The sequence below is a fragment of the Amycolatopsis sp. NPDC051372 genome (genome assembly GCF_040682095.1).
Lineage (GTDB): Bacteria > Actinomycetota > Actinomycetes > Mycobacteriales > Pseudonocardiaceae > Amycolatopsis.
The window spans coordinates 1-86,345 of record NZ_JBFBAF010000041.1 but is presented as its reverse complement, the minus strand read 5'-3'; the positions used below and the strand labels follow the sequence as shown (position 1 = coordinate 86,345).

General features: G+C 70.5%; 99 protein-coding genes, 1 tRNA gene and 4 pseudogenes. 42 read left to right on the top strand and 62 right to left on the bottom strand.

Annotated elements, in window-relative coordinates:
- The first annotated feature begins 146 nt into the window (after window positions 1-146).
- Together AB0M56_RS43205 and AB0M56_RS43200 are read left to right on the top strand one after the other, a co-directional pair.
- On the top strand, window positions 147-1,610 hold the full coding sequence (locus AB0M56_RS43205) for an LCP family protein (protein ID WP_364187282.1): 1,464 nt from the start codon (window positions 147-149) through the stop codon (window positions 1,608-1,610).
- A 184-nt stretch (window positions 1,611-1,794) separates the two neighbouring features.
- A complete protein-coding gene (locus tag AB0M56_RS43200; RefSeq protein ID WP_220247062.1) occupies window positions 1,795-2,289 on the top strand; it encodes a helix-turn-helix domain-containing protein in 495 nt (164 codons plus the stop codon).
- Between the two features lie 229 nt (window positions 2,290-2,518).
- On the opposite strand, the gene AB0M56_RS43195 is transcribed toward AB0M56_RS43200, so the two are convergent.
- The gene (locus tag AB0M56_RS43195; RefSeq protein ID WP_364187264.1) at window positions 2,519-3,979 is read right to left on the bottom strand and encodes an NAD(P)/FAD-dependent oxidoreductase; all 1,461 of its coding nucleotides are present in this window, start codon (window positions 3,977-3,979) and stop codon (window positions 2,519-2,521) included.
- Between the two features lie 70 nt (window positions 3,980-4,049).
- Between AB0M56_RS43195 and AB0M56_RS43190 the strand changes: the two genes are divergently transcribed.
- A complete protein-coding gene (locus AB0M56_RS43190) occupies window positions 4,050-4,649 on the top strand; it encodes a TetR/AcrR family transcriptional regulator (RefSeq protein ID WP_364187261.1) in 600 nt (199 codons plus the stop codon).
- 220 nt (window positions 4,650-4,869) lie between these two features.
- Complete coding sequence (locus AB0M56_RS43185; protein ID WP_364187258.1) at window positions 4,870-5,361, top strand: hypothetical protein; 492 nt, start codon at window positions 4,870-4,872, stop codon at window positions 5,359-5,361.
- A gap of 105 nt (window positions 5,362-5,466) precedes the next feature.
- On the opposite strand, the gene AB0M56_RS43180 is transcribed toward AB0M56_RS43185, so the two are convergent.
- Window positions 5,467-5,688 (bottom strand): DUF3618 domain-containing protein, encoded by a 222-nt coding sequence (locus tag AB0M56_RS43180; protein WP_364187255.1) that lies wholly within the window; start codon window positions 5,686-5,688, stop codon window positions 5,467-5,469.
- Between the two features lie 122 nt (window positions 5,689-5,810).
- On the opposite strand from AB0M56_RS43180, the gene AB0M56_RS43175 reads away from it, so the two are divergent.
- Window positions 5,811-5,884, top strand: a tRNA-Leu gene (locus AB0M56_RS43175).
- Window positions 5,885-6,120: 236 nt separating this feature from the next.
- Here AB0M56_RS43175 and AB0M56_RS43170 read toward each other — a convergent pair.
- Together AB0M56_RS43170 and AB0M56_RS43165 are read right to left on the bottom strand one after the other, a co-directional pair.
- A complete protein-coding gene (locus AB0M56_RS43170) occupies window positions 6,121-7,104 on the bottom strand; it encodes a VCBS repeat-containing protein (protein WP_364187252.1) in 984 nt (327 codons plus the stop codon).
- A 149-nt stretch (window positions 7,105-7,253) separates the two neighbouring features.
- On the bottom strand, window positions 7,254-7,598 hold the full coding sequence (locus tag AB0M56_RS43165) for a hypothetical protein (protein ID WP_364187249.1): 345 nt from the start codon (window positions 7,596-7,598) through the stop codon (window positions 7,254-7,256).
- Between the two features lie 145 nt (window positions 7,599-7,743).
- On the opposite strand from AB0M56_RS43165, the gene AB0M56_RS43160 reads away from it, so the two are divergent.
- Complete coding sequence (locus AB0M56_RS43160) at window positions 7,744-8,220, top strand: DIP1984 family protein (protein ID WP_364187247.1); 477 nt, start codon at window positions 7,744-7,746, stop codon at window positions 8,218-8,220.
- A gap of 397 nt (window positions 8,221-8,617) precedes the next feature.
- Here AB0M56_RS43160 and AB0M56_RS43155 read toward each other — a convergent pair whose 3' ends face one another.
- Together AB0M56_RS43155 and AB0M56_RS43150 are read right to left on the bottom strand one after the other, a co-directional pair.
- Window positions 8,618-8,893 carry an antibiotic biosynthesis monooxygenase family protein gene (locus AB0M56_RS43155; protein WP_364187278.1) on the bottom strand — a complete coding sequence of 92 codons (276 nt, stop codon included), beginning with the start codon at window positions 8,891-8,893 and terminating at the stop codon, window positions 8,618-8,620.
- An 18-nt stretch (window positions 8,894-8,911) separates the two neighbouring features.
- A complete protein-coding gene (locus AB0M56_RS43150) occupies window positions 8,912-9,358 on the bottom strand; it encodes a DUF1772 domain-containing protein (protein WP_364187244.1) in 447 nt (148 codons plus the stop codon).
- A 90-nt stretch (window positions 9,359-9,448) separates the two neighbouring features.
- Between AB0M56_RS43150 and AB0M56_RS43145 the strand changes: the two genes are divergently transcribed.
- Entirely contained in the window at window positions 9,449-10,027 is a 579-nt protein-coding gene (locus AB0M56_RS43145) for a TetR/AcrR family transcriptional regulator (protein WP_364187241.1), read from the top strand.
- Window positions 10,028-10,221: 194 nt separating this feature from the next.
- On the opposite strand, the gene AB0M56_RS43140 is transcribed toward AB0M56_RS43145, so the two are convergent.
- Window positions 10,222-11,217: an alpha/beta fold hydrolase gene (locus tag AB0M56_RS43140; RefSeq protein WP_364187238.1), complete on the bottom strand. Its 996-nt coding sequence runs from the start codon at window positions 11,215-11,217 to the stop codon at window positions 10,222-10,224.
- 71 nt (window positions 11,218-11,288) lie between these two features.
- On the opposite strand from AB0M56_RS43140, the gene AB0M56_RS43135 reads away from it, so the two are divergent.
- Window positions 11,289-11,939, top strand: coding sequence for a helix-turn-helix domain-containing protein (locus AB0M56_RS43135; protein ID WP_364187235.1), 651 nt, complete (start codon window positions 11,289-11,291; stop codon window positions 11,937-11,939).
- 64 nt (window positions 11,940-12,003) lie between these two features.
- Here AB0M56_RS43135 and AB0M56_RS43130 read toward each other — a convergent pair whose 3' ends face one another.
- The 3 genes from AB0M56_RS43130 to AB0M56_RS43120 form a co-directional block, all read right to left on the bottom strand.
- A complete protein-coding gene (locus AB0M56_RS43130; protein ID WP_364187232.1) occupies window positions 12,004-12,822 on the bottom strand; it encodes an alpha/beta hydrolase in 819 nt (272 codons plus the stop codon).
- Between the two features lie 192 nt (window positions 12,823-13,014).
- Window positions 13,015-13,527, bottom strand: a complete 513-nt coding sequence (locus tag AB0M56_RS43125) for a cupin domain-containing protein (RefSeq protein WP_364187229.1) — start codon at window positions 13,525-13,527, stop codon at window positions 13,015-13,017.
- 214 nt (window positions 13,528-13,741) lie between these two features.
- Window positions 13,742-14,983 (bottom strand): MFS transporter, encoded by a 1,242-nt coding sequence (locus tag AB0M56_RS43120; RefSeq protein WP_364187226.1) that lies wholly within the window; start codon window positions 14,981-14,983, stop codon window positions 13,742-13,744.
- Between the two features lie 99 nt (window positions 14,984-15,082).
- Between AB0M56_RS43120 and AB0M56_RS43115 the strand changes: the two genes are divergently transcribed.
- The 3 genes and pseudogenes from AB0M56_RS43115 to AB0M56_RS43105 all read left to right on the top strand — a co-directional run bounded on the left by AB0M56_RS43115 (window position 15,083) and on the right by AB0M56_RS43105 (window position 16,176).
- Complete coding sequence (locus AB0M56_RS43115) at window positions 15,083-15,655, top strand: DUF5937 family protein (protein ID WP_364187223.1); 573 nt, start codon at window positions 15,083-15,085, stop codon at window positions 15,653-15,655.
- Window positions 15,538-15,828: pseudogene (locus AB0M56_RS43110) on the top strand (DUF5937 family protein); the annotation flags it as partial. The gene AB0M56_RS43115 and the pseudogene AB0M56_RS43110, both read left to right, overlap by 118 nt.
- Window positions 15,829-15,831: 3 nt before the next feature.
- The gene (locus AB0M56_RS43105) at window positions 15,832-16,176 is read left to right on the top strand and encodes a metalloregulator ArsR/SmtB family transcription factor (RefSeq protein ID WP_364187275.1); all 345 of its coding nucleotides are present in this window, start codon (window positions 15,832-15,834) and stop codon (window positions 16,174-16,176) included.
- A 56-nt stretch (window positions 16,177-16,232) separates the two neighbouring features.
- On the opposite strand, the gene AB0M56_RS43100 is transcribed toward AB0M56_RS43105, so the two are convergent.
- Window positions 16,233-17,408, bottom strand: a complete 1,176-nt coding sequence (locus tag AB0M56_RS43100) for an FAD-dependent monooxygenase (protein WP_364187220.1) — start codon at window positions 17,406-17,408, stop codon at window positions 16,233-16,235.
- Window positions 17,409-17,512: 104 nt separating this feature from the next.
- Between AB0M56_RS43100 and AB0M56_RS43095 the strand changes: the two genes are divergently transcribed.
- Window positions 17,513-18,367: an IclR family transcriptional regulator gene (locus AB0M56_RS43095; RefSeq protein ID WP_364187217.1), complete on the top strand. Its 855-nt coding sequence runs from the start codon at window positions 17,513-17,515 to the stop codon at window positions 18,365-18,367.
- A 71-nt stretch (window positions 18,368-18,438) separates the two neighbouring features.
- A complete protein-coding gene (locus AB0M56_RS43090; protein ID WP_364187272.1) occupies window positions 18,439-18,999 on the top strand; it encodes a GNAT family protein in 561 nt (186 codons plus the stop codon).
- A 149-nt stretch (window positions 19,000-19,148) separates the two neighbouring features.
- Here AB0M56_RS43090 and AB0M56_RS43085 read toward each other — a convergent pair whose 3' ends face one another.
- The 3 genes from AB0M56_RS43085 to AB0M56_RS43075 form a co-directional block, all read right to left on the bottom strand.
- The gene (locus tag AB0M56_RS43085) at window positions 19,149-21,608 is read right to left on the bottom strand and encodes a CehA/McbA family metallohydrolase (RefSeq protein WP_364187214.1); all 2,460 of its coding nucleotides are present in this window, start codon (window positions 21,606-21,608) and stop codon (window positions 19,149-19,151) included.
- A gap of 59 nt (window positions 21,609-21,667) precedes the next feature.
- Complete coding sequence (locus AB0M56_RS43080; protein ID WP_364187211.1) at window positions 21,668-23,851, bottom strand: PQQ-binding-like beta-propeller repeat protein; 2,184 nt, start codon at window positions 23,849-23,851, stop codon at window positions 21,668-21,670.
- A gap of 119 nt (window positions 23,852-23,970) precedes the next feature.
- Window positions 23,971-25,074, bottom strand: coding sequence for an FAD-dependent monooxygenase (locus AB0M56_RS43075; protein ID WP_364187208.1), 1,104 nt, complete (start codon window positions 25,072-25,074; stop codon window positions 23,971-23,973).
- A gap of 119 nt (window positions 25,075-25,193) precedes the next feature.
- Between AB0M56_RS43075 and AB0M56_RS43070 the strand changes: the two genes are divergently transcribed.
- The gene (locus AB0M56_RS43070; RefSeq protein WP_364187205.1) at window positions 25,194-26,099 is read left to right on the top strand and encodes a TetR/AcrR family transcriptional regulator C-terminal domain-containing protein; all 906 of its coding nucleotides are present in this window, start codon (window positions 25,194-25,196) and stop codon (window positions 26,097-26,099) included.
- Between the two features lie 64 nt (window positions 26,100-26,163).
- Here AB0M56_RS43070 and AB0M56_RS43065 read toward each other — a convergent pair whose 3' ends face one another.
- Complete coding sequence (locus tag AB0M56_RS43065) at window positions 26,164-27,174, bottom strand: alcohol dehydrogenase catalytic domain-containing protein (RefSeq protein ID WP_364187203.1); 1,011 nt, start codon at window positions 27,172-27,174, stop codon at window positions 26,164-26,166.
- Between the two features lie 23 nt (window positions 27,175-27,197).
- Window positions 27,198-27,941 (bottom strand): SDR family oxidoreductase, encoded by a 744-nt coding sequence (locus AB0M56_RS43060; RefSeq protein WP_354872452.1) that lies wholly within the window; start codon window positions 27,939-27,941, stop codon window positions 27,198-27,200.
- A gap of 107 nt (window positions 27,942-28,048) precedes the next feature.
- On the opposite strand from AB0M56_RS43060, the gene AB0M56_RS43055 reads away from it, so the two are divergent.
- On the top strand, window positions 28,049-28,954 hold the full coding sequence (locus AB0M56_RS43055) for a LysR family transcriptional regulator (protein WP_364187200.1): 906 nt from the start codon (window positions 28,049-28,051) through the stop codon (window positions 28,952-28,954).
- A 1-nt stretch (window position 28,955) separates the two neighbouring features.
- Here AB0M56_RS43055 and AB0M56_RS43050 read toward each other — a convergent pair whose 3' ends face one another.
- On the bottom strand, window positions 28,956-29,483 hold the full coding sequence (locus AB0M56_RS43050; RefSeq protein WP_364187198.1) for a hypothetical protein: 528 nt from the start codon (window positions 29,481-29,483) through the stop codon (window positions 28,956-28,958).
- Between the two features lie 166 nt (window positions 29,484-29,649).
- Here AB0M56_RS43050 and AB0M56_RS43045 point away from each other — a divergent pair, with 166 nt between their 5' ends.
- From AB0M56_RS43045 to AB0M56_RS43035, 3 genes are all read left to right on the top strand, one after another.
- Entirely contained in the window at window positions 29,650-30,534 is an 885-nt protein-coding gene (locus AB0M56_RS43045; RefSeq protein ID WP_364187195.1) for a hypothetical protein, read from the top strand.
- Between the two features lie 67 nt (window positions 30,535-30,601).
- On the top strand, window positions 30,602-30,805 hold the full coding sequence (locus AB0M56_RS43040) for a hypothetical protein (RefSeq protein WP_364187192.1): 204 nt from the start codon (window positions 30,602-30,604) through the stop codon (window positions 30,803-30,805).
- Complete coding sequence (locus tag AB0M56_RS43035) at window positions 30,802-31,176, top strand: Fic family protein (RefSeq protein ID WP_364187190.1); 375 nt, start codon at window positions 30,802-30,804, stop codon at window positions 31,174-31,176. Before AB0M56_RS43040 ends, AB0M56_RS43035 begins: the two co-directional genes overlap by 4 nt.
- 170 nt (window positions 31,177-31,346) lie before the next feature.
- Here AB0M56_RS43035 and AB0M56_RS43030 read toward each other — a convergent pair.
- A pseudogene (locus tag AB0M56_RS43030) lies at window positions 31,347-32,536 on the bottom strand (DUF3089 domain-containing protein).
- Between the two features lie 212 nt (window positions 32,537-32,748).
- Between AB0M56_RS43030 and AB0M56_RS43025 the strand changes: the two are divergent.
- The 3 genes from AB0M56_RS43025 to bcp all read left to right on the top strand — a co-directional run bounded on the left by AB0M56_RS43025 (window position 32,749) and on the right by bcp (window position 34,344).
- Complete coding sequence (locus tag AB0M56_RS43025; protein ID WP_220243744.1) at window positions 32,749-32,931, top strand: hypothetical protein; 183 nt, start codon at window positions 32,749-32,751, stop codon at window positions 32,929-32,931.
- Window positions 32,932-33,110: 179 nt separating this feature from the next.
- On the top strand, window positions 33,111-33,647 hold the full coding sequence (locus tag AB0M56_RS43020) for a hypothetical protein (RefSeq protein ID WP_364187188.1): 537 nt from the start codon (window positions 33,111-33,113) through the stop codon (window positions 33,645-33,647).
- 220 nt (window positions 33,648-33,867) lie between these two features.
- Window positions 33,868-34,344 (top strand): thioredoxin-dependent thiol peroxidase, encoded by a 477-nt coding sequence (gene bcp / locus AB0M56_RS43015; RefSeq protein WP_364187185.1) that lies wholly within the window; start codon window positions 33,868-33,870, stop codon window positions 34,342-34,344.
- Window positions 34,345-34,594: 250 nt separating this feature from the next.
- Here bcp and AB0M56_RS43010 read toward each other — a convergent pair whose 3' ends face one another.
- Both AB0M56_RS43010 and AB0M56_RS43005 read right to left on the bottom strand, forming a co-directional pair.
- Entirely contained in the window at window positions 34,595-36,370 is a 1,776-nt protein-coding gene (locus AB0M56_RS43010; RefSeq protein WP_364187182.1) for a HAMP domain-containing sensor histidine kinase, read from the bottom strand.
- Window positions 36,360-37,058 carry a response regulator transcription factor gene (locus tag AB0M56_RS43005; protein ID WP_364187179.1) on the bottom strand — a complete coding sequence of 233 codons (699 nt, stop codon included), beginning with the start codon at window positions 37,056-37,058 and terminating at the stop codon, window positions 36,360-36,362. The genes AB0M56_RS43010 and AB0M56_RS43005 overlap by 11 nt, the downstream gene beginning before the upstream one ends.
- 181 nt (window positions 37,059-37,239) lie before the next feature.
- Here AB0M56_RS43005 and AB0M56_RS43000 point away from each other — a divergent pair, with 181 nt between their 5' ends.
- The 4 genes from AB0M56_RS43000 to AB0M56_RS42985 are packed head-to-tail and all read left to right on the top strand — an operon-like array spanning window position 37,240 to window position 40,758.
- Window positions 37,240-38,316 (top strand): HlyD family efflux transporter periplasmic adaptor subunit, encoded by a 1,077-nt coding sequence (locus tag AB0M56_RS43000; protein ID WP_364187177.1) that lies wholly within the window; start codon window positions 37,240-37,242, stop codon window positions 38,314-38,316.
- A complete protein-coding gene (locus AB0M56_RS42995) occupies window positions 38,313-38,996 on the top strand; it encodes an ABC transporter ATP-binding protein (RefSeq protein WP_364187174.1) in 684 nt (227 codons plus the stop codon). The genes AB0M56_RS43000 and AB0M56_RS42995 overlap by 4 nt, the downstream gene beginning before the upstream one ends.
- The gene (locus tag AB0M56_RS42990) at window positions 38,993-40,204 is read left to right on the top strand and encodes an ABC transporter permease (RefSeq protein WP_364187171.1); all 1,212 of its coding nucleotides are present in this window, start codon (window positions 38,993-38,995) and stop codon (window positions 40,202-40,204) included. Before AB0M56_RS42995 ends, AB0M56_RS42990 begins: the two co-directional genes overlap by 4 nt.
- An 11-nt stretch (window positions 40,205-40,215) precedes the next feature.
- Complete coding sequence (locus AB0M56_RS42985) at window positions 40,216-40,758, top strand: hypothetical protein (protein ID WP_364187168.1); 543 nt, start codon at window positions 40,216-40,218, stop codon at window positions 40,756-40,758.
- A gap of 291 nt (window positions 40,759-41,049) precedes the next feature.
- Here AB0M56_RS42985 and rdgB read toward each other — a convergent pair whose 3' ends face one another.
- From rdgB to AB0M56_RS42930, 11 genes are all read right to left on the bottom strand, one after another.
- The gene (gene rdgB, locus AB0M56_RS42980; RefSeq protein WP_364187165.1) at window positions 41,050-41,658 is read right to left on the bottom strand and encodes an RdgB/HAM1 family non-canonical purine NTP pyrophosphatase; all 609 of its coding nucleotides are present in this window, start codon (window positions 41,656-41,658) and stop codon (window positions 41,050-41,052) included.
- Complete coding sequence (gene rph / locus AB0M56_RS42975) at window positions 41,655-42,431, bottom strand: ribonuclease PH (protein ID WP_285972903.1); 777 nt, start codon at window positions 42,429-42,431, stop codon at window positions 41,655-41,657. The genes rdgB and rph overlap by 4 nt, the downstream gene beginning before the upstream one ends.
- A gap of 92 nt (window positions 42,432-42,523) precedes the next feature.
- Entirely contained in the window at window positions 42,524-43,291 is a 768-nt protein-coding gene (locus AB0M56_RS42970; RefSeq protein ID WP_364187162.1) for an MBL fold metallo-hydrolase, read from the bottom strand.
- A 10-nt stretch (window positions 43,292-43,301) separates the two neighbouring features.
- Window positions 43,302-44,108: a glutamate racemase gene (gene murI, locus AB0M56_RS42965; protein WP_364187159.1), complete on the bottom strand. Its 807-nt coding sequence runs from the start codon at window positions 44,106-44,108 to the stop codon at window positions 43,302-43,304.
- Window positions 44,105-44,752: a rhomboid family intramembrane serine protease gene (locus AB0M56_RS42960; protein WP_364187270.1), complete on the bottom strand. Its 648-nt coding sequence runs from the start codon at window positions 44,750-44,752 to the stop codon at window positions 44,105-44,107. Before AB0M56_RS42960 ends, murI begins: the two co-directional genes overlap by 4 nt.
- A 337-nt stretch (window positions 44,753-45,089) precedes the next feature.
- Window positions 45,090-45,428: a HEAT repeat domain-containing protein gene (locus tag AB0M56_RS42955; RefSeq protein WP_364187156.1), complete on the bottom strand. Its 339-nt coding sequence runs from the start codon at window positions 45,426-45,428 to the stop codon at window positions 45,090-45,092.
- A 10-nt stretch (window positions 45,429-45,438) separates the two neighbouring features.
- A complete protein-coding gene (locus AB0M56_RS42950; protein WP_364187153.1) occupies window positions 45,439-46,599 on the bottom strand; it encodes an NAD(P)/FAD-dependent oxidoreductase in 1,161 nt (386 codons plus the stop codon).
- 129 nt (window positions 46,600-46,728) lie between these two features.
- Entirely contained in the window at window positions 46,729-47,439 is a 711-nt protein-coding gene (locus AB0M56_RS42945; RefSeq protein WP_364187151.1) for an aspartate/glutamate racemase family protein, read from the bottom strand.
- Window positions 47,436-48,386, bottom strand: a complete 951-nt coding sequence (locus AB0M56_RS42940; RefSeq protein WP_364187149.1) for a cysteine synthase — start codon at window positions 48,384-48,386, stop codon at window positions 47,436-47,438. The genes AB0M56_RS42945 and AB0M56_RS42940 overlap by 4 nt, the downstream gene beginning before the upstream one ends.
- Before the next feature lie 4 nt (window positions 48,387-48,390).
- On the bottom strand, window positions 48,391-48,669 hold the full coding sequence (locus AB0M56_RS42935) for a MoaD/ThiS family protein (RefSeq protein ID WP_220243760.1): 279 nt from the start codon (window positions 48,667-48,669) through the stop codon (window positions 48,391-48,393).
- Between the two features lie 66 nt (window positions 48,670-48,735).
- Entirely contained in the window at window positions 48,736-49,152 is a 417-nt protein-coding gene (locus AB0M56_RS42930) for a M67 family metallopeptidase (protein ID WP_364187146.1), read from the bottom strand.
- 74 nt (window positions 49,153-49,226) lie between these two features.
- Here AB0M56_RS42930 and AB0M56_RS42925 point away from each other — a divergent pair, with 74 nt between their 5' ends.
- Window positions 49,227-49,607, top strand: coding sequence for a hypothetical protein (locus tag AB0M56_RS42925; protein WP_364187143.1), 381 nt, complete (start codon window positions 49,227-49,229; stop codon window positions 49,605-49,607).
- On the opposite strand, the gene AB0M56_RS42920 is transcribed toward AB0M56_RS42925, so the two are convergent.
- The 3 genes from AB0M56_RS42920 to clpS are packed head-to-tail and all read right to left on the bottom strand — an operon-like array spanning window position 49,604 to window position 51,446.
- The gene (locus AB0M56_RS42920) at window positions 49,604-50,596 is read right to left on the bottom strand and encodes a P1 family peptidase (RefSeq protein ID WP_364187141.1); all 993 of its coding nucleotides are present in this window, start codon (window positions 50,594-50,596) and stop codon (window positions 49,604-49,606) included. The genes AB0M56_RS42925 and AB0M56_RS42920 overlap by 4 nt on opposite strands.
- Window positions 50,593-51,150 (bottom strand): DUF2017 domain-containing protein, encoded by a 558-nt coding sequence (locus tag AB0M56_RS42915; RefSeq protein WP_364187139.1) that lies wholly within the window; start codon window positions 51,148-51,150, stop codon window positions 50,593-50,595. Before AB0M56_RS42915 ends, AB0M56_RS42920 begins: the two co-directional genes overlap by 4 nt.
- Window positions 51,147-51,446, bottom strand: coding sequence for an ATP-dependent Clp protease adapter ClpS (gene clpS / locus AB0M56_RS42910; protein ID WP_220243765.1), 300 nt, complete (start codon window positions 51,444-51,446; stop codon window positions 51,147-51,149). The genes AB0M56_RS42915 and clpS overlap by 4 nt, the downstream gene beginning before the upstream one ends.
- Before the next feature lie 74 nt (window positions 51,447-51,520).
- Here clpS and AB0M56_RS42905 point away from each other — a divergent pair, with 74 nt between their 5' ends.
- A complete protein-coding gene (locus AB0M56_RS42905; RefSeq protein WP_364187136.1) occupies window positions 51,521-52,825 on the top strand; it encodes a nicotinate phosphoribosyltransferase in 1,305 nt (434 codons plus the stop codon).
- 13 nt (window positions 52,826-52,838) lie between these two features.
- Entirely contained in the window at window positions 52,839-53,417 is a 579-nt protein-coding gene (locus AB0M56_RS42900; RefSeq protein WP_364187134.1) for an isochorismatase family protein, read from the top strand.
- Window positions 53,418-53,434: 17 nt separating this feature from the next.
- Here the strand turns inward: AB0M56_RS42900 and AB0M56_RS42895 are convergent, their stop codons facing one another.
- Window positions 53,435-54,106, bottom strand: a complete 672-nt coding sequence (locus AB0M56_RS42895; protein WP_364187131.1) for a hypothetical protein — start codon at window positions 54,104-54,106, stop codon at window positions 53,435-53,437.
- Window positions 54,107-54,284: 178 nt separating this feature from the next.
- Between AB0M56_RS42895 and AB0M56_RS42890 the strand changes: the two genes are divergently transcribed.
- From AB0M56_RS42890 to AB0M56_RS42880, 3 genes are all read left to right on the top strand, one after another.
- The gene (locus AB0M56_RS42890; RefSeq protein ID WP_220243769.1) at window positions 54,285-54,875 is read left to right on the top strand and encodes a biotin transporter BioY; all 591 of its coding nucleotides are present in this window, start codon (window positions 54,285-54,287) and stop codon (window positions 54,873-54,875) included.
- A gap of 81 nt (window positions 54,876-54,956) precedes the next feature.
- Window positions 54,957-57,008: an ATP-dependent DNA helicase gene (locus AB0M56_RS42885; RefSeq protein WP_364187129.1), complete on the top strand. Its 2,052-nt coding sequence runs from the start codon at window positions 54,957-54,959 to the stop codon at window positions 57,006-57,008.
- Between the two features lie 58 nt (window positions 57,009-57,066).
- On the top strand, window positions 57,067-57,399 hold the full coding sequence (locus AB0M56_RS42880; protein WP_354885329.1) for a hypothetical protein: 333 nt from the start codon (window positions 57,067-57,069) through the stop codon (window positions 57,397-57,399).
- 57 nt (window positions 57,400-57,456) lie between these two features.
- Here the strand turns inward: AB0M56_RS42880 and AB0M56_RS42875 are convergent, their stop codons facing one another.
- The 3 genes from AB0M56_RS42875 to serB form a co-directional block, all read right to left on the bottom strand.
- Complete coding sequence (locus AB0M56_RS42875) at window positions 57,457-57,861, bottom strand: OsmC family protein (RefSeq protein WP_364187126.1); 405 nt, start codon at window positions 57,859-57,861, stop codon at window positions 57,457-57,459.
- Window positions 57,862-57,939: 78 nt separating this feature from the next.
- Complete coding sequence (locus tag AB0M56_RS42870) at window positions 57,940-58,704, bottom strand: peptidyl-tRNA hydrolase (protein WP_364187123.1); 765 nt, start codon at window positions 58,702-58,704, stop codon at window positions 57,940-57,942.
- On the bottom strand, window positions 58,701-59,930 hold the full coding sequence (serB, locus tag AB0M56_RS42865; RefSeq protein ID WP_364187120.1) for a phosphoserine phosphatase SerB: 1,230 nt from the start codon (window positions 59,928-59,930) through the stop codon (window positions 58,701-58,703). The genes AB0M56_RS42870 and serB overlap by 4 nt, the downstream gene beginning before the upstream one ends.
- A 291-nt stretch (window positions 59,931-60,221) precedes the next feature.
- On the opposite strand from serB, the gene AB0M56_RS42860 reads away from it, so the two are divergent.
- Together AB0M56_RS42860 and AB0M56_RS42855 are read left to right on the top strand one after the other, a co-directional pair.
- The gene (locus AB0M56_RS42860) at window positions 60,222-60,398 is read left to right on the top strand and encodes a hypothetical protein (protein ID WP_364187117.1); all 177 of its coding nucleotides are present in this window, start codon (window positions 60,222-60,224) and stop codon (window positions 60,396-60,398) included.
- A gap of 50 nt (window positions 60,399-60,448) precedes the next feature.
- On the top strand, window positions 60,449-60,595 hold the full coding sequence (locus AB0M56_RS42855; protein ID WP_364187114.1) for a hypothetical protein: 147 nt from the start codon (window positions 60,449-60,451) through the stop codon (window positions 60,593-60,595).
- 75 nt (window positions 60,596-60,670) lie between these two features.
- On the opposite strand, the gene ctaD is transcribed toward AB0M56_RS42855, so the two are convergent.
- A complete protein-coding gene (gene ctaD, locus AB0M56_RS42850; RefSeq protein WP_360594725.1) occupies window positions 60,671-62,443 on the bottom strand; it encodes a cytochrome c oxidase subunit I in 1,773 nt (590 codons plus the stop codon).
- A 136-nt stretch (window positions 62,444-62,579) separates the two neighbouring features.
- On the opposite strand from ctaD, the gene AB0M56_RS42845 reads away from it, so the two are divergent.
- Window positions 62,580-63,407 (top strand): phosphotransferase, encoded by an 828-nt coding sequence (locus AB0M56_RS42845; RefSeq protein ID WP_364187112.1) that lies wholly within the window; start codon window positions 62,580-62,582, stop codon window positions 63,405-63,407.
- On the opposite strand, the gene AB0M56_RS42840 is transcribed toward AB0M56_RS42845, so the two are convergent.
- Window positions 63,404-64,132, bottom strand: coding sequence for an alpha/beta hydrolase (locus AB0M56_RS42840; RefSeq protein ID WP_364187109.1), 729 nt, complete (start codon window positions 64,130-64,132; stop codon window positions 63,404-63,406). The genes AB0M56_RS42845 and AB0M56_RS42840 overlap by 4 nt on opposite strands.
- Between AB0M56_RS42840 and AB0M56_RS42835 the strand changes: the two genes are divergently transcribed.
- On the top strand, window positions 64,131-64,682 hold the full coding sequence (locus AB0M56_RS42835) for a GNAT family N-acetyltransferase (RefSeq protein WP_364187106.1): 552 nt from the start codon (window positions 64,131-64,133) through the stop codon (window positions 64,680-64,682). The genes AB0M56_RS42840 and AB0M56_RS42835 overlap by 2 nt on opposite strands.
- A gap of 214 nt (window positions 64,683-64,896) precedes the next feature.
- Here AB0M56_RS42835 and AB0M56_RS42830 read toward each other — a convergent pair whose 3' ends face one another.
- Window positions 64,897-65,202 (bottom strand): hypothetical protein, encoded by a 306-nt coding sequence (locus AB0M56_RS42830; protein ID WP_364187104.1) that lies wholly within the window; start codon window positions 65,200-65,202, stop codon window positions 64,897-64,899.
- Between the two features lie 593 nt (window positions 65,203-65,795).
- A complete protein-coding gene (locus tag AB0M56_RS42825) occupies window positions 65,796-66,917 on the bottom strand; it encodes a nucleotide pyrophosphatase/phosphodiesterase family protein (RefSeq protein WP_364187101.1) in 1,122 nt (373 codons plus the stop codon).
- A 44-nt stretch (window positions 66,918-66,961) separates the two neighbouring features.
- Here AB0M56_RS42825 and AB0M56_RS42820 point away from each other — a divergent pair, with 44 nt between their 5' ends.
- Window positions 66,962-67,165, top strand: coding sequence for a zinc ribbon domain-containing protein (locus tag AB0M56_RS42820; RefSeq protein WP_220243781.1), 204 nt, complete (start codon window positions 66,962-66,964; stop codon window positions 67,163-67,165).
- Between the two features lie 3 nt (window positions 67,166-67,168).
- Here the strand turns inward: AB0M56_RS42820 and AB0M56_RS42815 are convergent, their stop codons facing one another.
- Window positions 67,169-68,281, bottom strand: a complete 1,113-nt coding sequence (locus AB0M56_RS42815) for a PLP-dependent transferase (RefSeq protein WP_364187099.1) — start codon at window positions 68,279-68,281, stop codon at window positions 67,169-67,171.
- A 59-nt stretch (window positions 68,282-68,340) separates the two neighbouring features.
- On the opposite strand from AB0M56_RS42815, the gene AB0M56_RS42810 reads away from it, so the two are divergent.
- Complete coding sequence (locus tag AB0M56_RS42810) at window positions 68,341-68,826, top strand: Lrp/AsnC family transcriptional regulator (protein WP_220243783.1); 486 nt, start codon at window positions 68,341-68,343, stop codon at window positions 68,824-68,826.
- A 103-nt stretch (window positions 68,827-68,929) separates the two neighbouring features.
- Here AB0M56_RS42810 and AB0M56_RS42805 read toward each other — a convergent pair whose 3' ends face one another.
- Window positions 68,930-69,187, bottom strand: coding sequence for a hypothetical protein (locus AB0M56_RS42805; protein WP_364187096.1), 258 nt, complete (start codon window positions 69,185-69,187; stop codon window positions 68,930-68,932).
- A gap of 603 nt (window positions 69,188-69,790) precedes the next feature.
- Between AB0M56_RS42805 and AB0M56_RS42800 the strand changes: the two genes are divergently transcribed.
- Entirely contained in the window at window positions 69,791-69,970 is a 180-nt protein-coding gene (locus AB0M56_RS42800) for a hypothetical protein (protein ID WP_220243785.1), read from the top strand.
- Window positions 69,971-70,210: 240 nt separating this feature from the next.
- Here the strand turns inward: AB0M56_RS42800 and dhaM are convergent, their stop codons facing one another.
- The 7 genes from dhaM to nucS form a co-directional block, all read right to left on the bottom strand.
- Entirely contained in the window at window positions 70,211-70,885 is a 675-nt protein-coding gene (dhaM, locus tag AB0M56_RS42795) for a dihydroxyacetone kinase phosphoryl donor subunit DhaM (RefSeq protein WP_364187093.1), read from the bottom strand.
- Entirely contained in the window at window positions 70,882-71,508 is a 627-nt protein-coding gene (dhaL, locus tag AB0M56_RS42790; RefSeq protein ID WP_364187091.1) for a dihydroxyacetone kinase subunit DhaL, read from the bottom strand. The genes dhaM and dhaL overlap by 4 nt, the downstream gene beginning before the upstream one ends.
- Window positions 71,508-72,509, bottom strand: coding sequence for a dihydroxyacetone kinase subunit DhaK (gene dhaK, locus AB0M56_RS42785; protein ID WP_364187088.1), 1,002 nt, complete (start codon window positions 72,507-72,509; stop codon window positions 71,508-71,510). The genes dhaL and dhaK overlap by 1 nt, the downstream gene beginning before the upstream one ends.
- A gap of 71 nt (window positions 72,510-72,580) precedes the next feature.
- On the bottom strand, window positions 72,581-73,561 hold the full coding sequence (locus tag AB0M56_RS42780) for a hypothetical protein (RefSeq protein ID WP_364187085.1): 981 nt from the start codon (window positions 73,559-73,561) through the stop codon (window positions 72,581-72,583).
- 47 nt (window positions 73,562-73,608) lie between these two features.
- Entirely contained in the window at window positions 73,609-73,905 is a 297-nt protein-coding gene (locus AB0M56_RS42775; protein WP_364187082.1) for a hypothetical protein, read from the bottom strand.
- A 13-nt stretch (window positions 73,906-73,918) separates the two neighbouring features.
- A complete protein-coding gene (locus tag AB0M56_RS42770) occupies window positions 73,919-75,619 on the bottom strand; it encodes a sodium:solute symporter family protein (RefSeq protein WP_364187079.1) in 1,701 nt (566 codons plus the stop codon).
- A 275-nt stretch (window positions 75,620-75,894) separates the two neighbouring features.
- Window positions 75,895-76,554 carry an endonuclease NucS gene (gene nucS / locus AB0M56_RS42765; RefSeq protein WP_364187076.1) on the bottom strand — a complete coding sequence of 220 codons (660 nt, stop codon included), beginning with the start codon at window positions 76,552-76,554 and terminating at the stop codon, window positions 75,895-75,897.
- A 37-nt stretch (window positions 76,555-76,591) separates the two neighbouring features.
- Between nucS and AB0M56_RS42760 the strand changes: the two genes are divergently transcribed.
- On the top strand, window positions 76,592-77,131 hold the full coding sequence (locus AB0M56_RS42760) for an NUDIX hydrolase (protein WP_364187073.1): 540 nt from the start codon (window positions 76,592-76,594) through the stop codon (window positions 77,129-77,131).
- A 16-nt stretch (window positions 77,132-77,147) separates the two neighbouring features.
- Here AB0M56_RS42760 and AB0M56_RS42755 read toward each other — a convergent pair whose 3' ends face one another.
- Both AB0M56_RS42755 and AB0M56_RS42750 read right to left on the bottom strand, forming a co-directional pair.
- Window positions 77,148-77,921: an enoyl-CoA hydratase-related protein gene (locus AB0M56_RS42755; RefSeq protein WP_364187071.1), complete on the bottom strand. Its 774-nt coding sequence runs from the start codon at window positions 77,919-77,921 to the stop codon at window positions 77,148-77,150.
- A complete protein-coding gene (locus tag AB0M56_RS42750) occupies window positions 77,894-78,892 on the bottom strand; it encodes a helix-turn-helix domain-containing protein (RefSeq protein WP_364187069.1) in 999 nt (332 codons plus the stop codon). Before AB0M56_RS42750 ends, AB0M56_RS42755 begins: the two co-directional genes overlap by 28 nt.
- Before the next feature lie 72 nt (window positions 78,893-78,964).
- Here AB0M56_RS42750 and AB0M56_RS42745 point away from each other — a divergent pair.
- Window positions 78,965-79,506 (top strand): annotated as a pseudogene (locus AB0M56_RS42745) (isochorismatase family protein).
- On the opposite strand, the gene ehuA reads toward AB0M56_RS42745, so the two are convergent.
- The 8 genes from ehuA to AB0M56_RS42705 all read right to left on the bottom strand — a co-directional run bounded on the left by ehuA (window position 79,503) and on the right by AB0M56_RS42705 (window position 84,709).
- Window positions 79,503-80,267, bottom strand: coding sequence for an ectoine/hydroxyectoine ABC transporter ATP-binding protein EhuA (gene ehuA, locus AB0M56_RS42740; protein ID WP_364187267.1), 765 nt, complete (start codon window positions 80,265-80,267; stop codon window positions 79,503-79,505). The pseudogene AB0M56_RS42745 and the gene ehuA overlap by 4 nt on opposite strands.
- A 7-nt stretch (window positions 80,268-80,274) precedes the next feature.
- Complete coding sequence (ehuD, locus tag AB0M56_RS42735; RefSeq protein ID WP_364187066.1) at window positions 80,275-80,931, bottom strand: ectoine/hydroxyectoine ABC transporter permease subunit EhuD; 657 nt, start codon at window positions 80,929-80,931, stop codon at window positions 80,275-80,277.
- Window positions 80,928-81,638, bottom strand: coding sequence for an ectoine/hydroxyectoine ABC transporter permease subunit EhuC (gene ehuC / locus AB0M56_RS42730; protein ID WP_364187064.1), 711 nt, complete (start codon window positions 81,636-81,638; stop codon window positions 80,928-80,930). Before ehuC ends, ehuD begins: the two co-directional genes overlap by 4 nt.
- Before the next feature lie 13 nt (window positions 81,639-81,651).
- Entirely contained in the window at window positions 81,652-82,545 is an 894-nt protein-coding gene (gene ehuB, locus AB0M56_RS42725; protein ID WP_364187061.1) for an ectoine/hydroxyectoine ABC transporter substrate-binding protein EhuB, read from the bottom strand.
- A gap of 137 nt (window positions 82,546-82,682) precedes the next feature.
- Window positions 82,683-82,973: a DUF6191 domain-containing protein gene (locus AB0M56_RS42720; protein ID WP_364187058.1), complete on the bottom strand. Its 291-nt coding sequence runs from the start codon at window positions 82,971-82,973 to the stop codon at window positions 82,683-82,685.
- Window positions 82,974-82,988: 15 nt separating this feature from the next.
- Complete coding sequence (locus tag AB0M56_RS42715; RefSeq protein ID WP_364187056.1) at window positions 82,989-83,522, bottom strand: hypothetical protein; 534 nt, start codon at window positions 83,520-83,522, stop codon at window positions 82,989-82,991.
- A gap of 65 nt (window positions 83,523-83,587) precedes the next feature.
- Window positions 83,588-84,109, bottom strand: coding sequence for a hypothetical protein (locus AB0M56_RS42710; protein ID WP_364187053.1), 522 nt, complete (start codon window positions 84,107-84,109; stop codon window positions 83,588-83,590).
- Window positions 84,110-84,178: 69 nt separating this feature from the next.
- Window positions 84,179-84,709: a hypothetical protein gene (locus tag AB0M56_RS42705; protein WP_364187050.1), complete on the bottom strand. Its 531-nt coding sequence runs from the start codon at window positions 84,707-84,709 to the stop codon at window positions 84,179-84,181.
- Between the two features lie 121 nt (window positions 84,710-84,830).
- On the opposite strand from AB0M56_RS42705, the gene AB0M56_RS42700 reads away from it, so the two are divergent.
- Together AB0M56_RS42700 and AB0M56_RS42695 are read left to right on the top strand one after the other, a co-directional pair.
- A complete protein-coding gene (locus AB0M56_RS42700; protein WP_364187048.1) occupies window positions 84,831-85,457 on the top strand; it encodes a LysE family translocator in 627 nt (208 codons plus the stop codon).
- A gap of 20 nt (window positions 85,458-85,477) precedes the next feature.
- Window positions 85,478-86,104: a LysE family translocator gene (locus AB0M56_RS42695; protein WP_360590379.1), complete on the top strand. Its 627-nt coding sequence runs from the start codon at window positions 85,478-85,480 to the stop codon at window positions 86,102-86,104.
- Here AB0M56_RS42695 and AB0M56_RS42690 read toward each other — a convergent pair.
- Window positions 86,104-86,202: pseudogene (locus tag AB0M56_RS42690) on the bottom strand (IS481 family transposase); the annotation flags it as partial. The gene AB0M56_RS42695 and the pseudogene AB0M56_RS42690 overlap by 1 nt on opposite strands.
- Window positions 86,203-86,345: the final 143 nt, after the last annotated feature.

Sequence of the window (86,345 nt, the reverse complement as noted above, 5' to 3'; positions counted from 1 at the left end):
CCGCTGCTGTCCGCGGCGCGACGTGACCTGGCGCGCGCTAGCGTCGACTTGTTTTCTCGCGGCAAGGCGAAGGAACCGCCACGCAGCGCCGGTCCGGTCCGCCGCCGCGGCGCTCTGGCCGGCGAGGCTCGCACCGCGGCGCGAAGATCACCCTCGCCGTGGTGTCGCTGCTGGTCATGGCCTTCACCGGCTACGCGTGGGCGTCGCTGCAGGGCCTGGTCAACGGCCTCAACTACGCCGACGTGATCAACCCGCAATCGGGCGGCGACCAGCCCGCCGACGGCGCGCGCGACATCCTCCTGGTCGGCCTCGACAGCCGCACCGACGCGCAGGGCAACCCGCTCTCCCCGCAGCTGCTCGCCCAGCTGCGCGCGGGCGTGGCCGACGGCGAGCTCAACACCGACTCACTGATCTTCGTGCACATCCCGAACGACGGCAGCAAGGCCGTCGCGATCTCGCTGCCGCGCGACTCGTACGTGAACATCCCCGGCTTCGGCGAGCACAAGATCAACTCCGCGTACCCCCGCGCGATGCTGCAGGCGCGCAAGGACCTGCAGCAGCAAGGCGTGACGGACCCGAAGGAGCTCGACGTCAAGGCCAACCAGGCCGGCGCGAAGGAGCTGATCACCACCGTCGAGGCGCTCACCGGCTCGACGATCGACAACTACGCGGCGATCAACCTGCTCGGCTTCAGCGAGATCACGCAGGCCATCGGCGGCGTCGACGTGTGCCTCAACAACAGCGTCGACGACTCCTACTCCGGCGCGAAGTTCACCAAGGGCGTGCACACGATCTCCGGGGTGCAGGCACTGGAGTTCGTCCGGCAGCGCCACGGCCTGCCGCGCGGCGACCTCGACCGGGTGGTGCGCCAGCAGGTGTTCATGGCCGGCATGGCGCGCAAGGTGCTCTCGGCCGGCACGCTCACCGACCCGGGCAAGCTCAACGCGCTCATCGAAGCCATCAAGAAGTCGGTGGTCCTCAACCAGAACTGGGACATCTTCAGCTTCGCCCAGCAGATGAAGGGCCTCACCGGCGGGCAGCTCGAGTTCCGCACGATCCCGGTGGAGGACGTCGCGTACAAGTCGCCCAGCGACGGTGACGCCATCAAGGTCGACCCGCAGGCCGTGAAGAAGTTCGTGCAGGGCCTCGCCGGTCCGCAGCCCGGCCAACAGCCTGGTCAAGAACAGGCGCCCCAGACCAACGACGCGAACAAGGGCATCACCGTCGACGTCCGCAACGCCTCGGGCCGCACGGGCCTGGCCGCGAGCGTGTCGAAGCAGCTCACCGGCAAGGGCTTCACCGCGGGCGACACGGCCAACGCGACCTCACGCAAGACCACCGTGATCTGGGTGCCCTCCGGCGGCGAGGACTCCGGCAACGCCGTGGCCGACGCGCTCGGCACCAAGGCGACGGTGCAGGAGGACAAGAGCGTCGGCGCCGGTCACGTGATGGTGTTCCTCGGCTCGGACTACCAGCCGAGCGCCGACAACGCCGGCTCCGGTGCGCCGGCCGGCGCGGCCCACGCGCCCGCGTCGACCCCGGCACCCCCGCCGGCCGCCGGCGACGACCAGAAGCCGATCACGGCCGATGGCGTTCCCTGCGTCAACTGACCTGTTCAGCGCACCGCGGTTCGTCCGTTCGGAGCAGTCTGCGAAATCGTCACCAAAGACTTGCCCGAAACCGCGTAAGGAAAAGCGCACTGCCCACTTTCATACACGTGAGACGCGCACGCGTTCGCAGTCACGAGAGCGAACGCCCGCGTGTGGGAGCGTGAGCAGGGCAGGGGACGAGGAAGTGGTGATCGACGCTGAGCACTACCAGCGGATACTCGGTGACGAGCTCCGCAAGCTCCGGCGCAGGCGAGGCTGGACGCGCAAGGAGCTGAACACGCATCTGCAGAGTGAGATCTCCCTGCAGACGCTGGCGACGTACGAGCTGGGCACGCGGCAGTGTTCCGTGGTGCGCCTGGTCGAGCTGTGCGTCGCGATGGACGAGCTGCCCCAGGACCTGCTGGCCAAGGTGCACCGGCGCGTGTTCGTGGAAGAGCCCGGACGCGTGCGGGTGGACCTGCGGCGAGTGGTGGCCGAGGCCTCGCCCGAACTGCTGCCCCTGCGCCGCTGGGCCGAGGACCGGCTGCGCCGTGGCGATCCGGGAGCCGGCGCGACCACGGTGAGCTCGGGCCCGGCCGAGGTGTCGCTCGACCTGGCCGCGCTCGAGCGGATGGCCGAGCTGTGCGACCTGCAGGTCGTCGACCTGATCAGCCACCTGCGCAAACTCGCACCCGCCTGAGCCACGGGCGGAGCTGACCCGGGCCGTTTCGCCGGTCCCGGCCGGGGGCTTTCGCGTTGTCGAGGGTCGCGAAAGCCCCCGCCCCCTCATCCCTGACCCGAGCACGCCCACCGCCGTCCGTGGGCTTGTTCGGCGCGCCTTCCTGCCCTCCCCACAAGCTACGAAGGGGACTTTCGCGCCTCCTCCCCTGCCGCGAAAGTCCCCTTCGTACCCCTTGCGCCCTGCGTTGTCAGCCGAGCAGTTCGTAGTCCTCCCGGCGAACCGTGCGCGTGTCGAGCCAGTACCGCCACGTGAAGCCAGGCCAGATCGTGCGGTTCACGCCCTTCGCGTCGAGGTACCAGCTCTTGCAGCCGCCCTGCGTCCAGATCCCCTTCGCGAGCTTGCGCTGCACGTCGGTGTTGAACGCCTCCTGCACCTGTGGCCGCGGGTCGATCGCGCGGTCGCCCGCCAGGCGCAGCGCCTGCGCGATGTAGGAGATCTGGGACTCGATCATGAACACCACGGAGTTGTGGCCGAGTCCGGTGTTGGGGCCGAGCAGGAAGAACAGGTTCGGGAACCCGTTGACGGTGATGCCGAGGTGCGTGCGCATCCCCTCGGCCGCCCACTCCTTGGCGAGGTTGCGCCCGTCGCGCCCGACTATCTCGAGCGTGTCGAACGCGTCGGTGACGTGGAAGCCGGTGCCGTAGATGATCACGTCGACCTCGTGCTCCACACCGGCGGCGTCGACCACGCTGTGCTCGCGGACCTCGGCGACGCCTTCGGTGACCACGTCGACGTTGTCCCTGGCCAGGGCCGGGTAGTAGTCGTTGGAGATCAGCACGCGCTTGCAGCCCATGGTGTAGTCGGGCGTCAGCTTCGCGCGCAGAGCCGGGTCGGCCACGGCCTGGTCGATGTTGCGCTTGGCGATGCGCTGGCCGAGCTGCATCACCCACGGCTGGCCGTTGAAGCCGACGGCGCGGGCCTCGAGCATCCAGTAGAGGACGTCGCGGTAGGCGCGTTGCGCGAGCGGGACCGCCTTGAACAGGCCGCGGACCCAGCCGGGCATGTCGTGGTCGGCCTTCGGCATCACCCACGGCGGGGTGCGCTGGAAGAGCGTCAGGTTCTCGACCTGCCCGACGATCTGGGGCACGAACTGCACCGCGCTCGCGCCCGTGCCGACCACCGCGACGCGCTTGCCGGTGAGGTCCACGTCGTGGTCCCACTGCGCGGAGTGGAACGCCGGACCGGCGAAATTCTCGATGCCGGGCAGGCGCGGGATCTGCGGGCGGTGCAGCGCGCCGACGCCCGCGACCAGGGCCTTGGCGACGAACTCGTCGCCCGACTTGGTGGTGACGTGCCAGCGGTTCTCATCGGCGTCCCAGCGCGCGCCGGTCATCTCCTGGCCGAAGCGCAAGAAGCGGCGCAGGCCGTACTTCTCCGTGACGCCGCGCAGGTAGCTCCAGATCTCGGGCTGCGGCGAGTAGGCGCGCGACCAGCCGGGGTTCTGCTCGAAGGAGAACGAGTACATGTGCGACGGGATGTCGCAGGCGCAGCCGGGATAGCTGTTGTCGCGCCAGGTCCCGCCGACGTCGTCGGCCTTCTCGAGGATCACGAAGTCTTCGCGGCCGTCCTTGCGCAGCTGGATGGCCATGCCCAGGCCGGAGAACCCGGTCCCGACCACGATCACCCCGGTCTCGGTGCGGTTGCCCATGCGCCCTCCCGTTTGGTGTTACTCAAAGTCCATCCTACTTGGAGTAGGTTACCGGCGGTAGAGTGTTCTCGTGACCACCGCGAAACGCAAGCGCGTGCCCCGGGCCGAGCGCGAACGGCAGATGATCGAGGTCGCCGAACGGGTGTTCACCGAGCGCGGCTACGGCGCGGCGTCGATGGACGAGATCGCCGAGCTCGTGGGCGTGTCGAAGCCGATGCTGTACGAGTACTTCCACTCCAAGGAAGGCCTGCTGCTGGCGTGCATCCGGCAGTCGCGGGCGGCGCTGCGCGAGGTGACCGAACAGGCGACGGTCGGCGCGGTTTCCGCCGAGGACGCGCTGCGTCGCGGGCTGCTGGCGTTCTTCGTCTTCATCCGCGAGCGCCGGGAGGCCTGGTCGCTGCTGCGGCACGAGATGGCACTGATCGGCACGCCGGCGGCCGACGAGATCGAGCAGACACGACGGCAGCAGACGGACCTGATCGCGGCGTTGATGAGCGGCCACTTCGACGACTCGGACGAACTGCGCGCCGAAGCGTCGGCCGAGTTCGTGGTCGGCGCGTGCGAGCGTCTCGCGATCTGGTGCGAGCGCTTCCCGGACGTGACCCCCGAGATGGCGACCGACTACGCCATGGACATGCTCTGGTCCGGACTGTCACCACGCGCCCGCTGAGGTGCGCGTGAAAATGCACGCGCATTAGGCCATTCGGTCGTCACTCAGTGCGAATCCCCTCCCGTGTCTTGTGACACAGAGTTTCTTTACGGTATCGAGAACCCTGTAGAAAGACTGATGGACAGTCGCGGGTTGCGCGGGGGCGCAGAAATCGCGTCATGAGCGTGCGGTGGCCGAGTCTCGGCCAGTGACGCATGCTGATGGCGAGAGGGGTGAGGTAGTGGTGGAGACGATCACAGCGACGTACGCGCACGAAAACGACGACTGGACGATCACCGTCAGCGGCCGCGGCGAGGCACGGACCGCGAAGGCGCCGGGCATCATCGCCGCGCGTGACCGCGCGGACCAGCTCGTCGACGAGCTCGCCCCGGACGGGCGACCCACGGTCGTGCACCTGCTCAACGGGAGCGCCCTGGAGTTCACCAGCTCCTACATGACCGCGCGGCTCACCCTGCCGGACATCGAGCCGCTGGAGGTGCCGCCGTCGGGGTCTTCGAAGCCGGCTGCTGCCGCCGCTTCGGCCTCTGCTGGTGCTTCCGCCTCTGCTGGTACTTCCGCCTCTGCTGGTACTTCCGCCTCGGCTGGTGCTCCCGCTGCGGCCAAGCCTCAGCTTCCGCCGAGCAAGCAGCTGTCGAAGGAAGTCGAGGACCGCAAGGCCGAGGAGACGCCCGCCGTCCCCACCTCGAAGCCGACGGTCTCCCCACGCGCCTGACACCGCCGTTCCGGTACGCCGGGCCAGTTGTCGCTTTGTCGATCTTTCATACGTGAATACGTCTGAGCGGACCCGTCTCCGGGCCCGCTCAGACGTATCGGTGGATCAGCGGAACAGCTTGCGCACCAGCAGCGCCACGATCAACGCCCCCACGCCGATGAGCGGGTACTTGACCTTGGGGTCGTCCAGCTTCGCGCGGATGCCGTTCTTGGCCTGGGCCGCGAGCTTCTGGGGATTGGCCTTGGTGCCCAGCTGGTCGAGCGTCGCCGCCAGCGCCGTCCTGGCCTGCTCGATCTCACGCTCGATGGTCTCGGGGTCGCGAGCCACGTGCCCTCCTCGCCGCGTCGGACTGTAGGCGCCCACGTTAGAGGACGACACCCCCATCACGGCCACTGGCCACGCCGAGCCACCCCGAACGTGGCGCGCGCTACGATTCTCCAGGCTTTCCCGGGGCCGTAGCCCAATTGGCAGAGGCACACGGTTTAGGTCCGTGCCAGTGAGAGTTCGAGTCTCTCCGGCCCCACTCACCCGAAGCATCGGTAGCCCCTTCGAGCGCCTTGATCTGCGGTTTCACGGCTCGAAGGGGCTGCCGATCGGAACGCGCGAAGCGTGACACGACGCGAACAGCGCATCGGGCGAGTCCCCCTGGATCCGGGAGCTCGCCGACCGCCGCCCGCAGGAGCGGGCTGGAGACTCCGTCGGCATGGCTGTGCTCGACCCACGGCATTGGCGTCGGATGTCGTGCTGGACTCCTGAGTCCTACTGCGAGCGCAGCACCCAGATGTCGGTGTCGTTCACCGCGACGAGGTCCGTATCGCCGTCACCGTCCACATCGGCCGTGAGGGTGTCCTTCGTGCCGGCGAACGAGCCCGCGTACCACACTTCGGGCGCGGAATAGCCCGTGCCGGTGGAGCGCATGACCTGCACATCGGTGTCGTTGACGGCGATGAGGTCTGCCTTGCCGTCGGCGTCGATGTCCCCGGTGAAGGTCTTCTCGGTGCCGGAGAACGGCGTGGTCGACCACTGCTGCGGCGGGGTGACGTGCCAGCGGGTCTCCGTGGTGGCGGGCACCACGCGCATACCGCTCGAGTCGACGAGGATGCAATCGGCCAGGCCGTCACCGGTCGCGTCCGCCGCCAGCGTCGCCTTCTCACCGCGGAGGGTGTCCGGGCCCCACGTTGTCAACGGGTTCAGCATCTTCGTGCCGTCCGAGACTGCCGCCAATAGCGGGACCCCCGCGAACAAGCCGATCACGTCGGTGTCCCCGTCGCCCTCCAGGTCCACCGCCAGGCTCCCCTGGTCGCCGGCGATGGTGTTGTTCAGCCATTGCGTGGGCGGCGAGAACCGTTCCACGCCGTCGGTGCCGATGATCGACCTCGACACGAAGATGCCCTGTATGCGCGGGCTCGAATGCGTGTGCGGCCGGACCGTGATGGCGTCCGCGCGGCCGTCGTTGTCCACGTCGCCGAGGAAGTATCCGTAGTACGGGCTGTCGTCGAGGCTATTCGCGCACAGGCTCCAATCCTGCTGCGGCTGGAAGCCCGAGCCGGTCGACAGCTTCACGTAGCACGCGTTCTGGAAGGTGTTGAAGCCGGCGAGGTCGTCCTTGCCGTCGCCGTTGACGTCTCCGGCTCTGACCGCGATTTGCGCGGTGAACGGTCCGGTCGACCACAGCTCCGGTACGCCGGACGCCTCCGCCGGCGCGGTGACTGTCAAGGACAGCAGACCGGCGACACCAGCCATCACAAGTGCTCGAGCTCGCATCACGTCTCCCCTTCGTGTCGGCTTTGCCGTATTCACGTCGCGCGAGCAGCCGGGAAACGTTACGGCGGCACACCACAGCACTTGCTGGGGCGGGACTCCGGTATCAGAAACGATCGTTCGCGGAACACTCACCGAGGCCTGGCGGGTAGGTCGAGAAATGCCAGCAGCCGCAGGACTCCGGCCAGGTGGTCGAGGTCGTGCCAGAGCGCGATCACGTCGTCTGGTCCGCGCTGGGCCGCGGCTGTCACTTCGGCAAAGTCGTCGCTGCTCTGGCCGCAGTCGAGGTGCGCTTCGGGACCTTGGTGGATGTCGAACGCGGCGGCCAGGTCCACGTTCCAGTAGTAGTCGACGGGCACATCAGCCAGGTTGATCGCATCGCCGAATCGGCGCTGTATCTCGTCCAGCAGCAGAGAACAGGTCCGGCGAAGGTCGGCGAGCTTGAGTACTGGGTTTCTCTGCGTCACGCGCATCATCGTTCTCCTCACCCAGGCGATCACCGCGTCCAGACGGCAAGGTCGTGTCGACAGAGGGGTGACCCCGACTGCGAAGGGGTCGAACCACCGGAAGCACCACCAGGCCAAAGTAGGAACCGAAGTTGATCGCCGTTACTCTCGCGGCATGAGCGAGGAGATGAAGCTCGCGGAGGCACTGGCGCTGCGTGCTGACGCGGCGAAGCGGATCGAGCAGCTGCGCACGCGGGTCGTCGCGAGCGCCCGCTACCAGGAAGGTGAGCCACCGTCCGAGGACGCGGCCGAGCTGCTCACCGAGGCCGGGACCGTCCTCACCGAACTGGAGACGTTGATCCGGCGCATCAACCGGACCAACGCGCAGACCCCGTTCGGCGACGGCACCGTCACCGACGCCCTCGCCCGCCGCGACGTGCTGCGCCTGCGCCACTCCGTGCTCACCGCGGCGGCCGACGCCGCGGCTGGGCGCGGGCAGGCCATGGGGCGCCAGCTGCGGTCCGAGCTGAGGCAGCTGGCCGCCCTCCCGGTGTCCGAGCTGCGCGAGCAGGCCGACCGCGTCGCCCTCGAGCTGCGCCACCTCGACATCGACATCCAGCGCACCAACTGGGAGGCCGACCTCCTGCACTGACCGGCGGCACGGAAGCAGGTAACCGCCCGGGGAAAGCGAGCACAAGCCGAGGGCCGGCGGCCAATCCGGCTCGTGGCGCGTGGCGGGCAACGCAGGGGTTCAATTCCCCATTTGGACAGCGCAGCCCAGCACCGCGCACAGGTGACCGCGCACGCGGCACACTTCACCACCACGTGCTGGTTCCCCGGGAAGGTGAGGGCGGGTAAGGGGTTTTCCGTGTCAGGGCACCGCCAGGCGGTCGGGTGCCGCGATTCGGTTCCACGGTCATCTGACTCCTCTTCAGGGACGGGGCTACGCATGGTGGCGGCCTCGGCGACGCGGCATGGTGCATGGATCAGCGACTCCCCGAGGGAAGGCAGGGCTTCTCCAGCTGCCCTCCCCGGCTACAACTGCCGTGTCATACGTCGATCTGCTCGAAGATGTGCGGGTACGACACGATGTCGTCGGGGAACTCGGCCGCCATGCGCTGGAATTCCGGGCTGCCGAACGCCTTGGCGAGGGCATCGGTCGACTCCCAGACCGCGACGTTCATCAGAAGCTGGCTGTCCGCCGTTCCCTTGTGCATCTGCAAGGAGACGAAACCCGGCTGAGCCTTCATGAACTCCGCCTGCCTCCGAAAGAGGGCCAGGAACGCTTCAACCCCCTTCTTCGGAACCAAGAAGGTGTTGGCCAGGACGATGGGCCCGCGGGCTCAGGTGAGAGCCGCGACCAGCAGGGTGAAGGCGGCGATGATGATGGCGACGCGGACGTAGTGGTAGCGGTCCCAGCGGTTCATCTGCTTCTTCCAGTCGGCGGGCCGGTTGTCAGGGGTCCACGTCTTGCCCCGGTTGTTGATCGGGACGAGCAGCAGCAGCGACATGACCACGCTCACGATCAGCAGCGCGGCGGCGATGACGACGAGGCCGGTTCCAGGGTGCTGCCATCCGGCAATGGCCCAGACCGCGCTCAGGACCAGCGAGCCGATGTACCAGAACGGCATGAGCGCGCCGAGCATCCGGCCCCCGTGGGAGCGGGCGGCCTGGTTGCTGTCGTCGGGGAGTCCGCTGAAGATCCGGTTCATGACGAAGGCGACGGAGAACTCCACCCCCACCATCACCCCGACCACCACGATGGTGACGACCTCGAGCGTGCCGAGCATGATGTCCCTCCAGAAATCTAGTGTTGCTAGCTGTTGAGGCAACGCTAGTACTACTGCCGCTCGGTTGTCTAGCGGTGCTAGACTCCAACCATGTCGGTACAGGAACGCAAGCAGCGCGAACGGGCGGACCGCGAACGCCTCATCGTGGCGACGGCCCGCGAACTCGCCGAGCAGCAGGGCTGGGACGCGGTCACCACCCGCCTGCTCGCCGAGCGCATCGAGTACAGCCAGCCCGTCCTCTACAGCCATTTCCGCGGCAAGCGCGAGATCATCGGCGCCGTCGCCCTCGAGGGGGCCACCGAGATGGCCGCGGCGCTGCGGGCCGCGACCTCCGCCGCGGACGGCCCGCGCGCCCGGGTCACCGCACTCGCCCGCGCCTACCTCGACTTCGCCGAGCGCAACCCGGCGGTCTACGACTCCATGTTCCAGCTCGACGGCGGCCTGATGTTCGCGAACGAGGACACCCCGGAGCCGCTGAAGGACGCCTTCGCCGCCCTGCTGGAGACTCTCGGCGAGGTCGCCGGGGACGGCGTCCACCCTGGACTGTTCACCGAGGTGTTCTGGGCGGCTCTGCACGGGCTGGCCACCCTGAGTCGAGCGGGACGGCTGCCGCCGGAGGACACCGAGCCGAGGGTGGAACTGCTGGTGGACCGGCTCGCCATGCTCTGACACACCGTCCCGGCGGACGGGCGGCCGGGTGGTAAGTCCCCGCAGGAATCGCGGCTTGCCTGTGCCACGTCTTCCGGATCACTCCTGCAGTACGAAGTCGGACAACCCGACGACGTACCACGCTGATCAGGCTCCGCTCGGCCAAGCGTTGTATTTTCGGCGCCTGCTACCGGAAGGCCGAACGGGTGTGGTGGTCACTTGCTCTCCAGCCGACCGATCGCGTCGAGGCGCGCGAACGCGGCCGTTGCCGCCGGCCACGCCGAGGTGTCGGACGTGAGGGTGTCGCGCAGGAATGCCCAGCTCATCCGCTGGATCACGGCCACGCGTTCCGGATCCTCGTCGGTTGTCTCGACGGTGTCGTAGCCGGTGACGCCGCCGAGCATGTGCTCGCCACCGTGCAGGGTGAGCAGCGACTTCGGTCCGGGCGCCTGGTGGTAGGCGTCGGCGTGGTAGTCCGGCCCTCGGTCGGTGAGCTCGGGCGAGTCGTCCTGGTCGCCGACGATCACGAGCGTGGGCGTCGTCATTTCCTCGAACCCGGCCGTCCGCAGTGCGGTGAACCGCTTCGCCAAGTCCGTGAGGTGATCGTCCCCGGCGCCTGTCGATGCGAGGAGGACGCCCGCCTTGACCCGGTCGTCAAACGCGCGGACGGTGTCGCCGTCCTCCACCACGCGTGCGCCGAGGAGCATGCTCGCCGTCTGCCCGCCCATCGAGTGCCCGGCGACGGCGACCCGGCCGCGGTCGACGCGCCCGGCCAGCCCCGGTACGGCGGCCTCGACGAGGTCGAAGTGGTCCAGGACGGCGGTAAGGTCCTGTACGCGCGACTCCCAATACGCGCGTGCGTCGGGCGCGGACCGTGGCAGCCCCAGGGACTTCGAGCTGAGGTGGGTGGGCTGCACGACCACGAACCCGTGGGCCGCCCAGAAGTCCGACAGCGGCGCCAGTCCGCGGTTCGATGAGACGTAGTTCGTGACCCCTCCGCCGTGGGAGAGCAGCACGACCGGCAACCGGTCTCCCGAGGTGGGTGCGGAGACGCGGACCTGCAGCGGGGTGGGCCGTCCGGGTGCCGGGAGCACGACCGGGCTCACCGACAGGAAGGGCGTCGAGCCGGAGACCGGAATCGTGCGTGCCCGGCCGACGAGCGCGTCGGCGCGGTCCCAGAGGTCGTCGTGCACGGCGGTGCCGTCAGTCATCTGCTGTCCCGTCGGCTAGATGGAATCGGATTCCGGTTGTCACTTCGCTACTATATGGAATCAGATTCCGCTTGGCAAAAGAGGTGCCCATGACCAGCAGGAACGACGCCGTGCCGCAGGCGCCCCTTCGTGCGGACGCCCGGCGCAACGTCGAGGCGCTCATCGAGGGCGCCCGCGCCGTATTCGCCCGCGACGGCGTCGACGCGCACGTGAAGGACATAGCCCTGGAGGCCGGAGTCGGAGTCGCGACCCTGTACCGCCACTTCCCCAAGCGGACCGATCTCGTAATCGCAGTGCTGCGGCATGACGTCGACGAGTGCGTCGAAACGGCCCAGGAGCTCGCCGCGGCTCACCCGCCGATGGATGCCCTCACACTGTGGCTCGACCGCTATTGTGCATTCGTCCTCACAAAACACGGTCTCGCAGTGGCGCTGCAGTCGGGCGAAGCGACCTTCGCCGGACTCGGCGCACAACTGCTGGAACGGCTCGAGCCGGCACTCGACGAGCTTTTGCAGGGCGCGCGAGTCACGGGGGCGATCGGGGACGGAGCGAGCGCGATGGATCTCCTCCGCGCAGTCGCACACCTGTGCACGCCCGGCCCGTCGCACATCGACTACACCCGGCGCATGATCACACTGTTGCTCACCGGACTGCGGCAGGACCCGGCGACACAACGGGCCAAAAGGAGTATCTCTGAGCCTCACCGACGTACCCGCGATTGATTCGAGGGCTCGTCGGCCGCCGTGCGCCTGGCCGCCTTGTACTCGCACGCGGCAGGGAAACACCTCAGCTCTTGATGAACTCCAAGATATCGGCGTTGAGTTGTTCAGCGTGGGTGACGTACAGGCCGTGCCCGGCAGAGGGATATTCCCGGTAGACGGCATGGGGCACCAGCTTCCGGGTACGACGGCCGGTGACGTCGATGGGTGCGGACTGGTCGGCCACTCCGTGCACAACCAGCGTCGGAATGGTGATGTGACGCAGGTCAGGGCGGAAATCGGTGTGGAAGTTCGAGTGGAACATCGCGGCCGTCGCGAACGGCGATGGCGACAGGCAGCGCCGGACCTCGTGCTCGATCAGTGCCGGTGAGACGTCGTTGCCCAGATGCGTGGCGAAATAACCCTGCGCTCGATCGGCGAACCACTTCGGCCGGTCCTTGCGCAATTGTGCCAGCGTTGCCTCGTTGACCGCCTCGGGAATTCCTTCGGGATTGTCCTCGGACAGTTTGAGGTACGGCAACGTCGACGCCAGGAACGCGACGCGGGAGACCCGCTCCTCACCGTGCCGGGACAGATAGCGTGCGGCCTCGCCACCGCCGGCCGAGTGGGCGACCAGCGTGATGCCACGGAGGTCCAGATGCTCGATCAACGCGGCCAGATCATCGGCGCTGGTGTCCGCGTCGTAACCGGAGGAGGGGCGGTCCGAGCGGCCGTGCCCCCGCCGGTCCAGCAGGACACACCGGAATCCCTGCTCGACGAAGAACGGGACCTGATATTCCCACATTTCGGCGTTCAGCACCCAACTGGAGACGAACACCATCGGCGCGCCCGCACCGTAATCCTCATACGACAAACGCGTCCCGCCACCGACCTCGAAGAAAGGCATTTTCAGCTCCTCACCATTGTGTTATGACCCAATATTCGCTGAAGCCGAGAGGCCAGTCGATTACCTGTCAGGTAATGAGTCCTGCGGCTGATCGCGGGCGAGCGCGCGGGCCTGGCGAGTACTGCGGGGTCGGTCGAGCGGCTGCAACGGGCCAAGGCCGCCCGCGCCGGAATCGGTCGGGCGGTTTTCTGCTTACGCTCGGCCTGGTTTGAGTGGGGTGAGCTGCTCGATGTCGTGGCGGATCCGCAGCGCTGCGATGGCGGGCTGATCGGGAGGCCCGTCGGCGGTGAGCAGCTCGGCGAGTTCGCGCAGGTACCGCTCGTGGCCGGCCGGCGTAACGAGGAAGAGCATCCTGGCTGGTGCCGCGCAGGGGTTGGCGAAGGCGTGCGGACAGCCGGCGGGCACGTACATCAGGCTGCCCGGACCGCCCCGAACGACCCGTTGACCGCCGGCGGACTCCCAGCGTTGCCAATCGCCGGCGGTGCGCATTCGCGGCTCGAATGCGAGCAGGTCGAGTTCGCCCTCGATGATGTAGAACAGCTCTTCAGCCTCACCGTGCCGGTGTGCGCCCACGTCGAACCCCGGCCCAACGTCCGCTTCGAACACCGACCACCGGGCCGACCGGTCGGCACCGACTTTGAGTGTCATCCCAGCGGAAGTGATCGACTGCCCGGATCCGGGTAGCAGTACCAGTCCATCCGTCATCTCGTCTCCCCCCACCCCTGGAAACGTCGAGGTCGCACGCCTGCTTCGCGCTAGCCGCCCGACCGTACGGAGTCGGCAAAGACAGCGCCGTCGTTACGCCACCACTTACAACGCACTCCTGCGCTGTGCCCTCGGCACCAACCTCCCGGTGACCAGCAAAATCTCCAAAGCCGGGGTCATGCACGACGCATGACAGCCCACCAGCCAGTCGAATTCACGAGCCTGCCCGCGCCCGGCGGCCGCGATCGCTGGGCCGGGTTCCTTGATCCTTCTCCGTGGCAACGGCGGAAGCGGAAATGAGCGTCGCGGCGGCGAGGCTGCCCCAGAGGGCGGCCGAGCCGTGGGAGGCCAGCGCGGTGATCGCCGCAGGGGAGACGGCGAGGCCGAAGCCCGTGGAGAGCTGGAAGCGGGCGAGGGCGCGTCCCAGGACAGGGGCCGGGGTGAGGGCGGTGACCAGCGCGGTGGCGCTGCCGGCATAGCTGATCTCGCCGATGGTGTAGACCACGGACACCGCGGCGATGGCAGGGGCACCCCAGCCGTGTCCCAGTGAGGTGGCGGCGAGGAAGCCGAGGTAGGACGCGGTGAGTACCGCGCCGGCGAGAGCCAGCACGGTCCGCCGGGGAAAGCGGGACAGCAGGACGGTGACCGGAACCTGCAGGGCGACCACCAGCACCGTGTTGGCCACGAAGATGGCTGCCGACCACACCGGGGATGCGTGCAGCTGGGTCACCAGAACCAGCGGCAGCGCGATTTCGGGGACGTTGAGACAGAAGACGTAGACCACGTTGGCGGCCAGCAACGCGCGCATCCGAGGTGCGGGCTCGTCGGCTCTGTCCTCGGCCGGAACAGCGGCCGGATGCGTACGAAGGTGGACCGACCACGCCAAGGCCGCCGCGGCGAGATAGGCGAGCCCGGTGGCGGCTGCCAGCGCCTGCAGTGCGGTGGTACCGCCCGTCAGGCATGCGGTGGCGAGGAGGCCACCCACGCCCAGGCCGGCGTTGCGCAGAGCGCGGCCTCCCGCGAGCGCCGCGTCCCGTTCCCGGCCGTGGGCGACCGTGGCCACCAGGGCCGCATGGGCGGCCGGCCACGCCTGGTTGCCGATGCCGAGGAAGAGCGCCGCCGTCGCGAACAGCCCGACGTGCCCTGCCGGGGCGGCCGGCAGCAGCGCCACGCCCAGCACCCGCACCAGCATCGACGCTGCCACGACCGTGCTGCGTGCGCCCCGGTCCAGCCAACGGCCGACAGCGGGCATGCACACCAGACCCGCGACGGCGCCGACCGTCATGGCGATCCCGGTGACCGGCGGGGAAAGCCTGAGCACCGTCACCCCGTAGAGAAGGAGAAAGGGCCGCAGCAAGCCGGTGCCGAGCGCGTCCACGGCCAGGGCAACGGCATAGCGCGGCCCTCCGGAAGCCCGGACGAGGGCGCGCGGCTGGATCTTGGTGGTGGTTCCCATGGCGTCAACGGTGCGTCGCGTCTCCCAGCTCGCCACGTCGGTTGACGGACACCGTCAATCGACGCAGTCGTCGGCCATCCGACCAGCGATGATGGGGGGATGACGTTGCGGATCGACATCGGTGGTCTGCCATCCGGGCGACTGCGGTTCGCTGCCTCCCCGCTGGCCGAGCTGACCGCGATGCTGCACGTGCTGGGCGAACCCGGGCATCACCCGCGGCTCGCCGGCTGGGCCGGGGACGTCTGGGCCGGGCTGCGGCCGGAGCTGGCCGAGCGGCTCAGGGAGGCGGAATTCCTCTGGCGTTCCTCACGAGCCGACTTCCTGGTCCCCGCCCGCCCCCGGCCGACCCTCGCCGAGGAGTTGGACGAGGTGGACCGGATCGACGACGAAACCTATGTGACCGCCGCGCTCATCACCACGTGCGGCAGCAACCGGGTCCACTTTGCCGCGCCGTCACCGCTTGCCGACGCGACGGCGCGACGGCGCGACGGCAAGCCCTGGACCGCGCCAAGGCCCGCGGCGCGCTCCAAGAAGCCTTCGCGGAACGGCTTCTCGCGGACCCCGCAGCCGTTCGGGCGCGGGTGCGTCACACCCTCGAACAGTGCGGCGAGGCCTTCTTCGACGCCGCCTGGGCGGGCATCACCGCGCGGCTCGCCACCGACCTGCGCCTGAAGAACGACCTGCTGAAGCGCCAGGGCATCGGGGCGGCACTCGCGGCGGTCTCCGGCGCCGTGACCTTGGCCCCGGACGGCACCTGCATCATCGTGGACAAACTGCAGGACAAGACGACCACCGCCCACGGCACCGGGGTCACCTTCCTCCCCAGCGTCTTCGGCCGCCCGCACCTGGTGGCGATCCACGCGCCCGGGTGGCAGCCGGTGGTGCAGTACCCCGTGGCCGAGGCGAGCCCATCGGAGCCGGTGTCGCTGGAAACGGTCACGCTACGGCTGGAGGCACTCGCGCATCCGGTACGGCTACGGCTGCTGCGCACCCTGGCCCGCGGCCCGCACACCACCGGCGAGCTGGCCCACGCCTGGGAACTGTCACCCCCGGAGGTCTCCCGCCACCTCGCTGTCCTGCGCCGCGCGGGCCTGCTCACGACCCGCCGGCACGGTCGTTACGTCCGCTACACCCTCAACCTGCACGACCTGACGGCGCTGGGGGCCGACCTGCTGGCGGCCGTGCTGCGCTGAGCAACCGAGGTGCGGGAGCTCGAAGTCGAGGAGCCGGAAGCCTCCACAAAGGAGGGTCAGGGCACGAGTTCCGCGTCATGGCCGTAGATCCAAGCGTTGGCGGCCAGCGGATCCTGACCGGACAGCGACGCGTCGCGGGCTTGCTGGTCCGGCCCGTCGGGCAGGTGGTTGAGGTGCGCGCGCTCGTGCGACACCGTCTGGAGCCGGGCGGTGCGGGTACGGCGGGCGGACTCGTAGCGGCGCAGCGCGCGGGCCGGCGCGGTGGCGTCGGCAGCCAGGTAGAGCGCGAGAGCGGCCGCGTCTTCGACCGCCTGCGCGGCGCCCTGGGCGAAGAACGGGAACATCGGGTGCGCGGCGTCGCCGAGCAGGGTCACGGAGCCGTGGCTCCACTGCGCGAGCGGGGCGCGGTCCAGCAGTGCCCAGCGGCCCGGGGCGCCGGCCGCGTCGATCAGCTCTCGCAGCCGCGGGTCCCAGCCCTCGAACTCGGCGGCGAACTCCGCGTGGGTCGCGGTGGCACTCCAGGATTCGACGACGTCCTCGCCGGCCGGGGCGAACGCGACGATGTTGATCAGCCCGCCCGCCGAGATCGGGTAGTGGACGAGGTGGTGGTCGGGGCCGAGCCAGAGCGTGTGGGCGTTGCGCAGCGCGAACGCGGGCGCGTCGGCGGCCGGCACGAGGGCACGGAAGGCGCACAGGCCCGAGAACGTCGCGGGTGACGGCCCGAGCAGGGCGTTGCGGATGGTCGAGTGCACGCCGTCGGCACCGATCACGACGTCGGCGGTCGTGGTGGTGCCGTCGGCGAAGGACAGGACCGCGCCGTCGTCGGTGATCTCGACGCCCGCGCACTTCGCGCCGAGCCGCAGCGCGTCCGTCGGCACCGCGGCCTGGACGACGCTCACCAAGTCGGCACGGTGCACGGTGTATGTGCGCTCGCCGTAGAGCCGTTCGCACGACTCGGCGAGGTTCTCCGCCGACAGTACGGTCCCGTCCGCCCAGCGGCGGAACTCCCACCCGACGTCGATCGCCACGGCTCGCGCGAGCAGTTCGTCCAGGACACCGAGGCGGCGCAGCAGGCGCACGAGGTTCGGGCCGGCGACGAGCCCCGCCCCGACCTCGCCGAGCTCGGCGGCCTGCTCGTAGACCGTGCACGCGAGCCCCGCCCGGCCGAGGAACGCGGCGGCGGCCAGTCCCCCGATTCCTCCGCCGACGATGGCGATCCGCAGTTCGGACATCGGCGTTCCCCCTTCGTTTCGGGTGCCGGGAGCATGGCCGCCCGCGCGGCCGGTCAGGAACATCGATGTTCATCCAATGGACACCGACGTAGGCTGCGCGCACCATGCCCCGCACGAACGAACCCGGCCGCAGCGTCAGCTCGCGGCTGTTGCGGGTGCTGTTCACGTTCACGCCCGAGGACAGCGCCCTGACCCTCGCCGACCTGACCCGCCGCACCGGGCTCCCGCACGCGACGGTCCGGCGGCTCGTCCACGAGCTCCTCGCCGCGGGCGCGCTCGACCGCACTCCGGACGGCCGGTTCACCGTCGGCCTGCGCCTGTGGCAGCTGGGCACGCTCGCGCCGCTGTCGGTTCCGCGGCGCACGGTCGCGCTGCCGTTCCTGGAGGACCTGCACGCCGCGCTCCACCAGCACGTGCAGCTCGCCGTCCTCGAAGGGCACGAGGCCGTGGTGATCGAGCGCTTCTCCGCGCGCGACGCCGTCGACCTGGCCTCCCACGTCGGCGGGCGGCTGCCGCTGCACAGCTCGGCCGTCGGCAAGGTATTGCTCGCGCACGCCGGCCGGACGCTGATCGAGGCCTACCTCGCGGCCGGGCCGGCGCGGTTCACCGCACGGACCGTGACCGACCCGGCGGACCTGCGGGCCGAGCTGACGGCGTGCCGGCGGTCCGGCACCGCCACGGTGCGCGGCGAGATGACCGAGGGCGCGGACTCGGTGGGCGCCCGCATCACCGATGGCCACGGCCGGGTCGTCGCGGCGCTTTCGGTCGTCGTGCGCACGGGCTCGCTCGACCTGGCCACGGTCGTCGCACCGGTGCTCTCCAGCGCGTTCAGCATCTCGCGCCGCCTGGGCTGGCGGCCCGGGATCGGCCTGCGCGACGCCGACCTACCCCTGCCGGGCGCCGGGCAGCCGGCCCTTCGAGACGCCGATCAGCAACCCGGTACCGTGCCGTACCGATGACCGCCAACCTCGCCCGTCCGGTGCTGTCCGGCAGCCGTGCCGCTGTGCGTGAGAACTGGACCGGCCGGCAGGTGCGGTTGCGCGAGATCCGCCCCGACGACCGGCGAGCCCTGGTCGGCTTCGATCGCGACGGTGGCGGTGGTTACCGGCACTGGGCGACGCACCGGGCGGAGGTGGCCGGGTCCGGCGGGGATCGCCACCTGGCGATCGAGACGCTGCACGGCCGGACGCTCGTCGGGTCGATCTGGGTCCGGACGGATCCCGCGGCGAGCCGGTTCAGCTACGGCGTCGGGATCGGCGCGCAGCACCGGCGGTGCGGGTACGCCGAAGACGCCGTCACGACGCTGCTCGCCGCGATGTTCGGGCCGGCCGGCTACCGCAAGTGCGAGGTCAGTGTGCACGGCCGCAACTTCGCCTCGCTCGCGTTGCACGCCAGGCTCGGGTTCCGCGAAGAAGGCCGGGTGCGCGACACCGAGGCGCTTCACGGACAGATCACGTACCCGGTGCTGATGGGTCTCGGCGCGGACACGTTCGCCGCCCGGCGCCTGGACGTCGCAGACAGCCCGTGGACCGGGCGACACTCGCGACCGCGGCGACGCGGGCGGCACTGGCGTACTCGCGTCCGGCACTGATCCCGGCCGCAGACCGGGCCGCCGGGAAACTCGACTCACGCCGAGTAATCGCGTCTCATCAGAACCACAAGTGAACCCCTCTCCTCGCTCGGCGAGGACGACGTGGCAGGCTCGGCCGCCGTCGGACGGCGGCCAGGCCGGCAATCACGTCAGCGGCCGCCCGTGTCCGCGAGGTAAATCTGCTGCGTGGTGTCGCGTTGGCCTCGAACAGCGTTACGGTCCGTGACAAATGCCACGAGGCCGGCGGACACCGCGGGGTAGGTCGCGTTGCCCGTTTTCGTGAGCTGCACCGGAGCCGACCAGCCGGCGGGCGTGAGACGCGCCGTGAAGACCTTCCAGCGCCAGTCCGTGGCGCGCGAGTCGTACCAGACGGCGCGGACGGTGCCGTCCGGGTCGTGGCTCAGACGGGGGCGCTGGCTCATCGCCGCCGGCTCGAGAGCGAACGGCGTGCCGGCCGACCAGGTGCGGCCGTCGGCGGAGCGGGCCGAGCGCAGGGACAGGTTCGCGCCCGAGCTCTGGAGGGCGCCGCTGTCCCAGGCGACGACGAAGGCGCCCGAGTGGTCGACGGCCGCGCTCGGGTGGCGGTCGGCTCGGTCGGTGGCGGCGCTGACCTGGGCCGAAGTGCCCCAGCCGCCGCGGGTGCCCGCGCGGGTGGTGGCGAGGATCTGCCAGTTGTCCGGGTCCGTGCCGCCGGACGCGGATTGGCCGGCGGGCGGGGTGTGGCCCGTCCACAGTGGATCCGGGTCGAAGCGGTCGTCCTGCCACGCAACGAGAATGCGGTCGCCGTGGCCCACCGCGACGGTCGGGAACACCGAGGCCGGGTAGCGCGGCGAGCGGGCGTCGACGGCGCGGTTGCCGGCGCTGACCGTCTTGCCGGCGGCCGAGAGGTTGACCGGCTTGCGGTCGACGCCGACCACCTGGGCGAATACGTCGAACGCGCCGGCGGTGTTGTCGGCCCAGGTGACGACGGGCTGTCCGCCGGACAGCAGCGCGATCGCCGGGTGCACGGCGCGGCCAGTGCCGGCGTCGAGCCGCACGGCAGGGCCGAAGAGCAGGCCGCCGGTGCTGCTGTGGCGCAGGTAGATCGCGGGACGGTGGGGCTGCTCGTGGCCGCGCTCGTCCTGCCAGACCACCCACACGTCGCGCCCGGAAGCGGCGACCCGCGGCGCCGTGGCCGTGCCCGAACCGCTGGAGAGCTCGACCTCGAAGAGACCGAAGCCGCGCCGGTCCACGCGCTTGTAAACGACCCTGCTGCGGCCGTCGGAATGCCGCTGCGCGACCACGTGCACGTCGTTGCCGGTGACCGCGACGTCGGCGAACCCCGTGAACTCACCGGTCCCGCCGAGCACCGCCGTCGCGTTGTCGTGCCCGGACTGCATGGCGGGCAACGGGATCTCCGGCGCGGGCGTGGCCACGCGGCCGACGGAGACGAACACGGGTGACGTCGCCGCGCGCAGCTGGTCGGGCAGCGTCGGGTCGGCGTCGGCGCCGGACGCGCTGCCGGGCGAGCGCACTTCGGCGCGGAACCACACGTGGTCGCCGGACAAGGTCAACGGCAGGGTGCGGGTGTCGTCGTTGCCGCGCACGGTGGTGTCCAGCAGGGCCTTGGCCGAGCGGCCCGGCGTGCCGTACACGAGCAGGCGCGTCCCGGCGCCCTGGCGGACCCGCACGCGCAGCGCCGCGCGCCGCGGCAGTTTCCGCGAACCGACCACCGTCTCGTCGCCGCCGATGGACTCGAACCGGCCGTCGCCGTCGAGGTCGGCCTCGATCGTCACGAACGGTCCCGACACGCCGGAGGACACCGTGGTCCGGCCGGCCTTCAGCGCGTCGAGGATCGAGCGGACGCTGCGGTCGCCGGCGAACACGCGCGTGGCCGGCTGGCCGGGGCCCGCGATGTCCCACAGCTCACGGAAGTGGCAGTCGCTCGCAGCGGTGACGCCGGTGACGTAACCGCGGTTCCAGCGCGTCTCGGCGAAGTCCATCTGCGCGTCGGGGTTCGTCGAGACGTTGAGCACCTCGATGTTGTGGATGCCCTGCACGCTGGCGTTGTCGTTGGGCCCGGCCTCGCGGGTGTACTCACCGTCGTCGGGGTGCGCGATGTGCCACACCGCGTCCTGCGAACGAGCGTCCCAAATGGACTGCTGGACGTGCCGGAACGCCGCCGAGCCGGGCGGGTTCGCGCCGTCGACGACGTTGTCCACCGCGCCGAGCACGATCGCGTGCGGCGAGCCGTTGGCCTCTTCACCGGGGATCAGCAGCAGCCGGTCCGACGTCCACTGTGGATCCCAGTGCTGGTCGTACGTGCGGTGGTCGGTCAGCGGCAGGAAGTCCAGCCCGGTCTTCTCGGCCTGGCCGATCTGGTCGCCGACGGGCAAATTGCCCGGCAGCGCCTGCTTCGACGTCTGGCGTGGCAGGCTGCCGTCGGCCGAGTGGTCGTCGTGCACGTGCGTGTCGCCGACGAGCCACTGGCCCTTCGGTTCACCGCTGCCGCCGAAGGGAAACCCGCCGAGCGGGAGTCCCTGGGCCGCGGCGACGGCCGGCGTGGCCACGAGGCCGGACGCCGCGATCGCGCCGCCGGCCGCCATGAACTGTCTGCGAGTGAGGCCCATCTCTGTCCTTCTTCCGGGCACCGGCGCCGGTGACTCGGCGCGGTGGAACTCAGGGGAACTCAGGGGAGGGAAATGCCGTGGACGACACCGTTCTGGTCGCCGACCACAAGCGTGCGGCCGTCGATCACGGGCCGGCCGAACGTGTAGACCAGGCTCTGCTGCAGCCAGCCCAGCCGGGCGCCGTCGGAGAGCCGCACACCGATCACCTTGCCGTCGACGGTCAGCACCCACGCCGTGCCGTCGCTGATCGCGACCCCCGCGTTGAACACGCGCAGTGCGAGATTGGTGTTCCACAACGGTTTCCCGGTGGCGAGGTCCACGAGCGTCAGCACACCCCACTCGGTGGTCAGCAGCACGCTGGAGCCCACGATCAAGGCGGGCGCGTACATCGCGCTGCCGGCGACGGTCCAGCGCAGGGCGCCGGTGGCGCGGTCCAGCGCGATCGCACTCGACACGGTGGCGACGATGACCACGTCACCGCCGAGCGCCACCACGGTGTCCCACCCGCTGTACAGCGCGATCCGGTGCTCGACGCCGGTCACCATCTGGTAGGCCCACACCTGCGCACCCGTGCGCGCGTCGTGCGCCCGGGTGTAACCGTCGGCGGCGGCCGTGTAGACGCGTTCACCGTCGCTCGCGGCCTGTCCGGACGAGAACCCGCGGCCGGGCACGGACCACCGACGGCGGCCGTCGGCGCCGACCGCGAACAACGCCTGCCCCGCCGAGAACACCACCTGCGGATGTCCGTCCACAGTGGATACCAGCGGCGCGCTCACGACCGGGGCCTTGGCATCGAACGTCCACACCCGCCGGCCATCGCGGACATCCAGCGCGTACAGGTGGTGGTCGGCCGAGGGAACGAAAGCCAGCGTCCCGTTCACCGCCGGACGCCGGTACACCGGGCCGAGCTGCGTGCGCCACTCGCGGTGGCCGCCGCGCCGCAGCGCGGTCACCTCGCCGGCCGACGAAGCGGCGAGCACCAGTCCGCTGTGCACGTCCGCGAGGGTCACGCCGCCCTGCACCGAACCCGAGAGCTGCTCCTGCCACCGGTCGACGGGGTCGCCGGCCACCGCGGGCACGGTGAACAGCACGACCTGCTCCCACCAGCTGCCGTCCGGCGAGTTCACGCGCACCTGCAGCCGCTGCCGGCCCGGCGCCAGTGCCGAGACGTCGACGCTGCCGGTCCAGCGGTCCCCCGAACCCACGAGCGGCTGCCACGCGGCCGGGCTCGTGCCGCCGAACACGGCCTGCGGGTACGGCTGCACGCCGACCAGCTGCGCGCCCGACGCCCGCACCTCGACCGGCAGCGAGCCACCGGAAACCTTGCCCGCGTGGACATACCGCGGCCGCTGTTCGCGCCCCTGCCCCTCGCCGGTGAGCGGCACGGTCGCGAACGGCGCCTCGGTGTCGGACCCGTCCGCGGCCACGGTGACCCGCCGCACGTCCAGCACCGCGGTGCCGTCGGCGGCGGTGGTTTTCTCGGCCCAGTAGTAGGCCGGGCCGTTGAGCACGGCGTTCAGCGTCACCTGGGTGAGGCCGTTGAACCGCGTGACGTCCTCGCGGTGCACGTGGCCGGCGATGACCCCGCGCAGGTTGTGCCCGGCGAGCACGTCGAGCACCGCCGGCTGGTCGTCGACGTAGTAGAACTGGTTGCCGAAGGGGAAGTGCTGGAACAGCACCACCGGCGTGCCCCGCTGCACGCGGCGCAGGTCTCGCTCGAGCCAGTCGAGGCCGGCGGGCCCGTAGTGCCCGGGCTCCTGCAGCACCTGCGTCGGGTCGAAGCCGACGAAGTGGACACCGCCGGCGTCGAACGAGTACGGCGTCGGGCCGAAGTGGCTGTGGAACTCCTCCTTGGCCGAAGGGTCCCACCGCGTCTCGTGGTTGCCCGGCGAGTAGTGGATCTTCCCGCGCAGCGAGGCGGGCAGCACCTTGCCGTACTGCTCGTACTCGTCGGGCAGGCCGGTGTCGGTGATGTCGCCGCAGTGCAGCACGAGGTCCGGGTCGCGGCGCGCGATCGAGGCATACACCTGGGTGAGCCACGTGGTCGACTGCAGGCTCGTGGTGTTCACGTGGGTGTCCGAGATGGCGGCGAACTTCAAGCCGCGCCCCGGCCGCCCCGGCGTGGCGTCCGCCGGCGCGGCGCCGAGCAGCGTGGCCAGCGCCGGAGCCGCCACCGCCCCCGCGGCGAGCCCGAAGAACGCCCTTCGGTGCAGTCCGTCGTGGCGGCAGGGCTCGTCGGCCATCGGGTTCCTCCATTCGAGAAGCTGAACCCTCAGACCTTCACCCGTTCGGGTAACGCCGATCTGACGCACGGACATGGGGAGGCTGAACGCCGGACCAAGCTCTGCCGGGCTCGCAGCCGTTACGTGAGACTGATCGCGTTTTTCGCGCGATCCACCGACTCCTCGGCCGCCGGACCGCCGGGGTTCTCCGTCGCCAGCGCCTGGTTCGCGGCGACGAACGGCCGCAACCGGGTCTCATAGGCGGAGAACGCGGCGGCGTGATCGTCGTGGCGGGCGAGCTCGTCGGCGAGCACGTACGCGCCGACGAGGGCGAGGCTGGTGCCCTGGCCCGAGAGCGGCGACGCGCAGTAGCCCGCGTCCCCGAGCAGCGTCACCCGGCCGGCGCTCCAGGAGTCGAGGTGGATCTGCTGCATCGCGTCGAAGTAGAAGTGGGGCGCACCGGCCATTTCAGACAGCAGACGCGGCACCTCCCAGCCCGCGCCGGCCAGCTGCTTCGCCACGATTTCCTTCTGCGCCAGGACATCGCGGTAGTCGTACGTCAGCGGCGATGACGCAAAACCCAGCGTGACCCGCAGTTCGGTGTTGTCTCGCACCGGATAGACGGCGCCGCCGGTCTCCGCGTCGCGGAACCAGACCTGCCAGTTGTCGAGGCCGAGGACGTTGGGCGCCGGGAAGATCGCCAGGTACTGCCCGAGGTGCTGCGCGAACCGCTCCTCCGGGCCGAACGCCAGCCGGCGGACGGCGGAGTGCAGACCGTCGGCGCCGACGACGAGGTCGAACGTGCGGAAGCCGCCGCGCTCGAACTCCACCCGCACGCCGTGCTCGTCCTGGCCCAAGGCGGTGACGGAATCGTCGAAGACGTACTCGACGTCGTGCTCGGTTGCCTTGTACAGCAGGGAAACCAGGTCATCGCGGACCAGCTCCACGTCGGGGCTGTCCAGGCGGCCACTGCTGTAAGTGTGCTCCTCCGAGCGGAACAGCTCGGTGCCGGAACCGTCCACCACGGACATTCCGCGCATCCGCGTCCGCATCGCGCGCACCTGCTCGCCGAGCCCCATCCGGTCGACGACGTCGAGCGCCACCCCTCGCACGTCGACCGCCTGCCCGCCCTCCCGCAGGCCGGGCGAGCGCTCGACCACGGTCACCGAGAACCCGGCCCGGTGGAGCCAGTAGGCCAGCGTCGGGCCACCGATGCCGGCGCCGGAGACGAGGACGTTGCGCATGGTTTCCTCCAGGTGTTCGTCGTACCCTTACGGACCACACACTGGCTTCGGCCAGGCAACCATGCCAAAATTGACCTAGTACAGATGGTCAGCTGTACTGGTACAGATCGGAGCCGGGGATGGCCGAGCAGCGCTACCTGGAGATCGCTGCGGACCTGCGCCGCCGGATCACCGACGGGGAGCTCGTGCCGGGGGCGAAGGTGCCGTCGACGCGCCGGATCGCCGTCGAGTGGGGCGTCGCGACGGCCACCGCGGCCAAGGCGCTCGCCGCGCTCGGCCAGGAAGGGCTGGTGCGAGCCGAACCGCGGTCCGGCACCGTCGTCGCAGGCCGGAAGGCCGAGCCGAAGGCCCGCCCGCGGCCGCCGGGCCTCTCGCGGGAGCGGATCGTGCGGACGGCCATCACGATCGCCGACGAGGAGGGGCTGGCCGCGCTGTCCATGCGAGGAGTGGCGGCGCGGCTCGGTGTCGCGGCGATGGCGCCGTACCGCTACGTCGCCGGGCGCGACGAGCTGGTGCTGCTCATGGCCGACGCGGCGTTCGGCGAACGCGGTTACCCCGCGCGCCTTTCAGGCGACTGGCGGGCGCGGCTCGAACTCACCGGTCGCACACTGTGGTCGCTGTACCGGCGCCACCCGTGGCTCGCGCAGCTGTCGCCGATCACGCGCCCGTTGCCGCTGGCCAACCTGGCCACGCACGCGGAGCAGGCGCTTTCGGCGCTCGACGGCTTCGGCCTGTCGGCGAAGCAGCTGTGCGACCTGCACGTGCTGTTCTTCAGCTACATCCAGGGCATCGCCATCCACCTGGAACGCGAGCGGCACGCGGCCGGCACGTCCGGGCTGACCGAGGACGAGTGGCTGGCCACCCAGGCGCCGGGCCACACGGCGATCATGGCCGGCGGCCGCCACCCCGTCTTCACTCGGATGCTGACGACGCTGGAAGAGGACGGCTACGACCTGGATCTCGACGAGCTTTTCGAGCTCGGCCTGCGCTCGCTGCTCGACGGCGTCTCACTGCGGCTGGCCTGAGAAGGCCGGCATGGGAAACGCGCCCACCCCCGGGGGAAGAGTGGGCGCGTTTCCGGCCGAGGCGTCAGTCCGCGATCTTGAGCACGACGCGGATGTTGGCCTTCGGCATGTGCTGGTAGGCCTCCTCGGCCTTCTCCAGCGGGAAGACCTCGTACACCGGCCGGATGCCGCGCAGCACAGCGAAGTTCAGCGTGTCCTCGCTGTCGCGGGCGACGCCGCTGTACCAGCCGGAGAGGTTCAGCCGGTAGTCCGCCAGCGTGTGGCCGGTGACCTGGATCGGGTTCTGGCCTTCGAGCACGATCACCTGACCGTTGGGGCGAATGCCGTTCATCAGCTCCGACTGCATCTCGGCGCGGTCGACGGTGCCGAGGATCACCGACGCGCCACCCATCTTCTTCAGGGACTCGCCGACACTGCCTTCGTTGCTGTCGATGTACTCGTCCGCGCCGAGCTTGCGGGCCAGCTCTTCCTTGGTGCGGCCGCGGTTGATCGCGACGGTGCGGAAGCCCATCTTGTTGGCGAACTGGACGGCGAGGTGGCCGACGCCGCCCACACCCTGCACGGCGACGAGATCGCCGGGGCCGGCTTTGGCGTGGCGCAACGCGTTGAAGGCGGTGATGCCGGCACACATCAGCGGCGAAGCCTCGGCGAACGTCAGGCCTTCGGGGATACGGGCGACCGCGTCCTCGGGGGCGACCATGTACTCGGCGTAACCGCCGTCGAAGGACGTGCCCGTGATCGTGCGGCTGTCACAGTTGACGAAGTCACCGCGGCGGCAGTACTCACACGTGAAGTCGACGCCACCGGACCAGCCGACCCCGACCTTGTCGCCGACCTTCCACAGGGTCACGGCGTCGCCGACCGCGTCGACGACACCCGCGATCTCGTGCCCGGGCACGCGCGGCAGCTTGGTGCCGAACAGGGCCATGCGGGGGATGATCTCGCCGCCGCACACGCCGCACGTGTGCACCTTCACCCGCACCTGGTTGGGCTTCGGCTCGGGGATCGGCAGTTCGACCTGCACGAACGGGCCGCCCGCTTGCTGAACCTGAACCGCGCGCATTGTCCCTGTCATTTTCTCACAATTCCTTTCGGTGGTCAGTGCATTCCGCCGTCGCAGACGAGCTGCTGTCCGGTGATCAACGCAGCTTCGTCTCCGGCGAGAAATGCCGTCACACCCGCGACGTCTTCCGTGGTGCCCAGTCGCCCGATCGGGACCATTTCGATCAAACTGCGCTTGTATTCGTCGTTGGCCGGGTCGGTGAAAATCCCGGCGCCGTCGATCGGCCCGGGCACCACCGTGTTCACGGTGACGCGGCGCGGGCCGAGCTCCATCGCGAGCACCTTCACGAGGTAACCGGTGGCCACCTTGCTGGTGCCGTAGAGGCCGACGCCCAGCTGCGGAACCGTCGTGGTGTTCGACGAGATGGTGATGATGCGGCCACCGTCGGCGATGCGGCGAGCAGCCTCGCGCAGCACGAAGTACGGACCCTTGGTGTTCACCCGGAAGAGGAGGTCGAAGTCCTCTTCGGTGACGTCCGTGACGGGGATGTTGACCTTTTCCATGCCCGCGTTGGCCACGACGATGTCGATCTTGCCGAACTCGGCGACGGCCGCGTCGTAAAGGTCGACGATACCGTCCACCTGAGACACATCGGCCGCGTGCACCAGTGCCTTCACACCGTGGGCCTCGGCGGCCTTTTTCACCTCTTCGGCGGCGGACGCGTCGCGGGAGTAGTTGATGACCACGTCGGCGCCCTGTTCCGCCAGCCGCAGCACGATGGCCCTGCCCAGGCCTTTCGACGATCCCGTGACGAGGGCCACTTTACCGCTGAGATTCATAGGTGCTCCCCTGTGTCAATACAGCTATGGTCCGGCCGGGGTGCGGGAAAGGGAAACACCGGATCCTTGTGGTTGCCACAACGAACCGTTGTGGCGAGGATCGAGCGGTGGACCTGAATCTGCGCCTGCTCAAAGCCCTCGAAGCCGTGGCCGACGAGGGCAGCATGACCCGCGCGGCCGGGCGGCTCATGATGACCCAGCAGGCGGTCAGCGGGCAGATCCGGCAGCTCGAGCGCGTGGCCGGCACCCCGCTGGTCCGGCGCCGGTCCTCCGGCGTCGAGCTCACCGCGGCGGGGCAGGTGTTCCTGAAACAAGGGCGCGAACTGCTCACCGCGTGTTCGGCGATGGTCTCGGAGGCGCGGCTCGTGGGCTCGGGGCTGTCCGGGCGGCTGCGGATCGCGTTCAAGGCGCAGAGCACCGCGCACTTCCTGCCGGACGTCGAGTCGTCGCTGCGCCGGGTCGCACCCGACGTGGAGGTCGACGCCCTCGCGGTCCACACCCTGCCCGACGAGCTCGACGCCCTCGCCGCGGGCACCGCCGACGCCGCGTTCCTGTGGCTGCCGATCGGCGACGACCGCCGCTTCGTCACGCACTGGCTGCTCGACGAGCCACGCTGGGTCGCGCTGCCGCCCGGGCACCACCTCGCCACGCGGACGTCGCTGAAGGTCGCCGACCTGGCGTGCGAGCCGATCGTCGGGCCGCGCGACGGGATGCCCGAGGCGGTGGTGAAGTTCTGGTTCATCGACCCTCGGCCGGACGGCACCCGCGCGGTCTACGGGCCGCAGGGTCGGACGCCGGAGGAGTGCCTGCACCACGTGGCGGCCGGGCACGGGTCGTGGATCGCGCCCGCGTCGACGGCCGCGTACTTCCCGTACCCGCGGCTGGTGTGGCGGCCGTTGGAGGACGCGACGCCGTTGGGGCTGGCGTTGATCTGGCTGCGGGAGAACTCGAACCCGCTGCTGGATCTGCTGCTGGAGGAGAGCAAGCGGGTGACGCGCCCGACGCCGGTGTGAGTCAGCCGGCCAGGACGGCGAAACTCAGCGCCCCCAGTGCGACGATCGCGGCCGCCAGCCTTGTCGCGATCGCGGTCGGTCCTTTTCGGACTGTGTTGCCCACCCAGCCTCTCAGGCGATGACCTTGCCACATCAGGAGTGCCAACACGACGAGGCCGGCGAACAGGAGCACGAACCAGCGTGGGGCGCCGGCCCAGTCGATGCCGTCTTCGCCGGCGAGGAGGACCGTCGCCGTCGAGGTACCGGTGTCGCGCACTTCTTCGCGGACGGCGTTGACGCCGCCGACGACGACCATGACGACGATGGCGAGCGCGGTCAGCCGTTGGAGGATCTTGGTGGCCCGGCTTTTGCGTCGGTGCTTCTCGGGGATTTTCGCGACGTCGGCGATGAGGGCGACGGTGATAGTCAGGAGGACGAGACCGCCCAGGAGCCCCCACCACTTCACGGCGAGGCCCCAGAGGTGCGCCTCGCGCAGACCCGGGCCGCCGTCGGCCCACCACGCCCAGGCGCCGGCGAGGTCGATCTGCATCGGCGCCCTTCCGGTCGGTTCTCGCCCAGCGTAGGGACGTCTTCCGGGCGTCCGCCGTGGCCGCGGCGAGAGTTCTCCCGGCCGCGACCGCGTCGTGATCGCGCTGGATTGTCGGGGATGGTCTTTATTCTGTGCGTGTCCGGTTGATGACGGAGGGGGATCGGGCGTGGTTCATTCATCGCCGCCGCGGGGGCGCGTGCTGGCTTTCGTGCTCGCGGGTGTTGCTGGGGTGTGCGAGGTGCTGCTGGTGTGGAACGAGGTCGAGGAGCTGAGCCGGCGTTTCGATCTGAATCCCGGCCCGTACTTCCACCTGGTGATCGCTTTGCTCGGCCTCGGGGTGCTCGTCGGCGCGGCACTGCTGGCCGCGCGAAGGCCACGGGTCGCGCGGGTGTTGATGCTGGGTGCGGTTGTGCAGATGGTCCTCGCGGTGCCCGGGTCAATGCGGATCTTGGGGATTCGGCGGTCGAGTGCTTTCGAGGACGTGTTCCTGCCGGCCGGCTTGGCAGCTGTGATCGCGGTGCTGCTGTGGCTGCCCGCGGTGGCGGTGGCTTTGCCGGAGGTGATGCCGCGGTTCACCGGTGGGCCGGGTTGGCAGCCGGGGTACGGCGGGCCGGCCGGTTGGCAGGGCGCTGGGATCCCTGGGTCTGCTCCTGGTCAACAGTGGCAGGGGGTTCCTGGGCAGGCCGTGCCCGGGCCGGTTCCTGGTCAGCAGTGGCCGGGCGCTGGCGGGGCCGGCCAAGCCTGGCCGGGCGCGGTTCCGGGACAGATTCCCGGAGCCGCGATGCCGGGCCCGGCTCCCGGACAGCAATGGGCGAGCGCCTGCGAACCCGGCCAAGCTTGGCAATCCGGCGCAGCGCCGTCCGGGCCGGCGTCGCAGGGGTCTGTCGCGCCCGGTCAGGCGTGGTCCGGTGCCGTCCCGGCACAGGGTCAGCCCGGAGAGCCTTGGGCGGGTTCGGTGCCGCCGGGACAGCCGATGCCGGGTTCCGGCGCGCCGGGGGCTCCGCAGCAGCAGTACCTGCCGGCAGCGCCGTATCCCCCTGCGCCCCACTGAGCGATGTCCGGTCGTGGGCGGGAAAACCGGGGTTCGCCAAGCGGGGTGAGGCCTTATGGTTCAGGACATGGGTCAGGTGCTGCCGGTCGAATTCAGTGACGGCGAGGTGCGGGAGATCGAGCGGCAGGCGGCCGCCGAGGGGCGGAGCCTTCAGGAGTACGTGCGGGAGACGCTGATGACCGCCGTGACTTCGCGGGCCCAGCAGCGCGCGACGGTGCTCGACCACGTGCTGGAAGCGAGCGCCGGCCTCAACGAGCGGCTGGCGCGATGACCGAGTACCTGACGATCCACGACTTGATGGTCGTCGCGCGCCGGGTGGTGCGGGGTGAGCTCGCGGTGCGCGACACAGGCATTCTCGCGGCGGCCGCGGCGCGCCCGCGCACGTCGGTCTTCGGGGAGGACGCCTACCCCGGCGTGTGGGAGAAGGCGGCCGCGCTCATGGAGTCGCTCGGCCGTGGCCACCCCCTCATCGACGGCAACAAACGCCTCGCCTGGACCGCCACCTGGTTCTTCCTCGGCCTCAACGACAAACCCCTCCGCACACCCCTCGACGAGGACGCCGCCGAGCCCTTCGTCCACGACGTCGTCAAGGGCCACCTCGACCTGCCTCGCATCGCCGCGCGCCTGGCCGACTTCGCCTAGCCGCCCGGCAACGTCTCGCCGGGCAAGTCACCGACGCCGCCCAGCGGCCCGAAGGCAGGAACGCCGCCGAGAGGCAGGCACGAAGCAGCCCGTGCCCGCCTCTTGAGCGGGACCGAACCCTCGCGATCGGACGAAACCATGCCCCGCAACCAGGCGGGTTCGCGAAAGTCTCACTGCGAGACCCCCCACTGTGCCGACTGGGCGTCGACCAGAGCCGTCAAGTCGCCCAACGTCAGCGAGAAGTCGTCGACGTGGAGGCCGAGGCCGCCGCTTTTCGGAGGGCCCACCAAGGCGTCGCCGCCGGAGAGCTGGAGCCAGGACGCGGTGCCGCCGGGGACGGTGCGGAACTCGCACGCGCCGGTGAACTCGCCGGGGTAGCGGGCGAAGCCGGTGGGGAACACCGGCAGCGAGGTATCGAGAAGGACGGCGGTGAGGTGGCCGTCGGGGAGAAGAGCGTTGCCCTGTACCAAAGTCTGGGTGGGGAGCCGGGTGTCGAGCGGGGTCGTCGCGTCGGGGACGGCGCCGGTCAGCAGGGCGGCCGGGTTGGTGCAGAGGATGCGGTGGCCGGGCGTCGAAGAGAGGCCGAAGGCGGAGCCGGGCGGTGGGACCGTTCCGGCCGGTTGCTTGTACGACGAGTAACCGGCCACGCAGCCGACCGGCACGGGCGCCGCGGCCGAAGCGCGAGCGCACACGGGCAGGTGCTGGAAAGCCGCGTCCGGATCGGAGCCGCCGCCGGCCGGGCGGTCGGTGGGGGCCTTGACGTTGCCGCCGAGAAGCAGCGCACTCACCAAGGAGGGCTGCACGTCGGGATGACCGTCCACGCGGTCGCGCAAGAGGGAGGCCGCGTCCGCGGCGCCTGCGAGTGGCCGATCACCACCACCCCGCGGCGACGGTGCGTGACCGGGTCGATGTTGTAGTCGCGCCAGTACGTGTCCCACGCCTGTTCGACGTCTTCGAGGCCCAGCGCGTAGTCGGGTGCCGTGCCGGTGAGCACGCCGACGATGTGCGCGGCCAGCGGCGCCTGCCGGTACGCGGGCACGAACACGCGGCAGTGGCTGAGCAGCGGACCGACCTGGGCGTAGGTCACGGCGGCCGCGGCGTCGTCCGGGCCGGGTGGCAGCGAGCCGATCTGCAGCGCCGGATTCGAGACCAGGTCGACGGTCGGGTACACGTAAAAGCAGTCCACCGGAGGGGTGGCCGGCGGCTCGAACGGTTCCACCACACTCGCGCCCGACTCCACTCGAGTGGTGTCGAACGTCACCCGGCCAGGCGATGCGGGGTAGCCGACGGTGAAGCTCCCACCGGGCGTCGCGATCTGCGGGTCACCCGCCAGGTTCTGGTTGCACGGGTTCGCGGCCATGCCGGGCAGGCACACCCACACCGGGTGGTCGAGCGGCGCCGTGCCCGGCGGGGCGGCACCAGACGCGGCGGCGGCCGGAACTGCCACCGCGAGGCCGAACACGGTCGTGAGAGCCAGCAGGATCACGCTTTTCCGCACGCTCGACGCTCCTTCACCGGGTGGGCGAGTCCCCCGTAGGCTGGCAGGAGCGAAGCCGATCCGGGAGGTGAGTCGTGCCGTCACGCAATCCGCTGCGCCTGCTGCGCAAGTGGACGGACTGGTTCGAAAACCGCGGTGTGTACATCCCGGGCGAGGAGAGCCGCGCGGTCGACCCGGTGCGTGACTTCGGGTGGCTGATGGTCGCGTGGGGCGCCGGCGTGGCGATCTTCATCCTCTTGTTCGCCTTCGCCGTTTAAGTGGCACATCGGTGACGACTGTCACCCGGAGTGCCCTTTCGGTCACGGATCGGCCACGGCTGTACACCAGGTCCGCGTCTTCGTGCGCGCGCACGTGCACATGCAGGGACAGTGGAGCGGGTCGACCTCGGTCACTACGCCGAACGGCCTGAGCCCCCGCCCCGACTGGAGTAACCGAGATGGCGCCCGCGCGCACCCCCAAGCTGTTGCTTTCCGCCTGTTTGCTGATGGCGGTGGCGGCCTGCGGGGTCGACGCGCAGGAAGGGACGGCGGCGCTCGGTGGTGGCGGCGGCCCCGCGAAGGCCGCGGCCGCGCAGACGTCGCGTGACCTGCAGTTCGGCGCGGAACACCGGTTCGCCAGCGGCATCACGATCTCGGTTTCCGCCCCGCAGTCGTTCCAGCCCAGCCCCGCGGCGTACCCGCGCAGCTCGCGCGCGGCGTCGTTCGGCATCGAGATCACCAACAACGGCGCGGATTCCTACCGGCTTTCCGGCTTCACAGTCGCGGCGATGATCGACGGACACCCGACCAAACAGGTCGTCGACGCCACCCAGGGCCTCGGCGGCATCACCGACGCGGGCAAAGACCTGCAGCAGGGCCGCTCCGCGCAGCTGACACTCGCGTTCGCCGTGCCCGACCGCACCACGCAGCTCACGGTGCAGCTGCGACCCAGCGCGAGCGAGCCCGCCGTGGCCACGTACTGCGGGGCCGTCTGAAGTACCAATCCGGCCAAGAGCAAGCCGACCCCCCGCGGCACGTAACCGTTGCTACGAAGCCATTCGGCCGTGACTGTGGTCGGATTGGTAACGATCGGCCCTGAATTACCAATCCGGCCAAAAGCAGGCCGACCCCCACGCGGCACGCAACCGTTGCTACGAAGCCATTCGGCCGTGACTGTGGTCGGATTGGTAACGTTCGGCACAGTACGCTGCGTTCATGACCGAGCAGCGACTCTCCCCCGGCGACGCCGCCCCCGACTTCACCCTGCCCGACAGCACGGGCAAGAGCGTCTCCCTCAGCGACTTCCGCGGCCAGGCCGTCGTCGTGTACTTCTACCCGGCCGCCGGCACTCCCGGCTGCACCAAGCAGGCCTGCGACTTCCGCGACAGCCTCGCCCAGCTCAACGACGCCGGCTACCAGGTCCTCGGCATCTCCCCGGACAAGCCGGCGAAGCTCGTGAAGTTCGTCGAGAACGAGCAGCTGACCTTCCCCCTGCTCTCCGACGAGGACAAGCACGTCCTCACCGCGTGGGGCGCCTTCGGCGAGAAGAAGAACTACGGCCGCGTCTACCAGGGCGTCATCCGCTCGACCTTCATCGTCGACCCGGAGGGCAAAATCGCGAACGCCTTCTACAACGTCCGCGCGACCGGGCACGTCGCGAAGCTCATCCGCGATCTCGGCATCGCCGCCTGAGCCGCAAAGCCCGCCTCGGCCGTGACCCTGGGGCGGGACTCAGCTCCACGACCGGCAGCTCACCGCGAAAACCGCACCGCGCGAAAGCACGCACCACCGCGACGCGGCGGGACCGACCACACGCGATCGCGGCCACCATGCGGACAACACGAGCGACACCCGCCGTCCGCGCGACCGGGCACGTCGCGAAACTCATCCGCGACCTCGGCATCCCGCCTGAGCCGCAAAGCCCGCCGCCCGGGTGAGCGGTTCACTCGGGCGGGCCGGCGGCGGGGAGGCGCAGCGTGAACGTCGAGCCCTCGCCGAGCGTGCTGCGCACCGAGACCGTGCCGCCGTGGGCGGCCGCCAGGTTGCGGACGATGGCGAGGCCCAGGCCGCTGCCGCCGCTCGCGCCGCGGGTGCGGGCCTTGTCCGCGCGCCAGAAGCGGTCGAAGACGTGGGGCAGGTCGTCGGCGGGGATGCCGACGCCGGTGTCGGCCACGGAGAACACGACGTCCGAATCGACACGCGTGGCGCTGACCGTGACGGAGCCGCCGCGGGGGGTGTGGCGGACGGCGTTGGACACGAGGTTGTCGATGGCCTGCCGCAGGCGCACGGGGTCCGCCGTGACGGTCGGGTCGGCCATCGACCGCACCACCAGCTGAACGCCCGCCGCGTCGTCGCGGGCGGTGTGGGCCGCGGCGAGCTGGGTGAGCAGGGAGTTGGCGTCGATGGGCTCGGGGTGCACGCGCAGCGCGCCGGCGTCGGCGAGGGCGAGGTCCTGCAGGTCGTCGACGATGTGCTGCAGGTGCAGAGCTTCTTCGAGCAGCGACGCGACGAGCTCGTCGTCGAGCCGGCTCACGCCGTCCTGCGTGGCCTCCAGCCAGCCGCGGATGTTGGACAGCGGCGTGCGCAGCTCGTGTGCGATGTCGCTGACCATGGCCTTGCGCGCGGTCTCCAGCTTCTCGCGCGCCTCGGACATGTCGTTGAACGCCCGCGCCAGCCGCGCGATCTCGTCCTTGCCCTTAACCTTCACGCGCGCGCCGGCTTCGCCCGCCTCCATACGCTGCGCGGCGCCCGTGAGCGCGTGCAGCGGCCGGATGAGCCGGATCGACGCGAGCCCGGTGGCCACGACCGTGAGCACGAGGATCGCGCCCGCCACCTCGGCCAGGCGCACCTGGTTGTCCGACGACAGCGTGAACCCGCTCGGCGGCTGGTCGCTGCCCTTCTCCGTGATGTAGAGCCACGCGGGGGGCGCGACGTACGACGCCAGCTGCTCATGACGCGCGGACGTCACGCAGCTCTGCGCCGTCGTGTCCGTGGCGTCCGTCGCGCCGGTCTCGGGCCCGATGAACGTCCACGACAGCGACAGCTGCGCCGCCGGAGCGCTCTGCGCGCTGCGGCCGAGGCAGGCGTTCACGAGGTCCTGCAGCTTGTCGAGCGCCGCCTGTTCGGTGTCGGTGGGCTGCTCGAGGCTCGTGCCGTTGCACCGCGTCAGCGCGAACGGGTCATCGGCCACCACTCGCGGGTGCCCGCCGGGCGACACCTCGATGCTGCCGACGCCCCCGCGCTCTTGCACGCACCGCAGCACCCGCTGCGCGACGGCCGTCAGCGTCGCCTTTTCGTCCTGCGGCAGCTTGTACGGCCCCACCGCCTCCGGGTCGATCCGGTCCGGTGTGGACTGCACGCCCAGCCCCGGGTCGACCGACAACGGGTCGACCACCACCGAAGGCTGCGGCGGCAACCGTCCGGGGTCGGGGTCGGAGCTCGCGATCACCTTGCCCTGCGGTGTCGCCAGCACCACGCGGCGGCCGGTGCTCCCGGCGTAGGCGGTCACCTCCTTGCCGACGCCGTCCCAGTTCGGGTGCGTGGCCGCGTAGCGGAGCAAGCCCTGGTAGATGGTGCCGTCATCGGCGAAGACCTGGCCCTGCTCCTGCCGGATCGCGCCCGTGGTGGTGCGCGCGGCGAGCCACGCCGTGGCCGCGATCGCACACACCGCGACCAGCGCCGACACCGCGATCAGCCGGACCAGCAGGCTACGCCGCATCGGGCGGCCCGGCCGTGAGCTTGTAGCCGACGCCGTACACGGTCAGCAGCCGCTTGGGTTTCCGCGGCGCCGCCTCGATCTTCTTGCGCAGGTTCATCACGTGGACGTCGATCGCGCGCTGGGTGATGTAGCGGTCGAAGCCGTGCAGGTGCTCCAGCAGCTGCCCGCGCGTGAACACCTGGTCCGGGTGCGCGGCCATCACCTCGAGCAGCCGGAACTCGCCCGGAGTGGTCTCGACCAGCCGGCCGGACACGGCCACCTCGTGCCGGCCGACGTCCACGGTCAGCACGCCGACGCGCAGCGGTCCACCCTGAGGAACGGAAGTTTTGGTGCGGCGCAACAATGTCCGCACCCGAGCCATCAGTTCGCGGGGGCTGTACGGTTTGGTGATGTAGTCGTCGGCTCCGAGGTCCAGACCACGGAGCATATCGTCCTCTGTGGACCGTGCGGTCAGCATCAGCACGGGCACGTCGGACTCCGCGCGCAGGATCCGGCACACCTCGAGCCCGTCCATGCCGGGCAGCATGACGTCGAGCACGAGCAGGTCCGGCGGGCGGCGGCGGACGAGGTCGAGCGTCTCGCGGCCGTCGGGCACGACCACCACCGAGTGGCGTTCCCGCTCGAGGTAGCGGCGGACGAGCTCCGCTTGCTTCGGGTCGTCCTCCGCGAGCACGATTTCTGCGCACATGCTGCGAGCATAAGGATCTCCGCCGACGCGGGCGACCCAGCGCCGCGGGAACACCGGATCAGCACCGCTTCCTGACGGCTTCCTGACAATTCGCCGCGATAGTGGCCTCCGGACCCACCGGCTCAGTCCACTTCGGACGCGCCGGGTGATGGAAGCGGAGAAGCGATGATGGAGGCCGTCAGTGGCCGGTAAGTCCCGGCGGCGCGCGATCGCCGTCTCAGCCTCGGCCGCCGTTGTGGTGCTGCTCGGCGTCGGCGCGTACGTGGCCATCGACCACGGCCGCGACACGGCGGAAGCCGCGGCTCCCCCGCCCGCCGTGACCACCGTCGCCGTGGCCGAGACCGACCTGTCGAACACGCGGACGTTCACCGGCACCCTCGGTTTCGGCACGCCCGAGCCGCTCAAGGGCGCGGGCGCCGGCGTGGTCACGCGGCTGCCGGACGTCGGCACCGTGGCCCAGCGCGGGAAGCCGCTGTACTCCGTGAACGGCGTGGGAGTGCCGGTGTTCTTCGGTGACACGCCGCTGTTCCGCAAGCTCGACAACCCCGGCCTGACCGGCCCGGACGTCGCCACGGTGGCCGAGAACCTCGCCCGCCTCGGCTACTCCGTCGGCACGCGCGCGAAGGATCCGCAGAAGGCGAAGTTCACGTTCGCCGACGCGCTGAAGAAGTGGGAGAAGAAGGCCGGCCTGCCGGACACGGGCACGCTCGATGTCGGCCAGGTCGTGGTGCTGCCCGGCGAGGCGCGCGTGAACAGCGTGACGGCCCAGCTCGGCGACCCCGCCGCGGGCCCGCTGCTCACCACGACGCCGACGGCGAAGGTCGTGATCGCGCCCGTGGACGCGGCGGAGGTCGGCTCGGTGAAGACCGGCATGGACGTGACGATGGTGCGCCCGGACGGCAAGGAGATCCCGGCGAAGGTCACGTCGGTGAGCACCGCCGTGACCGGCGGCGATCCGTCTGGCGGCGACCCGGCGCAGGGGCTGCCGAAGATCAACGTGACCGTGGTGCCCGCGAACGCCTCCGACGTCGGTGACCTCGACTCGGCGTCGGTGCAGGTCAAGGTGGCCACCGAGACCCACGCCGGCGTGCTGGCCGTGCCGCTCGGCGCGCTGGTCGCGTTGCGCGAAGGCGGCTACGCCGTGCAGCTGCAGGGCGGGAAGCTCGTGCCGGTGAAGACGGGCATGTTCGCCCGCGACCAGGTGGAGATCAGCGGCCCGGGCATCACCGAGGGCCTGCGGGTGGTGACGACCAGGTGACGCCGGTGCTGGCCCTGCGCGTGGTGAGCAAGCACTACGCCGGGGGTGTGAAGGCGCTCGACGACGTGTCGCTAGCCGTCGCCGAGGGTGAGCTGCTGGCGATCGTGGGACCGTCCGGTTCGGGCAAGTCGACGCTGCTGAACATCGTCGGCACGCTCGACCTGCCGACCTCCGGCACCGTCGAGCTCGGCGGCCAGGATGTGACGCAGCTGAGCGACCGGCGGCTGTCCGCGCTGCGCGGCCGATGGCTCGGGTTCGTGTTCCAGCAGTTCCACCTCACCGACGGCCTCAGCGCGGCGGAGAACGTGGCCACCGGCCTGCTCTACGCCGGGGTGCCGCGCAAGCAACGTCGTTCGCTCGCTCTGGAGGCCTTGGGCCGGGTCGGGCTCGCGCACCGCGTAGGCCACCGGCCGCACGAGCTTTCCGGTGGTGAACGCCAGCGGGTCGCGATCGCGCGGGCCGTGGTCAACGACCCCGCGCTCGTGCTCGCCGACGAGCCGACGGGCGCGCTCGACACCGCCAACGGCCGCGCCGTGCTGGAGCTGCTCCACGGCCTCAACGCCGAGGGAACGACCATCGCGATCATCACGCACGACCGCGACATCGCGGCGAGCCTGCCGCGGCGCATCGAGTTCCGCGACGGCCGGATCGTGCAGGACCTCGTGGTGAGTGCCGCGTGAGCACAGCACTCGACACGCGCCCGGTGCGCCTGGGCCTGCGCGACGTCCTGCGTCTCGGCCTGCTCGGCATCAGCACCCGGCGGCTGCGCGCGGCGCTGTCGGCGCTCGGGATTTCACTCGGCATCGCGACGATGATCGTGGTCACGGGCATTCCCGCCTCCAGCCAGGCCGCGCTGCTGGACAAGCTGACAGCGCTGGGCACGAACATGCTGCGCGCCGAACCGCAGCCGAACCAGACGCCGCCGGTGCTGCTGCCGGAGTCGTCCGTCGGCAGCGTCGCGCGGATCGGCCCGGTCACCACGGCGGCGGCCGTCGCGAACACGCACCAGACCGTGCGGCGCTCCGATCTGACCGACCCGCTGGACGGCTCGGGTCTCGCCGTGCTGGCGAGCAGCCCGGACCTGCTGTCCGCGCTCAACGGCACCGTGCAGAGCGGCAAGTTCCTCGACGCGGCAACGCAGAACCTGCCCGCGGTCGTGCTCGGGTACGTCGCGGCGTCGCGGCTCGGCATTCCCGCGGTGACGCCCGGGCGGCCCGCGCCGATCGTGATGATCGGCAAGCAGTGGTACACCGTGACGGGCGTGCTGGCGCCGATGCCGCTCGCGCCGGACATCGAGCGCGCGGTGCTCGTCGGCTGGGGTTCGGCGAAGCAGTTCCTCGGCTTCGACGGCCACCCGACGGTGATCTACGTGAAGGCGCGCGAAGACGCGATTCCCGACGTACGCGCGGTGCTGCCCGCGACGCTGTACCCGCAGCTGCCGGGGTTGGTTTCGGTGAGCCGGCCGTCGGACGCGCTGGCGGCCAAGCAGGCGAGCCAGACGACGTTCTCCGCGCTGTTCCTCGGGCTGGCGGGGGTCGCGCTGCTGGTCGGTGGGGTCGGCGTGGCCAACACGATGTTCATCTCGGTGCTGGAACGCCGTCGCGAGATCGGCCTGCGGCGCGCGCTGGGGGCGACTAGGGGGCAGATCCGCGGGCAGTTCCTCACTGAGGCGGTGGCCCTTTCCGGTCTCGGCGGGTTGGCGGGGACGGTGCTGGGGATCGTGGTGACGCTGCTTTACACGACGTACCAAGGGTGGCCGCCCGTGATCCCGCCACTGTCCGTGGCCGGTGGCGTGGCGGGCGCACTGGTGGTGGGTGCGCTGGCGGGGATCCATCCGTCGATCCGCGCATCTCGGCTCACCCCGACGCAGGCGCTGGCAACGACATGAGGGAGCTTCAAATGTCCAAAGTGGTCTGGCTCGCGGGGCTGGCGCTGGTTCTCGCGGCGTGTTCGTCGCCCGCGCCTTCCAGCCCTCAGGTCGCTTCGCTGGGCACGCCGTCGGTGACCGCGTCGTCCTCGGCGCCTGCCTCGACCGACGCCGACGGCGGCCGCCGCCGCCACCGCGTCGACGAATCGCCGGAAGACTCCCAGCGGCTCATCGAACCGTGGCGCACCTGCATGAAGGACCACGACGCGGACGTCGACCAGCAGCCCCACAGCATCGCGGGCGCCGAACAGTGGTCCAAGGACCACCAGGCCGCCGGCGACGCGTGCCGGTCCAAGCTGCCCCTGCTGCCGTGGGGCGAGGACCCGGCGAACCCGGCGTACAAGGACAACCTGCACCGCTGGGTCGAATGCATGACGTCGCAGGGCATGCACGTCGCCGAAGACCCGGATGACGACGAGTCTCCGTGGCACTACACGAGCAACAGCCAGCCGCCGAACTCGGACAAGATCGAGCAGGGGTGCGAAGTCCAGGTGATGGGACCGAGCGACAAGTAGCCGGCCGCGCCGATGTGGCGTTCGGTGCGTTCAGTGCACCGAATGCCACATCGGGGTACTCGGGGAAGGGCCAGACGCGACCGGAATCAGCCGGGCCGAGGCGGTCCCGCAGCGCCGGCAACAGCGGCCCGGCACGAAGCAGTGTCCTATCGGACGGTATCAGTGCCGGCAAACAGCAGGACTCGCCGTCCGGGGCGGTCACCAAGCCGCAACCGAGCTCAGCCGCCGCCCGGCCAAGGTGCGCCGGCCTCGACCCGCACGTCGAGGCCGGCTGCATAACCAGCGGCCGCGTCAGGCCTTGGCGAGGTCGCGCAGCGCCGGCAGCAGCGCCCGCAACGCGCGGCCCCGGTGGGAGGCCGCGTCCTTTTCGGACGGTTCCAGTTCCGCCGACGAACGGGACTCGCCGTCCGGGACGAAGATGGGGTCGTAGCCGAAGCCGTTAGTGCCGCGGCGTTCGCGCAGCAGGGTGCCGCGCCATTCGCCGCGGACGATGGTTTCCTCGCCGGACGGGAGGACGAGGGCGGCGGCGCAGACGAAGGCCGCACCGCGGCGGTCGCCGGGGGTGTCGGTGAGCTGGGCGAGCACCAGGTCGAGGTTGGCGTCGTCGTCGCCGTGGCGGCCGGACCAGCGGGCGGAGAGGATGCCGGGCATGCCGTTCAGCGCGTCGACCGCCAGGCCGGAGTCGTCGGCGACGGCGGGCAAACCCGTGGCCGCGACGGCGTCGCGGGCCTTCGCGACGGCGTTGCCCTCGAAGTCCGGCGCGGTTTCCGGGGCCTCGGGGAACTCGTCGACGTCGGCGAGGCCCAGCACCTCGATGCCGGAGATGCCCTCGGCCTCGAGGATGCGCCGCAGCTCGCCGAGCTTCTTCTGGTTGCGCGTGGCCAGCAGCAGCTTCGTCACTTGGCGCCCTTCTTCTTGTCCGGGCGCGGCTGCGGCAGCTCGCCCGGGTACGGCAGCGCCAGCGCTTCGTTCTGCAGCTGCGTGAGCGTCGCGCAGCCGGCGAGCGCCAGGTCGAGCATGGTGTCCAAAGTGGACCGTGCGAAGGTGGCGCCCTCGCCCGTGCCCTGCACCTCGATGAGCGTGCCGGCGTCGGTGGCGACGACGTTCATGTCGACCTCCGCGCGCGAGTCCTCCTCGTACGGCAGGTCCAAGCGCACGCGCCCGTCGACCACGCCGACACTCACCGCGGCGACCGAGGACGACAGCGGCTGCGGGTCGTTGAGCCGGTTGGCCGCGCCGAGCCACGTGATGGCGTCGCGCAGGGCGACGTAGCCGCCGGTGACCGCGGCGGTGCGGGTGCCGCCGTCGGCCTGGATCACGTCGCAGTCGATCACGATCGTGTTCTCGCCCAGCGCCGCGAGGTCGATGCACGCGCGCAGCGACCGGCCGATCAGCCGGGAGATCTCGTGGGTGCGGCCGCCGATGCGGCCCTTCACGGCTTCGCGGTCGCCGCGGGTGTTGGTGGCCGACGGGAGCATCGCGTACTCCGCCGTGACCCAGCCGAGCCCGGAGCCCGCCCGCCAGCGCGGCACGCCTTCAGTGACGCTGGCCGCGCACAGCACGCGCGTGTTGCCGAACTCGATGAGCACCGAACCGGCAGGCCACTTCTGGAACCCGCGGGTGATCTTGATGTCGCGGAGCTGGTCGTCGTTCCTGCCATCTTTCCTCGTCACGCCTGAGAAGATACTGCGTGGCCTGCCACTCCGTTGAGGGCGGTGGAGGGGAGGAAGGCGGAGTTCAGAGCTTGCGCCCGACAGCCCGCCGGTCAGATGTCGTAGACGGCGCCCTGCGTCACGAGCTCGCTGTCCGGGAACACCGCCGTCGCCTCCGCGAGCACCGCGCGGCTGTCGGTCCACGGCGCGACGTGGGTGAGCAGCAACCGCCCGACGCCGGCGTCCTTCGCCAGCTCACCGGCCTGTTTTCCGGACAGGTGCACGCCGTCGGGCCGGTCGGCCGCGTCCGTCCAGGAAGCCTCGGACAGCAGTACGTCCACGCCGTCGGCCAGCTCGCCCAGCGCGGCGCACGGGCCGGTGTCGCCGGTGTAGGCGAGGAGGGCGCCGCCATAGGAGATCCGCAGGCCGAACGCCGGCGTCGGGTGCTGCACCACGGCTGCCGTCACGTCGAACGGCCCGATCCGCACGGTTTCCTCACGCAGCGTGTGGAAGGCGTAGACGTCGGACAGGTCCACGGCGGCGCGCTCGTCGGCGTCGGCGGCGTACGCGTGGGCCAGCCGCGCAGGCGCGTCCGCCGGGGCGTAGAGCGGCAGCTGCCGCGGCCGGGCCGGGTACGGCGGCGCCGGGTGGTAGCGGCGCAGCACCGTGAGGGAGTTGACGTCGGCGCAGTGGTCCGAGTGCAGGTGCGACAGGAGGAGCGCGTCGAGGTCGAACGGATCGAGCACTGTCTGCAGCTGCGCGAACGCGCCGTTGCCGAGCTCGAGGCCCAGGCGGAACCCCTCCGCTTCCAGCAGATACCCGGACGCGGCGGCGTTCGGGCCGGGGACGCTGCCCGAGCAGCCGAGGATCGTCAGTCGCACAGGGTTCAGCCTAGGCGCTGGTCGGCGCGAGGACACCCGGCGCAAATCCCATGAACCGCGCCGCCAGCCGCGTGAACGGCTCCGGCGATCCCGTGGCCAGGAACTCGTGCTGCGGCGGCCTGTCGCGATCGGCCAGCAGGTCGAGCTCGGTGAGCACGCGGTAGAGGTCCTTGGCCGTCTCGTCCGCGCTGGACACGAGCGTGACGTCCTGGCCCATCACGATCTGGAGCACGCCGGAAAGCAGCGGGTAGTGCGTGCAGCCGAGCACGAGGGTGTCGACCTCGGCTTCGAGCAGCGGCTGCAGATAACCCTGCGCGAGGCCCAGGATCTGGCGCCCGCACGTGATACCGCGCTCCACGAAGTCGACGAACCGGTGGCAAGCGACGCTCGTGAGCTGCACGTCGGGCGCCGCGGCGAAAGCGTCGTCGTACGCCCGTGAGCGAACGGTCCCCTCGGTCCCGATCACCCCCACCCGGCCACTGTGCGTGACCGACGCGGCGCGGCGAGCGGCGGGCAGGACGACCTCGATGACGGGGACGTCGTAGCGTTCGCGGGCGTCGCGCAGGCAGGCGGCCGAGGCCGTGTTGCACGCGATGACCAGGGCTTTCACACCACCTTCGACGAGGTCGTCGAGGGCTTCGAGGGCGTACTGGCGGGCCGTCGCGATGGGGAGGGGGCCGTACGGGTTGCGTGCCGTGTCGCCGACGTAGCGCAGCTGCTCGGCCGGCAGCAGCTCGAGGATCGACCGGGCGACGGTGAGACCGCCGACGCCGGAATCGAAAACCCCGATGGGCGCGTCGGCGGTCGGGGTGCTCACACCTCGAGGCTACCGGCCGCCTTCTTCTTGGGACGGTCGCCCCGCGCCGTCAGCCAGGCCGCGAGAACACCGGCGAGCGCACCGAACAGGTGGCCCTGCCAGGAGATGCCGGGGTTGCCCGGCAGCAGGCCCCACAGCATCCCGCTCCACACGCCCAGCAGCACGATCGCCACCACGATCTGCCCGAACGCCCGGTTGAAGATGCCGCGGACCAGCAAGAACGCCAGCCACCCGAACGCCAGCCCGGACGCGCCGACCGTGTAGGCGTTCGACGGCCCGACCAGCCAGACCCCCAGGCCCGACACGATCCAGATGATCGCCGTGACCACCGCCCAGCGCCCGATCCCCGCTGCCATCGCCAGGAACGACAGCACGAGCACCGGCACGGTGTTCGAGAAAAGGTGCCCCCACCCGGCGTGCAGCAGCGGCGCCCACAGGATCCCGTCGAGCCCCGACAGCTGCCTCGACACGATGCCCCCGTGGTCGAGGTTCGCGGGCAGGATCACGTCCAGCAGCTCCACCAGGTAGAGCACGAGCGTGAACCCCACCGCGACGATCGCCGCCGCCTTGGGGTTGGGCGGCAGGATGCGCTTCGCCACGTCGGTGGCCTTCGCCTTGTCCGCCGGCTGGTCCCCGAACGGCATGGGCTGCGGTGGGAGTGTGCTCACGGGTTCCAGGCTACGTCCGTCCGGTCCGGGTGGCCTCGGGTGAATTCCCTGATGTTCGAGTTCAGGGCCGTGCTCGCGGCCGCCGCGAAGGTGCCGGGGCCGGCTCGCCAAACCACTACGCCACGCGCATACACGGCCGGGCGGCCTCGACCCGGCGGCATCCGGCCTGCCCTGGCCGGCAAGCGTTGCGGCACGGTGGCCCACCTACCGGCCCCAGCCGCGCCGCACGCAGACACGGCCGCCACGGCCGGTCCGGGCAGGGTGGCCCATCGTCCGACCCCGGGCCGACGCCTCCACCCGAACCGGGCGCGACCTAGGTGATCGTCCCGTTGGCCCGCGCCCGCCACAGAACCGTCCGGGCTTCGCGGGTGTCCAGCCGCTCCAGCCCCCGAAGCGCCCAGGAGCGCAAAGCTTCGTCGTGGCTGTCGAGCTGCGCGGCGAAGACGGGCAGCGCCTCGGGCGCCGCCGCCTCGCCGAGCAGCTCCAGCAGCCAGCGGCGCAAGCCGATGTCCTGGGTTGCCCGCTCGAACTCCGCGATCAGCTCCTTGACGTGGTCCTCGACCTCGGCGAGCAGGAGCTGAAAACCCTCTTCCTGCGTGTGCGGGTCGTGGCGCCGCATCATCCGCAGGGCGGTCTCGAAGGTGTCGGGCACGGCTTCGAGGCTAACGCCGAGATTCGAAGGGGCTCTCGCCCGCGTTCAGTTCGGAGAAGATCTTGATCATGTTTTCCGTGGCGGACTCCTCGGACTGCCCGGCCATCGCCTCCTCGAACTCGGCGCTGGTGACCGCGATTTCGGTGCTGCGCGGGAACATCGTCGCCTCGTACGCGGCGAGCGCGGTCTCGACGTCGGCCGGGTGGGCGGCAAGGGCCTGGGCGAGCTCCGCGGCGTCGAGCATGGCTAGGTTGGCGCCTTCGCCGTTGGGCGGCATGAGGTGGGCCGCGTCGCCGACGAGGGTGACACCCGGGACGCGGGCCCAGCGGTGCTCGAGCGGCAGGACGTAGTGCGGGCGCAGTACCGGCGGGGTGTCGCCGTCGGTGATCAGCGCGGTGATTTCCGGGGCCCAGCCGGCGAATTCCTCGGCGACACGGGCAGCGGACACCGCGGGATCGGTGAAGTCGATCGCCTCGAACCAGTCCAGCGAACGCGTCAGCGACACGTACGTGTGAAGCGTGTCCCCGCTTTCGCGGTGGGCCATGATCCCCTTGTCCGACCCCATCGCGCCCAGCGAGCCGCCGCCGACGACCGCGGCGGTGGCGGGGTGGCGGGTGTCGGCCTCGAACAGGTAGGTCTCGACCATTGCCGTGCCCGCATACGTCGGGACGGCGGACGAAAGCAGCGGGCGGACGCGGGACCACGCGCCGTCCGCACCGACCAGCAGGTCGGCGAGCACGACACTGCCGTCGGCGAACGTCACCTCGTGGCGGCCGTCCGCGAGCGTGCGGGCCGAGGTGACCTTGTGACCCCAGCGCACGGTGCCGGCGGGAAGTGAGTCAAGCAGCAGCTGCCGCAGCTCCCCGCGTTGCACTTCAGGGCGGCCTCCGGTGCCGTCGTCGGCCTTGTCGAGCAGCACGGTCCCGTGCTTGTCGAGGATCCGCATCTGCTGACGGCCATCGAGAATGAGGCCGGTGAACTCGTCCGTCAGGCCGCAAGCCGCGACGGCGATCTGGCCGTTGTAGTCGTGGATGTCGAGCATCCCGCCCTGCGCCCGCGCACCCGCGGACGCCTCGGCTTCGTAGACGGTCGCGGGAATGCCGTGGACGTGCAGGGCGCGGGCGAGGGTGAGGCCGCCGAGGCCGGCGCCGATGATCGTGACGGTGTTCATGGTGGCTCCTTCGAGTTCGACAGCGGCGCGGAAAGCCGCTCGAACCCAAGGCTGCCGTGATCCACTGGCACGGCGCGCACACCGCGCTGCCACCCACCTGGCACGCCCTGCCAGCACGCTGCCAGAAGCTCAGGCCGGAGCCGGCGGCAGCTCCCGAAGCCCCAACGCCCAGTCCACCGCGGCCTCCGCGTGCAGCCGTGTGGTCGGGAAGACCGGAACCGAGCTGTCGGACTGGTCGACCAGCAGCTCGATCTCCGTGCAGCCGTAGATCACGCCCCGCGCGCCGCCCTCGACCAGCCGCGCGATCACCTCGCGATAAGCCGCCCGCGAAGACGGCCGGACAACACCGTGCACCAGCTCGTCGTAGATCACCCGGTGCACCAGCTCCTGGTCCACTTCGGACGGAACCAGCACCGAGAGTCCGTGCGCCGCAAGGCGTTCACGGTAGAACGGCTGGCTCATCGTGAACGCCGTCCCCAGCAGGCCCACTGAGGAAATCCCGGCGAACAACACCGCCGCGGCCGTCGTGTCCCCCAGGTGCAGGAACGGCACCCGCAGCCGCAAGGCCGAAGCAACCTTGTGCATCGTGTTGGTGCACAACACGATCACGTCCGCGCCGGCCGCTTCCAAGGCCGAAGCGGCGGCGGCCAGCAACTCCCCCGCCGCCGCCCAGTCACCCGAAGCCTGCAGCGCTTCGATCTCCGCGAAGTCCACGGAGTACAGCACCACCCGCGCGGAGTGGAACCCGCCCAGCGCCGACCGCACGCGCTCGTTCACCAGGCGGTAGTACTCCGCCGAAGACTCCCAGCTCATGCCGCCCAGGAGCCCGATCGTCTTCACGCCCAGAGCTGCCCGTCCAGCCGCGCGGCGGCTTCGTCGAGCGAACCCGCGTACGCGCCCGTGGACAGGTACTTCCAGCCGGCGTCCGCCACGACGAAGGCGACGTCCGCGGCCTCCCCGCGAGCGGCGGCCTTCTCGGCGACGGCCAACGCCGCGTGCAGGACCGCACCCGTGGAAATACCCGCGAAGATGCCCTCGTTCTCCAGCAGCTCACGCGTCCGCCGAAGCGCGTCGTACGCGCCGACGGAGTAGCGCCCGTTCAGCACGCTGGGGTCGTACAGCTCCGGCACGAACCCCTCGTCGAGGTTGCGCAGGCCGTACACGAGCTCGCCGTAACGGGGCTCGGCCGCGATGATCTGCACGCCGGGCTTCGCCTCGTGCAGGTACCGCCCGACACCCACCAAGGTGCCCGTGGTGCCGAGGCCGCCGACGAAGTGGGTGATCGTCGGCAGGTCCTTCAGCAGCTCAGGGCCCGTCCCGCGGTAGTGCGCGTCGGCGTTCGCCGGGTTGCCGTACTGGTAGAGCATCACCCAGTCGGGGTTCTGCTCGGCCAGGTCCTTGGCCCGCCGCACGGCTTCGTTCGAGCCGCCCGCCGCCGGCGAGAACACGATCCGCGCGCCGTAGGCCTGCAGCAGCTGCTTGCGCTCGGTGGAGGTGTTCTCCGGCATCACGCACACCAGGCCGTAGCCCTTGAGCTTCGCGGCCATGGCGAGCGAGATACCGGTGTTGCCCGAGGTCGGCTCGAGGATCGTCGAGCCACGCCGCAGGCGGCCCTCACGCTCGGCGGCCTCGATCATGGCCAGCGCCGGCCGGTCCTTGATCGAACCGGTCGGGTTGCGGTCCTCGAGTTTCGCCCACAACCGCACGTCGTGGGTGGGCGAAAGCCGGGGCAGCCCCACGAGCGGCGTGCCGCCGAGCGCGTCGAGGAGGGACTCGTAGCGGGCCATGGGTTTAGCGCGCGCCGCCGGCCACGGCGGGCAGGATGGTCAGCGTGTCGCCGTCCTTCACCTCGGCCGCGAGGCCGCCGGCGAAGCGCACGTCCTCGTCGTTGACGTAGACGTTGATGAAGCGGTGCAGCTTCTCCTCCTTGACCAGGCGCGCCTTCAGCCCGGAGTGGCGCGACTCGACGTCGTCGATCACCTCGAGGACGGTCTTGCCCGCCGCCTCGACGGACTTCTCGCCGCCGGTGTGCGTGCGCAGGATGGTCGGGATGGAGACGGTCACGGCCATGGTTTTCTACCTCCGAAGTGGGTTCTGTGAAGCTGACGCGCGGGACGCAGCCCTTATTCCGGCAGCTCAGTCGACGATCTCGACCGGCTCCTCGGTGATCTCGGCGTCCACGATCCGGTACGAGCGGAACTCGTGCGAATCGGGGTCTTTCGTGGAGACGAGCACGTAGTGCGCGTCGGGTTCGGCGGCGATGTTCGCGTCGGTGCGCGACGGGTAGGCCTCCGTCGCGGTGTGCGAGTGGTAGATCACCACGGGCACCTCGTCGTTGGCGTCCATCTCGCGGTAGAGCTTGAGCAGGTCACCCGAGTCGAACTCGTAGAACGTCGGTGACCGCGCCGCGTTCAGCATCGGGATGAACCGTTCGGGGCTGTCGGAGCCCACGGGACCGGCGATCACCCCACACGCCTCGTCGGGGTGGTCATGGCGGGCGTGGGCGACGATCTCGTCGACGAATTCACGGCGGATCCGGAGCACATTCGACATCTTAGGTGGTGGACCCACCCTGTCCAGACTGTGAGACCTTCCGCTCACGCACCTGGTCGGGGACAATTTCAGGCGTGCCTGTACCGACGAAGGTCCGCGACCGTTGCCTGCCGTTCCTGCCCGACGGCGACCGGATCCAGTACGTGTTCCCCGGCAACTCGCTCTACCTCAACGGGATGGCGGCGCTCTACGGCTTCCTGGTGGTGGTCACCGACCGCCGCGTGGTCGTGCTCGCCTGCGGCCGCTTCAGGCGGCTGCGGCCGAAGGCGGTGTGGGAGGTGCTGCCGCGCTCCACCGAGCTGGGGCCGGTTGAGGAGCACCCCTCGCTGGGTCCGACGGTCTCGTTCGCGGACCTCGTGCTGGAGATCGACGAGGCCGACATCGTCGCGATCCGGGCCGCCGACCTCGAACGCGACGGCGTGTGGGCCCCGCGGGACCCGCTGCCGGACCTCTAACCCTCGAACGCCTCGGGCCACACGTCCCGGTACGCCGCAACCCCACCGGCCGCGGTGGCCGTGAGCAGCCCGTGGACCATCGCGCGGGCGAACACCCGCGCGGCGGCCGAGCACAACGCGTCGAGCGCCGCCGCGCGCTGCCCGTCGGCGAACGTGCCGACGCCGGCGGGCAACTCGCGAGCCCCCGTGGCCAGTGCGAAGACCGTGTCGCCGTCGAACATCGTGTGGGCCGGGCGCACGGCGCGGGCCAGGCCGTCCTGCGCCGCCACCGCGAGCCGGCGCGCCTCGGCTTTCGACAGCGCCGCGTCGCACGCGACCACGCCGATCGTGGTGTTCAGGTCGGTCCGCGCCGGTGGCACCTCGCCCGGCCGCGAAGGCCAGCGGACGTCGAACTCGCCCGCGACCTCGTGGTCCGCGGCGAACGCGCGCCCGGTCGCGAAGTCCACGGCCTCGCCGCCGGCGTTCACGGCCGCCAGCGCCCCGACGGTCACGCCGTCGACCACCTCACTCGCCGAGCCGATGCCGCCCTTGAGCGACCCGACCACGGCCCCGGTGCCGGCGCCGACCGTGCCCGAGGCGAACGTCTTCGAGGCCGCTTCGCAAGCGGCGTAACCGAAAGCCGCGTCCGGCCGGTTGCCCCAGTCGCTGCGGGGAAGATCGAACAGCACCGCGCCGGGCACGATGGGCACGACCTCGTGCGGCTGGAGCCCGACGGGGAAGCCCAGGTTCCGCTCCGAAAGCCAGCGCATCACGCCGTCGGCCGCGGCCAGCCCGTACGCGCTGCCGCCCGACAGGCACACGGCGTTCACGCGCTGCACCAGGTTCTCCGGCTCCAGCAGGTTGGTCTCGCGCGTGCCGGGCGCGCCACCACGCTGGTCGACCGCGCCCGTCGCGCCGTCCGGTACGAGGACCACGGTGGTGCCGGTGGCCCAGCCGTCGCCGAGGCGGTGGTGGTGCCCGACGAGGACACCGGGAACGTCGGTGATCACGCGGTCAGCGCCTGGATCAGCGTCTCCTGCACCCAGGTCAGCCAGTGGTACACGCCAAGGTGCGGGGCGCGCGGGTCGTCGTCGGGCAGCTCGTCGGGCATGTCCTCGGTGACGTCGAGCGCCGTGCCCAGCGCGAGGCGCACGTCGTTGAGCGCGCCCAGCCACGCGTCGGCCTGCTCGACGTCCAAGTGCACGTCGCCGCCGTCGCGCGGCAGCGTGTCGAGCACGACCTTCGCCACGCCGACCTTCGTCTCCAGCAGCTCGGGCTCGTGCAGCGAACGCATGGCCGCCGCGGAGTCGAGGTCCTCGCGCGAGGGGTTGTCGGGGTCGAGCTTGTGAAAATCGGGCAGCAGCCGCGAGAGCACCGGGTCGTCGGGCGACTCCGACGGGCCGGTGCGGATGCCGGTGAGCTCGGAAAGCTCGTCCTGCGGCGCCTCGTCCCCTCGCGCGCGCAGCATGTCCTCGAGCTGGCTGACCAGGCCGCGCAGCACGGCGGCCTCCTGCTGCTCGAACCCCGCGAGGATCACGTCGCCCTTGCGGCGCCACGCCTTCACGAGGGCTGCTCCATCGTCGCCCACAGCCCGGCGGCGTGCAGCTTCGCCACGTCCGTCTCCACCTTCTCCTTGGACCCCGACGACACGATCGCCTTGCCCTTGTGGTGCACGTCGAGCATCAGTTTCGTGGCGTGGTCCCGGCTGTAGCCGAACAGCTTCTGGAACACGTACGTCACGTACGACATCAGGTTGACCGGATCGTTCCACACGACGGTCCGCCAGGGCTTGTCCTCCTCGGCGACCTCTGCCCCGAGTGGATCAACCTGCGTCTGTTCGGATGCGACAGGCGTGGACATGCACCCCATGGTGTCACGGGGGTCACGGGGTACGCCGCGCCAGGTCCGGCCATGTGGGTGAATAGGCTGGCCCCATGGGTGCACCCGAGCCGGTCACCAGCGCCAGCACGGCGCTGCTCACCGACCACTACGAGCTGACCATGCTGGGCAGCGCGCTGGCCGACGGGACCGCGGAGCGGCCCTGCGTGTTCGAGGTCTTCGCGCGCCGGCTGCCCGACGGGCGGCGCTACGGCGTCGTCGCCGGAACCGCGCGCGTCCTCGACGCGATCGCCGACTTCCGGTTCACCGACGCCGAACTGACCGTCCTGGAGCAGACGGCGGTGGTCGACGACGCGACGCTGTCGTGGCTGGCCGGCTACGAGTTCTCCGGCGACATCGAGGGCTACTCCGAGGGTGAGCTGTACTTCCCGGGCTCGCCGATCCTCACCGTGAGCGGCACGTTCGCCGAGGCCGTGGTGCTGGAGACGCTGGCGCTGTCGATCCTCAACCACGACAGCGCCATCGCCTCCGCGGCCGCCCGCATGGCCGGCGCCGCGCACGGGCGTCCGATCATCGAGATGGGCGGGCGCCGCACCCACGAGTACGCCGCCGTCGCCGCCGCGCGCGCCGCATACATCGCGGGCTTCGCGACCACGTCGAACCTCGAGGCCGGGCGCCGCTACGGCATTCCCACGCGCGGCACCGTCGCCCACGCCTTCATGCTGCTGCACGACAGCGAGGAGCAGGCCTTCCGCGCCCAGGTGGACAAGATGGGCCCGGACACGACCCTGCTCGTGGACACCTACGACATCACCGCCGGCATCGAGACCGCCGTCCACGTGGCCGGGTCCGAGCTCGGCGCGATCCGGATCGACTCGGGGGACGTCGGCCCACTCGCGCGCAAGGCCCGTGACCAGCTCGACTCCCTGGGTGCGCGGGACACCCGCATCGTGGTGTCCGGCGACCTCGACGAGCACGCCATCGCGGCGCTGCGCGCGGAGCCGGTGGACGCGTACGGCGTGGGCACCTCCGTGGTCACCGGCTCGGGCGCGCCGACCGCCGGCATGGTCTACAAGCTTGTGGAGGTCGACGGCCGGCCCGTCGCGAAACGCAGCGCGCACAAGGAATCCCGCGGTGGGCGCAAGCACTCGCTGCGGCGGCACCGCTCCACCGGCACGGCCGTGGAAGAGGTCGTGTGGACGGAGGCCTCGGGCCGCCCGAAGCCCGAGGAACACGATCTTGACCTGCAGATCCCCCTGGTGCGCGGCGGCCGCGCGGTGGATGATCTGCCCACGCTGGACGACGCGCGCGCCCGGTTGCGGCGCGCACAGATCAGCCTGCCGTGGGAAGGGCTCAAGCTCTCGCACGGCGAGCCCGCGATACCGACGACGTTTCTGTAGAGGGAGCCGAGAAATGGGAACCGCGCTGATCGTGGTGGACGTGCAAAACGACTTCTGTGAGGGCGGCTCGCTGGGCTTGCCCGGCGGCGCGGCCGCCGCCGAGGCCATCTCGCGCAAAGCCGCCGAAGGGGGCTATGACCACGTGGTCGCCACCCGCGACCACCACATCGACCCGGGTGACCACTTCAGCGACACGCCGAACTTCTCCACGAGCTGGCCGCGCCACTGCGTCGCGGGCACCGCGGGCGCGTCGTTCCACCCGTCGCTCGACGTCGTGCCGATCACGGCCGTGTTCTCGAAGGGCGAGTACACCGCGGCGTACTCCGGCTTCGAGGGCAAGTCCGGCGACGGCCGGTCGCTCGAGGAGTGGCTGCGCGCCAACGACGTGACCGACGTCGAGGTCGTCGGCATCGCCACGGACTTCTGCGTGCGCGCCACGGCGCTGGACGCCGCGCAGGCCGGGTTCGGTGTGAAGGTGCTGCTGGACCTCACCGTCGGCGGTTCGCAGCCGACCGTGGACGCGACGCTGGCCGACTTCGACAAGGCCGGTGTCACCTACTCCGGCACCGCGGTGGTGCCTGCCGCGTCCTGAGTGGACGCTCAGCGCGCTCAGGCCGGCGGCTGCGGCGCGCCGCCCTTGCCGAACGGGTTGCAGGCAGCGGTGCCGAGGTAGATGTCACCGCTGGCCGGGCCGCCCTGCGGGAACAGCTGGATGTGCACGGCGTGCGTCACGAGGCTGCCGTCGGCGGGCTGCGGGGTCACGGTCTCGTTGATCGTGACCGCCGCCAGCGCCGTGCCCGCCTCGCCGCCGGGGATCAGCACGCGATAGTTCGCGGGGATCGACGACGGCACGGTGAACCCGCCGACTTCGCCGATCGAGACCGTGCCACTGCTGCCGTTCTTGGTGGTCGAGCAGCCCGCGGAGTAGGTGCGGACGGTGATCGCCGGGCCGCCGAAGCGCTTGAGCACGTCGGCCTCGAACCGCTGACCGCCCGTCGCCACGGTGACCACGGCGCCGTGGCGGCCGCAGGTGGTGGCGCCGAGGCCGAACACCGCGACGTCGCCGGTGTCGCCACCCGTGGTGCGCGCGGTGGTGGGACCGTCGGCGTCGCAGCGGGCGAGGTCGCCGGTGACCACGTGCTGGTTGTCGACCAGCACGTCGACGCTGCCCGACGAGCCCCAGCCGGTGGAGGTGGGGCCGTCGGCGAGCGCCGGGGCCGGTAGTCCCGCCGCGGCCGCGCCCACCAGTGCCGTCGCCGTGACCAAGACCCGTCCGCGCATCACCCGTGCTCCCTTCGACCTGTGGTTGCATCCTCGGCAGCAGGGCACCCCCGCGAAACGTCACAACCCCTACACCACCCGGACGAGTGGTGTGGTGAGGAACGCAACTTGTGGGAGAAACCCGGGGTAACGAGCGTTAACCTCCTCGGACGTCCGTTTTCGATCGTGGGAGGTCTCCGTGTCGTCGCTGTCCCTCACCGGCCGCCGCCAGGTGCTGGCCGACCTCGTGCCCGGCGCCCTGGTGCGCGACCTGACGCTGGTCGCCGGCGGCGCCCTGCTCACCGGCGTGGCCGCGCAGCTGGTCATCCCCGTCCCGGGCAGCCCGGTGCCGATGACCGGCCAGACGTTCGCCGCGCTGCTCGTGGGCGCTTCGCTCGGCATGCGCCGCGGCGCCGCCTCGATGCTGCTGTACCTGCTCGTCGGCGCGGCCGGCGTGCCGTGGTTCCAGGGTGCGACGTCGGGGCTGTCCGGTGCTTCGGCCGGGTACGTCGTCGGGTTCGTGTTCGCCGGTGCGCTCGTGGGCGCGCTCGCCCGCCGCGGTGGTGACCGCACTCCGCTGCGCACGGTGGGGACCATGGTGCTCGGCAACGTCGTGATCTACGCGTTCGGCGTGCCGTGGCTGATGGCCGCCGCCGGCTTCGACTTCTCGACGGCGTTCGCCAAGGGCGTGGTGCCGTTCCTGATCGGCGACGCGCTGAAGATCGTGGTGGCGGCGGGTGTCCTGCCGCTCGCGTGGGCCGCGGTGGCGCGGCTGCACAAGGAAGACTGAGTGCGCGGCGCTCCGGCACGAACGGCCCGATCGCGGGCGGAGCGCCGAACCTGTCGGCCCCGGCGGCTATCGTGTATCGCTGTGCCCGCTCGAACTGATTTTCCCGGCGTCCTCGAACTCCTCACCCACGCTGTGGAGTCCGTGGGCGGAGCCGAGCGGCCGGGCCAGGTGAAGATGGCCGACGCCGTCGGCCACGCCATCCGCACCGGTGAACACCTCGCCGTGCAGGCGGGTACGGGAACCGGGAAGTCGCTGGCGTACCTGGTGCCCGCGATCCGCCACGCGGTGGAGAAGGAAGCCACCGTCGTGGTCTCCACGGCCACGATCGCGCTGCAACGTCAATTGGTCGACCGCGACCTGCCGCGCCTGGCGAAGGCGCTGAAGAAGCCGCTGGGGCGCGAACCGACCTTCGCGATCCTCAAGGGCCGCCGCAACTACCTGTGCCTGCACCGGCTCGACACGGGCGCGCCCGACGAGCCCGAAGACGCGCAGCTGTTCGACCCGTTCGCCGTTTCCCGGCTGGGCAAGGAGGTCACGCGGCTGCACGAGTGGTCTTCCGACACCGAGACCGGTGACCGCGACGAGCTCGTGCCGGGTGTCTCCGACCAGGCGTGGCGCCAGGTTTCCGTCACCGCCAGGGAATGTCTCGGCGCGGCGCGCTGCCCGATCGGCACCGACTGCTTCGCCGAGCGCGCGCGGGCCGAGGCCGGGCGCGCGGATGTGGTCGTGACCAACCACGCGCTGCTGGCCATCGACGCGCTGCAGGGCTACCAGGTGCTGCCCGACCACGACCTCGTGATCATCGACGAGGCCCACGACCTGGTCGACCGCGTCACGTCCGTCGCCACAGGCGAGCTGACCAGTGCCATGGTGTCCGCCGCCGCGCGCCGCTGCGGGCGGCTGATCGACGCCGACGTCGCCGACCGCCTGCTGGAAGCCAGCGACGGCCTCGCGTTGATCCTCGACGATCTCCCGGCCGGGCGGCTGGATTCGCTGCCGCAGGCGCTGACCGGCGCGATTCCCGCGGTGCGCGACGCGGCGAAGGGCTGCCTGACGGCGCTGGGTTCCGACCGCAAGGAAGACGTCGACGGGGCCACCGCGCGCAAGCTGGCGCGCTCGCTGCTCGAAGAGGTGCACGACACGGCCGCGCGCCTGCTCGACGCGTACGACGAGGATCTGGCCCACCAGCGCGACGTCGTGTGGCTCACGGGCGACCGCTACTCGGCGAACCCGAGGCCGCCGGCGTTGAAGGTGGCACCGCTGGGCGTCGCGGGGCTGCTGCGCGAGCGCGTGTTCAACCTCAACACCACCGTGCTCACCTCGGCGACGCTGACCCTGGGCGGCGAGTTCGACACCATGGCGCGGCAGTGGGGCCTGCCGCCGGGCGGCGCGCGTGTCACGAAGGCACCCGGTGCGGCCACGGACAAGGAAGCGCCGGCCGACGAGGACAAGGGACCGAAGTGGACGGGCCTCGACGTCGGGTCGCCCTTCGACCACCGGCGCAACGGGATCCTCTACCTCGCCAAGCACCTGCCGCCGCCGGGCCGCGACGGGCTGGCGGAGTCCACAATGGACGAACTCGCCGGATTGGTCGAGGCCGCGGGCGGGCGCACACTCGGGTTGTTCTCGTCGATGCGTGCGGCCAAGCAGGCGGCGGAGGCGATGCGCGAGCGGCTCGACTACCCGATCCTGTGCCAGGGCGACGACTCGATGCCCACGCTGGTGCGCCAGTTCACCGACGAGCCGCGCACGTGCTTGTTCGGCACGCTCACGCTGTGGCAGGGCGTCGACGTGCCGGGGCCGTCGCTGCAGCTGGTGGTGGTGGACCGGATCCCGTTCCCGCGCCCCGACGACCCGGTGCTGTCGGCACGCCAGCGGGCCGTGGAAGCCCGTGGTGGCAACGGGTTCCTCACGGTCGCGGCCACGCACGCGGCGCTGCTGCTCGCGCAGGGCACGGGCCGGCTGCACCGCTCGATGACCGACCGTGGCGTGGTCGCGGTGCTGGACTCGCGCCTGGCAACCGCGCGGTACGGCGGTTTCGTGCGCGCGTCGCTGCCACCCTTCTGGCCCACCACGGATCCCCAGGTCGCACGCGACGCGCTCAAGCGGCTCGACGCGGCGGCGCCCGCGTGACGGCGCGCACAACCCGGGCGGGTACGGTGAAGAGAACGAACACGACAGGGAGCACCGGTTGACCCAGGATTCGTCCAGCGCACGATCCCGGACCGTCAGTGTCGACGACACCGGGGTGCGGCGCCGTCTCGCCGATGGCAGCGAAGAGGCCGTCCAGTGGGCGGAGCTCTCGTCCGTGATGGTCAGAGTGATCCCGGACGGCCCGTGGAACGAGGACGTGTTCTTCATGCTCGTCGGCAACGACGGCAAGGGCACGGCCGTCCCCAGTGGAGACCCTGCGGCCGACGCCCTCATCGAGCGCCTCCAGTCGCTGCCCGGCTTCGACAACGAGAAGTTCATCGAGGCCATGACCACGGACGCCGACCAGGCGTACGTGGTCTGGCAGAGCTGACCTTTCCCGCACAGAGCAGAGCCGAGGCCCTCGCATGGGGCCTCGGCTCTCGCTGCGTCAGGCGGTCGGGAAGGACTCCGTGACGGGAATGGCCTTCTTGAGCGTCCGGCTCACGGTGCACAGGCGGTCGATCGCGCGGTCCACCGCGGTCGCGAGGGCTTCGCGCTGATCCGCGTCGAGGGAAGACACGTCGACGTCGAAGGTCACGTGCACGCCGTCGAGCTCCGAAGCACCTTCGCGGCGATCAGCCGTGACGCCGACGCTGAACTTCGAGTCCTCGCCGATGCGGCGCGTGATCAGGTTCTCCGCGGTCACGGCGGAGCAGCCCGCGGTCGCGATCTGCAGCAGCTCGGCCGGCGAGAACGAGCCTTCCGCGCCCTTGCGCCCGATCCGCACCTCCGCGCCGCGCTCGTTGCGTCCCACGAACTGGTGCTCGCCTTCGCGCTGCACTTCCAGGGTCATCGCCCGCTCCTCACGACATCGTCTACTGATCAAAACCGCAAGCGGCACACCGGTGTTCCGCGTGGAGACGCACCGCACTCACGCCGGGTACTGCGCCAGCACCGTGATCGTGCCGGGATCGACCTCGGTGAACCCCGCGTCCCGGACGGCGATCACGCGGTCCTCGCGCCAGCCGGCCTCGGGGTCGTCCACGGGGCACAGTTCCTTCCACCGTGCGGGCGACGCCGCCCGCACGGCCACGCGGTAGTCCTGCGCCGCCCATGCCGCCAGCTCGGCTTCCGACAGCAGGGAGGCCAGAATCATCGTCGCGTGCCCGACCTGCGCGGAGGCCTTGCCGACGGTCATCGGCACCTCCGGGTTGAGCAGCAGCAGCGGCACGCCCTCGGGTGCCGGACCCGGGGTGTCGGGCGGCAGCTCGCTACCGGAGATCTGCAGGCGCGACACCTCCTTCGGCGTCTCGCTGACCAGTCCGGGCACGAGCGCCCGTACCTCGGCGCCGTCGACCTCGACGGTGATGCCCGGCAGGTCCAGCACGGCCTGCCAGTGCGTGCCCCGGGCCCGCCGCGCGACCTTGCGGATGCGGTTGTCCAGCCACGCGTGCATTGGCTCGGCCCATTCGCCGCCGGGCCTGGAGCGTTCGTCGAGGCACACGGCCAGCGCCGCGGAGGCCGCCGCCTCCAGCAGGGGCGTGCGGCCGGGCGGCTCGGCGCGTTCGATGCGCAGGATGACCGGCATCGCGCGCACCTGGGCCGGGTCCTCGTCCGAGGTGTCGGACGTGTCCTGGGCGGGCAGCCCCAGCCAGTAGGCGTAGCGGCTGCCCAGCGGCTCCAGCACGTGGTTCACGGCCTGACCAGCTCCAGCCCGTCGGCGGCGTCGGCCGCCTCGACCTCGGCGCGCGTGACGCCCAGGACGAACAGCACCGCGTCCAGGTAGGGGTGCGAAAGCGCGGTGTCGGCGACCTCGCGCAGCGCGGGCTTCGCGTTGAACGCCACGCCCATGCCCGCGGCCGCGAGCATGTCGATGTCGTTGGCCCCGTCGCCGACGGCGACGCACTGGCCCAGCGGGATGCCGTACTCGTCGGCGAAGCGGCGAAGCGCCTTCGCCTTGCCCGCGCGGTCCACGACCTCGCCGACGACGCGGCCGGTGAGCTTGCCGTCGACGATCTCCAGCTCGTTGGCCGCCGCGAAGTCGAGGCCGAGTTCGTCCACGAGGTGGTCGATGACCTGCGTGAACCCACCCGAGACCACGCCGCAGCGGAAGCCCATGCGCTTGAGCGTGCGCACGGTCGTGCGTGCGCCCGGCGTGAGCTCGATCGAGGCCGCGACCTCGTCAAGCACCGTCGCGGGCAGCCCGGCCAGCAGCGAGACGCGCTGTTCGAGGGACTCGGTGAAGTTCAGCTCGCCGCGCATCGCGGCCTCGGTGATCTCGCGCACCTGCGGCTCGACGCCGGCGTGGGCGCCGAGCATCTCGATGACCTCGCCCTGCACCAGCGTGGAGTCGACGTCGAACACCACCAGCCGCTTCGCGCGCCGGCTGATGCCCGCGCGCTCCACCGCGACGTCGACAGCAGCGGTCGAGGCGGCGTCGGCCAGCACCGACCGCAGCTCGGCGTCGGCGGCGTCGGTGTCCTCGCGGACCGAGACGTAGAGCTCCAGCCCGGTCACCGGGTAGTCGGCGACGCTGCGGATCGAGTCGATGTTCGCGCCGAGCGCGGCCAGCCGGGCCGCGACCTCGGAGAACGACCGCGCCGTCACCGGCCGGCCCAGCATCACCAGCACGTGGGACGAGTCCTGCTTGCCGAGGGCGAACGGGTCGGCGCCGATCGCGTCGCCGATCTTCACCTCCACCTGCATGCCCACAGTCGCCATCGCCTGCTCCACGGACTCCTGCAGGCCCTCCGGGTCGCGGTAGACGCCGGCGAGAACCCCCAGCACGAGCTGTCCGCGGATCACGACCTGCTCGACGTCGAGCACATCGACGTCGTGGCGGGTGAGCACGGCGAACAACACGGAGGAGACACCGGGCTTGTCGGGACCGGTCGTGGTGATCAGGACGGGCGTCTGGGTCACTGGGCTTTATCCCTCGTTCGGCGCTGTGCGAGCACGCCCAGTCTGGCGCGGAAGGCCGGGCGCAAAAAGGCTGCGTGCCCGGCTTCACACAAGCCGGGCACGAACGAGGGACGCGACCGGGAGCGGGGGCGCACTCCGCCAACGCCGCCAACCCGCCCCCCTCGCCGATACCGGAGCGCGAAATTGTGTTGAATCCCCAGCGTAGAGTCCGAAAAGTGTAGCGATCCCAGGCCGGCTGAGACGGCATGGAAACCAGTCCTGGACAGGTGTTGTGGCGCACGGCTGGGTGTGATGCCGGACAGAACGCTCGGTGTCGGCATGGAGGACGAAGGCAGATTCACCCTGGAGGAGTCCGGCTACGTGCCGATGTGGCCGTTCCTCGAGAGAAGCCTCGAGGCGTCCCTCGACGCCTTCACGCGCTTCTGGGCGGGCACGGAGTTTCCAGTCCTCAGCAGCTGGTCGAACTGACCGTGGCCTCCGCGTGCCGGCGCCGCCGGCCGTACTGGATGGCGCCGGCCGTGCCGTGGTTGATCCGCATGGCGAACATGCCGGGCTTCGACGCTCGCCATGTCCGCGACCTGCTGGAGCTGGCGGCGGTGGCCGAGGAGCTCCCAGCCGAGCTGCGCGACCAGGCCCGGGCGGCATGGGCTGAGGCTCACGAATAGCTCAAGACCAACAAAAAGGCGCGTGCCCGGCTTCACACGGAAGCCGGGCACGCGCCCTGGTCGTTCAGCCGGGCCTTACTGCTCGCCCGAGTTGTCGTTGCTGTGGTCACCCGGCATCGTCGCGTCGACCAGCTTCTGCGACGGCGCGGCCTGGTGGCGCGGCTTGCCGAAGAAGCCGATCTCACCTTCGGCGTGCATGCGCTCCACCATGTGCGGGTAGTGCAGCTCGAACGCCGGACGCTCGGACCGGATCCGGGGCAGCTCGGTGAAGTTGTGCCGCGGCGGCGGGCAGGACGTGGCCCATTCGAGGGAGTTGCCGTAGCCCCACGGGTCGTCGACCGTGACGATCTCGCCGTAGCGGTAGCTCTTGAACACGTTCCAGATGAACGGCAGCGTGGACGCACCGAGGATGTACGCGCCGATCGTGGAGATCGTGTTCAGCGTGGTGAATCCGTCGCTGGCCAGGTAGTCGGCGTAGCGGCGGGGCATGCCTTCGGCGCCGAGCCAGTGCTGGACCAGGAACGTGCCGTGGAAGCCGATGAACGTGGTCCAGAAGTGCCACTTGCCCAGCTTCTCGTCCATCATCCGGCCCGTGATCTTCGGGAACCAGAAGTAGATCCCGGCGAAGGTCGCGAACACGATCGTGCCGTAGAGCACGTAGTGGAAGTGCGCCACCACGAAGTAGCTGTCCGACACGTGGAAGTCGATGGCCGGCGCGGCCAGCAGGATGCCGGTCAGACCGCCGAAGAGGAACGTGACGATGAAGCCCATCGAAAAGATCATCGGCGTCTCGAAGGACAGCTGTCCCTTCCACATCGTGCCGATCCAGTTGAAGAACTTGACACCGGTCGGGACCGCGATCAGGAAGGTCATGAAGGAGAAGAACGGCAGCAGCACGGCACCGGTGGCGTACATGTGGTGCGCCCACACCGCCACGGACAGGGCCGCGATCGCCAGCGTCGCGAAGACCAGGCCCTTGTAACCGAACACCGGCTTGCGGCTGAAGACCGGGAAGATCTCTGACACGATCCCGAAGAACGGTAGGGCGACGATGTACACCTCTGGGTGACCGAAGAACCAGAACAGGTGTTGCCAGAGGATCACCCCGCCGTTGGCCGGGTCGAACACGTGCGCCCCTAGGTGCCGGTCTGCCAGCAGGCCGAACAGGGCCGCGGTCAGGATCGGGAACGCGAGCAGGATCAGGATGCTCGTGACCAGGATGTTCCAGGTGAAGATGGGCATCCGGTACATCGTCATGCCCGGCGCGCGCAGACAGACCACGGTGGTGACCATGTTGACCGCACCGAGGATCGTGCCCAGACCGGAGACGATCAGGCCGGAGATCCAGAGGTCGGCGCCGACGCCCGGCGAGTGGATCGCGTCCGACAGCGGCGTGTAGGCGAACCAGCCGAAGTCGGCGGCGCCACCCGGCGTCAGGAATCCGGAAAGGACGATCAGCCCACCGAAGAGGTAGAGCCAGTACGAGAACGCGTTGAGCCGCGGGAACGCGACGTCGGGCGAACCGATCTGCAGCGGCAGCACGAAGTTGGCGAACCCGAAGAGGATCGGGGTCGCGTACAGCAGCAGCATCACCGTGCCGTGCATGGTGAAGAGCTGGTTGTACTGCTCCTGCGACAGGAACTGCTGGCCCGGGCGGGCCAGCTCCGTGCGGATCAGCATGGCCATCGCTCCGCCCGCCATGAAGAAGGCGAACGAGGTGACCAGGTACATGATGCCGATCTGCTTGTGGTCCGTCGTGCGGAACAACCGCAGCAGGTACGAACCCTTAACCGTCTCGCGCGCGGGGTATGGGCGCGTTGCGATCGGCTTGGGGGCTACGGCCGTCACTCCTGCCTCCAACACTGAAACCTTGTGGTGGTCATCGTCCGGGTCGCCGAGGGTCGGGACGAGCCCGATCCGACGGCTAGAGGGATGGTAGCCCTCGCTACCCACCGTCGCTCGCACCGGCTGGTTAGATCACCGCATGGCCGACCCGTACACGGCTTCCGCGCTCCACGCGGCCCTCTCGGTGGCCCGCCGCCTCGGCCTCGCGACGGGGTCGGCCGAGGTCCTGCACGAACGCTCGAACGTGCTGGTGAGACTGGGTTCCGTCGTCGCGCGGGTGCCCGGGACGACGCGCCTGCTGCGGCCCGACGCGACGGCCTGGCTCGAGCGCGACGTAGCCGTTTCCCGCCACCTCACGCAGAGTGGTGTGCTCGTCGTCTCACCCACCACGGATCCCCCGGCCGGGCCCCATTTCGCCGACGGGCTGCCGGTGACGCTCTGGCACTGGACACCGCACGATCCGGACCATCGGCACAGCCCGGGCGAAGTCGCGAGTTCACTCGCGACCGTCCACGCGGCACTGAGTGCCTATCCGGGTGAACTTCCCGTGCGCGGGCCCGTCGACGAACTACTGAGCGCGCTCGACCGGCACGGCGCCACGATGGACGGTGCCGCGGATTCCCTGCGCGCCGAGGCGTTGCGGCTCGCGGCCGCGCTGCCGGCGGACCGGATCCAGGCCCTGCACGGCGATGCGCACCCGGGCAACGTCATCGCGACCGCGGAAGGGCCGTGCTGGCTGGATTTCGAGGACACCTGGCGCGGACCGCTCGCTTGGGACCTCGCGATCCTGGCGAAACAGGGCGGACGGTCGTTCCTGGCGGCCTATCCGGACGAGGTGGATGCGGCTTCGGTCGAGGCGTGTCTGCGGTTGCGCGAGCTGTTCGTGGTGGTGTGGCGGTATTTGCTCGCGCTGCGCTGGCCCGCGCGGCTCGGCGAAGCGCGGGCGGCGCTGGCGGACTACTTCTAGGCGAACCAGCCGAGGATCGCTTCGGCGACGCCCGCGGGGTCTTCGAGGGGTGTGAGGTGCCCAGCACCGGGCAGGACGACGAGCGTGGCCTCGTCGAGGGCGTCGACCATCTTGCCGGCTTCCTGAACGGGGGTGAGCTTGTCCTCCTCGCCGACGATGACGAGCGCGGGCACGTCGGACTTGCGCAGCACGTCCAGCGAATCGGGCCGGTTGCGCATCGCTCGTGCCGCCCACGCGACCCCGGCGGGCGGCTGCGCGTCGATGAGCTCGCGCACGCGTTCGGCGGGCTCCTGGTTGTGCAGGAGGTTCGGCAGGTTCGCGTCGGCAAGCCAGCCCTGGACGCCCTCGGCCTCGGCGCGTTCGGCGACCTTGAGGCGGTTCTCGGCCGCTTCGGGCGTGTCAGCCGTGGCTTTGGTGTCGATGAGCACGAGCCCCGCGACGCGTTCGGGGGCTGCTTTCAGCACCGCGAGCGCGAGGTAACCGCCCATCGAACAGCCGCCGAGCACCACTTCGTCGAGTTCCAGCCGGTCGAGCAGCGCGAGGACGTCGCGCGCGGCGTCGTCGAGGCTCGGCTCACGGTCGGTCTCCGGCAACGGGCTGCGGCCCAGGCCGCGCTGGTCCGGCGTGATCAGCCGCAGGCGCGCGGCCAGGGGCGCGCGGACGGGGTCCCACATGCGGGCGTCGAGGGGGAAGGCGTGCAGCAGGAGGAGCGGCAGTTCGGTCATGACGGCGATTCTGTCGGACCCCGCGGCTAGCGTGCGGGGTGTGCTGAGGGAGATGCCCAGGGAGATCGAGACTTCACGGCTGGTGCTGCGGCCGTTCACCGAGGAGGACCGCGCCGCCGTCGTCGCCATCCAGACCGACCCGGCGACGCACCGCTTCAACCCGGACCCAGCGGACACCCCGGCCGGCGACCTGCTGTTCGACTCGTGGCTCGCCCATTGGGCCGAGCACGGGTTCGGCTACTGCGCCGTCCGGGAGCAGGGCGGGGCCGAGGTGCTGGGCCTGACGGGGGTGCGGCTGCGGCTGTTCCGGAGCGAGCGGGTGCTGAACCTGGCGTACCGCTTCGCGCCCTCGGCGTGGGGGCGCGGGTACGCCGTGGAGGCGGCTGGGGCTGCTCTGGAATGGGCTGAGCGGGAGCTGCCGGCGATTCCGGTGCTGATCAGCGTGAACGCGACGAACGCGCCATCGCTGCGGGTGGTGGAGCGGCTGGGGTTCACGCGATTCGAGGAGGAGGTGTACGAGGGGGCGGTTTCGCGACATTTCCGCCGGTGAGGTTCGGCGAGCTTCGGAGTGCGTCGGGGTCTTTCGAGCGTTCCGGCACTGGTTCCCGGTGGGCACCCGCTGCGGTTTCGGGCGACCAGCGTCAGTTCTCCGGCAGTCGCCCGTTGCGGTCTCGGGCCACCAGCGCCGGTTCCGCGGCAGTCGCCCGTTGCGGTCTCGGGCCACCAGCGCCCGTTCCCCGGCAGTCGCCCGTTGCGGTTTCGGGCTACCAGCGCCGGTTCGGGCGCCGCCGGGCCCGGGCGTCCCAGCAGGTGCGATGCCAATGGCGGCGGTCGGCGACGGAACCGGTTTCGTCGGCGGGCCACACGACGACGTGGGGCGTGCCGGGCCGGATCTCGTGGTCGCAGCCGGGGCAGCGGTACGTCTTGGTCGCGTGCGAGCCGGGCACGGTACGCACCAGCCACTCGCCGTCGGGGCCGGACTCGGCGTGTGCCCAGCCGCTGGCCGCGCCAAGGTCGGGCTGCTCGGCACGACCATGCCGGTCTCGGCCGGGGCGATTGTGTCGGGGCACGGGAAACACGTTAACCGGCTGGATCGGTGGGCCGCCGAGCGTGGTCCACCTTGCCGCTCCGGCCTGACCGCGGCCGAGCGGTGGCCTGATGCAATCCACACCGCTGGATCTGGTCACCCGGATCTGCCGCGTGCCAGACCCGGTCGATCTCGCCGCCCTGGCGCGGTGCCGGCCGGGCAGCCCTCGCCGAACGCAGCCCCCACCGACCGAGGCTGGTTCGCTCCACGCGACAAGCGGTTGCCGGCTGGGCATGTAAGGCCGGCAAGTGAAGCGGAAACCGTTCCACGTCCCCGGGTTTCCCGAACGCGACCTTCAGGGCTCACGCCAAGTTGGCCAGCCCAGCAGGCTCAGGATTGCCGCGCCGGCGACAAGGGATTGCGAGCTGGGCCATGCCAGGCCGCCAAACGGCGCTGGAAACCGACCCACCTCGCCGGGCTTCCGAACGCGACCTTCGAGGCTCAGGCCAAGTTGGCCAGCCCAGCAGGCTCAGGATTGCCGCCCCGGCGACAAACCCAGACCGGGTCGGCTCAGCCGTGCGCGGGCCGCCTGTACCGACTGACCGCCCTGCCCGAGTGCCAACGCCATGAACGGCGTCAGCCCTGCGCGAGGGTCAGCGGCACCAGCTGCTCCGCCTCCGTCAGCGAGCCGTGCTGGCCGATCAGGGACGTCTCGACCGCTTCGGCCAGGCCGCGGACCATGCCGAACGTGCCCTGGGCCGCGGCGACGACGTCGCCGATGCGGGGGCGCACGCGGTCGCTCACGGTGCCGAACCAGCCTTGCGCGATGGCCTCGTCGCGGGGCAGGACCCAGGCACGCGGGCCGAGGACGGATTGCCAGGCCGCGAGGACATCGGCGGCCGCACCGGGTTCGGTGTAGACGTGGCGGGCGCGGACCTCGCCGCCGAAGGCGCGGACGCCGTCCAGCAGCTCCGGGGTGTCCTCGAGGTCGAGTTTGTCGTCCACGGTCACCATGCCGTGGTCGGCGACGACGGCCAGCAGCGCACCCCCGGGGAGGCCGTCCACAATGGACTCGACGAGGCGGTCGACGTGCCGAAGCTGCATGCGCCAGGCGGTGGAGCCGGGACCGTAGAGGTGGCCGAGCAGGTCGAGTTCGCTGTGGTAGGCGTAGCAGAACGACGGTGCCGCGAGCACCTCCAGCGTCCGCGCCGCGAGGTCGCCCAGGGCGTGGACGCCGGCGTAGCGCGCGCCGCTTTGGGTGGCGCGGGTCAGGGCCGTGTCGGAGAACTGGGCGGACGACACGACGGCGGCGTCGAGGCCCGCCGCGGCGGCGCGTTCGAAAGTCGTCGGAAGGGGCTGGACCGAGCGGGGCGGGAGGGCGCCGCGCAGGTCGCTGCCGTCTTCGTGGGAGCGCCAGCGCAGGGCGTTGAGCACGCCCGTGCCCGGCACCTCGAACGTGTACCCGACCATCCCGTGCTCCCCCGACGCCAGGCCGGTGCCGATCGCGGCGACGCCGGCCGCCGTGGTCGACGGGAAGCCGACGCGCAGCGGGCTCTTCGCGAGCTCCGTGAGCACCGGCGCGTCGGCCGCGTGCTCGGCGAGGAGCTGCCAGCCGAGGCCGTCGATGAGCAGCACGCACGCGCTGCGAGCCTCCGGCAGCGCCAGCGAACCCGCCTCGCCCGGCACGCCGAGCGCGCCCAGCACCGCGGGGACGACCTGGCCGAGGTGCGGGAGGTCCGTGATCTGGGGAACGTCCACGAAGACAGCTTCCCACCCGCCTGCGCGGCAGCGATAATCGACGCATGCCCACTTACGCCTACCGCTGCCGCGACTGCACCGACACCTTCGAGCTGCAACGGCCGATGAGCGAGTCCGGCGCGCCGGCGCCGTGTCCCGAGGGGCACACCGACACCGTGAAGCTGCTGACCACCGTCGCGCTCACCGGCTCCGCCGCGAGCCCCGCGCCGTCGGGCGGCTGCTGCGGCGGCGGGTGCTGCGGCGGCTGAGATTCAGCAGGCCTTCAGCGCCTGGTCGAGGTCGAGCCAGAGGTCCTCGACGTCCTCGAGCCCGGCCGAGAGCCGGATCAGCCCGTGGGTGATGCCCGCCTCCTCGCGGTCGCTCTCGGCGACGACCCGGTGTGTGAGCGACGCCGGGTGCTGGATGAGCGTGTCGACGCTGCCGAGGCTCACCGCCGGCGTGATCAGCCGGACGGCGCCGATCAGCGCGTGCGGATCACCCGCCACCTCGAACGCGACGAGCGGGCCGCCGAGCTTCGGGTAGTGCACGGCGGTCACCGCTTCGTGCTGCGCAAGGCGTTCGGTGAGCACGGCGGCGGTCTCGCTGGCCGCTGTCACACGCAGCGGGAGCGTGGAAAGCCCGCGCAGCAACAGGTATCCGGCCAGCGGGTGCAGCACGGCGCCCGTGGCGAAGCGGATTCCCCGCAGCCGCGCGGCCTCCTCCGCGTCACACGCGACGACGCCACCCATCACGTCACCGTGGCCACCGAGGAACTTCGTGGCGCTGTGGAGCACGAGGCGCGCGCCGTGGCGGCCGGGGCGTTGCAGGACGGGCGTGGCGAAGGTGTTGTCGACGAGCACGGGCACGTCGCCGCACGCGTCGACCAGGGCTTTGACGTCGAGCTCGGTGAGCGTCGGGTTGGCGGGTGTCTCGACGAAGACCAGGCCGGTGTCCGGCCTGAGCGCCGCGGCCACCTCACCGGGCACCGCCCACGTGACCTCGGTGCCGAGCAGCCCGGACGTCAACAGGTGATCGGTCGACCCGTACAGCGGCCGGACACCGACGACGTGCCGCTTTCCTTGCGACGCGGCGGAAAGCAGGCACGCGGACACCGCCGCCATCCCGCTCGCGAACGCCACCGCGTGGTCGAACCCCTCCAGCTCGGCCAGCGCGCGCTCGAACCGCTCGACGGTCGGGTTGCTGACGCGGCCGTAGATGCCGGAGACCTCGCCGCCGGTCGAGAACTCGTCGATCCGCAGTGCCTCGGCCGCGCTGTCGCGAGACGGGTACGTCGTCGAAAAATCCAGGGGTACGGCGTGCAGTCCCAGGTCGGTCAGGTCGTCGCGGCCGGCGTGGACGGCTCGGGTGCGCAGCGCGTTCGTCATGGCGTTGAGCGTCGGCCATCGTGCGGTTTTGCCGCAACAGTTTCGGATATCATTCGCGGATGAGCGATTCCGTCGAACTGAGCACGGTGGACCTCGAGATTCTGCGCGTGCTGCAGAACGATGCCCGGACGTCGAACAAGGACCTCGCGGCCGCCGTCGGCGTCGCGCCGTCCACCTGCCTCGACCGCGTGGCCCGCCTCCGCTCGACGGGCGTGATCACGGGCCAGCACGCCTCCGTCGACGCCGCCAAACTCGGGCGGCCGCTGGAGGCGTTCCTGTTCGTGCAGGTCCGGCCCCACCGGCGCGAGCTGGTGGACCCGTTCGTGTCCGACCTGCTCGCTCTGCCCGAGGTGCGCGCCGTCTACCACCTCACCGGCCCGGACGACTTCCTCGCCCACGTGGCCACCAGCTCGGCCGCCGAACTCCAGCGGCTGGTGCTGGACGAGCTCACGGCCCGTGACGAGGTCGCACGCGTGCACACGAACCTGGTGTTCCAGCACTGGAGCGGTGGGCCGCTGCTGCCGCCTACCCCGTCCGCACCTTGACGGGGTGCCGCGGGTCGGTGGGGCACAGGAAAATGTTCAACGCGCCCTGCTCGCCGAACTCCCAGCCGGCTTCCTCGTCGTCACTCCGCTCGCACCCGCAGGGCTACTCGTCCTCCTGCGTCGCCAGGGCGATCGCCTGACGCAGGCGCGCGCCGCACTCGCGGCAGCTCAGGTCGTCCGGATCCCCTGCGTACCAAGCCGTCCAGCCGCCGACTTTCGAGAACTGGCCGAGCTCGTACTCGACGTCATCGCGGCTCGTCGGCAACCCCAGCTCCGCGCGGCGGTCCTGGGAGAACTCCTCGACGTAGGGGAATTCCCGGAGGCGGCACGGGTGCAGGACGCGTGGCTGGGGGAGGAACATGTCGTCCGCCTCTTCGGGTGGCTCCGGCGACTTCGCCGACGGTGCTCGAGTCTCGCCAGAGCAGACGCACGGCGGGGCCGTAGTGGTGCTTGCTTTCGTGCAGAGTCGGGCACAGCAGGACCTGCGCCAGATCCGCGCTGCCGGGGAACGGAAGCTCCGGGAAGTCGCGGCGGTAGAACTGGGCGGCGCCGACCATCGCCGGCACCGGCTCGTCGTCCGGGTGGCCGGTGGTCCAACCATCGCCGGACGCCTCGGGCCGCGGCGGCCAGGTCACGGGACACGTCGGCCACGGCTCGTTCTCGGGCCACAGCAGCGGACCGCCGAGGTGGCTCTCGCTCGCGGCGGGTTCGCCTTGAACGGGGTGGAGTCGCATCGCGGTGCGAGCGTGCTCGATCAGAGCACTGAACTCGGCGCGGAGGTTCACCGCGCGAGGGTATCGCTCGGCACCGACAACTCCGGAGATCAGCGCGAATACCGACCGCGACGATTCCTTTCGATCGGGAATCGGTCAAAATCCGGTCCTCGATTCCGGTAACGGACAACGCGGCCGGCCCGACGTCCGGACCACAAAGGATTAGCCGGTCGAGGGATGGAGGTAGCGCCATGACGAGCACGACCGGACCGGCCGCACAGAATTCCCAGGACTACTGGGGCCCGCCGACGCAACCGATGCGACTGCCGCGCCAGCCGGGGCAGATCAGCACGGTGATGTTGCTGCTCGCGGCGTTGTGCGGGGCAGCCGTGATCGGGGCGATCTGGCTGGGGATCGCACTGGCGGCGTGAGGGGATTCCGGTTAGTGAATTGCCGGAATGCGCGGGTGGGTGATGAAGAGAACGCCGGGATCGCCTCAGTTGTCCACAGGCTTACCGAGTTGTGGACAACTGACGCGATCCGGCGCTGAGTCACCGATTCTGTCGGAGTGGGCCGATAGAATGGACATGGGCACGCCCCCTTTGGGAGGGCGGGGGAATTTCTGCCGGGCCGTGACGGTCAACGGCTCTGGCTGTCCGCCCGTGCACCCACTACTCCCCGAAGTTCGACTCCACCAGACCAGTCACCTTGGCGAGCGCGTCCGAGGCCTCGGGCCCCCGGGCGCGCACCACGATGTGGTCTCCCTGGCGGGCGCCGAGGGACATGAGGGCCAGGACGCTGTGGGCGTCGGCTTCCTGGTCGCCCAGGCGGATCGTCACCTCGGCTTCCACGGAGGCCAGGCTGCGCACCAGGACGGCGGCGGGCCGGGCGTGGAGGCCGACCTCGTTCGTCAGCGTGAGTTCCTTCTCCTGGGCATCACCAGGAGAGTCCACCGCGGCGAGGTCCGGGGCCAGGCCGGCGCCGGCAGCGGCCGAAGCCACTGCCTTGCGGTCCGCCCCGCCCTGAGCAGCGACGGCGGCCGCGATGGCGCCCTCCACCAGAGGGCCGTCGGCGACCACGGCGGCAAGGCCGCCGGAAAGCGACTCCACCGCGAGTTCCGCCGTCATCTGCGCGCTGCCCAGGTCGTACAGCAGCACCACGCCGTCGCCGGAGTCGGCGCGTTGGGCGGCGGCCACGACTTCGTCGTAGTCGGTGCCGATGCCGCCGCCGTCGGGGAGGCCGCCGGCGGGGATGATGCGGACGTCGGGGGCCATTTGGGCGGCCAGGTCGGCCAGGCCTTCGGCCAGTTTGGCGCTGTGCGAGACGAGCACGATCCCCACGGTCACCGGGCGGCCTCCGCGAACGCGCGCAGCAGCAGGGCCGTGGAGCGGGCCCCGGGGTCCATATGACCGACGGCGCGTTCGCCCAGATACGAAGCCCGGCCCTTACGGGGTATCAGGTCCACTGTGGACTCGGCGCCGCGGTCGGCCGCGTCGGCCGCCGCGGTCAGCACGTCCGCGATCGAAGCGTCCGCGGGGCAATCGGCGGCCGCGGAGACGGCCGGGATGAGCGCGTCGACCATCGTCGCGTCGCCGCCCACCGCTTTGCCACGCGCCTGCACACCGTCCAAAGCGGCCTGCAGAGCGGCCACCAGCAGCGGCACGTCGATCGAAGCCGCGTCGCCCAGTTTCGTCGACGCGCGCAGGAAAGCCGTGCCGTACAACGGTCCCGCCGCGCCGCCGACCTTCGAGATCAACGTGGTGGCCGCCAGTTTGGCGACGCCCGCCGGGGTGGCGGGCACCTCCGTCTCCAGGGCGGACACGATCGCGGTGAACCCACGGCTCATGTTCTCGCCGTGGTCGCCGTCGCCGATGGCGCGGTCGAGCTCCACCAGTTCGGAGCGGTGCTCGGCCACGACTTCGGCCGCGGCTCGCAGCGCGGCCGCGACTCCTTCGGAAGAACAACCCATCAGATCCCCCACCGCAGCGCGGGCGTCCACACAGGCGCGTCCCACAGCTCGGTCAGCTCGTCGTCCAGCTTCAGCAGCGTCAGGCTCATCCCCTGCATCTCGAGACTCGTGATGTACGGGCCGACCAGCCTGCGCTCGACCACGATCCCACGCTCGGCCAGCAGCCGCTCGGCGATGCCGTGCGCGAGGTAGAGCTCCAGCAACGGCGTGGCACCCATGGAGTTCGTGAACAGCAGCACCTTGTCGCCCGGCTCGTACGGCAGGTCCGACACGACCGCCTCGACCATCCGCGCCACCAGCGCGTCGGCGGGCTCGGCCGGGATGCGCTCGCGGCCCGGCTCGCCGTGAATGCCGATGCCGAACTCGATCTCATCCGGCCCCAGGTCGAAGCTCGGCTCGCCGACGTGCGGCACGGTCGGCGCGCTCAACGCCACCCCGATCGACCGCACCTGCCCGACGACCTTGCGCGCCAGCGCCTCCACGGCGTCGAGCGAGTCGCCCCGCTCCGCGGCCGCGCCCACGATCTTCTCCAGCAGCACGGTCCCGCCGACGCCACGGCGGCCGGCGGTGAACGTGGAGTCCTTCACCGCGACGTCGTCGTCGATCACGACGCTGCGCACATCGAGGTCCTCGGCCGCGGCCAGCTCGGCGGCGGTCTCGAAGTTCAGCACGTCACCGGTGTAGTTCTTCACGATCAGCAACGCACCGGACGGCCCGGTCGTCGCGGCGACCGCGGCCTGCACCGCGTCCGGCGTCGGGGACGTGAACACCGCGCCGGGCACCGCCGCGTCGAGCATGCCGCGCCCGACGAGCCCGCCGTGCATCGGTTCGTGGCCGGAGCCGCCGCCCGAGATGACGGCTACCTTGCTCGGCACCGGCGCGTCGGCCCGCACCACGACGGCCGGGTCCTCCTGGACGCGGACGATGTCGGCGTGGGCCACGGCGAGGCCTCTCAAGGACTCCGCGACCACTGTCGCCGGATCGTTGATGATCTTCTTCATGACAGGCCTCCGACACATCGGCGTGGTGGATGCCCCCAACCTAGCCGCCGACACCGGCCCGCCGCCAAGGTTCAGGCCCGCGGCAGGTTCCCCGCGACGCTTTTCGCCAGCGTCGTCGCCGTCGCACACGGGTCGCCGGTACCGGGCTTGAGGTCGTAGTCGGTGAACCCCACCTGGACGACTTCCACGTGGTCACCCTGCCACGGCCGGTGCTGCCACTCGACCTTGCAGTCCGTCCCGGCCGTGCCCTTTTTGGCGTACGCCTGGTTCGCGCCGCCGACGTCGGCCTTCAGCCAGCCGTCGCCCTCCAGCGGCGGGAGGGCCGGGAAAAACATCACCGCGATGTTCGGGCTGTTGCCCCATTGGCAGCTGTGCAGCCCGGTCGCCCCGCCCTTCGTGCCCTTCAGCACGGCGTCCACGGCGGACTGGTCGAGCACCGCGCACGCGTCGGCCGTGAGCACGGATCCCTTGACGTCCGGGTATTTCTGCGGGGAGTTGTGCAGCTTGTCCACGGCGGGAGCGAGCAAGGTTCGTCCCGCACGACACGGATCGCCACCCGGGTAATCGATCTCGAACGCGAGGCCGAGGCTCGGATCGCGCGAGGTGAGCGCGCTGACCTCACACGAACCGCCGGTGGTGTCGGGCACCTCGACCTGCGGCAGGCCGCCGACCTGGCCCGTGGTCTTGTCGGAGGCGAACAGCACGATCGCGCCGAGCTGCACGTCGACCGAGAGCTCCTTGCCGCCGGCGTCGCGCACTTTGGCGCTGCACTCATCGAACCGGACGCTCGACGCCGTGGGCTCACCCTCGGGCGTGCCCAGCGCGGAGAGCGACGTGTTGTCGAGGAACTGGCACGGCAGCACCTGGCGCAGCGCGCCCGCCGCGACCGCGGCATCGGTGATCGGCCCGCTGCCACCGTCCCCGCTCGCGGCGGGGACGGTGGTGCGGGGGAAATTCTCCTTGCCCAGCTGCGGACCACCACAGGCGGCCAGGAGGAGGACACTGGCCACCACCAGGGGAAACAGCCGGCCGAGTTTGAGATCGCGCGCCACGCGGAGCACGGTAGCGGCAGCCGGCCCCGGCTGTCCGGACAACCCGCCTATCCGGCTGCCGGCGGTTCGGTGGTCTCGTCCTCGTCGGGCTGCCCGGTCTGGTCCGGCACGACGATCGGCCGCAGCCGCGCCCACAGAATGAACAGCGCCGTGAAAATCAGCAGGGCGATACCGGCCCACAGGTTGATGTTCACCCCGGACGACTTCACGCGGTCGGCCTCGGTGTCGAACGCCGCGCCCATCACCGTCAGGATGATGCCGTACACGCCGGTCAGCAGGGCGATGATCAGGCGGATGTCGAACGCTCCGGCCTTGTGCGCCCGCGGTGTGGATTCCGTTGCCATGGCGGTCGTCCTCCTAGAAGGCGAAGTTCAGGACGAGGGTGATGACGGCGGCGATGCCGGCCAGCAGCACCGGCTTTCGGTACCAGCCCGCGTCTTCGCCCGTGGTCTCGTGCTTGAGCGAATTGCGTGGCGTGAGCGAGTAGACCAGGCCCACCAGCTCCGATTCCGGCTTGGGCGGCGTCAAGTACGTGACACCCACGCTCACCACGATGTCGACGACGAACGCCGCGATCGCGGCCACGAAGCTGGCGCCCTGCCCCGGCAGGGAAATGACGTCGGTCTTGTCGAGCACGAACACCACGATCGCCGCCGCCGTGCCGACCACCAGGCCCGACCAGCCGGCCGCCTTGCTCATCCGCTTCCAGAACATGCCGAGGATGAACGTGGCGAACAGCGGCGCGTTGAAGAACGAGAACAGCGTCTGCAGGTAGTCCATCAGGTTCGCGTACGTCGACGCGATGAACGCCGTGCCGACCGCCAGGACCGTCGCGACCATGGTCACCACGCGGCCGGTGTTCAGGTAGTACTTGTCCGGCCGGTTCTTCACCATGTAGGTCTGGAAGATGTCGTAGGTGAACACGGTGTTGAACGAGCTGAGGTTCGCCGCCATGCCGGCCATGAACGACGCGAGCAGGCCCGCGATCGCGACGCCGAGGATGCCGTTCGGCAGCACGTCGCGCATCAGCAGCAGCAGCGCGTCGTTGAAGGTGGCGCCGCTGGGCGCGGGCTTGCCGTCGAGCAGGGCCTGCTTGTTCGCGCCCTGCAGCTCGGTCACGGTCACCGCGGCGACCATGCCCGGGATGATCACCACGAACGGGATGAACATCTTCGGGAACGAGCCGATGATCGGCGTACGCCGCGCGGCCGACATGCTCTTCGACGCCATCGCGCGCTGGACCTCGACGAAGTTCGTGGTCCAGTAACCGAACGAGAGCACGAACCCGAGGCCGAACACGAGACCCAGCACCGACAGGAAGTTACTGCCGAAACCGGTCAGCTGGTTGCCGGGCCACGAGTGCGTCTGCGCGGCGCCGCCCGGGCTGTTGGTCACCTTCTCGATGAGGCCGTTCCAGCCGCCGACCTTGTACAGGCCGACGATCGTGAGCGGAATCAGCGCCGCGAGGATGACGAAGAACTGCAGCACCTCGTTGTAGATGGCCGCCGAAAGGCCACCGAGCGCGGTGTAGGTGAGCACGATGACGGCCGCGATGATGATCGAGACCCAGATCGGCCAGCCCAGCAGCAGGTTCACGACGCTGGCCAGCAGGTACAGGTTGGCGCCCGCGATGAGGATCTGCGCGAGCGCGAAGCTGCTGCCGTTGACCCAGTGGGCGGCGGGGCCGAAGCGCCGGAGCATGAACTCGGGAACGCTGCGCACCTTGGAGCCGTAGTAGAACGGCATCATCACGACGCCGAGGAACAGCATCGCGGGGATCGCGCCGATCCAGAAGTAGTGCGCCGTCGGCAGGCCGTACTCGGCGCCGTTGGCGGACATGCCCATGACCTCGATCGCGCCGAGGTTGGCCGAGATGAACGCCAGGCCGGTCACCCACGCCGGGAGCGAGCGCCCGGAGAGGAAGAAGTCGAGACTGCTCGACACCTGCTTGCGGGCGAGATAGCCGATGCCCAGCACCAGCACGAAATAGAACGCCAGCTCGATGTAGTCGATCGCACTCGCGTCGAGCCGCAGGTTCGCGTCGGCAAGGACCTCCACGCGAGCCACCTCCGAATTCAACAATTTCCCACAGGAAACACCAGCGTCCTGTCAGATCCGGACAGTACTGCATGGATTCCGAAGCGGCACCCCGACACGGGCGATCTCGGAAAACGCCTTCTCGCCACGGCGATGAGCTGGGGAAACGCGGGCGTTCGAGGAGTGTGATCTTGACGGCTCGGGTACCGATGACCGGAACCTCACGAACGCGCAGATGCGCTCACAAGGCACCACATCGTCCACTCAGGACGGTCGTCGGGGGTTGCGCCGGCGGCTCAGAACAGCCGGAACTCGTCCGATTCGATGCCGCGCAGGGCGTCGTAGTCGAGGGTCAGGCAGCGGATGCCGCGGTCTTCCGCGAGGGTGCGGGCCTGGGGCTTGATGATCTGCGCGGCGAAGACGCCCTGGACGGGGGCCAGGAGCGGGTCGCGGTTGAGGAGTTCGAGGTAGCGCGTGAGCTGCTCGACGCCGTCGATCTCGCCGCGGCGTTTGATCTCCACGGCGACCGACTTGCCGTCCGCGTCGCGGGCCATGATGTCGACCGGGCCGATCGCGGTGGGGAACTCGCGGCGCACGAGGGTGTAGCCGTCGCCGAGGGTCTTGATGTGCTCGGCGAGCAGTTCCTGCAGGTGCGCTTCCACGCCGTCCTTCTGTAGGCCCGGTTCGGCGCCCAGCTCTTGCTCGTGGTCGTGGTAGATCTCGTCGAGCGAGATCACGAGCTTCTCGCCCTGCTTGTTCTCGACGATCCACAGCTTGCCGTCCTCGATGAGCCAGCAGGGCGGGCTCATCCAGTTCAGGGGCTTGTACGCGCGGTCGTCCGAGTGCACGGACACCGAACCGTCCGACTTGACGAGGAGCAGGCGCGTGGCCATCGGCAGGTGGGCGGTGAGGCGGCCGGCGTAGTCGACCTGGCAGCGAGCGATCACGAGACGCACCCGCCGAGGGTAGGACAGGCTCGGCGATACTGGGCGAGTGGACCCCATTCAGCGTGTCGCGACCCGCGAGGTGTATCGGAACAACTGGATGACGGTGCGAGAGGACGCCATTCGCCGTACCGACGGCAGCGAAGGCATCTACGGGGTGGTCGACAAACCGACCTACGCCCTGATCATCCCGATGGACGGCGACCGCGTGCTCCTGGTCGACCAGTTCCGCTATCCCGTCGGCGAGCGTCGCTGGGAGTTCTGCCAGGGCACGGCCCCCGACCTCGCCGAGACGCCGCCCGCCGAGCTCGCGCGCCGCGAGCTGCGCGAGGAAACGGGCCTGCGGGCCGGAACCGTCACGGAGATCGGGCTGCTGGAAGTCGCGCCCGGCATGTCGAGCCAGCGCGGCCACGTCTACCTCGCCACCGAACTGACCGAGGGCGAGCCGGAACGCGAGCTCGAGGAACAGGACATGACCACGGCGTGGTTCACCCGCTCGGAGGTCGAGAAGATGATCTCGGCGGGCGGCATCACCGACGCGCAGTCGATCGCCGCGTACACGCTCCTGCTGCTGCGGGAGCGTCGTTGAATGCGGCTGAGACTTCTCAGTCTGGCCACTCCGCCTTGCGCTTCTCGAGGAATGCCGCCATGCCTTCCCGCGCGCCCGGCAGCTGCGACGCCGAGGCCATGACCTCCAACGCGATGGCGTAGGCGTCGGCTTCCGGGCGGTCGAGCTGGGCGTACAGCGTCTGCTTGCCCATGGCCTTGCTCGCGCGGCTGCCGCGCGTGGCCCGCGCGAGCAGGGCGGCGACGGCGTCGTCCAGCTCGTCGTCCGGGACGACGGAGTTGACCAGGCCCCAGTCGAGCGCGGTGGCGGCGTCGACGACGTCGCCGGTCAGAGCCAGCTCCATCAGGCGTTTGCGGCCGATCGAGCGCGCCACCGGGACGGCCGGGGTGTGGCAGAACCAGCCGCCTTTGCCACCGGGCAGGGCGAAACCCGCGGAAGACGCGGCGACGGCGAGGTCGCACGAGGCCACGAGCTGGCAGCCCGCCGCGGTCGCCAGGCCGTGCACGCGCGCGACCACGATCTGCGGCAGCGACTGCATGGTGCGCATCAGCTCGGTGCACAACGTCAGCAGCTCGCGCACGCCCATGAGGTCGCGCGCGGCGACGTCGCCGAAGTCGTGGCCCGCGGAGAAGACCGGGCCGGCGCCGGCGAGGACGATGCCCGTCGCGCCGGTGGTGCCGGCTTCGCGGAACGCCGCGAGCAGCTCGGTCAGGTGGTCGGCGGACAGTGAGTTGCGCCGCGCGGCGCGGTTCATCGTGATGGTGATCGTGTCGCCGTCGCGCTTCACGAGGATGTGCTCGTACTCGGCCATACCCCGACCGTAACGCCGCCGGGCGCGGAACGGAACGTGCGCCGGTACGAATCGGGCCCGACGCCGACCTCCGCGCGCAGCCGACGGCGCAAGTTCGCGGCCGTGCCCAGCCCCGACCGCTGCGCGACGCGCTCCACCGGCAGCTCGGTGGTCTCCAGCAGGCGTTGCGCCAGGCGCACCCGTTGCACGCGCAGCCACCGCCCCGGCGTGACGCCCGTGGCCGCGGCGAACTCGCGGTGGAACGTCCGCTCGCTCATCCCGGCGTGGCCGCACAGGTCCGCCACGCCGATCTCCTCGGCCAGCCGCGTCAGCGCCCAGTCCATAGTGGACGACAGACCCGGCCGGGCAGGCGCCGCGGGCAACGGGTTCTCGACGTACTGGCGCTGGCCGCCCTCGCGTGCGGGCGGCATCACGAGACGCCGCGCGAGTTTCGCCGCGACGTGGGCGCCGTGGTCGCGGCGCACGAGGTGCAGGCAGAGGTCGAGACCGCCGACCACGCCCGCCGAGGTGAGCACGCCGTCGCACTCGGTGTAGAGGACGTCGCGCTGCAGCTCCGCTCTCGGCGCCGCGACGGCGAGTGCGTCGAGGTCCCACCAGTGCGTGGTCGCGGGGCGGCCGTCGAGCAAGCCCGCTGCCGCGAGGGTGAACGCGCCGGAGCACAGGCCCGCCACCGTCGCGCCGGAACGGTGGACCCGGTGCAACGCGGCCGACGCGGCGGGCGGCACCGGGGCGTGCGGATCGTCGCGGCCGGGCGCGAGGACCAGGTCGCAGCCGTCGAGTCCGGTCAACCCGTGCGTCGGCGTGACCTCCCCGAAGGGGGACAACGGGGTACGCCGCCGGCCCGCCCCGCACAGCCGCACGGTGAACGGGCCGATCCCGCTCTCGCTGCGGTCCTGCGCCCAGACCTCGGCGATCACCCCGAGGTCGAACGCGCGCGTACCCGGCAGGAGCAGCACCCCGATCGTCCGCATGGCAGGAAAGTACCGGATCGCGCGCCTTCTGCCACTCCCCTCGGTGCTCGTGGCCCGGCGAGACTCAGCGGTATGACCGCACTCATCCTCATCGACGTCCAGCGCGGGTTCTCCGACGAGCAGTTCTGGGGCCCGCGCAACAACCCCGGCGCGGAGGCCAACATCAAGGCCCTGCTCGACACGTGGCAGCTGCGCCGCGCCCCCGTGGTCGTCGTGCACCACGACTCCGTGCACGCCGATTCGCCGCTGCGGCCCGGCCAGCCGGGTAACGACTTCCTGCCCGAGCTCGACGGCGCCCGCCCCGACCTGGTCTTCGGCAAGAAGGTGAACTCGGCCTTCCTCGGCGACGTCGACCTCGACGCGTGGCTCAAGACCCACGGCATCACGAGCTTCGTCCTCGCCGGGATCCAGACCAACTTCTGCTGCGAGACCACGGCCCGCATGGGCGGCAACCTCGGCTACGACGTGACCTTCGCGCTCGACGCGACCTTCACGTTCGCCTGCCCGCCCTCGACGGCACAACCGTGACGGCCGACGAGCTTTCGCGCGTCACCGCGGCGAACCTGCACAACCAGTTCGCGACGGTGCGGGCCACCGAGGAAATCCTGGGCTAGCGCCGGTCGATCACCGCCCGCAGGAACTCCTTCGTCCGCTCGTGCGAAGGAGCGGTGAACAGCTTCTCCGGCGGCGCCTCCTCCAGGACCCGGCCGTGGTCGAACATCATCACCCGGTCCGAAACGTCCTGCGCGAACTGCATCTCGTGCGTCACGCACAGGATGGTGATGTCCGTGGTGGTCGCGATGTCGCGCAGCACTCGCAGGACGTCGGCGACCAGCTCCGGGTCCAGCGCCGAGGTGACCTCGTCGAGCAGCAGCACGTCGGGCCGCATCGCCAGAGCCCGGGCGATCGCGACCCGCTGCTGCTGCCCGCCGGAGAGCCGCGTCGGATGCGCTTCGGCCTTGTCCTCGAGGCCGACCAGGCCGAGCAGCTCACGCGCCCGCTGCTCGGCCTCGGCCGCCGGCACCCCGAGCGAACGCACCGGCGCCTCGGTGATGTTGCGCAGCACGTTCATGTTGGGGAACAGGTTGAACTGCTGGAACACCATGCCGATGTGCCGCCGCATCAGCCGCAGGTGCTTCTCGTCCGCGGGCACCAGCCGGTCGCCGCGGCGAGTGTGGCTCAGGCACTCGCCGCCGACGTCGATCGTGCCGCCGTCCACCTTCTCCAACGTCATCAGCAGTCGCAAGATCGTCGTCTTGCCCGATCCACTGGGACCGATCAGCGAGACGAACTCCCCCGGCGCCACGGTGAAGCCGAGGTTGTCGAGCACGACGTGGTCGCCGAACTTCTTGACCACACCGGAAAACCGGATCATCGCGGTGTCAGGTTCGTTCGGCACGGCGTTCCAATCGTCGGGCCAGCAATGACGAGGGCAGGCTGACCAGCAGGAACAGCACCCCGGCCAGGGTGTAGGGCTCGACGACGCGGAAGGTCTCCGCACCGACCTCCTTGGCGCGGTTGAGCACGTCCAGCACGCCGATCGCCAGCAGCAGCGGCGTTTCCTTGAACATCGAGATCGTGTAGTTGCCCAGCGCCGGCACCACCCGCGGGATCGCTTGGGGCAGCACCACCGCCGTCCACACCCGCGGGCGTGGCAGGTTCAGCGCCACCGCCGCCTCCCACTGTCCTTTCGGGACGGCTTCGATCCCGGCCCGGTAGACCTCGGCGGTGTAGGTCGCGTAGTGCACGCCGAGCGCCACGACACCGGTGACGAACGCCGACATCGTGATCCCCGTCAACGGCGGAACGAGCCAATACAGTACGAAGACCTGGATCAGCAGCGGCGTGCTGCGGATGAACTCGATGAAGAACAACACCAGCCGCGAAAGTACCGGGATCCCGGCCCGGCGCAGCAAGGCCAGCACCAAGCCGAGCGCGTACGCGACGGCCGAACCGAGCAACGTGAGCTCGACCGTGACCAGCAATCCCTTCAGCAGCAACGGGAGCGCGTCGGCGGCGGCCTGCCAGTCCCAGTTCATCCGGTGCCTCCGGCCCCCACCGAGAGCACCCGGGCCGTGCTCGCCACCGGTGCGCGGCCGAGCCGGCGCGCCGCCCACCGCTCCAGCGCCCGCATCCCGGTCGTGATCAGGATGGCGAGCAGGAGGTAGAGCACCAGCTCGGTGCCGTAGATCCAGCCGATGTCCGCGCCGAACACCGGCCGCAACAGCTCACCGCGTTCGGTGATCTCGCCCGCGGAGATGAACGACAGCAGCGCGGTGCTCTTCAGCAGCTGGATGAACAGGTTGTTGAAGGGCGGCAGCATCTCGGCGAACGCCTGCGGCAGGAGCACCCGCACCATCCGCTGCACCGGTGAGAAGTTGAGCGCGACAGCCCCTTCGTACTGCGCCTTCGGCACCGACCGCACGGCGCCGCGCACGACCTCGGCGCCGTACGCCCCGTGGTTCAGGCCAAGGACCAGGATGCCGGCGAACAACGGCACCAGCTGGAGCCCGACGAGCACCGGAAGCACGAAATACAGCCAGAACAGCTGGACGACCTCGGACGTTCCGCGGAAAACCTCGACGTACACCCGCGCGACCGCCCGGACGGGCCACCTCGGTGAGAGCAGGGCGAGTCCGGCGATCAGCGAGACGACGATGGTGACGACGATCCCGCCGACCGCGGCCTCGACCGTGATGCCCAGCCCGGCGAGGATGGACGAGATGATGTGCGGCACGTTCGACACGGCGCGTCGCCCGTCACGCGGCGCAGAGCTTCTCGGTCGTCACGTCCGGCTTCGGCAGGTTCGCCTGCGTGAAGCCGAAGGGCGCGACGATCCTCGTCCACTCCCCACTGTCGTGCAGCTTCTTCAGTTCGGTGTTGAACGCGTCGAGCAGCGGCTTGTCGGCCGTGCGGAAGACGAACCCGCCCGCCGAGATCACCGGCACGCCGTTTTCGACCGGGTCGAACCCCGGGGTCACCTCGGCGGCCGCGCCGGGGTTCTTCTTCAGCACGTCCTTCAGCGAGATGTCGGTGAGCGCCGCGGCGTAGACGCGGCCGTCGGTGACGGCGCGCAGCATGTTGTCCTGGGAGTCCAGCGTCTGGATCTGGTCCTCGGACACACCGGCACTGGTCGCGTAACCCTTCTCGACCGCCGCGGACAGCACCGCGACCTTGACCTTCTTCGCCGCGATGTCCTGGAACGTCAGCACCTGCTGCGGGTTGCCCTTCGGCACGAGCAGCGCGGTCAGCGCCGAGTAGTCCGGGATGGAGAACGCGGCCTGCCCGCAGCGTGCCGCCGTGATGTTCATGCCGGCCGCCACCACGTCGTACTGCTTCGCGTTCAGCGCCGGGATCAACTGGTCGAAGGAGACCGCGCTCGCCTCGACGTTGTCGATCCCCAAGTTCCGGAATACGACTCGCGCTACTTCAGGGGCCTCGCCCGTGACTTTTCCGCTTTGATCGGTGAATCCGTAGGGGGATTCGTTCGCGATTCCGATTTTGATCTTCTTCGCGGACTGAGCCGCCTGCAACGCGTCACCGGACGACGTCGACGTACATGCGGAAAGAAACACCGGCCCACCCAGTACGGCTGCTCCCACCAGCGCGGATCTCCGGAACAACTGCCGTCGCGACCATTCGTCGTGCTTCATCACAGCACCTCGTTTCGATCACATTTCCGTGCGTCGAACGTAGGTGTCGACCGGGTACGAGGCACGCCGAGCACAGCCGATAAGCGCCAGCCGTTACCGTAAATTGACCGGCCGGAACAATCCGTGTTCGAAAGCTTTCAGTCCGTGGCCCGTTTGTCCTGGTTCGCGGGACGCACGATCGCCACGCCGCGGTCCAGGTCGATCATCCCCAGCGGCGGCGCACCATGAGCGTCCTGGTCGAGGGTCATCTCCACGGAGTCGCGGTGCTCGAGTTCGTTGCGCTTGGTGCCGTAGAGGAACGAGGTGACCTCGTCGAGGTACGTCGAGGACAGTCGCCGCTTCAGCCGCGACGGCTTGCGGCCCGGCCGCACTTCCCAGGCGCCCACGATGACGAACAACAGCGTCGCGGCGGGCAAGGCGATCGACATGATGACCTGCACGTGTCACCCAACGTGCGACGGGCGGGCCGCGTTCCGCGCGATCAGGTCGGCGAGCTGGGCGGCATCGCGGACGGCGACCAGTTCCGGCAGCATCGGGTGCCACGCGGGCCGGGGCCGGTACTCCTGGTCCTTGACCCACTCCCACCAGGTCGGGCGGAAGTCGATCGTCCCGAGGCCGTCGCCGAGGTCGTGTACCCGGGGCGGCCGGAGCGCCGCGAGCGGCACCCAGCGGAACTCCGAGCCCGACCCGCCCTGGGCGACGAACACCAGCCGGCGGTCGGTGACGAAGTAGGTCGTGATGGCGAGCAGCGCGCGGCGTTCCTTCGGGCGCTCGACCGCGAACCCGACGACGAGCACGAGCACGATGATCCACGCGTAGAAGGCCGCGCTCAGCACGTCGAACCAAGCGATCACGAAGCTGCCGCCGAACACGAGGATCGCGAGCACCACCCACCAGTAGTAGTCGCGGAACCGCCGGTGGTAGCGCTGCGGGCGGCCGGACCACAGCACGGTCTCGCCCTCTTCGATCGGAAACATCGCGCCCTCCCATTCCTGAACTGAGCACGCTGCCCGGTTCGACGGGGTTGCCCCGCGCGGCGAACTCACCTGGCGATCGACGTCCGCGAGATGAGTTCGGCGACCTCGTGCGCGTCGCGGATTCCCATCAGCTCCGGCAGCTCCGGGTACCACACGGGCCGCGGCCGGTACCCCTGGTCCTTGACCCACTCCGACACGGTCGGCCGGAAGTCGATGATGCCGAGCCCACCCCCGATGTCGCGTACCCGCGGCCGGCGCAGGTACGCCAAGGGAATCCAGCGGAACTCGGAGCCCTGCGGCCAGTACCGGGCGAACAGCAGCCGCCGGTCGGTCACGACGTACGTGGTCGCCCCGACGCGGCTCGCCCGCTCCCAGTGCCGCGCGATCGCGGAGCCGACGATGCTCGACACCGTCACGGCGATGACCGGGATACCGGCCTCCGGGGCGTCGTAGATGCCCGTCAGGACCAGGCCGGCCACGATGGCCACCAGGACCACCACGAACCAGTGGTAGTCGCGGTAACGCCAGTAGTACCGCTGCGGCCGCCCCGTCCACAACACCGTCTCGTCCGGCTCGATTGGATACATCGCGCCTTCCCGGTAGTGAGTACGCCGTCCGGTTCGCCGGGGTTGCCCAGCATGGCGAACTTCCCGTGCCTACCCGGCGACCGAGGCGTGCGCTGCGTTGCGGTCGATGAGCTCGGCGACCTTCCGCGCGTCGGGGATGGCGATCAGTTCCGGATCGATCGGGGCCAGGCTGGGGAATCGCCACGGCTCCCGCCGGCGCATCCACCGCGTCACCGACCGGTCGAAGTCGACGGTGCCGACCCCGTCGCCCAGCTCGTGCACCCGCGGCGAGCCGAGCAGACGGATCGGGACCCAGCGGAAATCGTTGCCGTGCGGCCAGTGCACCACGAGGATCAGCCGCCGGTCGGTCACGATGTACGAGGTCGCGGCGAACCGCTTGGACCGCGCCGAGCCGGCGTTCGCCGCGAAGCTGACTGCCGGGACGATCGAGAAGTACCAGCTGATCCACAGTTCATGGTCCGGGTAAAACGCGACCAGCAGACCCAAGCCCGCTACCAGAACCACGACCGGCAGCCACAGCAACAAGTCACGGAAGCGCCGGTGGCGGCGCTGCGGCCCGCCGGTCCACAACACCGTTTGGCCTTCTTCGATCGGATTCATCGCACCCTCCCTCTCCCGGGATGAGCACGTCGTCCGGTTCGCCGGGGTTGCCCCGCGCGGCGAAGTGCTGTGACCGAAATCCGCGAGACTCCGCGGTGAGCGGCGATTACCGTGGAACAACGTGACTTGGAGTGGGTACGGCAGCTATCTCGTCATCGTGGTCCTCATCGTCCTGGCGCCGGGACCGGACACGATGGTGATGCTGAAGAACGCGCTGTCGGGCGGCGCCCGCGGCGGGCTGCTCGCGACGGCCGGCATCCTCGCCGGCAACGCGTTGCAGGGCACGGCCGCGGCGCTCGGGCTCGGCGTGGTCATCGCCCGGTCCCAGCCGGTGTTCATCACGCTCAAGTGGCTCGGCGCGGGGTACCTCGTGTTCCTCGGGTTCCAGGCCCTGCGCGGCGCGTGGCGCGGTAACTACGCGGAAGTCGAGGAGATCCAGCGCAAGCGCACGAGCGGCTTCCGCCGCTGGCGCGAGGGGTTCCTGTCCAATGTGACGAACCCGAAGGTCCTCGTGCTGTACCTGTCGGTGCTGCCGCAGTTCCTCGACCCCGTGCGCACCACCACGTGGGACGCGCTCGTGCTCGCCTACACCGTGGCGGTGCTGGGCACGGTGTGGCTGCTGGTGCTGCTGTTCTTCGTGCACCGCGTGCGCGCGTGGCTCAAGCAGCGCAAGGTGCGCCGCGCGCTCGACGGCGTGACCGGCACCGCGCTCGTCGGCTTCGGGGCGGCCCTGGCCTTGGAGTCCTGACCCGGGTTAACGTTCGCCGCATGACGTGGGGTGTGTACGGCGGGTTCCTCGCCATGATGGTGGTGCTCGCCGTGGCGCCCGGTCCCGACAGCATGGTGGTCCTCAAGAACGCGCTGTCGGGCGGTGCCCGCGGTGGCGCGTGGGCGTGCGCCGGGATCGCCGTGGCCAACTTCCTGCAGGGCACCCTCGCCGCGCTCGGCCTCGGGGCCGTGATCACGAACTCGCGCCCGATCTTCGAAACCGTGAAGTGGCTCGGTGTCGCCTACCTCTGCTACCTCGGTTTCCAGGCGCTGCGCGGCGCCTGGCGCGGTGACTACCAGTCGCTCGCCGAGGCGAAACGCGCCCGCCAGAGCGCGTTCCGCCGCTGGCGCGAGGGGTTCCTCTCCAACGTGACCAACCCGAAGGTGCTGGTCCTTTACCTCTCGGTGCTGCCGCAGTTCCTCACGCCCGGCGTCACCACCACCGGCGACGCCCTGCTGCTCGCCTACACCGTCGCCGCCGTGGGTGCGGTCTGGCAGATCCTGCTGCTCCTGCTCGTGCACCGCGTGCGCGGCTGGCTCGAGCGCCGCCGCGTGCGCCGCACCCTCGACGGCGTGACCGGCACGGTCCTCATCGGCTTCGGCGTGGGGCTGGCCCTGGAGGCCTAGCCGTTGGTCTGCGGCCGGTAGGGGCGCGTGCGTTTGTGGGTGATGTCCGCGTCGCGCAGCGTGTCGCGCCAGAGGTGGGACTTGTAGCAGGACCCGTTGCGTTCCTAAGGGATGTCAAGCCGCTTGGTGGGGTTTAGCGTGGGTGCTGGACGGGCCGGTCGATGGAGCGCTTGGCGACTTCTTGTTTCGCTGGCCCGTCCCCACTCCGGTTGTCCTGTGTGATCGGCGAATGTCTTCCGGA

Coding starts and splice junctions, on each gene's coding strand:
- AB0M56_RS43195 (WP_364187264.1), bottom strand. CDS start 3,979: ATGGGCAACCGCACCGAGACCGGGGTGATCGTGGTCGGGACCGGGTTC.
- AB0M56_RS43170 (WP_364187252.1), bottom strand. CDS start 7,104: ATGGCTGGTGTCGCCGGTCTGCTGTCCTTGACAGTCACCGCGCCGGCG.
- AB0M56_RS43165 (WP_364187249.1), bottom strand. CDS start 7,598: ATGATGCGCGTGACGCAGAGAAACCCAGTACTCAAGCTCGCCGACCTT.
- AB0M56_RS43160 (WP_364187247.1), top strand. CDS start 7,744: ATGAGCGAGGAGATGAAGCTCGCGGAGGCACTGGCGCTGCGTGCTGAC.
- AB0M56_RS43150 (WP_364187244.1), bottom strand. CDS start 9,358: ATGCTCGGCACGCTCGAGGTCGTCACCATCGTGGTGGTCGGGGTGATG.
- AB0M56_RS43145 (WP_364187241.1), top strand. CDS start 9,449: ATGTCGGTACAGGAACGCAAGCAGCGCGAACGGGCGGACCGCGAACGC.
- AB0M56_RS43140 (WP_364187238.1), bottom strand. CDS start 11,217: ATGACTGACGGCACCGCCGTGCACGACGACCTCTGGGACCGCGCCGAC.
- AB0M56_RS43130 (WP_364187232.1), bottom strand. CDS start 12,822: ATGCCTTTCTTCGAGGTCGGTGGCGGGACGCGTTTGTCGTATGAGGAT.
- AB0M56_RS43125 (WP_364187229.1), bottom strand. CDS start 13,527: ATGACGGATGGACTGGTACTGCTACCCGGATCCGGGCAGTCGATCACT.
- AB0M56_RS43120 (WP_364187226.1), bottom strand. CDS start 14,983: ATGGGAACCACCACCAAGATCCAGCCGCGCGCCCTCGTCCGGGCTTCC.
- AB0M56_RS43115 (WP_364187223.1), top strand. CDS start 15,083: ATGACGTTGCGGATCGACATCGGTGGTCTGCCATCCGGGCGACTGCGG.
- AB0M56_RS43100 (WP_364187220.1), bottom strand. CDS start 17,408: ATGTCCGAACTGCGGATCGCCATCGTCGGCGGAGGAATCGGGGGACTG.
- AB0M56_RS43095 (WP_364187217.1), top strand. CDS start 17,513: ATGCCCCGCACGAACGAACCCGGCCGCAGCGTCAGCTCGCGGCTGTTG.
- AB0M56_RS43085 (WP_364187214.1), bottom strand. CDS start 21,608: ATGGGCCTCACTCGCAGACAGTTCATGGCGGCCGGCGGCGCGATCGCG.
- AB0M56_RS43080 (WP_364187211.1), bottom strand. CDS start 23,851: ATGGCCGACGAGCCCTGCCGCCACGACGGACTGCACCGAAGGGCGTTC.
- AB0M56_RS43075 (WP_364187208.1), bottom strand. CDS start 25,074: ATGCGCAACGTCCTCGTCTCCGGCGCCGGCATCGGTGGCCCGACGCTG.
- AB0M56_RS43070 (WP_364187205.1), top strand. CDS start 25,194: ATGGCCGAGCAGCGCTACCTGGAGATCGCTGCGGACCTGCGCCGCCGG.
- AB0M56_RS43065 (WP_364187203.1), bottom strand. CDS start 27,174: ATGACAGGGACAATGCGCGCGGTTCAGGTTCAGCAAGCGGGCGGCCCG.
- AB0M56_RS43060 (WP_354872452.1), bottom strand. CDS start 27,941: ATGAATCTCAGCGGTAAAGTGGCCCTCGTCACGGGATCGTCGAAAGGC.
- AB0M56_RS43050 (WP_364187198.1), bottom strand. CDS start 29,483: ATGCAGATCGACCTCGCCGGCGCCTGGGCGTGGTGGGCCGACGGCGGC.
- AB0M56_RS43040 (WP_364187192.1), top strand. CDS start 30,602: ATGGGTCAGGTGCTGCCGGTCGAATTCAGTGACGGCGAGGTGCGGGAG.
- AB0M56_RS43035 (WP_364187190.1), top strand. CDS start 30,802: ATGACCGAGTACCTGACGATCCACGACTTGATGGTCGTCGCGCGCCGG.
- AB0M56_RS43020 (WP_364187188.1), top strand. CDS start 33,111: ATGGCGCCCGCGCGCACCCCCAAGCTGTTGCTTTCCGCCTGTTTGCTG.
- bcp (WP_364187185.1), top strand. CDS start 33,868: ATGACCGAGCAGCGACTCTCCCCCGGCGACGCCGCCCCCGACTTCACC.
- AB0M56_RS43010 (WP_364187182.1), bottom strand. CDS start 36,370: ATGCGGCGTAGCCTGCTGGTCCGGCTGATCGCGGTGTCGGCGCTGGTC.
- AB0M56_RS43005 (WP_364187179.1), bottom strand. CDS start 37,058: ATGTGCGCAGAAATCGTGCTCGCGGAGGACGACCCGAAGCAAGCGGAG.
- AB0M56_RS42985 (WP_364187168.1), top strand. CDS start 40,216: ATGTCCAAAGTGGTCTGGCTCGCGGGGCTGGCGCTGGTTCTCGCGGCG.
- AB0M56_RS42960 (WP_364187270.1), bottom strand. CDS start 44,752: ATGCCGTTCGGGGACCAGCCGGCGGACAAGGCGAAGGCCACCGACGTG.
- AB0M56_RS42950 (WP_364187153.1), bottom strand. CDS start 46,599: ATGAACACCGTCACGATCATCGGCGCCGGCCTCGGCGGCCTCACCCTC.
- AB0M56_RS42940 (WP_364187149.1), bottom strand. CDS start 48,386: ATGGCCCGCTACGAGTCCCTCCTCGACGCGCTCGGCGGCACGCCGCTC.
- AB0M56_RS42935 (WP_220243760.1), bottom strand. CDS start 48,669: ATGGCCGTGACCGTCTCCATCCCGACCATCCTGCGCACGCACACCGGC.
- AB0M56_RS42930 (WP_364187146.1), bottom strand. CDS start 49,152: ATGTCGAATGTGCTCCGGATCCGCCGTGAATTCGTCGACGAGATCGTC.
- clpS (WP_220243765.1), bottom strand. CDS start 51,446: ATGTCCACGCCTGTCGCATCCGAACAGACGCAGGTTGATCCACTCGGG.
- AB0M56_RS42905 (WP_364187136.1), top strand. CDS start 51,521: ATGGGTGCACCCGAGCCGGTCACCAGCGCCAGCACGGCGCTGCTCACC.
- AB0M56_RS42900 (WP_364187134.1), top strand. CDS start 52,839: ATGGGAACCGCGCTGATCGTGGTGGACGTGCAAAACGACTTCTGTGAG.
- AB0M56_RS42895 (WP_364187131.1), bottom strand. CDS start 54,106: ATGCGCGGACGGGTCTTGGTCACGGCGACGGCACTGGTGGGCGCGGCC.
- AB0M56_RS42875 (WP_364187126.1), bottom strand. CDS start 57,861: ATGACCCTGGAAGTGCAGCGCGAAGGCGAGCACCAGTTCGTGGGACGC.
- AB0M56_RS42860 (WP_364187117.1), top strand. CDS start 60,222: ATGCCGGACAGAACGCTCGGTGTCGGCATGGAGGACGAAGGCAGATTC.
- AB0M56_RS42845 (WP_364187112.1), top strand. CDS start 62,580: ATGGCCGACCCGTACACGGCTTCCGCGCTCCACGCGGCCCTCTCGGTG.
- AB0M56_RS42835 (WP_364187106.1), top strand. CDS start 64,131: ATGACGGCGATTCTGTCGGACCCCGCGGCTAGCGTGCGGGGTGTGCTG.
- AB0M56_RS42840 (WP_364187109.1), bottom strand. CDS start 64,132: ATGACCGAACTGCCGCTCCTCCTGCTGCACGCCTTCCCCCTCGACGCC.
- AB0M56_RS42820 (WP_220243781.1), top strand. CDS start 66,962: ATGCCCACTTACGCCTACCGCTGCCGCGACTGCACCGACACCTTCGAG.
- AB0M56_RS42815 (WP_364187099.1), bottom strand. CDS start 68,281: ATGACGAACGCGCTGCGCACCCGAGCCGTCCACGCCGGCCGCGACGAC.
- AB0M56_RS42810 (WP_220243783.1), top strand. CDS start 68,341: ATGAGCGATTCCGTCGAACTGAGCACGGTGGACCTCGAGATTCTGCGC.
- AB0M56_RS42805 (WP_364187096.1), bottom strand. CDS start 69,187: ATGTTCCTCCCCCAGCCACGCGTCCTGCACCCGTGCCGCCTCCGGGAA.
- AB0M56_RS42800 (WP_220243785.1), top strand. CDS start 69,791: ATGACGAGCACGACCGGACCGGCCGCACAGAATTCCCAGGACTACTGG.
- dhaL (WP_364187091.1), bottom strand. CDS start 71,508: ATGGGTTGTTCTTCCGAAGGAGTCGCGGCCGCGCTGCGAGCCGCGGCC.
- dhaK (WP_364187088.1), bottom strand. CDS start 72,509: ATGAAGAAGATCATCAACGATCCGGCGACAGTGGTCGCGGAGTCCTTG.
- AB0M56_RS42775 (WP_364187082.1), bottom strand. CDS start 73,905: ATGGCAACGGAATCCACACCGCGGGCGCACAAGGCCGGAGCGTTCGAC.
- AB0M56_RS42755 (WP_364187071.1), bottom strand. CDS start 77,921: ATGGCCGAGTACGAGCACATCCTCGTGAAGCGCGACGGCGACACGATC.
- AB0M56_RS42750 (WP_364187069.1), bottom strand. CDS start 78,892: ATGCGGACGATCGGGGTGCTGCTCCTGCCGGGTACGCGCGCGTTCGAC.
- ehuA (WP_364187267.1), bottom strand. CDS start 80,267: ATGATCCGGTTTTCCGGTGTGGTCAAGAAGTTCGGCGACCACGTCGTG.
- ehuD (WP_364187066.1), bottom strand. CDS start 80,931: ATGAACTGGGACTGGCAGGCCGCCGCCGACGCGCTCCCGTTGCTGCTG.
- ehuB (WP_364187061.1), bottom strand. CDS start 82,545: ATGAAGCACGACGAATGGTCGCGACGGCAGTTGTTCCGGAGATCCGCG.
- AB0M56_RS42720 (WP_364187058.1), bottom strand. CDS start 82,973: ATGTCGATCGCCTTGCCCGCCGCGACGCTGTTGTTCGTCATCGTGGGC.
- AB0M56_RS42715 (WP_364187056.1), bottom strand. CDS start 83,522: ATGTTTCCGATCGAAGAGGGCGAGACCGTGCTGTGGTCCGGCCGCCCG.
- AB0M56_RS42710 (WP_364187053.1), bottom strand. CDS start 84,109: ATGTATCCAATCGAGCCGGACGAGACGGTGTTGTGGACGGGGCGGCCG.
- AB0M56_RS42705 (WP_364187050.1), bottom strand. CDS start 84,709: ATGAATCCGATCGAAGAAGGCCAAACGGTGTTGTGGACCGGCGGGCCG.
- AB0M56_RS42695 (WP_360590379.1), top strand. CDS start 85,478: ATGACGTGGGGTGTGTACGGCGGGTTCCTCGCCATGATGGTGGTGCTC.